The sequence below is a fragment of the Xenorhabdus vietnamensis genome (assembly GCF_002127535.1).
GTDB classification, from domain to species: Bacteria; Pseudomonadota; Gammaproteobacteria; order Enterobacterales; family Enterobacteriaceae; genus Xenorhabdus; species Xenorhabdus vietnamensis.
In genome coordinates, this window is sequence record NZ_MUBJ01000008.1 from 57,672 (window position 1) to 173,014 (window position 115,343).

The 115,343-nt window shown below is 41.9% G+C and carries 102 protein-coding genes, 2 tRNA genes, 1 pseudogene and 1 riboswitch (2 of these 106 cut by a window edge); of the genes and pseudogenes, 45 read left to right on the forward strand and 60 right to left on the reverse strand.

Going from position 1 to position 115,343, the window contains the following annotated elements; all coding sequences use genetic code 11:
• The 4 genes from dcd to apbC form a co-directional block, all read right to left on the reverse strand.
• Positions 1 to 201, reverse strand: the beginning of a protein-coding gene (gene dcd / locus Xvie_RS09190) for a dCTP deaminase (RefSeq protein ID WP_086109028.1). It extends 381 nt beyond the left edge of the window; 201 of the gene's 582 nt are visible here — the first part of the coding sequence; it begins with the start codon at positions 199 to 201; its stop codon lies off the left edge, out of view.
• A 47-nt stretch (positions 202 to 248) separates the two neighbouring features.
• Positions 249 to 890, reverse strand: coding sequence for a uridine kinase (udk, locus tag Xvie_RS09195; protein ID WP_086109029.1), 642 nt, complete (start codon positions 888 to 890; stop codon positions 249 to 251).
• Between the two features lie 421 nt (positions 891 to 1,311).
• Positions 1,312 to 2,388 (reverse strand): YiiG family protein, encoded by a 1,077-nt coding sequence (locus Xvie_RS09200; RefSeq protein WP_167376253.1) that lies wholly within the window; start codon positions 2,386 to 2,388, stop codon positions 1,312 to 1,314.
• Between the two features lie 352 nt (positions 2,389 to 2,740).
• Positions 2,741 to 3,853, reverse strand: coding sequence for an iron-sulfur cluster carrier protein ApbC (gene apbC / locus Xvie_RS09205; protein ID WP_086109031.1), 1,113 nt, complete (start codon positions 3,851 to 3,853; stop codon positions 2,741 to 2,743).
• 306 nt (positions 3,854 to 4,159) lie between these two features.
• Between apbC and metG the strand changes: the two genes are divergently transcribed.
• The 6 genes from metG to sanA all read left to right on the forward strand — a co-directional run bounded on the left by metG (position 4,160) and on the right by sanA (position 11,861).
• Positions 4,160 to 6,187: a methionine--tRNA ligase gene (gene metG / locus Xvie_RS09210; RefSeq protein ID WP_086109032.1), complete on the forward strand. Its 2,028-nt coding sequence runs from the start codon at positions 4,160 to 4,162 to the stop codon at positions 6,185 to 6,187.
• Positions 6,188 to 6,331: 144 nt separating this feature from the next.
• The gene (locus Xvie_RS09215) at positions 6,332 to 6,784 is read left to right on the forward strand and encodes a CidA/LrgA family protein (RefSeq protein ID WP_086109033.1); all 453 of its coding nucleotides are present in this window, start codon (positions 6,332 to 6,334) and stop codon (positions 6,782 to 6,784) included.
• Positions 6,778 to 7,473, forward strand: coding sequence for a CidB/LrgB family autolysis modulator (locus tag Xvie_RS09220; protein WP_086109034.1), 696 nt, complete (start codon positions 6,778 to 6,780; stop codon positions 7,471 to 7,473). The genes Xvie_RS09215 and Xvie_RS09220 overlap by 7 nt, the downstream gene beginning before the upstream one ends.
• Positions 7,474 to 7,742: 269 nt before the next feature.
• A complete protein-coding gene (cdd, locus tag Xvie_RS09225; RefSeq protein ID WP_086109035.1) occupies positions 7,743 to 8,627 on the forward strand; it encodes a cytidine deaminase in 885 nt (294 codons plus the stop codon).
• Positions 8,628 to 8,866: 239 nt separating this feature from the next.
• Complete coding sequence (locus Xvie_RS09230; protein WP_086109036.1) at positions 8,867 to 10,564, forward strand: NAD-dependent malic enzyme; 1,698 nt, start codon at positions 8,867 to 8,869, stop codon at positions 10,562 to 10,564.
• 574 nt (positions 10,565 to 11,138) lie between these two features.
• Complete coding sequence (gene sanA / locus Xvie_RS09235) at positions 11,139 to 11,861, forward strand: outer membrane permeability protein SanA (RefSeq protein ID WP_086109037.1); 723 nt, start codon at positions 11,139 to 11,141, stop codon at positions 11,859 to 11,861.
• Between the two features lie 115 nt (positions 11,862 to 11,976).
• On the opposite strand, the gene yeiB is transcribed toward sanA, so the two are convergent.
• The 3 genes from yeiB to Xvie_RS09250 form a co-directional block, all read right to left on the reverse strand.
• Positions 11,977 to 13,122, reverse strand: coding sequence for a DUF418 domain-containing protein YeiB (yeiB, locus tag Xvie_RS09240; RefSeq protein WP_244175559.1), 1,146 nt, complete (start codon positions 13,120 to 13,122; stop codon positions 11,977 to 11,979).
• Positions 13,123 to 13,149: 27 nt separating this feature from the next.
• Positions 13,150 to 13,818, reverse strand: coding sequence for a GTP cyclohydrolase I FolE (gene folE / locus Xvie_RS09245; protein ID WP_086109039.1), 669 nt, complete (start codon positions 13,816 to 13,818; stop codon positions 13,150 to 13,152).
• A 238-nt stretch (positions 13,819 to 14,056) separates the two neighbouring features.
• Entirely contained in the window at positions 14,057 to 15,241 is a 1,185-nt protein-coding gene (locus tag Xvie_RS09250) for a YbfB/YjiJ family MFS transporter (RefSeq protein WP_086109040.1), read from the reverse strand.
• A 246-nt stretch (positions 15,242 to 15,487) separates the two neighbouring features.
• On the opposite strand from Xvie_RS09250, the gene moeA reads away from it, so the two are divergent.
• Together moeA and moeB are read left to right on the forward strand one after the other, a co-directional pair.
• Positions 15,488 to 16,744: a molybdopterin molybdotransferase MoeA gene (gene moeA, locus Xvie_RS09260; protein ID WP_086109042.1), complete on the forward strand. Its 1,257-nt coding sequence runs from the start codon at positions 15,488 to 15,490 to the stop codon at positions 16,742 to 16,744.
• 12 nt (positions 16,745 to 16,756) lie between these two features.
• Entirely contained in the window at positions 16,757 to 17,512 is a 756-nt protein-coding gene (gene moeB / locus Xvie_RS09265) for a molybdopterin-synthase adenylyltransferase MoeB (protein WP_086109043.1), read from the forward strand.
• A 126-nt stretch (positions 17,513 to 17,638) separates the two neighbouring features.
• On the opposite strand, the gene Xvie_RS09270 is transcribed toward moeB, so the two are convergent.
• Positions 17,639 to 19,234, reverse strand: coding sequence for an ABC-F family ATPase (locus Xvie_RS09270; protein ID WP_086109044.1), 1,596 nt, complete (start codon positions 19,232 to 19,234; stop codon positions 17,639 to 17,641).
• Between the two features lie 176 nt (positions 19,235 to 19,410).
• Here Xvie_RS09270 and Xvie_RS09275 point away from each other — a divergent pair, with 176 nt between their 5' ends.
• Both Xvie_RS09275 and Xvie_RS09280 read left to right on the forward strand, forming a co-directional pair.
• Positions 19,411 to 20,409, forward strand: a complete 999-nt coding sequence (locus Xvie_RS09275) for a Gfo/Idh/MocA family protein (RefSeq protein ID WP_086109045.1) — start codon at positions 19,411 to 19,413, stop codon at positions 20,407 to 20,409.
• A gap of 726 nt (positions 20,410 to 21,135) precedes the next feature.
• Entirely contained in the window at positions 21,136 to 22,464 is a 1,329-nt protein-coding gene (locus Xvie_RS09280; protein ID WP_086109046.1) for an AAA family ATPase, read from the forward strand.
• 159 nt (positions 22,465 to 22,623) lie between these two features.
• Here the strand turns inward: Xvie_RS09280 and Xvie_RS09285 are convergent, their stop codons facing one another.
• Positions 22,624 to 23,088 (reverse strand): GNAT family N-acetyltransferase, encoded by a 465-nt coding sequence (locus Xvie_RS09285; protein WP_086109047.1) that lies wholly within the window; start codon positions 23,086 to 23,088, stop codon positions 22,624 to 22,626.
• A 23-nt stretch (positions 23,089 to 23,111) separates the two neighbouring features.
• On the reverse strand, positions 23,112 to 23,726 hold the full coding sequence (locus tag Xvie_RS09290; RefSeq protein ID WP_086109048.1) for an LOG family protein: 615 nt from the start codon (positions 23,724 to 23,726) through the stop codon (positions 23,112 to 23,114).
• Between the two features lie 142 nt (positions 23,727 to 23,868).
• Here Xvie_RS09290 and rhtA point away from each other — a divergent pair, with 142 nt between their 5' ends.
• The 3 genes and pseudogenes from rhtA (at position 23,869) to Xvie_RS09305 (ending at position 25,622) form a co-directional block, all read left to right on the forward strand.
• A complete protein-coding gene (rhtA, locus tag Xvie_RS09295; protein ID WP_086109049.1) occupies positions 23,869 to 24,759 on the forward strand; it encodes a threonine/homoserine exporter RhtA in 891 nt (296 codons plus the stop codon).
• A 199-nt stretch (positions 24,760 to 24,958) separates the two neighbouring features.
• Positions 24,959 to 25,234, forward strand: a pseudogene (dps, locus tag Xvie_RS09300) (DNA starvation/stationary phase protection protein Dps); the annotation flags it as partial.
• A 166-nt stretch (positions 25,235 to 25,400) separates the two neighbouring features.
• Positions 25,401 to 25,622, forward strand: coding sequence for an alkylphosphonate utilization protein (locus tag Xvie_RS09305; RefSeq protein WP_086109051.1), 222 nt, complete (start codon positions 25,401 to 25,403; stop codon positions 25,620 to 25,622).
• 606 nt (positions 25,623 to 26,228) lie between these two features.
• Here the strand turns inward: Xvie_RS09305 and dinG are convergent.
• The gene (gene dinG / locus Xvie_RS09310; RefSeq protein WP_086109052.1) at positions 26,229 to 28,364 is read right to left on the reverse strand and encodes an ATP-dependent DNA helicase DinG; all 2,136 of its coding nucleotides are present in this window, start codon (positions 28,362 to 28,364) and stop codon (positions 26,229 to 26,231) included.
• Between the two features lie 252 nt (positions 28,365 to 28,616).
• Between dinG and Xvie_RS21560 the strand changes: the two genes are divergently transcribed.
• Both Xvie_RS21560 and sseA read left to right on the forward strand, forming a co-directional pair.
• Positions 28,617 to 28,772: a hypothetical protein gene (locus Xvie_RS21560; protein ID WP_167376254.1), complete on the forward strand. Its 156-nt coding sequence runs from the start codon at positions 28,617 to 28,619 to the stop codon at positions 28,770 to 28,772.
• A gap of 40 nt (positions 28,773 to 28,812) precedes the next feature.
• Positions 28,813 to 29,652 (forward strand): 3-mercaptopyruvate sulfurtransferase, encoded by an 840-nt coding sequence (gene sseA, locus Xvie_RS09320; protein ID WP_086109054.1) that lies wholly within the window; start codon positions 28,813 to 28,815, stop codon positions 29,650 to 29,652.
• Positions 29,653 to 29,791: 139 nt separating this feature from the next.
• On the opposite strand, the gene Xvie_RS09325 is transcribed toward sseA, so the two are convergent.
• From Xvie_RS09325 to rhlE, 3 genes are all read right to left on the reverse strand, one after another.
• Positions 29,792 to 30,046: a GlsB/YeaQ/YmgE family stress response membrane protein gene (locus tag Xvie_RS09325; protein WP_086109055.1), complete on the reverse strand. Its 255-nt coding sequence runs from the start codon at positions 30,044 to 30,046 to the stop codon at positions 29,792 to 29,794.
• A 250-nt stretch (positions 30,047 to 30,296) separates the two neighbouring features.
• Positions 30,297 to 31,280, reverse strand: a complete 984-nt coding sequence (dusC, locus tag Xvie_RS09330; protein WP_086109056.1) for a tRNA dihydrouridine(16) synthase DusC — start codon at positions 31,278 to 31,280, stop codon at positions 30,297 to 30,299.
• Positions 31,281 to 31,283: 3 nt separating this feature from the next.
• The gene (rhlE, locus tag Xvie_RS09335) at positions 31,284 to 32,756 is read right to left on the reverse strand and encodes an ATP-dependent RNA helicase RhlE (protein WP_086109057.1); all 1,473 of its coding nucleotides are present in this window, start codon (positions 32,754 to 32,756) and stop codon (positions 31,284 to 31,286) included.
• Between the two features lie 370 nt (positions 32,757 to 33,126).
• Between rhlE and Xvie_RS09340 the strand changes: the two genes are divergently transcribed.
• From Xvie_RS09340 to Xvie_RS09375, 8 genes are all read left to right on the forward strand, one after another.
• On the forward strand, positions 33,127 to 33,819 hold the full coding sequence (locus Xvie_RS09340) for a transcriptional regulator (protein ID WP_086109058.1): 693 nt from the start codon (positions 33,127 to 33,129) through the stop codon (positions 33,817 to 33,819).
• Positions 33,820 to 33,938: 119 nt separating this feature from the next.
• On the forward strand, positions 33,939 to 34,976 hold the full coding sequence (hlyD, locus tag Xvie_RS09345) for a secretion protein HlyD (protein ID WP_086109059.1): 1,038 nt from the start codon (positions 33,939 to 33,941) through the stop codon (positions 34,974 to 34,976).
• A 13-nt stretch (positions 34,977 to 34,989) separates the two neighbouring features.
• Positions 34,990 to 36,726 (forward strand): ATP-binding cassette domain-containing protein, encoded by a 1,737-nt coding sequence (locus tag Xvie_RS09350; protein ID WP_086109060.1) that lies wholly within the window; start codon positions 34,990 to 34,992, stop codon positions 36,724 to 36,726.
• Complete coding sequence (locus Xvie_RS09355; RefSeq protein WP_086109061.1) at positions 36,723 to 37,898, forward strand: ABC transporter permease; 1,176 nt, start codon at positions 36,723 to 36,725, stop codon at positions 37,896 to 37,898. The genes Xvie_RS09350 and Xvie_RS09355 overlap by 4 nt, the downstream gene beginning before the upstream one ends.
• Before the next feature lie 12 nt (positions 37,899 to 37,910).
• Entirely contained in the window at positions 37,911 to 39,017 is a 1,107-nt protein-coding gene (locus Xvie_RS09360; protein ID WP_086109062.1) for an ABC transporter permease, read from the forward strand.
• 638 nt (positions 39,018 to 39,655) lie between these two features.
• Entirely contained in the window at positions 39,656 to 40,330 is a 675-nt protein-coding gene (locus tag Xvie_RS09365) for a DUF4329 domain-containing protein (protein ID WP_167376255.1), read from the forward strand.
• Positions 40,331 to 40,347: 17 nt separating this feature from the next.
• Positions 40,348 to 40,644, forward strand: a complete 297-nt coding sequence (locus Xvie_RS09370; RefSeq protein WP_086109064.1) for a hypothetical protein — start codon at positions 40,348 to 40,350, stop codon at positions 40,642 to 40,644.
• A 247-nt stretch (positions 40,645 to 40,891) separates the two neighbouring features.
• Entirely contained in the window at positions 40,892 to 41,125 is a 234-nt protein-coding gene (locus Xvie_RS09375) for a hypothetical protein (protein ID WP_086109065.1), read from the forward strand.
• 113 nt (positions 41,126 to 41,238) lie between these two features.
• Here Xvie_RS09375 and Xvie_RS09380 read toward each other — a convergent pair whose 3' ends face one another.
• The 5 genes from Xvie_RS09380 to moaA all read right to left on the reverse strand — a co-directional run bounded on the left by Xvie_RS09380 (position 41,239) and on the right by moaA (position 44,369).
• Positions 41,239 to 41,949: a Bax inhibitor-1/YccA family protein gene (locus tag Xvie_RS09380; protein ID WP_086109066.1), complete on the reverse strand. Its 711-nt coding sequence runs from the start codon at positions 41,947 to 41,949 to the stop codon at positions 41,239 to 41,241.
• A 197-nt stretch (positions 41,950 to 42,146) separates the two neighbouring features.
• Positions 42,147 to 42,599 carry a molybdopterin synthase catalytic subunit MoaE gene (moaE, locus tag Xvie_RS09385; protein ID WP_086109067.1) on the reverse strand — a complete coding sequence of 151 codons (453 nt, stop codon included), beginning with the start codon at positions 42,597 to 42,599 and terminating at the stop codon, positions 42,147 to 42,149.
• A gap of 3 nt (positions 42,600 to 42,602) precedes the next feature.
• A complete protein-coding gene (gene moaD, locus Xvie_RS09390; protein ID WP_086109068.1) occupies positions 42,603 to 42,848 on the reverse strand; it encodes a molybdopterin synthase sulfur carrier subunit in 246 nt (81 codons plus the stop codon).
• Positions 42,845 to 43,324 (reverse strand): cyclic pyranopterin monophosphate synthase MoaC, encoded by a 480-nt coding sequence (gene moaC / locus Xvie_RS09395; RefSeq protein ID WP_086109069.1) that lies wholly within the window; start codon positions 43,322 to 43,324, stop codon positions 42,845 to 42,847. Before moaC ends, moaD begins: the two co-directional genes overlap by 4 nt.
• 61 nt (positions 43,325 to 43,385) lie before the next feature.
• Positions 43,386 to 44,369, reverse strand: coding sequence for a GTP 3',8-cyclase MoaA (gene moaA / locus Xvie_RS09400; RefSeq protein ID WP_208612549.1), 984 nt, complete (start codon positions 44,367 to 44,369; stop codon positions 43,386 to 43,388).
• Positions 44,356 to 44,512, reverse strand: a riboswitch (molybdenum cofactor riboswitch). Its footprint overlaps the gene before it by 14 nt.
• 280 nt (positions 44,513 to 44,792) lie before the next feature.
• On the opposite strand from moaA, the gene yvcK reads away from it, so the two are divergent.
• A complete protein-coding gene (yvcK, locus tag Xvie_RS09405) occupies positions 44,793 to 45,701 on the forward strand; it encodes a uridine diphosphate-N-acetylglucosamine-binding protein YvcK (RefSeq protein ID WP_086109071.1) in 909 nt (302 codons plus the stop codon).
• Between the two features lie 95 nt (positions 45,702 to 45,796).
• On the opposite strand, the gene uvrB is transcribed toward yvcK, so the two are convergent.
• From uvrB to bioB, 5 genes are all read right to left on the reverse strand, one after another.
• Positions 45,797 to 47,824: an excinuclease ABC subunit UvrB gene (uvrB, locus tag Xvie_RS09410; RefSeq protein WP_086109072.1), complete on the reverse strand. Its 2,028-nt coding sequence runs from the start codon at positions 47,822 to 47,824 to the stop codon at positions 45,797 to 45,799.
• Positions 47,825 to 48,499: 675 nt separating this feature from the next.
• Complete coding sequence (bioD, locus tag Xvie_RS09415; protein ID WP_086109073.1) at positions 48,500 to 49,183, reverse strand: dethiobiotin synthase; 684 nt, start codon at positions 49,181 to 49,183, stop codon at positions 48,500 to 48,502.
• Entirely contained in the window at positions 49,173 to 49,946 is a 774-nt protein-coding gene (gene bioC, locus Xvie_RS09420) for a malonyl-ACP O-methyltransferase BioC (RefSeq protein ID WP_086109074.1), read from the reverse strand. Before bioC ends, bioD begins: the two co-directional genes overlap by 11 nt.
• The gene (bioF, locus tag Xvie_RS09425; RefSeq protein WP_086109075.1) at positions 49,930 to 51,081 is read right to left on the reverse strand and encodes an 8-amino-7-oxononanoate synthase; all 1,152 of its coding nucleotides are present in this window, start codon (positions 51,079 to 51,081) and stop codon (positions 49,930 to 49,932) included. The genes bioC and bioF overlap by 17 nt, the downstream gene beginning before the upstream one ends.
• The gene (gene bioB / locus Xvie_RS09430) at positions 51,081 to 52,121 is read right to left on the reverse strand and encodes a biotin synthase BioB (protein WP_086109134.1); all 1,041 of its coding nucleotides are present in this window, start codon (positions 52,119 to 52,121) and stop codon (positions 51,081 to 51,083) included. Before bioB ends, bioF begins: the two co-directional genes overlap by 1 nt.
• A gap of 96 nt (positions 52,122 to 52,217) precedes the next feature.
• Between bioB and bioA the strand changes: the two genes are divergently transcribed.
• Both bioA and Xvie_RS09440 read left to right on the forward strand, forming a co-directional pair.
• Positions 52,218 to 53,486 carry an adenosylmethionine--8-amino-7-oxononanoate transaminase gene (gene bioA, locus Xvie_RS09435; protein WP_086109076.1) on the forward strand — a complete coding sequence of 423 codons (1,269 nt, stop codon included), beginning with the start codon at positions 52,218 to 52,220 and terminating at the stop codon, positions 53,484 to 53,486.
• 310 nt (positions 53,487 to 53,796) lie between these two features.
• Positions 53,797 to 54,378, forward strand: coding sequence for a hypothetical protein (locus Xvie_RS09440; RefSeq protein WP_086109077.1), 582 nt, complete (start codon positions 53,797 to 53,799; stop codon positions 54,376 to 54,378).
• Positions 54,379 to 54,587: 209 nt separating this feature from the next.
• On the opposite strand, the gene Xvie_RS09445 is transcribed toward Xvie_RS09440, so the two are convergent.
• Together Xvie_RS09445 and pgl are read right to left on the reverse strand one after the other, a co-directional pair.
• A complete protein-coding gene (locus tag Xvie_RS09445) occupies positions 54,588 to 54,953 on the reverse strand; it encodes a VOC family protein (RefSeq protein ID WP_086109135.1) in 366 nt (121 codons plus the stop codon).
• 53 nt (positions 54,954 to 55,006) lie between these two features.
• A complete protein-coding gene (gene pgl, locus Xvie_RS09450) occupies positions 55,007 to 55,993 on the reverse strand; it encodes a 6-phosphogluconolactonase (protein ID WP_086109078.1) in 987 nt (328 codons plus the stop codon).
• Between the two features lie 149 nt (positions 55,994 to 56,142).
• Here pgl and Xvie_RS09455 point away from each other — a divergent pair, with 149 nt between their 5' ends.
• A complete protein-coding gene (locus Xvie_RS09455; protein ID WP_086109079.1) occupies positions 56,143 to 56,958 on the forward strand; it encodes a pyridoxal phosphatase in 816 nt (271 codons plus the stop codon).
• Between the two features lie 638 nt (positions 56,959 to 57,596).
• Complete coding sequence (locus Xvie_RS09460) at positions 57,597 to 58,190, forward strand: NUDIX domain-containing protein (protein WP_086109080.1); 594 nt, start codon at positions 57,597 to 57,599, stop codon at positions 58,188 to 58,190.
• A 182-nt stretch (positions 58,191 to 58,372) separates the two neighbouring features.
• On the opposite strand, the gene modC is transcribed toward Xvie_RS09460, so the two are convergent.
• Genes modC through modA form a run of 3 tightly spaced genes read right to left on the reverse strand, consistent with a single transcriptional unit; the run spans position 58,373 to position 60,911 of the window.
• A complete protein-coding gene (gene modC / locus Xvie_RS09465; RefSeq protein WP_167376258.1) occupies positions 58,373 to 59,437 on the reverse strand; it encodes a molybdenum ABC transporter ATP-binding protein ModC in 1,065 nt (354 codons plus the stop codon).
• Positions 59,431 to 60,123 (reverse strand): molybdate ABC transporter permease subunit, encoded by a 693-nt coding sequence (gene modB, locus Xvie_RS09470; RefSeq protein ID WP_086109082.1) that lies wholly within the window; start codon positions 60,121 to 60,123, stop codon positions 59,431 to 59,433. The genes modC and modB overlap by 7 nt, the downstream gene beginning before the upstream one ends.
• A 17-nt stretch (positions 60,124 to 60,140) precedes the next feature.
• Positions 60,141 to 60,911 (reverse strand): molybdate ABC transporter substrate-binding protein, encoded by a 771-nt coding sequence (gene modA, locus Xvie_RS09475; RefSeq protein ID WP_086109083.1) that lies wholly within the window; start codon positions 60,909 to 60,911, stop codon positions 60,141 to 60,143.
• A gap of 424 nt (positions 60,912 to 61,335) precedes the next feature.
• On the opposite strand from modA, the gene Xvie_RS09480 reads away from it, so the two are divergent.
• Positions 61,336 to 62,541 (forward strand): MFS transporter, encoded by a 1,206-nt coding sequence (locus Xvie_RS09480; RefSeq protein ID WP_086109084.1) that lies wholly within the window; start codon positions 61,336 to 61,338, stop codon positions 62,539 to 62,541.
• 137 nt (positions 62,542 to 62,678) lie between these two features.
• Here the strand turns inward: Xvie_RS09480 and Xvie_RS09485 are convergent, their stop codons facing one another.
• Positions 62,679 to 62,819, reverse strand: a complete 141-nt coding sequence (locus Xvie_RS09485; protein WP_086109085.1) for an AcrZ family multidrug efflux pump-associated protein — start codon at positions 62,817 to 62,819, stop codon at positions 62,679 to 62,681.
• Between the two features lie 176 nt (positions 62,820 to 62,995).
• Here Xvie_RS09485 and modE point away from each other — a divergent pair, with 176 nt between their 5' ends.
• The 4 genes from modE to gpmA all read left to right on the forward strand — a co-directional run bounded on the left by modE (position 62,996) and on the right by gpmA (position 67,568).
• Positions 62,996 to 63,787: a molybdenum-dependent transcriptional regulator gene (modE, locus tag Xvie_RS09490; protein WP_086109086.1), complete on the forward strand. Its 792-nt coding sequence runs from the start codon at positions 62,996 to 62,998 to the stop codon at positions 63,785 to 63,787.
• A gap of 240 nt (positions 63,788 to 64,027) precedes the next feature.
• Positions 64,028 to 65,512 (forward strand): molybdate ABC transporter ATP-binding protein ModF, encoded by a 1,485-nt coding sequence (gene modF / locus Xvie_RS09495; RefSeq protein WP_086109087.1) that lies wholly within the window; start codon positions 64,028 to 64,030, stop codon positions 65,510 to 65,512.
• 211 nt (positions 65,513 to 65,723) lie between these two features.
• Positions 65,724 to 66,581: a CPBP family intramembrane glutamic endopeptidase gene (locus tag Xvie_RS09500; RefSeq protein WP_086109088.1), complete on the forward strand. Its 858-nt coding sequence runs from the start codon at positions 65,724 to 65,726 to the stop codon at positions 66,579 to 66,581.
• Positions 66,582 to 66,815: 234 nt separating this feature from the next.
• A complete protein-coding gene (gene gpmA, locus Xvie_RS09505) occupies positions 66,816 to 67,568 on the forward strand; it encodes a 2,3-diphosphoglycerate-dependent phosphoglycerate mutase (RefSeq protein ID WP_086109089.1) in 753 nt (250 codons plus the stop codon).
• A gap of 76 nt (positions 67,569 to 67,644) precedes the next feature.
• Here gpmA and aroG read toward each other — a convergent pair whose 3' ends face one another.
• The 23 genes from aroG to sdhC form a co-directional block, all read right to left on the reverse strand.
• Entirely contained in the window at positions 67,645 to 68,697 is a 1,053-nt protein-coding gene (aroG, locus tag Xvie_RS09510; protein ID WP_086109090.1) for a 3-deoxy-7-phosphoheptulonate synthase AroG, read from the reverse strand.
• A 246-nt stretch (positions 68,698 to 68,943) separates the two neighbouring features.
• A complete protein-coding gene (gene pnuC / locus Xvie_RS09515; protein WP_086109091.1) occupies positions 68,944 to 69,663 on the reverse strand; it encodes a nicotinamide riboside transporter PnuC in 720 nt (239 codons plus the stop codon).
• 308 nt (positions 69,664 to 69,971) lie between these two features.
• Positions 69,972 to 70,047: transfer RNA gene (locus Xvie_RS09525), tRNA-Lys, on the reverse strand.
• 32 nt (positions 70,048 to 70,079) lie between these two features.
• Positions 70,080 to 70,155: transfer RNA gene (locus tag Xvie_RS09530), tRNA-Lys, on the reverse strand.
• A 156-nt stretch (positions 70,156 to 70,311) separates the two neighbouring features.
• Positions 70,312 to 71,088 (reverse strand): cell division protein CpoB, encoded by a 777-nt coding sequence (gene cpoB, locus Xvie_RS09535; protein WP_086109092.1) that lies wholly within the window; start codon positions 71,086 to 71,088, stop codon positions 70,312 to 70,314.
• 9 nt (positions 71,089 to 71,097) lie between these two features.
• On the reverse strand, positions 71,098 to 71,604 hold the full coding sequence (gene pal, locus Xvie_RS09540) for a peptidoglycan-associated lipoprotein Pal (protein WP_086109093.1): 507 nt from the start codon (positions 71,602 to 71,604) through the stop codon (positions 71,098 to 71,100).
• Positions 71,605 to 71,646: 42 nt separating this feature from the next.
• A complete protein-coding gene (gene tolB / locus Xvie_RS09545; protein ID WP_086109136.1) occupies positions 71,647 to 72,948 on the reverse strand; it encodes a Tol-Pal system beta propeller repeat protein TolB in 1,302 nt (433 codons plus the stop codon).
• Between the two features lie 190 nt (positions 72,949 to 73,138).
• Positions 73,139 to 74,218 carry a cell envelope integrity protein TolA gene (gene tolA, locus Xvie_RS09550; protein WP_167376256.1) on the reverse strand — a complete coding sequence of 360 codons (1,080 nt, stop codon included), beginning with the start codon at positions 74,216 to 74,218 and terminating at the stop codon, positions 73,139 to 73,141.
• A gap of 35 nt (positions 74,219 to 74,253) precedes the next feature.
• Positions 74,254 to 74,685 (reverse strand): colicin uptake protein TolR, encoded by a 432-nt coding sequence (tolR, locus tag Xvie_RS09555; RefSeq protein ID WP_086109095.1) that lies wholly within the window; start codon positions 74,683 to 74,685, stop codon positions 74,254 to 74,256.
• A gap of 20 nt (positions 74,686 to 74,705) precedes the next feature.
• Complete coding sequence (gene tolQ / locus Xvie_RS09560) at positions 74,706 to 75,395, reverse strand: Tol-Pal system protein TolQ (protein ID WP_086109096.1); 690 nt, start codon at positions 75,393 to 75,395, stop codon at positions 74,706 to 74,708.
• On the reverse strand, positions 75,392 to 75,796 hold the full coding sequence (ybgC, locus tag Xvie_RS09565; protein WP_086109097.1) for a tol-pal system-associated acyl-CoA thioesterase: 405 nt from the start codon (positions 75,794 to 75,796) through the stop codon (positions 75,392 to 75,394). Before ybgC ends, tolQ begins: the two co-directional genes overlap by 4 nt.
• 114 nt (positions 75,797 to 75,910) lie before the next feature.
• Positions 75,911 to 76,198 (reverse strand): cyd operon protein YbgE, encoded by a 288-nt coding sequence (gene ybgE, locus Xvie_RS09570; protein ID WP_086109098.1) that lies wholly within the window; start codon positions 76,196 to 76,198, stop codon positions 75,911 to 75,913.
• Complete coding sequence (cydX, locus tag Xvie_RS09575; protein ID WP_086109099.1) at positions 76,198 to 76,314, reverse strand: cytochrome bd-I oxidase subunit CydX; 117 nt, start codon at positions 76,312 to 76,314, stop codon at positions 76,198 to 76,200. Before cydX ends, ybgE begins: the two co-directional genes overlap by 1 nt.
• Before the next feature lie 11 nt (positions 76,315 to 76,325).
• Positions 76,326 to 77,465 carry a cytochrome d ubiquinol oxidase subunit II gene (gene cydB, locus Xvie_RS09580; protein WP_086109100.1) on the reverse strand — a complete coding sequence of 380 codons (1,140 nt, stop codon included), beginning with the start codon at positions 77,463 to 77,465 and terminating at the stop codon, positions 76,326 to 76,328.
• Positions 77,466 to 77,479: 14 nt separating this feature from the next.
• Entirely contained in the window at positions 77,480 to 79,051 is a 1,572-nt protein-coding gene (gene cydA / locus Xvie_RS09585; protein ID WP_086109101.1) for a cytochrome ubiquinol oxidase subunit I, read from the reverse strand.
• A gap of 657 nt (positions 79,052 to 79,708) precedes the next feature.
• A complete protein-coding gene (gene sucD / locus Xvie_RS09590) occupies positions 79,709 to 80,578 on the reverse strand; it encodes a succinate--CoA ligase subunit alpha (RefSeq protein ID WP_086109102.1) in 870 nt (289 codons plus the stop codon).
• Entirely contained in the window at positions 80,578 to 81,744 is a 1,167-nt protein-coding gene (sucC, locus tag Xvie_RS09595) for an ADP-forming succinate--CoA ligase subunit beta (protein WP_086109103.1), read from the reverse strand. The genes sucD and sucC overlap by 1 nt, the downstream gene beginning before the upstream one ends.
• A 283-nt stretch (positions 81,745 to 82,027) precedes the next feature.
• Positions 82,028 to 83,239 (reverse strand): 2-oxoglutarate dehydrogenase complex dihydrolipoyllysine-residue succinyltransferase, encoded by a 1,212-nt coding sequence (odhB, locus tag Xvie_RS09600; protein WP_086109104.1) that lies wholly within the window; start codon positions 83,237 to 83,239, stop codon positions 82,028 to 82,030.
• Between the two features lie 13 nt (positions 83,240 to 83,252).
• The gene (gene sucA, locus Xvie_RS09605; RefSeq protein WP_086109105.1) at positions 83,253 to 86,060 is read right to left on the reverse strand and encodes a 2-oxoglutarate dehydrogenase E1 component; all 2,808 of its coding nucleotides are present in this window, start codon (positions 86,058 to 86,060) and stop codon (positions 83,253 to 83,255) included.
• Between the two features lie 367 nt (positions 86,061 to 86,427).
• Positions 86,428 to 87,144, reverse strand: coding sequence for a succinate dehydrogenase iron-sulfur subunit (locus Xvie_RS09610; RefSeq protein WP_086109106.1), 717 nt, complete (start codon positions 87,142 to 87,144; stop codon positions 86,428 to 86,430).
• Positions 87,145 to 87,181: 37 nt separating this feature from the next.
• Positions 87,182 to 88,948: a succinate dehydrogenase flavoprotein subunit gene (sdhA, locus tag Xvie_RS09615; RefSeq protein ID WP_086109107.1), complete on the reverse strand. Its 1,767-nt coding sequence runs from the start codon at positions 88,946 to 88,948 to the stop codon at positions 87,182 to 87,184.
• A complete protein-coding gene (gene sdhD, locus Xvie_RS09620) occupies positions 88,949 to 89,296 on the reverse strand; it encodes a succinate dehydrogenase membrane anchor subunit (protein ID WP_086109108.1) in 348 nt (115 codons plus the stop codon).
• Positions 89,290 to 89,679, reverse strand: coding sequence for a succinate dehydrogenase cytochrome b556 subunit (sdhC, locus tag Xvie_RS09625; protein ID WP_086109109.1), 390 nt, complete (start codon positions 89,677 to 89,679; stop codon positions 89,290 to 89,292). Before sdhC ends, sdhD begins: the two co-directional genes overlap by 7 nt.
• A 631-nt stretch (positions 89,680 to 90,310) precedes the next feature.
• On the opposite strand from sdhC, the gene Xvie_RS09630 reads away from it, so the two are divergent.
• Together Xvie_RS09630 and Xvie_RS09635 are read left to right on the forward strand one after the other, a co-directional pair.
• Entirely contained in the window at positions 90,311 to 91,594 is a 1,284-nt protein-coding gene (locus Xvie_RS09630; RefSeq protein WP_086109110.1) for a citrate synthase, read from the forward strand.
• Positions 91,595 to 91,907: 313 nt separating this feature from the next.
• Complete coding sequence (locus Xvie_RS09635; RefSeq protein WP_086109111.1) at positions 91,908 to 92,909, forward strand: S66 family peptidase; 1,002 nt, start codon at positions 91,908 to 91,910, stop codon at positions 92,907 to 92,909.
• 94 nt (positions 92,910 to 93,003) lie between these two features.
• Here the strand turns inward: Xvie_RS09635 and Xvie_RS09640 are convergent, their stop codons facing one another.
• Positions 93,004 to 93,804, reverse strand: coding sequence for an AraC family transcriptional regulator (locus Xvie_RS09640; RefSeq protein WP_086109112.1), 801 nt, complete (start codon positions 93,802 to 93,804; stop codon positions 93,004 to 93,006).
• A 121-nt stretch (positions 93,805 to 93,925) separates the two neighbouring features.
• Here Xvie_RS09640 and Xvie_RS09645 point away from each other — a divergent pair, with 121 nt between their 5' ends.
• Positions 93,926 to 95,131: a multidrug effflux MFS transporter gene (locus tag Xvie_RS09645; protein WP_086109137.1), complete on the forward strand. Its 1,206-nt coding sequence runs from the start codon at positions 93,926 to 93,928 to the stop codon at positions 95,129 to 95,131.
• Between the two features lie 7 nt (positions 95,132 to 95,138).
• Here the strand turns inward: Xvie_RS09645 and Xvie_RS09650 are convergent, their stop codons facing one another.
• Together Xvie_RS09650 and Xvie_RS09655 are read right to left on the reverse strand one after the other, a co-directional pair.
• Positions 95,139 to 95,882: a type 2 GTP cyclohydrolase I gene (locus Xvie_RS09650; RefSeq protein WP_086109113.1), complete on the reverse strand. Its 744-nt coding sequence runs from the start codon at positions 95,880 to 95,882 to the stop codon at positions 95,139 to 95,141.
• A gap of 337 nt (positions 95,883 to 96,219) precedes the next feature.
• Complete coding sequence (locus Xvie_RS09655; protein ID WP_086109114.1) at positions 96,220 to 96,429, reverse strand: YbfA family protein; 210 nt, start codon at positions 96,427 to 96,429, stop codon at positions 96,220 to 96,222.
• Between the two features lie 351 nt (positions 96,430 to 96,780).
• On the opposite strand from Xvie_RS09655, the gene kdpF reads away from it, so the two are divergent.
• The 6 genes from kdpF to kdpE are packed head-to-tail and all read left to right on the forward strand — an operon-like array spanning position 96,781 to position 104,701.
• Positions 96,781 to 96,870, forward strand: coding sequence for a K(+)-transporting ATPase subunit F (kdpF, locus tag Xvie_RS25720; protein ID WP_086109115.1), 90 nt, complete (start codon positions 96,781 to 96,783; stop codon positions 96,868 to 96,870).
• Complete coding sequence (gene kdpA / locus Xvie_RS09665) at positions 96,871 to 98,568, forward strand: potassium-transporting ATPase subunit KdpA (RefSeq protein WP_086109116.1); 1,698 nt, start codon at positions 96,871 to 96,873, stop codon at positions 98,566 to 98,568. It abuts the gene before it with no gap.
• A gap of 16 nt (positions 98,569 to 98,584) precedes the next feature.
• On the forward strand, positions 98,585 to 100,648 hold the full coding sequence (gene kdpB, locus Xvie_RS09670) for a potassium-transporting ATPase subunit KdpB (protein ID WP_086109117.1): 2,064 nt from the start codon (positions 98,585 to 98,587) through the stop codon (positions 100,646 to 100,648).
• A 13-nt stretch (positions 100,649 to 100,661) separates the two neighbouring features.
• On the forward strand, positions 100,662 to 101,243 hold the full coding sequence (gene kdpC / locus Xvie_RS09675) for a potassium-transporting ATPase subunit KdpC (protein ID WP_086109118.1): 582 nt from the start codon (positions 100,662 to 100,664) through the stop codon (positions 101,241 to 101,243).
• 3 nt (positions 101,244 to 101,246) lie between these two features.
• Positions 101,247 to 103,961: a two-component system sensor histidine kinase KdpD gene (gene kdpD, locus Xvie_RS09680; protein WP_086109119.1), complete on the forward strand. Its 2,715-nt coding sequence runs from the start codon at positions 101,247 to 101,249 to the stop codon at positions 103,959 to 103,961.
• A gap of 26 nt (positions 103,962 to 103,987) precedes the next feature.
• A complete protein-coding gene (kdpE, locus tag Xvie_RS09685; RefSeq protein ID WP_086109138.1) occupies positions 103,988 to 104,701 on the forward strand; it encodes a two-component system response regulator KdpE in 714 nt (237 codons plus the stop codon).
• 46 nt (positions 104,702 to 104,747) lie between these two features.
• Here the strand turns inward: kdpE and pulA are convergent, their stop codons facing one another.
• From pulA to seqA, 3 genes are all read right to left on the reverse strand, one after another.
• On the reverse strand, positions 104,748 to 107,561 hold the full coding sequence (gene pulA / locus Xvie_RS09690; RefSeq protein ID WP_086109120.1) for a pullulanase-type alpha-1,6-glucosidase: 2,814 nt from the start codon (positions 107,559 to 107,561) through the stop codon (positions 104,748 to 104,750).
• A gap of 375 nt (positions 107,562 to 107,936) precedes the next feature.
• Positions 107,937 to 109,577 carry a phosphoglucomutase (alpha-D-glucose-1,6-bisphosphate-dependent) gene (gene pgm, locus Xvie_RS09695; RefSeq protein ID WP_086109121.1) on the reverse strand — a complete coding sequence of 547 codons (1,641 nt, stop codon included), beginning with the start codon at positions 109,575 to 109,577 and terminating at the stop codon, positions 107,937 to 107,939.
• 126 nt (positions 109,578 to 109,703) lie between these two features.
• Positions 109,704 to 110,237 (reverse strand): replication initiation negative regulator SeqA, encoded by a 534-nt coding sequence (seqA, locus tag Xvie_RS09700; RefSeq protein ID WP_086109122.1) that lies wholly within the window; start codon positions 110,235 to 110,237, stop codon positions 109,704 to 109,706.
• A gap of 270 nt (positions 110,238 to 110,507) precedes the next feature.
• Between seqA and ybfF the strand changes: the two genes are divergently transcribed.
• The 3 genes from ybfF (at position 110,508) to Xvie_RS09715 (ending at position 114,235) form a co-directional block, all read left to right on the forward strand.
• On the forward strand, positions 110,508 to 111,287 hold the full coding sequence (ybfF, locus tag Xvie_RS09705; RefSeq protein ID WP_086109123.1) for an esterase: 780 nt from the start codon (positions 110,508 to 110,510) through the stop codon (positions 111,285 to 111,287).
• A gap of 268 nt (positions 111,288 to 111,555) precedes the next feature.
• Positions 111,556 to 112,296, forward strand: a complete 741-nt coding sequence (locus Xvie_RS09710; RefSeq protein ID WP_244175560.1) for a class I SAM-dependent DNA methyltransferase — start codon at positions 111,556 to 111,558, stop codon at positions 112,294 to 112,296.
• Between the two features lie 787 nt (positions 112,297 to 113,083).
• Positions 113,084 to 114,235: an alpha/beta fold hydrolase gene (locus Xvie_RS09715; protein ID WP_086109124.1), complete on the forward strand. Its 1,152-nt coding sequence runs from the start codon at positions 113,084 to 113,086 to the stop codon at positions 114,233 to 114,235.
• A gap of 264 nt (positions 114,236 to 114,499) precedes the next feature.
• Here Xvie_RS09715 and rtxA read toward each other — a convergent pair whose 3' ends face one another.
• Positions 114,500 to 115,343, reverse strand: partial view of an MARTX multifunctional-autoprocessing repeats-in-toxin holotoxin RtxA gene (gene rtxA / locus Xvie_RS23120; protein ID WP_244175561.1) — the 3' portion only. It continues 14,705 nt past the right edge of the window; only the last 844 of its 15,549 coding nucleotides appear in the window; its start codon lies beyond the right edge, outside the window; the stop codon is at positions 114,500 to 114,502.

Genomic DNA, 115,343 nt, shown 5'->3' on the forward strand with positions numbered 1-115,343 from the left:
ACGGTCAAGTGCTGCATTGACTTCAGCCTTAGGACCACTCAAATCAATATAAGCGGCAGTATAACCACGAAAAACGCGAAACTGATTCCCAAGGCGCACATCAGCAGTTGCCCCATTAATACGTTCAACAGGGGGACGTGGGGTAATTACCAGCTTTCCTTCATCTAGCCATTTAATAATGTCACGGTCACAGAGTCGCATCATTTCCTCTCAAATACGATGATACTTATGAATGTCTGAATAACAGATTATTCGTAAAATTGGCCAATTTTAGCTTTTAAGATATCAATGGCCACACGGTTTTTCCCACCACGAGGAACAATGATATCGGCATATTGTTTTGACGGCTCGATAAATTGCAGGAACATTGGACGTACCGTTTTCTTGTACTGCTCCATGACTGAATCCAATGAACGCCCTCGTTCATTTACATCACGTTTAATCCGGCGCATTAAACAGATATCCAATGGCGTATCGACAAAAATGGAAAAATCCAATTCCTGACGCAGACGCTTATCCGTTAATAGTAGGATACCTTCGAGGATAATGACTCTTTTCGGTTCAAAATGAATGGATTGGGGTTTGCGGGTGTGTTCGACGTAGTCATATTGCGGTAATTCGATGGACTTTCCAGCTTTCAATGTCTGGAGATGCTCAAACAGTAAACTGTGATCCATTGAGCTTGGATGATCATAATTAACTTTATAACGCTCTTCCATCGGGGTATTGGTTTGATCTTTATAATAGCAATCTTCTGGAATAACGCCGATATTGTGATCACCAACTTGAGCTCGTAATTCTCTATAAAGCGTGCTGGCAATAAGGCTTTTGCCTGAGGCAGAGGCACCTGAAATACCTACGATTGTACACTTATGTGCTTCATCAGCCATAGTAGAAATAACCTGGTTAAAAAAGAAAAAATAAAGTGGGAACATGGTATTCGTTAACACCACGTTTGGCGAATTATAGGGAGTTAATGACTTCTATTCCAGAGTAAACAAGATAAGTCTCGTTTTTTTCGATACGATTCGTATAAAAATACCGCAATATTATGTTTCAAATAGAGCGTACTCTAAACATAATTTTCAAATATGAGTACAAAAGCTATTCCTAAAATCATTCCCAGAACTATTCTTAAAATTGTTTCCAAAATAACCCATTAAAGATATACAGTAGAAATTCAGATGATGGCATAGGGTATTACGATAGATAAAATAGAACCCATCAGGCATCAAACAATGGCTCTATTGTGACAGAACCATTGTAACCAACGTTTCTTAAAAAACTGCGATTGTTATATGACCATAACAGTTACATACGGTTAAATTCATCAATCAAACTGTTATATGCTTTTAGCAATTTACCAGGAGAACCATTCACCATCCATTCTCCCATTCCACCCAGATTCATTTTCTCACCGCTCGTATAAGGGACTTTATCCCTCACTCTGCGGATACGTTCTTTTGCAGCCTTAGCATAGGCATCAACTTGTCTTAGAAAAGATTCATAACCTATATAAGACAAGTCACCGGATTTTTTGAGTTCTTCAATTAAAGGGAGAGTACTTTCTGCTTTATTTTGCAGTGCAGCAACCATAGCAAGTACTTTAGCGGCATCAAAATTCTCCGCCTCAACCATTTGTTTAATCTTTTTGGCTTCAAAGATGATTGCTAAACTGTAATATTCCAGTGTTAATTCGCCCTCTTTTTCCATTTGCTGCAAAACGAGCAGTTGACGTACATCATTCATCTGTTCAATGGCTTCAGAATATTCCTCAGATATCGGGGCAAACGCAGTATAGGCTGAGAGAAGTTTAAGATGCTTTTCTTTACCTTTGGCAAAAGCATCATCTTTATAATCTTCTTGCTCATAATAACGCTCTAATACATTGATTTCAGATACAACTTTTGCCGATAAATTTACATAGCCAACTGCAATATCGTCTATTGGCTTTAGGGCTGGAGTCATCACCGCAACTTTTTGAATTTTTTCCTGACAGTCAGATACGTTAGTTTGTTTTACTGAATAAAGCCCATAAACAATGCTTTCTTTTCCGGTTGGGCCTTTTTCTAAATCATCAAGCCAGCTAGAGTAACGGAATAAACTCTTATGGATAGGCTCATCCAGTAAGTTATAACACTGAATATATGTCTGCATTTTTTCCGAAATAATCTGTTCAGGATCCTGAACAGGTTCGTTTTTAGCTTCCTTTGTGAATTGTTCAACCTTCCCTGTAGGTGAGCTGCTGTGCGTAGTTTCAGTTGATGATATAGAACCTACAGGCTGTGATAGTTCTTCTTTTTTGTTGTCACACGCTGATAGCACTAGCGCAATGCAAAGCGCCATAATCCCTTTCTTCCATTTTACAGAACCATCGTTGAAATCCATTGCCATTCCTTACATAAGTTTTTTTAAGGTGGACAAAATACATTTTGAAATGGTGAGTTTCAAGACAGAATCGCAAAACAACAGTAGACAATCTAATTAATTAAATTTTCAGTTAAATCATGACAAGATGATTATTTTTTTAAAACTATTGTCTATCACAATAAAAAAGTAAAAAACGAGTTTCAAACTCAATTTATCAACTAAGAAAAAATAAAATACCAGAAGACATCTAATTAATTTAAATAATACTTAAATAATTATAAGAAAAACGCCGCCTCATAAAAAACCATTAATCAAACGGCGTTTATTGTATATTTGTTGCACAATCAGTTAAATTAAACTACTACTTAAATCAAACTGCGCGGAAGGAAATTTCAGTGGGGATTTTTTCGCCCTGCCAATACATCTTCGCAGAAATATTAGCCGCAATTTCACGATAAATATCTGCAAATTCACTGTCAGGCTGACTGCTTACCGTTGGCTCACCACGATCGAGGTCTTCACGCAATGAGATATGCAACGGTATCTGCCCCAATAATTGGCAATCATATTTTTCTGCCAGTTTTGCTGCACCGCCCGTACCGAAAATCGGTTCATGATGACCGCAATTGCTGCAAATATGCGTGCTCATGTTCTCAATGATACCCAATACTGGCACATTAACTTTCTGGAACATAACGATACCCTTCATCGCATCAATCAAGGCAATATCCTGCGGCGTTGTGATAACCAATGCACCTGTCACCGGAATATTCTGGGACAAAGTTAACTGAATATCGCCCGTTCCCGGTGGCATATCAATTACCAGATAATCCAGATCCGGCCACAATGTATCTTGCAACATTTGCATCAGAGCTTTGCTTGCCATCGGGCCACGCCATACCATCGCGTTATCATCGGTAACAAGATAGCCGATGGAATTGGTCGCCATGCTATGTACCATAATTGGAGTCATATGCTGACCATCTGGAGACGTCGGGCGCTCTTTGGCAGTACCAAGCATACTGGGGATGGATGGGCCATAAATATCGGCATCAAGAATACCCACTTTCGCCCCTTCCCGCGCCAGTGCCAGCGCCAGATTAACCGCTGTACTGGATTTTCCCACCCCGCCTTTTCCTGAACTGACGGCGACAATATTGCGCACACCATTTATGCCCGGCAAATTATTGGCACGGCGCAGTGTGCTGATATCGTGAGTTAATCGCCATTCAACGGATTTTGCACCTGTCGCAGATTGCAGAGATTGGGTTGTTTCTTTCTTCAATACTTCAAAGGCGCGTTTCCAAACAAACGGCATGGTTAATTCAATATACAGTATCTCATCCAGCATAGCGCAATGGTGTAATGCTTTCAGAGCGATCAAATCTCGCTCTAATGTCGGATGTTTAAACGTTGCTAATATTTTCGCAACATGTTCTTTCAGCAGGTCAGGATTGGTCTGCTCGGGGGATTGTGAGTTCATCCCGGCTCCTTTTGATTTATCTTTTTCAACCTATACCCTTCGTCTTTCAAGTTGCTTCTTTGTTGGCTGCGCTCACTCACCCCGGTCACATAGTTATCTATGCTCCCGGGGGATTCGTTCCCTTGCTGCCGCGATGCACCTTGAAATCCATTAGGTATAAAACTGTTCAGCCATCATAACAGAAGCTCACGGTTCGGATAAGGCAACAAGTAAAAGTGACGAAGATCTCGCGTTACCCTAGCGACAATGCTCCTTATCAGGTAACATCAAAAACCCTTTTAATTTTACGGAAGTCAGATCCTAACTATGTCTCAAGTCGCGAACAAATTATTGGTGACCTGTGCGTTACCTTATGCTAACGGTCCAATTCATCTCGGTCATATTCTGGAGCACATTCAGGCTGATATTTGGGTTCGTTATCATCGAATGCGCGGCAAAGAGGTTCACTTTGTCTGTGCCGACGATGCCCACGGTACACCAATCATGCTGAAAGCCCAACAGATTGGAATTTCACCAGAAGAAATGATTGCCAAGGTGAGCCTAGAGCATCAGCAGGATTTTGCCGGCTTTGCCATTAGCTACGATAATTACCATTCCACACATAGCGAAGAAAACAGAGCATTTGCCTCCAAAATTTATCTGGAACTGAAAAAGAACGGTTACATTAAGAGTCGGACAATTTCTCAATTGTATGATCCAGAAAAAGGAATGTTCCTGCCAGACCGTTTCGTCAAAGGCTCCTGTCCGAAATGCAAGGCCGAAGATCAGTATGGCGATAACTGTGAAGTCTGCGGAACAACCTATTCCCCAACAGAATTGATCAACCCCCGTTCCGTTGTCTCCGGTGCAACACCACAAATGCGTGATACAGAGCATTTCTTCTTTGATCTTCCTGCTTTCAGCGACATGCTGCAAAAATGGACTCGTTCTGGCACTTTGCAGGAACAAGTGGCAAATAAAATGCAGGAGTGGTTCGACTCTGGTCTGCAACAGTGGGATATCACCCGTGATGCCCCTTATTTTGGTTTTGAAATTCCAGATCAACCGGGTAAATATTTCTATGTCTGGCTGGATGCCCCAATTGGCTATATGGGTTCATTCCAAAATCTGTGTAATAAACGTGAAGATCTTAATTTCGATGAGTTCTGGGCAAAAGATTCCAAAACAGATCTCTACCATTTCATTGGCAAAGATATCGTTTATTTCCACAGCCTGTTCTGGCCTGCCATATTGGAAGGCAGTGACTACCGTAAGCCAACCAACTTGTTCGTCCACGGTTACATCACAGTTAACGGCACCAAGATGTCCAAGTCCCGTGGAACCTTCATCAAGGCTGATACGTATCTGAAACATCTTGACGCAGACTGTCTGCGTTATTACTACGCAGCGAAACTCTCTTCTCGCATTGATGATATCGATCTGAATCTGGAAGATTTTGCTCAGCGTGTAAACAGCGATATCGTTAACAAAGTGGTTAACCTTGCTTCACGCAATGCGGGCTTCATCAATAAACGCTTTGGAGGCAAGCTGGCAGACCAGCTCGCTGATCCTGCGCTGTACAAGAAGTTTGTCGATGCAGCACAGGTGATTGCAGAAGACTTTACCAACCGTGAATTCGGTAAAGCAATCCGTGAGATTATGGCACTGGCCGATCTTGCCAACCGCTATGTTGATGAGCAAGCACCGTGGGTTGTGGCTAAACAAGAAGGCCGCGACGCTGATCTGCAAGCAATCTGTTCTATGGGCATTAACCTGTTCCGCGTGCTGATGACTTACCTGAAACCTGTTCTTCCAGACCTGACAGTACGTGCTGAAGCTTTCCTGAATACTGAACTGACATGGGATGGCATCCAGCAACCTCTGCTGAGCCATGATGTTACCCCATTCAAGGCGCTGTTCAGTCGTATTGAAATGTCTAAAGTTGAAGCAATGGTCGCTGACTCAAAAGAGAGCATTGAACCACAAAAAACCGTGACCGGCCCATTGGCGGATGATCCGATTCAGGACACCATCGCATTTGATGACTTTGCCAAAATTGACTTGCGAATTGCCCTGATCAAACAGGCTGATTTTGTTGAAGGTTCAGATAAACTGCTGAAACTGACCCTTGATCTTGGTGGTGAAACTCGCCAAGTCTTCTCCGGTATCCGTTCTGCCTATCCTGATCCAAAAACTCTGGAAAATCGCCTGACGGTGATGGTTGCCAACCTTGCACCACGTAAGATGCGCTTCGGTATTTCAGAAGGAATGGTGATGGCTGCTGGCCCCGGTGAAAAAGACATTTTCCTGTTAAGCCCTGACAGCGGTGCCCAACCGGGTATGCAGGTTAAATAATCACTGCTCATCTTAAAAAGATATTAAGATAATCAATCAGATAATAAAGCGGGTCAAAAAAGCCCGCTTTTTAATGTGATGTATGGCACATTTACAACGTTAGTCGTATGATAAGACCCTCGTTATATTGAGGAATTATCAATTATGTCTTTCCAAAATGTGCTAATGATAGGTTGGCAATACCTGCGCGCATTTGCGCTGCTCTATTTGTGCCTGATCGCGGGGAATATCATTTCAGTACGACTTCCCTTCTCTCTCCCCGGCAGCATTATTGGCTTACTTCTTCTGTTTTGTTTACTCGCATTCCAACTTATTCCCTCACATTGGGTGAAACCAGGCTGTAGCCTGTTGATGAAAAACATGACTCTGCTCTTTCTGCCTATCGGCGTGGGAATCATGGATTATTATTCACAACTTAGCCAACAGATGTTCCCAATTCTCCTTTCTTGTATCGTCAGTACCTTTATTGTCATGATTGTTGTTGCTTACAGCTCCCACTATATTCATCGTGAACGCGTCATTATTGGTACTAAGCCGCAAGAACCATTACCGCAATCTTCGCCAACACAAGAATCAGAAGAGAAAGAAAAATGTTAAGCCATATTTGGTGGTCACTGCCATTAACTCTGATTGTCTTTTACTTTGCTAAAAAACTGTCAATGCGACTCAAACTACCTATATTTAACCCATTATTGATATCAATGGCTGTTATCATTCCCTTGCTGCTCATGACCCACACACCTTATGAACACTATTTTGCTGGCAGCCAGATACTGAACGATTTACTGCAACCAGCCGTTGTTGCCTTAGCTTTTCCTTTGTATGAACAGCTACATCAAATCCGCGCTCAGTGGAAATCAATTATTAGCATTTGTTTTATTGGCAGCATTGTTGCAATGATCACGGGAACTACCATTGCATTATGGGCAGGTGCAACACCTGAAATTGCAGCCTCTGTTCTACCCAAATCAGTGACGACCCCAATTGCCATGGCTGTGGCCGATTCCATTGGCGGAATTCCTGCCATCAGCGCAGCTTGTGTCATTGCAGTAGGTATTTTGGGCGCAGTCTTTGGCCACAATCTATTTAATGTGCTAAAAATAAAAACTCAGGCTTCACGAGGATTGGCAATGGGTACCGCAGCCCATGCGTTGGGAACAGCCCGTTGTGCGGAAATGGATCACATTGAAGGAGCATACAGCTCATTGGCCTTAATGACCTGTGGCATTATTACCTCACTAATTGCCCCTTTTCTATTTCCGATATTGCTGCATCTGTTTGGTTAATCATTCTATTAATGGATATTGCTATGAATGGCTATTTTAATTAGTGACTGCTGCAATCATGCAATCAGCTACGATAGTTTGGAATGGTTCTAATTGTTGTAAAATTGCAACAAAAAGGTAAATGCATTTATCAAGATAATAGAAAATTGATATATATCACCTAAATAATATCTTTATTACACAAGTTTCATTAATTATATGGCTTTTATCACATTACAAATCTGAATAGACGTCCTAGAATGACCTTCAACCAATTTGGAGATCATTCTATGCAAGCTCGTTTTCACGCTATTTGGTCAGAAATCACGCCTAAACTGCAAAAAGCACTATTACCTTATATTGGCAACGACGATTTTCCAGCCATGCTGACAGCAGAGCAAGTGGAATCAATCAAACAAATCAGCGAATTTGATGATCAGGCACTGGCATTAGCCTTATTACCACTTGCTGCGGCCTGCTCCCTTGCTCCTATTTCCCATTTTTATGTTGGTGCAATCGCACGGGGAGAAAGTGGCAATCTCTATTTCGGTGCCAATATGGAATTCACTGGAGTTCCATTACAACAAACCGTCCATGCAGAGCAATCAGCCATAACACATGCTTGGCTACGTGGTGAGAAGAAGCTGGTTTCCATCATTATCAACTATTCACCTTGTGGTCATTGCCGACAATTTATGAATGAACTGAATAGTGGAACACAATTGGAAGTGTACCTCCCTAACCGCCCGCGATTAACCTTGGCTGACTACCTACCAGAAGCCTTTGGCCCACAAGATCTAACCGATACACCATTGCTTCTGGATCCGATTAATCATGGCTATCAACTGGCTACCAGTGACGAATTGGTACAAGCTGCATTGGATGCCGCGAACCGTAGCCATGCACCTTATAGCCAATCCCACTCAGGAATTGCCCTGCTGGATGAGCAAGGAAAAATTTATACTGGCCGTTATGCGGAAAATGCCGCATTTAACCCAAGTTTGCCGCCACTACAGGCAGCACTGATATTCATGAATATGGCTGGCGGCAATTGTCAATCCATCAAACGGGCAGTATTGGTGGAAAGTGGAAGTCATCATTTATCACAATGGAATGCTACAGAATCTACATTAACTGCTCTCGGCTGTACGAAAGTAGAACGGCATATATTTTAAAGATATACATCTTAAAATAGAAAAAGAGTAACTTAACAAAATGGCAATTTCCCCCTCAATATTGTCCGAGAGGGGTAAAATGAAGAAATTTAATAACATTTAATTAGCCAATTCTGTATGTTATCTCTCATTTTTGCTCATGATAATCATATTTAAGTAACATTTACTGTACTTATTTTTTTTATCTTCTTAGGATCTGTAGCCGATTTTGTTATTGATGAGTTCAAAGAGTAAGCATCATGGAACTGGAACACGAAAGTAAACGTCCTCTCTATATTCCCTACGCTGGCCCTATCCTGTTGGAATTTCCTCTGTTGAATAAAGGCAGTGCCTTTACAGAAGAAGAACGCAGTAATTTCAACTTGCATGGCTTATTGCCGCAGGCCGTTGAAACAATAGAAGAGCAGGCCGAACGCGCCTATCGCCAATATCGCGATTTCAAAAATGACGCCGATAAACACATTTATTTAAGGAATATTCAGGACACCAACGAAACGCTGTTCTACCGGCTCCTTGACGCCCACCTCAGCGAAATGATGCCTATTATCTACACGCCAACCGTAGGCGAAGCGTGTGAACATTTTTCTGATATTTACCGTCGCGCCCGTGGTCTGTTTATCTCTTATCCAAACAGAGCCTACATTGATGACATGCTGCAAAATGCAACCAAGCAGAATGTCAAAGTTATCGTTGTTACCGATGGTGAACGTATTCTTGGTCTGGGCGATCAGGGAATCGGGGGAATGGGAATTCCTATCGGTAAACTGTCACTGTATACCTCTTGTGGCGGAATAAGCCCTGCTTACACCCTGCCCGTGGTTCTGGATGTGGGGACAAACAACCCACAACGTCTGAATGATCCGCTATACATGGGCTGGCGCCATCCACGCATTACTGGCAAAGAGTACGACGAATTCGTGGACGAATTTATTCAAGCCGTAAAACGTCGCTGGCCTAACGTACTGCTGCAATTTGAAGATTTTGCCCAAAACAATGCTATGCCGCTGTTGACACGCTATCGCAATGAACTTTGTTGCTTCAATGATGATATTCAAGGTACAGCATCTGTTGCCCTGGGTAGCCTGATTGCAGCCAGCCGTGCCGCAGGTCGCCAGTTGAAAGATCAAACCGTGGCATTCCTTGGTGCTGGCTCTGCTGGCTGTGGTATTGCAGAGCAAATCATTGCTCAAATGAAATCTGAAGGATTGAGTGATGAGCAGGCCCGTGCCCGTGTGTTCATGGTTGATCGCTTTGGCCTTCTGACAGACAAACTGCCAAACTTGCTGGACTTCCAAAGTGTACTGGTACAGAAAAGCTCAGCCTTGCAACTATGGGATGTCGCCAATGATTCCCTCTCATTGATGGATGTGGTTCGCAACGCCAAGCCAACTGTCTTGATTGGTGTTTCTGGTCAGTCAGGTCTGTTCACTGAAGAGATCATCCGTGAAATGCACAAACATTGTGAACGTCCAGTCGTGATGCCTCTATCCAATCCAACATCACGTGTAGAAGCTCGTCCAGAAGACATCATCAAATGGACGGATGGCAAAGCGTTGGTCGCTACAGGAAGCCCGTTCGCACCAGTAAAACATGATGGTCAGGAATACCCAATCGCACAATGCAACAACTCCTATATCTTCCCGGGGATCGGGTTAGGCGTTATCGCTTCCGGTGCAAAACGTGTTACAGATGATATGTTAATGGCTGCCAGCCGTGCATTGGCGGATTGCTCACCGCTGGCACAAACAGGCTCAGGCCCATTATTACCACTGATCGATGATATCCAAGATGTTTCCCGCAAAATAGCCAAAGAAGTGGCGAAAAAAGCCCAAATTCAAGGCGTAGCGATTGTCACATCAGAAGATGCATTGGATGAAGCAATTGAGCGTAATTTCTGGAAACCAGAATATCGCGTCTATAAACGCACTTCATTCTGATAATATTCGTAATAAGCCTGCCAGTGTTACTGGCAGGCTTTAATTTTCCAAATATTATTATTCTTAATAATAAAACTTTTCAATCCAGAAGATTATCAAACATTCATCTATACAAATAGCATAACGCATATAACATACCAAAGCTTATACCGAAAAATAGACCTTGCTGAAAGAAGTCAATCGAAAAATGCCAAGAGATTGAGCACCAAATATTGAGCATCTAAATAGTTTAAATGTGTCCGAATGCACCCGAAAAACAAGTTATAAATAATCATTTTTCAAAGACCCTCCCCTATTTTATTAAATTATTAATATATTAGTGCCCCTATGGAGGATTAATCAGATATTAAATATAATATTCACATTCTAAAAAACTCTAATTAATTTTCACTCATCTATTTTCCAGTATAATATTTGACTTATATTTAAGAAAGCATCCATAATCACAGCAACTAACAAGCCAAAATTGAATCAAATTGGTTCTGATATCATTCATTGAAAACTTGCTTCAATATTTCAAGTAAAGTAGCCTTTAAGCATTAGCTCATCAGCACATATAAGGCAAATAAAAATCATGTGGAAGCGCTTGATTACTGTTCTCATTTTTATCATTGCTGTCCTTATGTTGACAGCCATTATGCTTGATCGTTGGATTAGCTGGAAAACCGCTCCTTACATTTTTGATAATGTCGATCAACTCCCTAAACGAGAAGTTGGTATGGTACTTGGTACATCCAAATATTATAAGGGAGGTAAATATAATCAATACTATTCCTACCGGATTCAAGGTGCTCTTAACGCTTACAACAGTGGAAAAGTTAAATATTTGCTATTGAGTGGGGATAATGCCAACAAAAATTATAATGAGCCACTAACTATGAAGACTGATTTAATCAAGAGAGGGGTTCCAGCCAGCAGCATTGTCATGGATTTTGCCGGTTTCAGGACATTGGACTCGATTGTCAGAACCCAAAGAGTGTTCAATACCGACGATTTTACTATCATTACTCAGCGTTTCCATTGTGAACGAGCTGTGTTTATTGCCATGTATTCAGGTATAGCAGCACAGTGTTATGCAGTTTCCTCCCCTAAAAATATGATGACGGTTCGTTTCAGAGAAGTATTGGCACGTCTCGGTGCTTTGACGGATCTCTATATTTTAAAGCGTGAGCCTCGCTATTTAGGCAAACCAGAGTCTATTCCTGTCCAACATACCGTACCAACAGGAATACAAGGGTATCCTGCGGTATCACCGGAAGAGTTACAAGAATTAGAAAAAAAACCACACAAGAAATAAGAATGGACTACAAATCAACACGATCTATTTAATCACAAATCTTTCAAGTTGCAGTTCATCTGCGGAACTGCAACTTGAAATCCATAGGGTATAAAACTATAGGAAAAATACCTTTCTAAAACTTACCTGCCAATTTTGCTGTTAAACTACGCCAGAGCTTTTCCATTGGCCCTTGAGAATAATGTTTCAACCACCAGCAAGCAAACCAGATATTGAATGTCCAGATAAAGGGAATAAATGCTATTAGCTCCAAGCGATTAAAATGATCAAATAACCCAAAACGATAGAAAATCGTAGTACAAATCAATGTTTGCAATAAGTAGCTACTCAGCGCCATTCTCCCGACCTGCCGGAGCCAAAAAGTGATTTTCCAACACGAAATGACAGGCCAAAATCCATAAATCAATGCGATATAACCCAATCCAAACAACGGTGTTGCCAATTCACTGATGGTAGAGCGGACAGTCAATACTGCAAAATAACTATGGGGATATAAATACAGTATCGACAAGGCAATACATTGAATCACTATACCAGCAGGAATTAGGCATAATGCTAATCGACGGTAATGCCTGTGACTGAATTCTCCTTTTAACCAACCGTTGCGCATTAATTTTGCACCACAAAGCATAATACCCAACGCTTGCCAACCATATTGCACAATCACCAAAATTATCGCAGCACTTACTTGGCTAATACGGTGCTCTATGGACAATAATCCACCGTCAGTTTTCCTGATGGTTTCATTAATAATATCATCCAGTGTAGGCTGCCAGAATGGGCTACCCTCTTCTAAAGGAAAGAGTCCCAAAAGGTAAAACATCATCACGCCAAATAAAAAGAAAGTGATCGCTGTGCCAAACAACTTCTGACGGGTATTGATAAAATGCCATGCCAGCAACCCAACAACGCCATATGACAGCAAAATATCGCCATCCCACAGCAAGACACCGTGCAATAAACCAATAACAGCCAAAACCAGTAACCTGGAAATATTCTCGCCGCGCCCACGCCGTCGAAGCAATTCAAGTGCTGCCCCGAACAACAATGTCAAGACGAACAGAAATTTCCCCTGAGTAAAGGTATTCAAAACAGACCATATCATGACATCAGAAAATGAGACTGAATCTTTATAAAACGGATTCAGAGCGGCTGCATATGGTAAGGCAAAACTGAAAATATTCACCAACAATATTCCCAAAATGGCAAAACCACGCACACCATCAAGTATCTCTATTCTCTTGCGTATTACCTCATTCAAACTACACTCCATAAAAATAGAAATTCATTATGATAAATGCAAGTGACGCACAGCACGCAGGAATTCCTGTCGTGTATTCTGACTGGTTTTAAATAAACCGCCCAAAGAAGTCGTTGTCGTGGTACTGGTCGCATCGCGAATACCGCGTGCTTTCACGCAATAATGAACAGCATCAATGGAAACAGCAACATTATTAGTGCCAAGCAGAGTTTGTAATGCAATTAAGATCTGTTGTGTCAAACGCTCCTGCACTTGTGGACGCTGTGCAAAAAACTGAACGATGCGATTAATCTTCGACAAACCAATCACCTTATCCTTAGGAATATAAGCAACTGTGGCTTTGCCATCAATCGTGACAAAATGATGTTCACAAGTGCTGGTCATTGTAATATCACGCACTGTCACCATTTCATCCACTTTCATTTTATTTTCTATCAGAGTAATTTTGGGAAAATTGTTATAGTCCAACCCTGAAAATATCTCATCCACATACATTTTCGCGATACGACCCGGCGTATCCGCTAAGCTATCATCCCTCAAATCGAGATTTAACAGCTTCATAATTTCTGTCATGTGTTCTTCAATACGCACTTTACGTACCTCAGGCTCCAAAGTTTGTTCACGTAATGGGGTTTCAAGACCACGGGCAACCAGTGCTGAATGCACCAACGCAGCTTCTGTACTTAGGGATGACATCAGTTTCTCCAAGGTAAATACTTTCCGTTACTTGCCGGTAAATCGGGTGATTATTTTACGAAGATACCAGTGAATGTAACACCGTACGATATCTGCTTATCTTGCTGTATGTACTTCTTCTATGCTCTATTTCTTCTACGGACTGCTTCTATGGACTACAAATCCAGTTTGTTTCCACTCGTATATTATATCAGCAAGTTACTACATCTGTTATACCGATATATCATCAATGTCCACATCAAGATGTTTCTCGATGAATATTGGTGCGATAAAATACCAGCACTCCGGCAACAAGCAACCCAATAAATGCAATATACAAAGCAGGTTCCAGTTTTCCTGTCAGCCATGTCGAAATCGCCGACAACATTGGCCCTACCAACTGCCCCAGCGCATAGCCCGTGGTCAACACCCCCGCCATATAACGGGCATGATTCGGAGCCAATTCACGACCATACTGCAAAGCCAGCTGCACCACACACATAAAACCGCCACCTACCAGCAATGCTCCAATTATCAGGCCACCAATGTTCGGCAACATTTCCGCAATCAGAATGCCCAACGCCTGAAGCCATAACGTAACCGCCAAACGGACTCGAGGTGTTGATACATTACGCAACAAAATTCCCAGCACAATGCCAATGACCGAAGCTCCACCAAATATTGGCCAGACAAATTGAGCAAATAAGCTATCAGGAAAACGCTCTGTCGCCATTTGAGAAAGAAATGTCGCAGGTAAAATATAACCAAATCCGGCCAGACTATAACTCCACGCCAATCGCTTGATTTCCGGTGTCAGATTGAGTTTCTCGACTATAGTTTGCGAACGATTCAATGCACCACTGCGGGGCAGATGAAAACTGACATAAATACTGAGTAATAGCGCCAAAATACCATATAACATCCATGCACTGGCTGCACTCATCTGCCAAGATTGGATCCCAATTGCCAGCATACCACTGATAAAAATCCCCATGCCTGGCCCAGAGAAAACAGCCGCACTCAACCCTGGGCGATTCAATTTCCCTAATTCTTCATTCGCCCATGCAGCTACCAGTACCAACGCCCAACCGCTTGCCCAGCCAATAAAAAAACGGGCAAGACTGTGTAATATTGGCCCATCCAACAATGCGGAAAGCAGAGTAATAACTACAGCTCCCCATAACCCGCTCCATAAACGATATTCCACAAAACGCTGAGCCCGCATTGCATCATATGAACCCGCCAGATAACCGAGATAATTGAATGCTGCAACGATTCCCGCCCCAGTTAATGTGAATTGGGATTCCGCGATCATCAATGGAACTTGTGGGGTAAAAGTGAAACGCCCTATGCCCATTGCTACAACCAAAGCGAGAAAACCGCTTAATGCAATCTGAAAAGCTTGATAGTTACGATTCTGAGGTGCAACAATTTGATTTTTCATAGTGATTAAATAGTAATGGAATTAGTTGTTTTAGCAGGCTTTATTCGTTTATAACAAATCATGAATATAATATATATCTTTTCTTAACCCCCCTTTTTCTTTACAGCCATCGACATTCCCCATCAACGCAATCTTTGCCATAATGCATTCAATGCAGAATAATTGCTTCAAAAATAAACGATTAAAGAATAAACGCTTGTCAGCAATCTGTGATAACCGCAACGTACGGCATATAGGGAGTTTTTTATGAATCACTGTCATACTTCAGATTTAATCTCACTTGAACAGGCACTAGAAAAATTATCGGCACAAACTGTCCCTCTAACAGCTATTCCTTTGGTAACAACAGAAACCATTAATCTGACCGAATCTGCGGGTCGAATTACCGCCACTGATATCATTTCCCCAATCAACGTTCCCCCTTTTGATAATTCGGCAATGGATGGCTATGCCATTCGCCTTGTTGATCTTAATGAAAACCAGATCTTACCAGTGTCAGGAAAAGCGCTGGCCGGAGTTCCGTTTCAGGGAGAATGGCCAACAGGCAGCTGTATCCGCATCATGACTGGTGCCCCCATTCCTGCCGGTGCTGATGCGGTTGTGATGCAAGAGCAGACGGAAGTTACTGAAACAGGAGTTCGCTTCACGCATCCTATACAACAAGGGCAAAACATTCGCTCCATTGGGGAAGATATCACCCAAAATGCGGTAGTATTGCCAAAAGGAATCAAGCTCTCCACGGCACAATTACCACTGATTGCTTCACTCGGCATTGCAACGGTTAATGTTGTCCGCAAGCTAAAAGTTGCTATTTTTTCTACCGGTGACGAGTTACAAGCTATCGGAGAACCCTTGCAGGAAAGTCAAATTTACGACACCAACCGATTTGCTGTCCGCCTGATGCTGGAAAAAATGGACTGTGAAGTTATCGATCTTGGCGTGATCCGCGATGATCCTGATATATTGCGCCAAACCTTCATCGAAGCAGATAAACAAGCTGATTTAGTGATTAGCAGCGGTGGCGTTTCTGTTGGTGAAGCGGATTACACCAAACAGATTTTAGATGAAATAGGAAAAATCAGTTTTTGGAAACTCGCTATTAAACCGGGTAAACCTTTTGCCTTTGGTAAATTGGAAAATGCTTGGTTCTGCGGTTTGCCGGGCAATCCTGTTTCTGCCGTGCTCACATTCTATCAATTAGTACAACCATTGATTGCCCATCTATCGGGTTTCACCGCATGGCAACCGCCAATACGTCTGACAGCCAAAACGGTAACACCATTGAAAAAATCCCCCGGCAGATTAGATTTCCAACGTGGTATCGCTGCCCTCAATAAAAGCGGGGAATTAGAAGTACAAACCACCGGGCATCAGGGTTCCCATATCTTTAGTTCCTATAGTCTCGGTAACTGTTTTATCGTCTTGGAGCGGGAACGCGGGTACGTTGCTGCTGGTGAAACAGTACAAATCGAATTTTTCAACCACTTGCTGAAAAATCAATAAGATAATAAATCAATGACTATCGAACTTACCGATGAAGAAACTTTGCGTTATAACCGACAAATTGTCTTGCGTGGTTTCGATTTCGACGGGCAAGAAAAACTAAAATCTGCCAAAGTACTGATAGTTGGTGCGGGAGGCCTCGGTTGCTCGGCTTCCCAATATCTTGCTGCGGCTGGTATTGGAACAATTACTCTGCTGGATTTTGATACAGTTTCCCTTTCCAATCTGCAACGGCAAATTCTCCACCGCGATGAGCGCATTGGTATGGCAAAAGTGCATTCTGCATCACAGACTTTACGGGAAATCAATCCACACGTCACCATCAATCCCATAGAAGGACTATTGAGTGATCCGGAATTAGATGGGTTAATCAGACAACATGAAATTGTGCTCGATTGTACAGATAATGTTGCCATCCGCGAACAACTCAATCGTTTGTGTCATGGACATAAAATACCATTGGTTTCTGGTGCAGCCATTCGTATGGAAGGCCAGCTTTCTGTCTTTACTTACCAACCGGAAGAGCCTTGTTATCGCTGCCTGAGCCGATTATTTGGTGAAAACAGTCTGACTTGTGTTGAGGCGGGGGTAATGGCACCGCTAGTAGGCACTATCGGTTCCTTACAGGCGATGGAAGCTATTAAGCTACTGACTCAATATGGAAAAAGCTGCTATGGCAGAGTGATATTGTTCGATGCCATGACAATGCAATTTCGTGAAATAAAATTGCCTAAAGATCCTCAATGTGAGATTTGCCGGGATCATTGAGCATATCCCCTATGAATTTCAAGAAGCAGCCAACGAAGCTGCAACTTGAAAGACGGTGGGTATAGCCCCGTAAAATCATCGGGGCTATTAACATCACATTAGGTAATAACATCACATCAGGTAAAATTATTCAGCAATCCCTTGACTGCTCAGATACTCATCATAAGTACCTTTAAAATCAACAAGTTTATCGGATTTAATTTCCAGAATGCGGCTGGCCAGTGAACTGACAAATGCGCGGTCATGGGAGACGAAAACCAACGTTCCTTGGTAAAGTTCCAGCGCAAGGTTCAAAGATTCAATGGATTCCATATCCAAGTGGTTGGTTGGTTCGTCCATAACCAGAATGTTAGGTTTGTGCATCATCAGCTTGCCGAACAACATACGGCCCTGTTCACCACCAGAAAGCACACCAACTTTCTTCTTGATATCATCCTGACCAAACAGCAAACGGCCGAGAATACCCCGCACTGCCTGTTCATCATCGCCTTCGCGTTTCCATTGGCTCATCCATTCAAAAACCGTCATATCACAGTCAAAATCACTGGCGTGATCCTGCGCGTAATAACCAATAGTGCTGTTTTCAGACCATTTGATCGTACCGCTGTTTGGATTTTCTTCGCCAATCAGCGTTTTCAGGAAGGTCGTTTTACCGATACCGTTTTCACCGATTACCGCCATCTTTTCGCCGACTTCCATCAGCAGGTTCAGGTTCTTGAACAGTGGACCATTATCGTAGCCCTTGGTCAAACCTTCCAATTCCAGTGCATTACGGAACAGTTTCTTATCCTGCTCAAAACGGATATAAGGATTCTGACGGCTGGAAGCCTTCACTTCTTCTAATTGGATCTTATCAATCTGACGGGCACGAGAAGTCGCCTGTTTAGATTTAGAAGCATTAGCACTGAAACGGCTAACGAAAGACTGCAATTCAGCAATCTGTGCCTTTTTCTTCGCATTATCTGCTTGCAGACGCTCGCGCGCTTGCGTTGCAGCAATCATATACTCATCGTAATTGCCGGGGAACAAACGCAGTTCACCGTAATCCAAATCGGCCATATGAGTACATACCGTATTCAGGAAATGGCGATCATGGGAAATAATGATCATGGTACTGTTACGTTCGTTGAGCACTTGCTCCAACCAGCGAATAGTATCGATATCCAGGTTGTTGGTTGGCTCATCGAGTAGTAGAACATCAGGATTGGCAAACAGTGCTTGCGCCAGTAATACACGCAATTTCCAGCCCGGAGCGATTGTACTCATCAAGCCATAATGCTGCTCGACAGGAATGCCGACACCCAGCAACAATTCTCCGGCACGCGCTTCCGCACTGTAACCATCCATCTCACCATAAGCGACTTCCAGATCAGCCACGCGATAGCCATCTTCTTCGCTCATTTCTGCCATCGCATAAATGCGGTCACGTTCCTGCTTGACTTCCCACAGCTCCGAGTGACCCATGATGACGGTATCCAACACGGTATATTCTTCGAAAGCAAACTGATCCTGACGCAACTTACCCAAACGTTCATTAGGATCAAGGCTGACGTTACCGGAGGTTGGGATTAAATCTCCGCCCAAGATTTTCATAAAAGTAGATTTACCTGCCCCATTCGCACCAATCAAACCATAACGGTTGCCGTTGCCGAATTTGACAGAAATATTTTCAAACAGTGGCTTGCTGCCAAACTGCATAGTAATGTTGTTTGTACTTAACACAACTGTTGCTCTTAAAGTGGATAAAAAGGGAGTTTATAAAATCGATAGCCGCGCATTATGCCACAACAGGAGAAAAGTATCGCCAGAATGCGTTACCTAGCTGTAAAATCAGAGCGACACATCAAGTAAGATACTGAATTTTAAAACTCAGCAATTTGATATACCGGAAAAATACAATGCAAAAAGTAAGATGGGGTATTATAGGTTGTGGTGCTGTCACCGAAGTAAAAAGTGGCCCTGCTTTTTATAAATTGGAGAGTGCAGAATTAGTTGCAGTAATGCGCCGCAACATAGATTTAGCTAAAGATTTTGCTGAACGGCACAATGTCCGAAAATGGTATTCAGATGCCGAATCTCTGATTAATGATCCGGAAATTGATGCCGTTTACATTGCTACCCCGCCCTCAACCCATAAAAAATATACTATTTTGGCAGCACAAGCCGGAAAAAGTGTTTATGTCGAAAAACCAATGGCATTAACATTCGAAGAATGCAACGAAATGATTGCCATCTGCCGATTTCAAAAAGTCTCGCTATTCGTCGCTTATTATCGCAGGGCATTGCCTAGGTTCATAAAAATAAAAGAGTTAATTGACTCTGGAGCAATTGGTACACCACGCATTGTAAATTGCATGCTTTTCAGAGAAATGGCTTCTATCTATCAGGATCCTGATAATTTACCGTGGTTTGTAAAACCAGAAATATCTGGTGGTGGCTTATTTGTTGATTTAGCTTGCCATACACTTGATATATTGGATTTCCTGCTTGGTAAAATTATCTCAGTTAAAGGCCATGCTAGCTCACAAGCAAAAGCCTATCCTGCCGAAGATTGTGTTTCTATGTCATTTATGTTCGAGAATCATATCCAAGGGGTTGGAATTTGGAATTTTGTCGCCAGTTCTCGTGAAGATAAAGTCGAAATTATAGGAACAAAAGGAAAAATAATCTTTGCAACATTTGGTGATTCTCCTATTTCATACTATGACGAGAATAACCAACTACATCAATATCATTTCGAAAACCCAAAACATATTCAAATGCCGTTAATTCAGACAGTTATTAATGAAATACAAGGTAATGACAGTTGCCCATCCAATGGAGAATCAGCCGCTCGCACTAGCAGGGTTATTGATGAGGTACTAAAAGAATATCGTTCGGCTTCAAGCTCTCTTTAATAAAATCATTCTTTTAATCAATTAAGTGTTGTTAATTTTAGAACCAGTAAAATAAACTCACCTACAGATATTTTGAAGATAATTGACTGTATGATGCATTCACCTCAAATAAAAACAATAAATTGTTTAATCCCAGATGGTGACATTTTAATTTATGGAGATGAAATATTAAAACTTTAAATATAATACAATTAGTTAGATTAACATGAATTTGATTTACACATAAAGGAAAAGGGAGAGGATAACGACTATACCATGAGATTAATTAAATAATATCATGGTATTCTCATTGTAAAAAATGAAGGAAACGTTAATTTATTTCCTAAACTTAAAGTAAACCCTTCTAACCTTATCTCAGAATTTTGTTTGCAGTTTGAATCTTGCTATGCTAAATAATTAGCGGTGGGTTACAGTAGAATCCCTAGGTGCATGTTTGGTGGAAAAATGAGTAATCATTTCGAATGATGCAATACAAGATCAATTAATTAAATATCATGTATTCGCATTTTGCTATATTAGCGGAAGATTATTCTAATCAATTTGCAGATGATATTAAGTTAGGGCATCTGTCGGACAAAGATCGTTATCATTTAACAAGGTATCAAAATATGATGATTTCTAAATATGATTTACTTTCTTATGGATGCATATCCACCTAGAAAATAGGATATTTTTTACATTTATTTCCATTCTTATGGAAAAATATTAAGTTAAGAAGGAACAAATATGTTTGAATGGTTTTCTACACTATTCACCCATTTTTCATCTGCGTTTACAAATCAAGAATCAGTACGAACGGCAACAATTACCTTAGCTACCGGCGCTGTCATCGGCGGAGTGAGCATATTATTGGTTAGAATTCCCAGTTGGTTTATGAACACTATTTGGAATCAATTATATACTGAACTCTCATTTAATAGTTCGTCTGCTAGTGATGATGATTATAACCAAAAGCAATATATGGCTTTCCTCGTGTGGTTATCCAAAAATAAATGGTTTGGATATTTATCCCGTACCATTACCATTGATTCTGCTGATGATGGTGACGACGACAACAAGTATACTAAAGGACACGGTCCTGGATTGGGCACACACGTTTTCTTTTGGAAAAGACGACTATTCTGGGTTTATATCAGCGAAAAGGAATCTCAGGGTACATCAATAAGTAAATATCATATTTCAATCAAGTCTCTTGGTCGAAGCCATAAACCTCTGCTTAATCTCTTAAATGAGTTTTCCATTAAATCAAAAAATGATAATAGCCTGTCTATTTATAAGGCATCAGAAGATTATTGGCGATGGATGACGTATGGAATAAAAAGGGATATAAATACGATTTTCATTAATGATGGTATTGTTGATAATATTCTTTCGATTCTCGATAGATTCATAAAAGAAAAAGACTGGTATCGCCAAAATGGGTTGAACTATAAAATCGCAATTTTGCTTTATGGCCCACCAGGAACCGGGAAAAGTACATTAATCCGCTCAATAACAAGCTATCTTAATCGTACATTATACATTTATGAACATTCTTCTTACAAAAGAGACAATCTATCTATGCTATTACAATCCGCCACAGGGGGTGTAGTATGCATGGAAGATATCGACTCTGTTCGTGCAGTGAGATCGAGGGAAGACGATGAAGATAATCTTCCTGTTGACGATGAAAGAGAGCAACCTAATACTACAAAAGTACCCAGCCAAATTATGAAATTTAATGTTGATAATGGTGAATCATCCTCTATTCTAAATGCTATCGACGGCGTTGTTGGTTTGGACGATGTGATTATTTTTGCTACAACTAATTATCCGCATAAATTGGATAACGCTTTTTTACGAGATGGCCGAATTGACTATCGTATTGAGATTCCTACAATGAACAGGAAAACAATCGATAGATTTACACAACATTATTACAATCGAACTATTCCTAGTGATATCAATATTAAAGATATACCCGGTGCGACTATTCAAAAGTATTTTTTGGAAAACCGTGATGATTATGATAGATTTCAGGATGCGATTGTTAAACATAGATACAAAAAACTTTAAATATATATTATTTAAATGTTTCGCATGTTGGCTGGTCATCTTTTTCATTCTTACCAATTACTGGTGAAATATAAGATATTGGTTATATGCAATTCCAAATCAGTTATTACGATATTAACCATCAAGAGGCTACTTTGATGGTTAATATATTATTTTAGGTCACAAAGCAATCGCCATGGTTCTACTTACTTCTTGATACCCTTCCCTTGTATAAAAGCGTATTGCTTCAACATTCTCAGATAATGCACTCAGTTCAAGATGTGAATAATGGTTTTCCTGCGCCCATCTTTTCATTCCAGTCAGTAACTTCTGACCGATACCGAGATTTCTGGCATTTGGATTGACAACTAAATCGATAACATAGCCATAAGTTCTGGGGACAATACAGTTAAAAGGAGGTGTCTTTTGCTCCTGCGCAATAGAAAAACCTCTAATAACACTATTCTCATCCTCCGCAACGAGCAAATGAAACTTAGCATTATTGACACTGGAAACAATGAAATCTCTGTCTTGTTCAGCGGATTGCAATCTATCTGGCTGCAACACAGCCATTTCACTGAACAATATATTATAGAGAGATAAGATATCCTCAATATCCTGCATAGAAGCTGTTCTTATTACCATAATATGCTCCCGAATCTTTCCAATCACCTAGTGTAAGTTTTTACCGAAGGAACGGTGTAATCATTAAAACGATCAAGTAATAAAGCAGGATCTTGTTCAACAATTGCCATATGACGATATTTTTCTTGCAGGAATTGCTCATCAGCCATTTTATTAAACATGGAAATCAAGGGGTCATAAAATTGATTAATATTGAGAATGCCACAAGGCTTATTATTTAAACCAATCATACTCCAAGTCAAAATCTCACTGAATTCTTCCAATGTACCAAAACCCCCCGGTAAAGCCACAAACCCCTCCGCCAGTTCGATCATTTTGCTTTTGCGCTGATGCATGGTTTCTACAACATGGAGTTCAGATAGGCTCTTATGAGAAATTTCCCGCTCTTCCAGCAACGTTGGGATCACTCCAATAACTTTTCCACCTTCTTTCAGAACAGTATCCGCTACAGTCCCCATAATTCCTACACTAGCACCACCATAAACTAAAGTTATACCGCGTTTCACTAATTCTTTCGAAAAATATATTGCACTTTCTTTATAAATTTCAGATACGCCCATACTTGAGCCACAATAAACTGCAATACTCTTTACAGAGCCATCTCTTTCTAAAGAATTTTTTACCGTAATCTCTTTCATTACTAAACTCCATTATTGTTGTTTTAATTTCTGGTTATACGATAGCCTAACAAATATACAATTGATAATACAGTTGAGTTATACCTGTTTCACTGCGAAGATGGCGGCTCTTAAATAACATGTTGTAACTGAGGTTTTCTAAATGTCTCTTCCCAAACATCGGGCAGCTTCTTTCCCATTGCTTCCTGTGATTTTATTGTTATTATCAATGACATCAATTCAAGCTGGAGCCTCACTGGCTAAAACGGTATTTCCTGTCATTGGTGCGCCTGGTGTCACAGCTCTGAGACTTGCATTAGGAACGATTATTCTATTTCTGATTTTTAAACCGTGGCGCCTGAAATTTCAGCGATCTTCACTAATTCCCCTTTTTGCCTACGGCATTTCACTAGGGGCAATGAATTACTTATTTTATATGTCATTATCCCGAATTCCTCTTGGCATTGCCGTTGCACTTGAGTTTACCGGGCCTTTGGCGGTCGCAATGTTTTCTTCCCGTCGCCCTTTGGATTTTCTCTGGATTGCCTTGGTCATTGCTGGATTAAGCTTCCTGTTGCCGATTGGAGATAATATCAATACTCTCGATCCCATTGGTATTATATATGCTCTGGGAGCCGGTGTTTTTTGGGCGCTTTACATTATCTTTGGGCAACGTGCCGGAGCAGGCTATGGCGCCGCAACTGTCTCTATTGGTTCACTAATAGCGGCTTTTATCTTCTTCCCAATCGGGTTAATACAGACTGGCTCTGAAGTACTTTTTAATGCTTCATTACTGCCTGTTGCCTTGGGAATCGCCATTTTATCCACCGCATTTCCCTATACTCTGGAAATGATTGCTCTGACTCGCCTGCCAGCCAAAACATTCGGGACATTTATGAGCCTTGAACCTGCATTGGGAGCATTATCAGGTATTATCTTTCTTAATGAACATTTGACAGTAATTCAATGGATTGCTCTTTTCTGCATTATTTGTGCTTCTATGGGTTCCACCTTAACTATTAAGCAAAAAACTAAAATAGAAAAAATAGAGTAATTACTTTTAAGATATTGATGCTATTAGCTCAAATCGGAGAAAGTTCTTTATTCTCCGGTTTTTTATATTCATAAATTACCGAGCAACATAATAGCTATCAATTCAATAGAGATGGGAAATATGACTTCCGGCAAATGATCAGCTAAATTTATTCTGTTTAATGAGATAATTCATTAAACAGAATTAATGAGACATTATCATGAATACAGAAAAATTAATCAAAAAACAACCTTCTGGCCTGATTTATACCCGAAACAATATCGATGAAGGTGTTAAACAGAGAACGATTTTTGCCTTGAATCATATAGTGATCCAATTTATCGGTCTATCCATGCTAACTAAGCAGGCTCACTGGAACATGCATGGCCAGAATTTTATTGCTATTCATGAAATGCTGGATGATTTTCGCAACACCGTTACGGAACATCTTGATACATTTGCAGAACGAGCAGTTCAATTAGGCAGAACAATGCTATTAAGGTCACACCTGTGGCCTTTTTTACATCAATTATCATTATTGGTGAAAAAAAACATTAAAAAATAGAAGTTATAATCTTAAAAACCACACTAACCTTTAAAAAAATCATTTTTCTCTCTATAATCCCTGTTTGATTTAAAAATAAACATGAGGACTCTGTAAGATGGATACCGAAGTCAAAGATTCTAACGGCGCATTGCTGAATGATGGTGACTCAGTTCAGGTTATCAAGGATCTGAAAGTCAAAGGCACTTCCAAGACGCTAAAGCGCGGCACTCTGATCAAAAATATTCGCTTGACTCACCGCGAAGATGAAATTGAATGTAATGCTGATAAAATCAAAGGGTTAGTTCTGAAAACCTGTTTCCTGAAAAAAATAGGATAAATAAAGGTTACAAACCCATTTTTAAATAAAGGATAAATAATATTAACTTTTATATTATTTATCCTTTTTATTAACGGAGTTAAAAATAAAATAATATTATGTTACATCGAAATTGAGCATCAACTGCTACCCTTACCAGTCAAGTTTCTCCGCAAAAAATAAAAATTTAACATATAAAATCAATCCATTAAATACTAAACTCATACAGAAAACATCATAAAAACAGAAAATAGATTTGAATTTAAACAAAGAAAATTTATTATAACTATGTCTTTTTTAAACATAGATTAAAAGGTATTGAAAATATTGAAATTTATATAAAGGTCATAATATGAAAATTTTATTTGCTCTATGCACAGCCATTTTTCTATTAACATCATGGAATACATCTGCAACAGAAATAAAACGGCATAACACACCTAAACAATGTGAAGCACGTGCACGCACCATATGTGCCAAGCATATAAAGCACCATAAGAAATATAAATTTTGTCTTAAAGAGGTATATAACACATGTATTCGCCAATAGACCTTGGCATAACCTTAACTTTATTCTTATTTATATTTAGCTACGATCATCTTTCGGATAAATAACTCATCCCTGAGTTATTTATCTTTTTTCATTATCTCCAACTTTTTTTCTGATGGCACATTTGGTCGTTCAATTGGAAATACAGGCAAAGAATTCAATAAACGCGGCCCATAACGTTTGGTCAATAACCGATTGTCATAAATTACCACATCACCATAACACTCATGGCTACGAATTAGTCTTCCTACTTGTTGGATCAAGTTAAAAGAAGCGCTGGGTAAACTCTGTACTTCAAATGGATAGCGTTTCAAAGATTTCAGCCACTCGCTTTCAGTAATAATCACCGGATTGGTTACGGGAGGAAATGCGATTTTGTGGATATGGACTTGTGAAAGATAATCACCTTTTAGATCCAATCCTTCTGCAAACGACTGTAATCCAATCAGTACGCTGGCTTGCCCTTCATCAATGCGCTTGCAATGTGTTTCTACCAATCGATAACGGGGCTGATCACCTTGTACCAATAACATCAACCGCAAATCTGTGACAAAAGTGAGGAAACCCTCCATGGCTCGTTGGCTGCTGAAAAGTACCAACATTCCCCGATGCTTCTCTTCCAACACCTGAGAACGAAAATAGCGCGACATCTCTTCAAGATGCTGCATTTCATTTTGTATGGTCGGTTCCTGTGTCATTTGGGGAATGATCAAACGCCCTTGCCGTACATGTTCAAAAGGCGATGACAGAGAAACAAAACGATCATTATGATTTTCGTGTAATCCGGTGAGTTCCTGAATACGGGAAAAACTATTCAATGAACGCAATGTAGCCGATGTCACTACAACATGGGGAATGCTGCGCCATAATAGCTGAGTTAATTGTTCACTGACCCGAATTCCCGCACAGTGAAAATAAAGATGTGATTGGTTTTTCTCATAGCGGCGCGTTAACCATTTTGATATTGGTGCATGGGAAGACTCTTCTTGTGAAGCTAAACGCCACAATTTTGCCATATTCTCAAAATAGCCCAATGTCCGGCTGGTTTGCAAAATGGCTTGATGCAATCGGACAATATCCTGTTTGGCAGTCTGATCGCTCAAATCATTTAAAATCGCTTCCGCTAAATCACGCAATCCATCAGTGAGTTTAAATAATCTCTGGCAGCACAGTAGTAAACTATCCGGTAATTTTCCCAACTCAAACAGGTATTCTTCCGCTTCACTACGCTCAGGCAAGAACGCCTGAGTCATCTCCGTCATTTCCTTGAAGTATTCACGAATTGTTTCACAATGCTTTTGTAAACGGGGAATGTTTGCCAAAGCAGGCGGTTTCATTGGCCGAAATTGAGTCAGATATTGCTCCACATGACGAACAAATGAATCTAACTGTCCATTAAGCTGGAATAATGTAATTTCCCCTTCAACCTCCAGTGAATCCCGTGCCACCTCGGGAATATGATGCCCCTCATCCAAAACCAACAGCAGATTTTTTGCCTCCGGTAAAACTGATTCACTTTCCAACGCAGCCATAACCAAAGAGTGATTAGCAACAATAACATCGACATCTTCAATTTCCCGACGGGCGAGAAAAAATGGGCAACGGTGATAAAATTGGCAGTTTCGTGCGAGGCAATTCATTTTATCTGTACTAATTTTTGCCCACAGTGAATCCGATAGTGCCAGTTTATGGTGATCACGTAAGCCATCCCATACAAACGTCGTATAATCACTGCGCAATTGGCGACATAATTCCCGTTCTTCACCATTCGCAATTTCAGTTCGGTCTTCAACCAGAAACATTAAGTCGATTTGCTCTCCCTCTGCGGCACAAATTGCCTCCAAATTACGTGGGCAGACATAACGAGCACGACCAAAAGCACCGGTGAATTTAAGATCAGTAATAATTTTGCGCAGCAGAGGCAAATCCTTGCTGTAGATTTGATCTTGCAGAGCAACATTGGCTGTACTTACCACCAACGGTTTTTGCTCTGCCCGGCTGACAGCAATTCCCGGAATCAGGTATGACAACGTTTTCCCTACTCCCGTTGGTGCTTCTATGACTAAGTGCCGACCTCCTTCATCCGCCAACGTTTTTGCAACCTCTGCAATCATTTGACGTTGGGGTGCGCGTGGAATGAAACCATCAATATGAGTAGACAATGATTTATACCATTGACTAATCTGATTTTTTGTTGAACTAGAAAGTGCCATGTGTTTTGCTGCTTAAAAATGGGAGAACCATTCTCCCATAGAGTTGATTTCAAATCAGCCTTATATGGTCATTACTGGGAAACCGTTTCCAGCTTTTTGTTATTAGTGCAAAAACAGTCAATGCAAGAAAAGCGGTTATCGCTTGTCTGGAATGCAGAAGCCGATATACTTTTGGCTTTCTATCTTTTGACTTTTTATTGCTGTTATAACTCTTTCTTAAGAGTTTTTATTAAAACCTTATTGGATACAAAAATGAAAAAAATCCTGCTCATTATCATCATATTATTTTCTATCGGCTCAATTGGTGGAGTCTTTCTGGCTGGGTTAAATATGTATACTCGATCAACAACACCAATAGAAGAGCCACAACAGATTCAGCAGGAAAATACTCCGACAGGGCAACATTAAATATATTGGCTTTTATCGGTAACACCAGATGAGGAAGCGCATGAAAAATGAATATTTTGTCAGTCCACAGTGGTTAAACGAGCATCTCCATGATGCGAACGTCGTTGTCATTGATGCCAGCGCCCCAATGCCCACTCAATCCATTGACTATCACCAACTCTGGTCAGAAAAACACATTCCGGGCGCACAGTTTTTTGATCTTGATAAAGTCGCCAACCTACAAACCAACTTACCGCACATGCTGCCAGAGCCGGAAACATTCCTCCAAGCAGTTAACAAAATGGGCATCAGCGAAAATCATCTGGTGGTAATTTACGATCAGGGAAATATGTTCTCCGCCCCACGGGCATGGTGGACATTCAAAATCTTCGGTGCCCGCCATATCCGTATTCTTGAAGGGGGATTACAAGGTTGGCAACAGGCAGGCTATCCAACTGTATCGGGAAAAGTAACTCGTTCACCAGAGGTTTTCAATATCCAGTTTACACCTGAAAAAGTCTGCTCTCAGGCACAGATCCTTGATGTCCTCCATAACAATGCGCCAGTGCAGTTTGTTGATGCCAGGGCAGAAGACCGTTTTCAGGCAAAAGTGCCAGAACCCCGCCCGGGCTTGAGAATGGGGCATCTCCCCGGTGCTAAAAATGTTCCATGGACAACCTTGATTGATAATGGAAACTATAAATCAGTAGAAGAAATCGCGGCGATATTCCGTAAACAAGGCATTGATTTAAACCGACCTATCATTACCAGCTGTGGTTCTGGAATGACCGCTGCTGTTTTAGTTTTGGGGCTTGATATGATTGGTCACAAAGAAGCAGAATTATACGATGGTTCTTGGGCTGAATGGGGAGACAATGATTCACTGCCACTAGAAAAATAAATACTGAAAAAATAGGTGATTGAAGAAATAGCTCATAAAGAATAGACTTAAAAATAGACAGTAGCAAAGGGCATAAAATTAATATGCCCTTTCTTGTTATTAATCATATGGATTTTGAGTGTTAAAAAAACATGTAAAGTTATCGATTAGAAATTTTGTTATATACAAATAAGATAGCCATCGCGCCAATAACCGCAATAATTAAACTCCCCAAATTAAAACTACTTATTTTTGCCACTCCAAATAATTTACTACTGATATACCCACCGCCGACTGCCCCCACAATACCTAAAATCATCGCCGTAATGCTGCTAATGTTGTTATTCCCCGGCATAATCCGCTTAGCAAACAATCCGGCAAGTAGGCCAAAAATAATCCACGACAGGATACCCATATATAATCCTCCAAAAAGTAACTGGCTTTTTAGTTTACGTGTTTAATTGTATTTCTATGTCCTAATTTAAGGCACTAATGAAAAGAATTGCAAATTATAAGAAAAGATATGTTTCAATAATTATCAATATTTATATCAATGCCATTGATATAAATAATTAGCATTAACAATAACATTCATCACATTTAGGATATCACTCTTAGAGAAAAGACGAACAAACTCGCCTGCCAGTTCAATGACTATTTTCAATTTAACAAACCGGAAGCTCTGGCTCGATTTCATATAGCGGTAAACATCTATTCACTGCATAGGAAATAATATTGGCAATTTCAGCAGATGTTTTTAATGCTCTGATTTGCATGAATAATTCATCTGCTTCATCATACTCTTTACGCAAATATCCCAACCATTGCTTGATACGGGCAACATGATACAACCCCGTATCACCCTGCTTTTCCAGATAAGTATATTTTTGCAGTAGCTTAAGCACACCGCCCCAAGGCATCCTTGATTCGTTATATTTAATCACTCGGCTCAAGTTTGGTATATGCAGTGCGCCACGGCCTATCATTACAGCATCACATCCTGTAATTTTGATGCATTCCTGTGCACTCTGCCAATCCCAGATTTCACCATTGGCAATCACAGGAATGGAAAGGCGACGCCGAATCTCGCCTATCGCCTCCCAGTTGATCCGTTCTGCTTTATAACCATCTTCTTTGGTTCGCCCATGCACAACCAGTTCAGTTGCTCCTGCCTGCTGGACTGCATCCGCAATCTCAAACTGGCGTGAATCAGAATCCCATCCCAGGCGAACTTTTACCGTTACTGGCAAGTGTGCAGGAACGGCTTCACGCATGGCTTTGGCTCCCTGATAGATGAGTTCGGGATCTTTCAGTAACGTAGCACCTCCACCACTGCCATTTACGGCCTTGGACGGACAACCACAATTTAAATCAACACCCCATGATCCCAACTCAACTGCCCTAACTGCGTTTGCTGCCAACCATTCTGGATACTGACCGAGAAGCTGAATCCTAACGGGTGTTCCCGATGGGGTGCGGCTCTGATGATGCAGTTCAGGGCACAGCCGGTAAAAAGATTTTACCGGCTGCAAGCTGTCAACCACACGCAGGAATTCTGTGATACAAAGGTCATAATCATTGACTTCACTCAACAATTCCCTGACCAGAGAATCCAGAACACCTTCCATCGGAGCCAGCAAAACGCGCATGAATTACTCTCCTGCTACCGAAGCACGTGGAGCTTTGGTTGCCGAGCGCTGATGGCGTTGACGCGATGGTGTGCCTTGATTGCGACTGCGTGGACGATCACCGCCCTGGTTAGCCTGATCTTTATTTGCCTGACTTTGTTTGGAATGACCTTGCTTGCCATTTTTACGTTGACCGTAAGGCTGTTCGTTATGTGAGTGATGGTCGCGGAAGCCATTTCCCTGAGAGTTATTTCTACGAGAAGCATTACTGCGAGAAGTATTGCCATGAGAAGCATTACTACGAGAAGAACTATCACGGCTATTGCGTCCATTCTGGATCGGCTCTGCCCTAATAGAAGGATCAGGTTCATAACCTGGAATGGCAATACGTGGAATTTCTCGCTTCAATAAACGTTCAATATCTTTCAAGAGCTTGTGTTCATCGACACACACCAGCGATATTGCCTGCCCTGTCGCATCTGCACGACCAGTACGGCCAATTCGATGAACATAATCTTCGGCAACATTTGGTAACTCATAGTTGACAACATGTGGCAACTGGTCAATATCGAGTCCACGGGCAGCGATATCTGTTGCTACCAATGCACGGATCTGCCCTGTCTTGAAGTCGGCCAATGCACGGGTTCTCGCTCCTTGGCTCTTGTTACCGTGGATCGCGGCAGCCGTCACGCCATCCTTATTCAATTGTTCTGCCAACCGGTTTGCACCATGTTTGGTGCGTGTAAATACCAACACCTGTTGCCAGTTCTGGCTGCCTATCATGTAAGAGAGCAATTCACTTTTGCGCTTCTTGTCTACAAAGTGGATTGACTGATCAATCTGTTCAGAAGCCGAGTTACGACGTGCAACTTCCACACTTACTGGCTCTTTCAGCAATTTGCTGGCAAGCCCCTTGATTTCATCAGAGAACGTCGCAGAAAAGAGTAGGTTCTGGCGTTTTGCTGGCAGCTTATTCAACACACGACGAATATCGTGAATAAAGCCCATGTCCAACATGCGGTCCGCTTCATCCAGAATCAAAATTTCAATGCGAGAAAGATCCACGGCATTTTGATGTTCCAGATCCAACAAACGCCCCGGTGTTGCAACCAGAATATCCACGCCGCCACGCAACTTCATCATCTGTGGATTAATGCTGACGCCGCCGAACACAACAAACGAACGTAATTTAAGGTATTTGCTGTAATTACGTACATTTTCACCCACTTGAGCCGCAAGTTCTCTCGTCGGAGTTAAAATCAATGCCCGAACCGGACGGCGACCTTTTGACTGAACCGGGGATTCACTCAAGAGTTGCAAGATAGGTAAAGTAAAACCTGCTGTTTTCCCCGTGCCTGTTTGGGCACTGGCCAGTAGATCTTTACCGGATAAGACAACAGGGATGGCCTGCTGCTGAATAGGGGTAGGTTCCGCGTAACCTTGTTCTTCAACGGCACGCAAAATATCAGCCTTCAAGCCGAGTGACTCAAAATTCATAAATAAGAAATGCTCCAGACTTCACCATTCCTGATATCAATTCAGGGGCAGTTTTATGGGGAAGAAAACAGACGCGATAAAACGCAAAGAAATTACACAAACTGCAATGCACCATTAAAGTAGCGCGGCATTATAGCAGATATGTTTTTCTACGCAGACCTAAAGCAGCCAATAATCGAAGATAAAGTTGATTTAAGCTCGCCGGTGACGGGAATTTAACAAAAACAGAAAGATTGTTTTTTATTGGTGTCTATTAAAAAGACAATTTGTGTCAACTTTACATCGGATTACTTTAGTTTTAAAGTTAATCATACGATTGATATATTTTTCGGCACTATTGAAAATTCTTTGCAACAGGAAATATCTTAACATGGCAGCGAAGACGGCTCAGACATTACGAGGCGAACAAGCCAAGCAGCAACTTCTAGAAGCAGCAATAGAAATCTTTGGCAAATCAGGTCTGGATGGTGCTACTACCCGCAATATTGCCCAACACGCACAACAAAATATCGCAGCCATCGCATACTATTTTGGTTCCAAGGAAGGATTATACCTTGCAGTCGTGCAGCATATTGCCGATAAGCTAAAATCGGAGTTCTCCCCTCTCATTGAAACAATTGATCGTTTTTTTGCTGCAACACCAAAACCCTATCCACAAGACCGAATACTGGAATTTATTCATCAGGGAATGGTTAGCTATAACCGCCTGATTTTCGAAAAAAGCAGTATCAATATCAGCCGGATCATGTCCCATGAACAATTGTCACCAACAGAAGCTTACAGTGTCATGCATGATCAGGGGCTGTCTCCGATTTATTCTCGGTTGAATAGACTTATCGCCAATTATATCGGGGCCGATGAACGCCAAATTTCAACCCAAATCCACACCCATGCCCTATTGGGTGAGATTCTCTCTTTCCGTCTGGCTCGGGAAGCCTTATTGCGCCAAACAGGGTGGGACAATATTGGGGCCAAAGAATACGAATTAATCAATCAGGTTTTATCTCAACACATCAATTTATTGCTTGATGGGTTAAGAAAACAGTCATTCAATAAGCAGTAAACCCAATGCACATGCATTAAAAATTGTATATACCCAATAGCTTTCAAATAAAGACATAGCCAGCGAATCCACCGTTTGAAAGATAGAGGGTATAAATTGAACAAGGCATAAGGGATAGTATGAACAGTAAAAAGTTTGCTCTCGCCCTATTGGCGCTCATTGTTGTTATCGGTGCTATTGTTGGTATTTATTATTATCAGGAACAAAATGGCAGGGAACTGACTCTGTATGGCAATGTCGATGTCAGGACTGTTAATCTTGGTTTTCGGGTTGCAGGTAAGCTGTCTGATCTGCAAGTGGATGAAGGCGATGCCATCACTGTGGAACAAACACTTGGTCACCTCGACGAAGCTCCCTTTATCAATGCCTTGAATCAAGCCAAAGCCGCTCGTGATGTTGCCAAAGCAAATCTTACCAAAGCTGAAGCAGGTTATCGTAGCGAAGAAATCGCCCAAGTACGTGCTGAAGTGACTCAAAAAGAATCAGCATTCCGTTTTGCCGATAGCTTTCTGAAACGGCAGCAAAGTTTGTGGCAAAGTAAAACAATCTCAGCCAATGATCTGGAAAATGCCAGAACCGGACGCAACCAAGCACTGGCAGCTTATCAAGCGGCAAAAGATAAATTGCGTCAGTTTGAGACGGGTTATCGCATAGAAGAAATTGCGGCGGCAAAAGCTCAGCTTGCTCAAGCAGAAGCGACCGTCGCACAAGCTGAACTCAATCTGAAAGACACCCAACTCACTTCACCATCAGCAGGTGTGATCCTGACCAGAGCTATTGAACCGGGCACAATGTTGGCGGCTGGCAATACTGTTTTTACCCTGTCACTCACCAATCCCGTTTGGATCAGAGCATATATTGATGAGCCTAATCTCAATCAAGCCATCGCAGGGCGGGAAATCCTTATTTATACCGATGGACGGAAAAATCAGCCCTATCATGGAAAAATCGGTTTTGTTTCTCCAACCGCCGAATTTACCCCAAAGAATGTCGAAACACCGGATTTAAGAACAGATTTAGTTTATCGCCTGCGAGTTATTGTCCTTGATCCCGATAATGGCCTGAAACAAGGAATGCCTGTTACTTTACGTTTTACTGATTCGCGTTTTGTCGATTCAAATAATAATGAAGCAAAATCTACTGAAACAAATAAATAAGTAAGGCAACAACATGACCAGTTCAGCTTATACGATAAAACTGAACGGCGTGGAGAAAACTTTTCCGGGTTTGGAGGTTCCTGCTGTATCTCATCTCCAGGCAGAAATTAAGGGCGGATCAGTGACAGGTCTTGTCGGCCCTGATGGTGCAGGAAAAACCACGCTGATAAGAATGTTAGCCGGATTATTGAAACCTGATAGCGGCAATATTGAAATCATGGGACTTGATCCTATTAAGGACAGTATTCAAGTACGTGCTGAACTCGGCTACATGCCGCAAAAATTTGGCTTGTATGAAGATTTAACCGTAATGGAAAATCTGACTTTATATGCTGATCTCCGCGGTGTGCTTGGCGAAGAGCGCAAAACAACATTTCAAAAATTACTGACCTTCACAGATTTAACCCACTTTACCGCTCGGTTGGCGGGAAAACTATCCGGTGGCATGAAACAAAAACTGGGGCTTGCTTGTACCTTATTGGGTAGCCCGAAAGTTTTGCTGCTGGATGAACCCGGCGTAGGCGTTGATCCCATTGCCCGTCGTGAATTGTGGCAAATGGTGCATGAACTTGCTTCTGACGGTATGCTGATCCTGTGGAGTACTTCTTATCTGGATGAAGCCGAGTTATGTCGTGATGTTTTGCTCATGAACCGGGGGAAACTGCTCTATCGTGGTCAACCACAAGATTTAACGCAAGGTATTGCAGGCCGATCTTTTTTGCTTGATGTCAAACAAGGTGCCCGACGCAAGATATTGCAATATGCCCTCACTTTGCCACAAGTTACTGATGGTGTAATTCAGGGGAGATATGTTCGACTGATCTTAAAAGAAGGGGCGGATAAAAACGAATTACTCCAACAAATAGGACTACCTGAAGCCAACATCCTTGATGCCGAACCGCGTTTTGAAGATGCATTTATCGATTTATTGGGAGGCGGTCCCTCTCATCGTTCCGAATTGGCTGAAATCATGCCGCAAATCCCGCCAAATCCGACAGAAACCGTGATAGAAGCCTGTGGCCTGACTAAAAAATTTGGCGACTTTGCTGCCACTGATCATGTGGATTTTAAGGTAAAACGGGGCGAAATTTTCGGTCTATTGGGGCCGAATGGTGCCGGAAAATCAACGACCTTCAAAATGATGTGTGGTTTGATGATCCCCACATCAGGCAAGGCACTGGTTTTGGATATGGATTTAAAGACCGGTTCAGGCAAAGCTCGCCAACGTCTTGGTTATATGGCTCAGAAATTCTCGCTTTATGGCAACTTGACTGTTGAACAGAATCTTAAATTTTTCTCCGGTGTTTATGGCCTGAAAGGCCGCCATCAAAAAGAAAAAATGTCTGGCATGATCCGTGCTTTCAATCTTGAGCCAATCTTATATCAAAAAACTGATAGCCTTCCGCTCGGATTTAAGCAACGACTTGCCCTTTCCTGCGCATTGATGCATGAGCCTGACATCCTGTTTTTGGATGAACCCACCTCAGGCGTTGACCCACTGACCCGCCGAGAATTTTGGTTGCATATCAATGGCATGGTGGATAAAGGGGTAACCGTGATGGTAACAACCCACTTTATGGATGAAGCAGAATATTGTGACCGTATTGGGCTGGTATTCCGAGGCAAATTGATTGCAGCAGGAACGCCTGATGAACTGAAGCAACTGGTCGCCACGGATGAGCTCCCTAATCCCTCCATGGAAGATGCTTTTATTGATCTCGTGGTGAATTATGATAAGGAGCCGCAATGAGTCATCCTGAACATGTTACTTCTGAACTTGCAACCGCCCAAAAAGCAGTGCGTTTCTCATGGCGCCGGTTGAAAGCGCTCTGTATCAAGGAGACTAAGCAGATTATCCGCGATCCCAGCAGCGCTTTGATTGCAGTAGTTATCCCTTTGATGTTGCTGTTTATTTTCGGTTATGGCATTAACCTGGATTCCAGCAAACTTCGCCTCGGTATTTTAATGGAACAGCAGAGCGAAGATGCCCGCGAATTAGTGCACGTATTTACGGGTTCTCCCTATATTGATGCCACTATCAGCGACAATCGCCAGCTCCTCATCAAAAAAATGCAGGAAAACCAAATCCGCGGCATTATCGTAATCCCAGTCAATTTTGATGCTCAGCTTGCTCGCATAGACGGCCATGCTCCCATTCAGGTTATTACCGATGGCAGTGAACCCAATACAGCCAATTTTGTTCAGGGCTATACCAAAGGCATCTGGCAAATCTGGTTACAACAACGAGGGCAAAATCATGGTGTATCAACTGCTCCTTTGATTGATACAGAAATTCGCTATTGGTTTAATCCTGCCGCTATTAGCCGGCATTTTCTTATTCCCGGTGCCGTTTCAATTATCATGACGGTGGTAGGTGCAATTCTCACCTCACTTGTGGTCGCCCGTGAATGGGAACGCGGAACGATGGAAGCTCTACTTTCCACTCAAGTCACCCGAACCGAATTGCTGCTTGCCAAATTATTGCCTTACCAAATGCTGGGATCTTTTGTCATGGTACTTTGCATGATATTCACGGTTTTTGTGCTGAACGTTCCCTATCGTGGCTCACTTTGGATATTGGCGTTGGTTTCCAGCCTTTATCTTGCCACGGCATTAGGCATGGGGCTGTTGATTTCTACCCTGACACGTAATCAATTCAATGCAGCGATGATTTCGCTGAATGCGGCTTTTTTGCCTGCCATTATGTTATCTGGCTTTGTATTCGAAATAGACAGTATGCCTGTGCTTATTCAGGCTTCGACTTATGTTATACCTGCCCGTTACTTTGTCAGCAGCCTACAGACGCTCTTTCTAGCTGGAAACATTGGCACTGTGTTGATTACAAACCTGCTTTTGCTGGTTGCCAGTTCCATCGTCTTCATCGGCCTGACCGCGTGGAAAACCCGTCGGCATCTGGATTAAAAAGGAAAGAGCATGTTTTACCGTCTGTATACACTCATCATGAAAGAGTTGCAGTCTCTTCTGAGAGAGCCGCAAACGCGGAATATTTTGATTTTGACCGTGATTATACAAATGATTTTGTTTCCGTGGGCAGCAACACTGGAGGTCAAAAACGCCGCCATCGCCATTTATAATGAAGACAAAGGACAGGCATCAATTGAATTAACCCAACGGCTGGCAAAGTCTAAAGCATTTCCTGATGTTATCTTGCTAACCAGCTCACAAGAAATCCGCCCCACGTTGGATAACCGTAAGGCACTACTGCTGGTACGTTTTCCTCAGAATTTCAGCGCGGATATCGCCAGCCAAACTCCCACTTCAATTCAGGTTTTGCTGGATGGACGCAATTCAAACAGTGCTCAGATTGCTGCTAACTATATTCAACAAATTGTGATGGATTACCAGAAACAGCTATTGGGAAATACCCCCAATTTCAATAACAGTGAGTTAATTATCCGTAACTGGTATAACGCCAACTTGGATTATAAATGGTTTGTCGTGCCATCACTGGTTGCCATGATTACCACCATTGGTGTCCTGATTGTAACGGCATTGTCAGTCGCTCGTGAACGGGAACAAGGAACGCTGGATCAATTGCTGGTTTCTCCGCTGGCAACTTGGCAAATTTTCCTCGGAAAAGCCATCCCAGCGTTGGTCGTCGCAACTATGCAAGCCAGCATTGTTTTACTGATTGGGACGCTGTTCTACCAAATTCCTTTCGCTGGTTCATTACTGTTATTTTATGGTTGCATGTTGATTTACGGGCTATCTCTGGTAGGTTTCGGTTTGCTGATTTCCGCGGTTTGTTCCACTCAGCAACAGGCATTTATCGGTGTATTTGTGTTTATGATGCCCGCCATTTTGCTTTCTGGATATATCTCTCCGGTTGAAAACATGCCTGTTTGGTTACAGAACATCACGTGGATTAATCCAATCCGGCATTTTACTGATATCACCAAGCAGATTTATTTAAAAGGGGCAGATCTATCGGTTATTTGGCCAAATTTATGGCCTTTATTGGTGATTACAGCCACAACTGGGGGGATAGCTTATCGGCTATTCCGCAGTAAGATTGCGTAATAATAGCTCAAAATATAAGATCTCAATAATAGGAAAGAGAGCGAATATTGGTAGACATTGGCTCTCTTCTTAAATCCCATCCAGCAACAACGTGTATATTGCATTGTTATTGATGATCATATAGTTATGGTAAGTTTTATGTCAGCGATTTCTGCATAGCAATCACATAAACACTCACATAATAACCGCAATGAACAAGATTCAATTTATATAAACAATAGAAATCATTAATATATTCAAAAATCAAAAATTCAGGAAATTTATTAATTCACCCCTCTCTTCTTTAATGGCACTTAAATTCCATTGATAAACAACTACTGTATAGCTCAATAGATGAGTGTGATTTTATTTTTAAATATCAATCAATTAATTTTTAAATGTTTTATGTTAAAAGAATATTTAGATACTTTCTTTGCAGAGAGCATTTATTGTTATTCTATATTGCATAGATTAGTTGAACCGCAATAGCAAGTAGATTCAATCAATAATGCTGTAATTTGAAAATTAAAATTACAGAAATAATTGAAAACAATGAAAATGTGTCAGGTATTTATTGGAGATTTATATTTTTGCAATCAGTAAAAACATCTTATATCAATTGTAAATAAATCTTGTAAAGCAAGCATAAGGTTATGATCATGAAAAAAGTATATATTATGATTTTAGCTATATTTTGTGTTATATATGGAACGCTGTCTCATGCAAATTCCCAGACTATCTCAGGAGGTTACAACGAAAGTCAGGTTCAGAATTCTCAACATTCTATAGGTGGAACAAAGTTACAATATAGATACGGATGGAATAACCCGATAGGGAAAATGAGCCGGGAAACACTCCACAGTTATGCACCTAAGCTTCAACTAGTTGGGCTAAGAAAAAGTGTCACAGGTTTTAGGACGGCTGATAACGCCGCCAGAGCGGCTTTGAAAAAATATAACCCGATGTCTATTCGTAAAAACCGCGAATATGGAGGGGTTATATTCAGAGCGAAAGATGGCTCTTATGGATATACCCGAGGTCTCTTAGGTACAGGAAGAAAAGCACCGCCAATGAAGAAATCATTAGGTCGCAGTATATCGAGAAATGCAGTAGTCGGGCAATATCACACACATGGTGCTTATTCTGATAAGTACTATCACAGAGCCAATAAAGTTAGAGATTATTGGGAGAGTGATGAGTTTTCTAAGAGAGATAAAACGATTCATATGGGATTGAGTAACCAGTATCCAAATTATAATAGCAGCTATCTTGGAACGCCAAGTAGCGTATTTAAAGTTATGCGTCGTGGTAGTATTTTCGAGAAAAATCTTTGAGTGAGGGTGAAAGAAGAATGGATACTCCATTAGAAAAATACGAAATTTTATATACAATAAAAAAAGGTGTTGCGGCATTTTTGTTAATCGCCATCCAGAAAGCAACTGATGAAGGTTTCGATATAACCGATTGTCATATAGATATATGTTTTAAAGAAGATTTAATTGATGGCCGAAAATATTATATTGTAAGCTTTGAACCAAGAGAAGTCACACCTGAGAATGCAATGGAATATGAAAAATTACATGATGACTTCACTATTAAAATTGATGCTAATACAAAAGAGGTTGTTGCCGCCCATCCTAGTAAATAATCTATTTACAGGCACATTATATGTGCCAGATGAATTCATTGTAACACCGGAAGAGCATAGGCTCTTCCGGCCTATTTTATATGGGCAGGATAATTTTTAGCTATCTTTAAACGCTAAATAATATATTTAAGGTGATTCACCTTGACCGTGTTGTCGATACAGTTCTTTGAGTGAGGATGTAAAAAATGAATACTCCAGCAAGAACAAGTGAAACTTTACATGAAATAAAAAAGGTGTTGCGGCATTTTTGTTAATCGCCATCCAGAAAGCAACTGATGAAGGTTTCGATATAACCGATTGTCATATAGATATATGTTTTAAAGAAGATTTAATTGACGGCCGAAAATATTATATTGTGAGCTTTGAACCAAGAGAAGTCATACCTGAGAATGCAATGGAATATGAGATGTTATTAGATGATTTTAATGTTCGTATTGATGCTGATACAAAAAAGATTGTTTCCGCTTGTCCCAGCATATAATCGATTTATATTAGTGAGATAAATTCAGATCATTGAAATAGACAAAAATATTCCCAACTAAAAACCCTGCCAATGCAGGGTTTTTATATAAAAAACAATTTGATACATTACAATTATCGACGATCACCCAGAATACGTAACAACATCAAGAACAAGTTAATAAAGTCCAGATACAGAGTCAGTGCGCCAGTAATAGAATATCTGCGAAAGTTCTCTTTATCATTCACATCCAGTTCTGCACCCATTTCTTTCAGTTTTTGGGTATCGTATGCAGTCAAACCCGCAAAAACCACAACACCGATATAAGTGATTACCCACATTAATGCAGGGCTTTTCAGCCAAATGTTTATCAGAGAAGCCAGAATAATACCGATTAGCCCCATAAATAAGAAGCTACCCAGACCACTCAGACTACGCTTGGTGGTATAACCATAAACGCTCAATGCAGCAAACATACCCGCTGAAATAACAAATGTACTGGCAATAGAACTGCTGGTATAAGCCACAAAGATAACGGAAAGTGTCAACCCCGTCAGCATGGAGTACAGCATAAACAACCCTGTCGCCAGTGCTCCACTCATTTTATTAACCAAACTAGATAACACAAACACTAACGCAAGCTGGGAAATAACCAAGCCATAGAAAACAATTTTGTTGAAAATAATGGCAGATAAGATTTCAGGGGTATTTGCTACATACCATGCAACAAATGCTGTTAACAGCAAACCACAAGTCATCCAACCATAAACTTGCGCCATGTAAGCTTGTATACCAGAACCAGTTTTCTGGACAATCGAATCATTAGAACGTTGATATCGGTCCATGATGATTACCTTTTTATGACAATATTTAAGGATTAAGGCTGCTTAAAAAAACAACCCACTCAGAGAGACATACATTAGCATAGAACATTAATAAAACCATCTGCCGATTAGTGGCTATTTCGTTGGCATATTATTTATCTGGCCAGTTTTCAAGATAATTCACAGAATGAGCCACCTGACGCAGTTTTAGTACATTATTACCAACGACTTGCCGCATCCTGATCACTCTGTCTCATTTCTACCCAACGCTCTCCTTCCGCAAGAGATTCTTTTTTCCAAAATGGCGCTTTGGTTTTCAGATAATCCATAATGAATTCAGCCGCCATAAAAGCCATATTACGGTGAGAGCTGGTAACCCCAACAAATACAATCTCATCCCCTGGGTAAAGTTCACCAATGCGGTGGATAATACTGACTCGTTGCAAAGACCAACGTTGGTGTGCTTCATCAATAATTTTCTGTAACATCTTTTCTGTCATGCCAGAATAATGTTCCAATGTCAGTGCCTTAACGTTATCTCCTAAGTTATGGTTGCGAACTTTACCCGTGAAGGTCACGACAGCGCCATCTTCATCACTCTGCGAAAGCCATTGATATTCTTCACCAACATTGAATGTCTCCCGTTGAACACGGATCTGCGTATTTTCCACGTCTTATCCCCCCGTCACAGGTGGGAAAAACGCCACTTCATCACCATCATTTAAGGCATGGTCAGCATAAACAAAAGACTGATTCACGGCAGACAGCAATTTACCTTCTTCTAATGCCAGTGCCCATCTTTCACCTTTTTCAATCAGTGCATGACGAAGATGCGCTATAGTTGGGTAATCATTCGGTAATTCAAGTGAATCTGTTCCCACCAATTCTCTAACTTGAGCAAAAAACAGTACCTTTATCATGCTTCCACCTTAAAATTCCCTGATTTACCACCGCTTTTTTCCAATAAACGCACAGGCCCGATGACCATATCTTTTTGCACAGCTTTGCACATGTCATAAATCGTTAAAGCCGCCACCGATGCCGCTGTCAAAGCTTCCATCTCCACACCTGTTTTCCCGGTCAAACGGCAACAAGATTCGATTCTGACACGATTGTGTTCTGTTTGCGCTTCCAGCAGAACCTCCACTTTACTAAGCAGCAAAGGATGACAAAGTGGGATCAATTCCCACGTCCGTTTTGCCGCCTGAATACCCGCAATACGGGCGGTAGCAAAAACATCGCCTTTATGGTGATCACCAGCAATAATCATGGCCAAGGTTTCAGCCTGCATTTCAATAAATGCTTCTGCCCGTGCCTCACGCACGGTTTCCGATTTGGCAGAAATATCCACCATATGAGCTTCACCCGCAGTATTAATATGGGTTAATTGAGACATTCTTTGCTCCTAAAAAAATTGCCCCTGAAAATGAATCTTACAGCTAGGTTAACCACCAATATTAACCACCAATAAAAGAAAGATTCGGGGTGATGCCGCTATCACCCTGATGTAAAAAATGAGTCTCACGCTTATGACGTAACCCACCTTGAATACGTAGTTTTAAAGCATCAAATGATGCGTCATCAGACAATAAATCACGCAATGGAATGCCCTGTTCACCAAATAAGCACAAATGAAGATTGCCAATCGCAGATACCCGCAGACGGTTACAACTTTGGCAAAAATCTTTTTCATACGGCATGATAAGACCAATTTCCCCCTGATAATCAGGATGGCAGAAAACTTGAGCCGGTCCATCACTACGCGCACGCTGTTGTTGCTGCCAACCCTGTTGCAACAATTTCTGGCGGATTACTTCCCCAGAAATATGATGACGATGAAAAATGTCACTACCTTCCCCTGTTTCCATCAGTTCAATAAAACGCAACTGGATAGAACGGTGCTTAATCCAATTAAGGAAAGCTGGCAGATTGGTATCATTTACGTTCTTCATCAGCACTGCGTTAACTTTTACTGTGTTGAATCCCACCTCAAAAGCTGCGTCAATACCACGCATTATCTGGAAAAATTTATCCTGTCCGGTGATGGCGTAAAATTGTCGGGGATCTAAACTATCAACACTTACGTTAATGGCTGTCAGACCAGCGGCTCTCCATTGAGATACGTCCCGCTCCATACGATAACCGTTAGTTGTAACAGCAATCTTTTTGATTCGTGGATTTTCATGAACCGCTGCGATAATGTCACAGAAATCACGGCGCATGGTGGGTTCTCCCCCCGTTAGGCGGATTTTTTCTGTGCCAAGTTCAGCAAATGCCCGGCTAACACGACGAATTTCTGACAGGGAAAGAAATGATTTATGGCCATGAGGCCGATATCCATCAGGCAGGCAATACGTGCAACGAAAGTTACACACATCGGTAATAGACAATCTCAAATAATAGAACTTGCGCGAGAATGCATCTACGAGTTGTTCCACAATAACACCTTCCAAGTACGGGAGATGCCGGCATTTCTACCTTGCATCCTGGTGACTCAGGAGCCACGGCCAGAGCATCATATCAATGTGATATCCATTTGATAGAACAACGACTTAGACACAGAGGCTAGGAGTTAATATCCGTTAAATTTTTATATGAATAATTACGCGAGTAACAATGTGCTCGCCAAAGATTCTAACTCTTAAGATAACAAAAAGCTAATAACCGATTCGATATATACCTTATTATACAACGAGTTAACCACCCATGATGACATCAGATTATTACAGCGTTTCTAAGCTGTCGCGCGAAAATATCAGGTAAAAAATTGAATAAAATTTCATCAATTCCTGAAAGAATCATATTTTATGATAAATTAGATAAGACTTATTAAATCTCTACCTTTATCCAATAGCAGGAATCCTATGCGAAATCGCACATTAGCTGATTTGGATCGCGTTGTCGCCCTCGGCGGTGGTCATGGTCTTGGACGCGTTATGTCTTCTCTTTCTTCCCTTGGAACCCGTCTGACAGGAGTTGTAACGACAACTGATAATGGTGGTTCTACCGGTAGAATACGACGCTCTGAAGGCGGGATAGCATGGGGAGATATGCGTAACTGCCTCAATCAGTTAATCACAGAACCTACCATTGCTTCTACCATGTTTGAATATCGATTCAGTGGCAATGGTGAATTATCCGGCCATAATTTGGGTAATTTGATGTTGAAAGCATTGGATCATTTAAGCGTCCGCCCTCTTGAAGCAATTAACTTGATCCGTAATCTGTTGAAAGTCAATGCACAATTGATTCCCATGTCGGAACAATCGGTTGATTTAATGGCAATCGATGATCAAGGCAATACCGTGTATGGCGAAGTGAATGTCGATCAGCTCAATTGTATACCACAAGAGCTATCGCTTTACCCTCGCGTCAACGCCACTAAAGAAGCATTGGATGCCATTGAGCAAGCAGATTTGATTCTGATCGGCCCCGGTAGTTTTTTCACCAGTCTGATGCCACTGTTGTTATTGGAAGATTTAACACAATCTCTGCGACGCAGTAATGCTAATTTGATTTACATTGGTAACTTAGGAAAAGAACTTAGCTATGCCGCGACTAAGTTATCATTAAAAGATAAGCTTGAAATCATGGAGAGTAAGATTGGCCGCAGGATGATTAATGCGCTTATTGTCGGCCCATGTACCGATATCAGCCCTTTCAGTGATCGGGTTGTGACACAACAAGTTTTGGAAGCACAGGATATTCCTTACCGCCATGATCGTGAATTATTGCACCAAGCAATTGAGCACACCTTACAAAAATTGGGTTAGCTAATAGATGGAAATAGAGAGTGAAACCACTCACTCTCTATCATTGCATCATTGCATCATTGCTTTAGGCTACCGTTCTGCCTTAGATATAACACTCAGGAATTGGCGATAAATTGTGTTCGCAATGTCTGAACCTGATCACGAATGTTGGCCGCTTTTTCAAATTCAAGATCCCGTGCATGTTGGTACATTTTCTCTTCCAGCTCACGGATTTTGTTCTCTAGTTCTTTCGTCGATAAATTGCGGTAATCATCTGCATCCAAAGCAATTTTACTTTTTCCTTTGGTTTTTCCTTTGCTATTAACAGGTTGACCAATTTTCAGAATGTCACTGATTTTTTTGTTCAATCCTTGCGGCACAATACCGTGTTCTTTATTAAATGCCTGCTGTTTGGCACGACGGCGCTCTGTTTCTTCAATAGCTTTCGCCATCGAATTCGTGATTTTGTCACCATATAAAATTGCTTTACCATGCAGGTTACGCGCTGCACGGCCAATGGTCTGGATCAGAGATCGCTCTGAACGAAGGAAGCCCTCTTTATCTGCATCTAAAATTGCCACTAGGGAAACTTCCGGCATATCCAAACCTTCACGCAATAAGTTAATACCAACCAAAACATCAAATTCACCGAGACGAAGATCACGGATAATTTCCACCCGTTCAACAGTATCAATATCAGAATGGAGATAACGTACTCGCTCGCCATGCTCTTCCAAATATTCAGTCAGGTCTTCCGCCATCCGTTTGGTTAAAGTCGTTACCAACACTCTCTCATTTTTTGCCGCACGTATGCGGATTTCAGACAGTAAATCATCCACTTGAGTTGCCACAGGACGAACTTCAACTTCGGGGTCAATTAGCCCTGTCGGGCGTACAACTTGCTCGACAACGTCATTGCCAGATTTTTCCAATTCATAATGACCAGGAGTGGCTGAGACATAAATACTCTGTGGTGCCAATGCCTCAAATTCTTCAAACCGCATTGGACGGTTATCCAGCGCTGAAGGTAAACGGAAGCCATATTCAACTAATGTTTCCTTACGGGAACGATCCCCTCGATACATTCCACCAATCTGAGGAATGGTTACGTGAGATTCATCCACCACCAGCAAACCATCTGCCGGAAGATAATCAAACAGCGTTGGAGGTGGTTCTCCAGCGGAACGACCAGATAGATAACGGGAGTAGTTTTCAATACCGGAGCAATAGCCCAATTCATTCATCATCTCGAGATCGAATTGCGTTCGCTGGGTGATGCGCTGTTCTTCCAATAACTTGTCTGACGCCAACAGAGCCTTGCGCCGTTGTGCCAACTCAATTTTGATCTCTTCCATCGCCTGAAGGATACGCTCACGTGGTGTAACATAGTGAGTCTTGGGATAAATGGTATAACGCGGAACATTGTACTGAACCTGTCCCGTCAGTGGATCAAACAAAGAAAGACGTTCAACTTCATCATCGAACAATTCCACGCGCAAAGCATATTCATTCGATTCTGCGGGGAAAATATCTATCACTTCACCACGCACCCTGAATGTTCCACGCTGGAATGCCTGATCATTACGGGTATACTGCAATTCTGCCAAACGATGCAAAATAGCACGCTGATCAATTAACATGCCATCAGTTAAGTGAAGCATCATTTTCAAATAGCTATCGGGATCACCTAGACCATAAATTGCAGAAACAGAAGCCACCACAACAACATCACGGCGTTCCAGCAAGGCTTTTGTTGCAGACAGACGCATCTGTTCAATATGTTCATTCACTGAAGCGTCTTTTTCGATAAAGGTATCGGAACTGGGCACATAGGCTTCTGGCTGGTAATAATCGTAATAGGAAACAAAATATTCCACTGCATTCTCAGGAAAGAACTCTTTCATTTCGCTATAAAGCTGTGCTGCCAATGTCTTATTGGGAGCAAGGATCATGGTGGGCCGATTCAAATTTGCGATAACATTGGCGATCGTAAAGGTTTTCCCCGACCCCGTTACCCCCAAAAGCGTCTGATGGGCTAGCCCATCTCCCAGCCCTTTCTGTAATTGTCTGATAGCCGATGGCTGATCGCCTCCTGGCTTAAAATCAGAATGTAACTTGAATACCTTGCTCGTTTCTTTGCTCATTTTCCCCACGCCACCCGTACACTGACAAAACTCTTTTATAATACTGGATAAAAAACCAGCTTCAAGTAAGTTAGCAAAATAATGTTATTTTTGTTTGAAAGGAGATCTTGGAAGACTTAGAGAAAAATTCCATAGAAACAAGCCACAACTTAGAGTATTATTTATCTAATATGATATTTACATTACGATATTAACTTTAAATTAACATTAATAATAGCTATTTTTATCCCCAGATAATGAAATTGCTTTTTCCTATTTTAGTATTAACAACTGAAATGATAAGGCACTGAATGGCAACGGGAAACAAAAAAGAAGCATTTTTATTTAATGACTTGATTTTAAACACAAAAAAATCCACGCAGATAATAACAACAAATCTTGCGTAAGCCGCGTGTCACCTTGCACGAGAGTACTTTTCTAAAACTAATGCACAAGGTTATCCACAGGAATAGTGGATAACTCGGCAAAACCTATAAAGTATAGGCGGTTGCAGAGTTATTCTTGTTTATATATTTTTCAATAGCGAAATATTTTTATTCTGTCTTGAGATTGGTTCGCAGTATTTCATTGAGCAAAAATGATGCAATCGTTGTTTAAATGCAAAGTTTTTCACGTCAAAAAAATCGATTAAGGCATGCTTTTTGATATCAATTATAGCCAACTCAAAATAAACAATTAGTTAACCAATGAGTCGATAACAATATATTTACCTATGTTATTTTTATCAGCTGATTCACCTAGATGGGGAATAACTCCCAATAAAGGTGCAGGGATCATACGTTTCAATGTATCCAAATATGCCGCCTGATGTTTACCTGCTGGCTCAATTTCATTAGCAACCCAGCCTACCAGTTTCAAACCCGAATGCTGAATAGCTTTTGCGGTTAATACTGCATGGTTAATGCAACCTAATTTAACACCAACTGTTAAAATTATCGGTAACCCCTCCTGAATCACCCAATCAGCAAAAGTCGTATTTTCTGATAATGGCGTGTACCATCCCCCTGCACCTTCAATCAAAATCCAGTCAGATTTTTTTGTCAGTACTTCCAATCCCTTTGATAAAACAGAAAAATCTATTGGTTGATTAAGTTCCGCACTCACAATGTGGGGCGATGTAGGTTCAACAAATACTACAGGATTCACTTCTTGATAAGTTAATGACACAGTACTATTACGTTGCAGGGCCAGCGCATCACCATTACGTATTCCTTCAGTCGTCATTTCACTTCCTGATGCCACGGGCTTGTAACCCGCAGTCCGATATCCTTTTTTATTAGCAGCTTGCAGCAAAGCACAACTAACAACTGTTTTACCGACTTCAGTATCAGTTCCTGTAAGAAAAAATTTATTTGTCACAATAAATGACTCCAAAAGCAATTTGATAGCTTAATGGATAATTCCCATTATTCTGTGGATATGCTTCAGCGAGGGTATTCAGACGTTTTCTAGTCATTAATCCCCGCTGGCGACCGTGGTGGAGGTGCGTTGCACCGATCCCTTTTAGAGAATTCAGCAAAGGCAATAGTTGTGGGTAATGCTGGTAATATTTCCGACTAATGACTTTATGTCGATAGGATTGACATGCTTGTGTAATTGTTCCCAATGGCAGAAATTGATTGATATGCCGATGATCATCCACTCGCTCCCACGCAGCTTCTAATTCATTCAGCGACCCCTGTGCCAACGTGGAAAACACGATAAGGCCTCCGGGACGAGTAATACGGTAAAATTCCCGCAATGCATGAGGCAAATCATTACACCATTGTACCGCCAGATTGCTGAAACAGAGGTCTACACTGTTATCCGCCAGTCCCAAATGCTCGATATCTCCTTGCAGATAATAATCGGCAACTTGCTGTCCTTTTGCATGGCTCAACATACCGGACGCCAGATCCAGTGCAATAACTTGTTTACCCTGCTGTTTCCAGCGGGCACTAAAAAAACCTGTTCCGCACCCTGCATCCAATACCCGCATACCAATATTTTCCGCTTGTGCCAACTTCATCAAATACTCACCGGTTTGCTGCTGCAATTTAGCCACAGTGTCATATCTGGAAGCCGCACGCCCAAAAGCGCCTGCAATCGCTTGTTTGTCAACGGATTTAACAACCAGATCCATGCAGCGCCTCCAGTAATGTATCAATATCGTGCTGTGTATGATTTGCTGTCAGCGTAATACGCAATCGTGCACCATCAGGGGGAACCGTTGGTGGGAGTATTGCTTTGACCCACACTTTTTTTTGCCTGAGCACATGAGATAGTGAGATACAGCGTTCATTGTCACCAACGATTAATGGCTGGATGGCTGTTTCTGAATTCATCAATACAAAAGGCAACTGCTGCGCTTCACGGCGAAAGTAACGAATATTGTTTTGCAATCGCTGACGCAATTCATCCCCTGCTCTGATTTGTCGTACTGCTTCGGAAAGTGCCGCTGCCTGCGCAGGTGGCATTGACGTGCTGTAAATCAGGTGCCTGGCATATTGGAGCAAATATTCTGCGGTTTGCTCATCACATAAAACGGCGGCTCCACTCAATCCAAATGCCTTACCAAAGGTGATGATCAAAATCTCCGGCTTAACATTTTTCATCCAGCAACTACCGCGTCCTTCATCACCATGAATGCCGATGCCGTGGGCATCATCCACCATCAACCAACTTGATGTGGATTTCGCTTGCTGCGCAATGGATTCAAGTGGGGCACAATCTCCATCCATGCTGAAAACACCTTCCGTTACTACCAGTGTTTTACCAGCACACACTTTTGCCAAATGTTGCTGCAAAGATTCCATGTTATTGTGCAGAAAACGTCGACATTGTGCCGGAGATTGCATTGCGGCTTCCATCAACGATGCATGGCTCAGGCGATCAGCAATAATACGATCTTCTTTTTCCATCAAAGCCGCAATCACGCCTTGATTAGCGGCATAGCCAGAAATGAACAGTAAGGCACTAGAGTATCCCAACCACTCAGCCAGTTGTTGTTCCAGAGCATGATGTGCAACTGTATAACCCGTAACATGCCCTGAACTTCCACTGCCTACACCATATTGTTGAGCCCCTTGCTGCCAGGCAGCAATAATCTGGGGATGCCGGCTCAACCCAAGATAATCGTTACTGGAAAAATTAAGGTATTGACTATCTGAAGTGAACAGTAAACGCCCATCAGATCCCTGATGGACTTGTCTGTTACGCCATAGCGAAGTACCCCGGCGTTCGGCCAAACGCCGGGAGAGAGAGTCTGACCAGCTCATCATATTGCCGCATTATAAAATTGTTCGTGATCGACATTATGAATAATGGCTTCAGCCAAGTACTGCTGCTGTTGATTGTCACCAAATGCCGTCTTTGTCTGTTGAGGGTTGATGCCCAAACGGTGGAACAGTTGCAGATCTTTATCTTCATCTGGATTTGGTGTTGTCAGCAATTTACAGCCGTAAAAAATAGAATTGGCGCCAGCCATAAAACACATGGCCTGAGTTTGTTCATTCATTTGTTCACGTCCTGCGGATAAACGGACATGGGATTTTGGCATCATGATTCGTGCCACAGCAATAGTACGGATAAAATCAAAAGGATCGACATCTTCATTCTCTTCCAGTGGCGTTCCTTTTACTTTCACCAACATATTGATCGGCACACTTTCCGGTGGTTTAGGTAAATTCGCCAATTGCACCAATAATGCTGCCCGATCACGAATTTGTTCCCCCAAACCAACGATACCGCCCGAACAAACTTTAATGCCCGCATCCCGAACATTATCCAAAGTATCCAATCTGTCCTGATAGCTACGAGTAGTGATGATATTGCCGTAAAATTCTGGTGAGGTGTCTAAGTTATGGTTATAGTAGTCCAGACCAGCCCCTGCCAAACGTTGTGCCTGAGATTGATTCAGCATCCCCAGTGTCATGCAGGTTTCCATTCCCAATGCTTTGACTTCTTTGACCATTTTTTCCAAATACGGCATATCACGTTCATGCGGGTTTTTCCAAGCTGCTCCCATACAGAAACGGGTTGAACCAGCATTTTTAGCTTTACGCGCTGATTCAATGACTTTTTCCACTTCCATCAGCCGCTCTTTTTCCAAACCAGTTTTGTAACGGGAACTTTGTGGACAATATTTACAGTCTTCTGGGCAAGCCCCTGTCTTAATTGAAAGCAGTGTACTGACCTGTACTTGTTGTGGGTCAAAATGCTCGCGGTGTGTCTGTTGTGCCTGAAATAATAATTCAAAAAAAGGTTTATCAAACAAGTCTTGTGCCTGCTTGATTGTCCATTGTTGACGCTCGCTCACAATAATATCTCCGATGAGAAAAAACGTTGTCAGTTTAAATAATGCCGTTATCATGTCAACTAAAATGAACTCAAAAAGGTTTACAACAAAATTATCATGACCCCTTCAGATCTTGAATTTGACCAACGCCATATTTGGCATCCGTATACCTCAATGACTAATCCACTCCCCACTTATCCCGTATCATCCGCTACAGGTGTGGAGCTGGTTTTATCAGACGGTCGAAAATTGATTGATGGCATGTCTTCATGGTGGGCCGCTATTCACGGTTATAATCACCCTGTTCTCAATGAAGCGGCAAAGGCACAGATCGATAAGATGTCTCATGTGATGTTTGGCGGCATAACTCATCTTCCTGCTGTTGAACTGTGCAGACAATTAGTCGCAATGACACCTGATTCTTTAGAATGTGTTTTTTTGGCGGATTCTGGATCGGTTGCAGTAGAAGTCGCCCTAAAAATGGCATTGCAATATTGGCAAGCCAAAGGGAAAAAACGCCATCGTTTTCTGACACTGCGTCATGGTTATCATGGTGACACTTTTGGGGCTATGTCTGTCTGCGATCCGGACAACTCCATGCATAACTTGTATAACGGCTATCTTCCCAATCACCTGTTTGCTGCTGCTCCACAATGTCAGTTTGGTGATGAGTGGCAACCGGAAGATATCGACTCTTTGAAACAATTATTGTTGCAATATCATGATGAAATCGCCGCTGTGATTTTAGAACCTATTGTTCAAGGCGCTGGCGGGATGCGAATTTATCATTCTGAATACCTGCGCCAAGTCCGCCAACTTTGTGATGAATATCAGATCTTATTGATTGCAGATGAAATTGCTACCGGATTTGGGCGAACGGGTAAGCTATTTGCCTGTGAACATGCACAGATCGAGCCGGATATATTGTGCTTGGGTAAGGCATTAACAGGGGGATATATGACATTATCCGCAACACTGACTACCCGATATGTTGCTGAAACTATCAGCCAAGGTGATGCTGGTTGCTTTATGCATGGCCCGACTTTTATGGGAAACCCTTTGGCTTGTGCCGCTGCCAGTGCCAGCCTGAAATTGCTCTCTGACAGCCCGTGGCAACAACGTATTCAATCCATTGAAACTCAGTTAAAAACTGAATTACTGCCTCTCAAACCACACAGTTCAGTCAAAGACGTTCGGGTTTTAGGTGCTATAGGAGTTGTTGAAATGAAACACCCCGTTGATGTTGCTTCATTGCAGCGACATTTCGTTCAACATGGTGTATGGATCAGGCCATTTGGTCGATTAATTTATTTGATGCCTCCTTATATTATTCAACCAGGACAGCTATCAAAACTGACAAATGCTATTGCTGGTGCAATAAATTAAAGCATAATATATCTATAAAGTTTTTAAAATCGTAAAAAAGCAATAAAATTAATCTCAGGCCACATATTTATTTATGTGGCCACACGACCAGGAAAACAGTAAAAAGCATATTGTCATGCTATTCAATGACATTCGTAAATGTTTAATAATCATATCTTTAATAAAAAATAAAAGAATATTAACCTATACCCAAAAAACACTCACTGACAAATATTAATTACCAAAAAAATGGCTATTAAATCACTATAAAATAAATTCTCTGATATATTCATTACGCAATCAAAATCATTTAAACAATAAGGAAAATATTATGAATACAGAAAATCTATTCACACCTTCCAATGAAGAAACTCAAGATGTATTTGAGCTATCTCAAAATAGGTATGAACAAGAAATTGCACATTATGAAGCTCTTGTAAAAGAAAAACCTGAACTCGCTCATCTGTTTTCAGATAATGTCAAACCAGATTCATTAACCAGCCCGGTTTTGAATCAAACAGAGTTTGTTAGTGGGCATTTTAACATTAACACATATCACCAATATGGTAGTTTTCCCTTTATCCAGATATCATCTCACTCCACTACTATTGGTCACGCACCCAATGTAGGAAGAAAGACTAGTTTCAATGGCTATATTCAGGGCGGATATAATACACCACTATTGAATTTTAATAATATTCACCTTGGCGGGGTAGTGAAATATCCTCACTCCATTGTAAATACACCATTAAACATTCAACTTTATATTTATCCAAGAAATATTATTTTACGTCTTCTCAAAGGAAATATTTATTTGGGTGATTTATATTCCGTACAACAAAATCATATATTAATTACATATCCTATTGTTCTATCTGGTATTGGAACGTTTAACTTATTCCAACATCAATAATCTGCATCTAATTATTAGATAAGAATCAGTTTTTTATTTTATGTAATTAATAGATTATAAGTTACAGCTCTGTTCTGTGGCAAAGAAGTTATTTCCAGTCACATAGCTGGCTATGTGACTGGAATAAGTAAAAAAGATATTTTGGGGGTTTATGAGCATATGTTTGGAAACAATGTGACTAGAGCCGGATTTATCGCCAAGAAAAAAATTTAGCTTTCATCATTCTTAAAAATTCCTTTCAAACCAATCAAATTGCCAAAGGGATCTTTAACTTGGCACATCCCTAAACCATTATCAATATTCATTGTCCCACGGAAAAGCTGGGCACCTAAAATCTGGAAGTGTCGAATAGCCGTGTTAAGACAAGGTACAGACCAATATAAAACCGTTCCCAGCTGACCGGAGCTGACTTTCTCATCAGCTTGTACTATGTCTAATGAAAAATCGCCAATCTCCAATACGGTAAAATCAAATTCAGCTAAATAAACCGTTCTCGCTACCGGAAATGCACGTTTATACCATGCCAATCCGGCTTCAACATCGGGAACAGGGATAAGTAACGTGGCTGGCTTCATCTTATATCCTCTGGTAACAAATTTGCCGCGCCCAAAAATAGCGCGGCTCAGGTTTACAGTGCCAATACCGTAACCCACATCGGAGATTTTCCAACCGGATAACGCGCCAGTTGAGTCAATTCCCCCGAATATTTGTCAATATATGACACTGAAATATGATCCGATTTCTGCCCTGACGCAATCAGGAAATGACCACTGTGATCAATGGCAAAACCACGAGGCTGGGTTTCTGTCGGATAATGTCCCGCTAATCTCAGATGATAGCCATCTTCTGAAACGCGGAAATGACTGATCAGACTCCCTGAACGTTCACTGGTATAAAGGTGCCGACCATCTGGTGTAATGTGAATATCTGCTGACCAACGGACATTGGAAAAATCTGTTGGCAGCGAATCAATTGATTGCACAATACGGTATTTTTCCCATTTACGCAGAATATCAACAGTTGAATCCAATTCATTAATGCAGTAAATCGCCTGCTTTTCCGGATGGAATGCCATATGGCGCGGACCTGCACCTGCTATCGTGGTAATTTCTTCTGCTCGGTTTTCTGTCAGATACCCCTGCTCATTCAAACTGAAAATACGAATATGATCTTCTTTCAGGCATGGAACCAATAATTGACGATTTTCCCGATCAATATTAGCCGAATGTGGCGCTTGCAAGCCTTCTACAATTTGGCGCGGTGCTTTGATGATGCCATTTTCATCAATAGGATGGACACTTAAGTTATTGAAACTGTAAGAAGCAGAAAATAAAAAACGCCCTGTTCTGTCAGTGGATATATGGGTCGGGCTATCCGGCAATGGTGCAATGGCCTGCTGTTCAAGACGTCCATCTTCTTCAATAGCATAAGTCACGATACTGAATTGAGGGCGAATTCCCACATATAAGTGTTTGCCATCAGGATTAACGACCATTGGCTGTACTTCACCTGGCACGTTCACGATCTGAAGAAGCGAAAGTTCCCCTGCCACATTAAGCGACCATACGTGAATTTGTCGGCTATTTGGGCTGGCTGTATAAACCACCTGTTTCATATTCTCTCCTAAATGCTTCATTGCCATTTCATTGATCTATAAAGATTCTTGAAAAACTTTGTCTGCTAGACTGCCTATATAACCGTTTAACTATGTTCAACTGCTGTATATTGTTTTGTTTATACCATAGACAACCCAGAGGCCAACTCATGTCATATCGCGTTATTGCGCTGGATCTAGATGGAACACTACTCGATCCACAAAAACGTATTTTGCCAGAATCACTGGCAGCCCTAAATGAAGCCCGTCAATCCGGTATCAAAGTTCTGATTGTAACTGGACGCCATCATGTCGCCATCCATCCTTTCTATCAAGCGCTGCAACTTGATACTCCTGCCATTTGTTGCAATGGAACTTATTCATATGATTATCATGAAAAGAAAATCTTGGCTTCTAATCCACTCTCCATCCAAGAAGCCTCTCAAGCACTTTCCTATCTACAAGATACGGAAATTCAGCATCTGATGTATGTTGATGATGCCATTTTATATCAATTTCCTCACACTGTAGCCCGAACCCTTGCATGGTCCGATTCCCTGCCTGAGCACCAACGCCCTAATATTCAGCAAACAGGAAACTTTCGAGATGCAATCCATAATGTGAATTTCATCTGGAAATTCGCCACCAGCTCACCCAATTTAGTAAAACTACGTGAGATTAGTGAACAAATTGAGGAAAATGTTGGCCTTGAGTATGAATGGTCATGGTTTGATCAGATAGATATAGCCAAAAAAGGTAATAGCAAAGGCATGCGGTTACAGCAATGGGTGGAATCTCAAGGTATGAGCATGAAAGATGTGATTGCGTTTGGTGATAATTATAATGATCTCAGTATGCTGGAAAGTGCTGGACTGGGAGTCGCTATGGGAAATGGCGTTGATGCTGTCAAAGAGCGGGCAGATATTGTCACACGGGATAATACCCAACCCGGCATAGCTGAAGTCCTTCGAAAATACGTTCTGTAATTATTGTCATTTTCAGACATAAGAAGTGCGGCATATAGAGTCACGATACAAGCAGTGATTCAAGGTGCTTTTTTAAGAAGTTAACAATCAGCTAAAATTGCTGATGGAATACAGTTCTAAATTAATTAAAAAATCACTTCCTAAAAGCATACAATGCGACAGGAAGTGATTTATATAAGGATTCTTTTTTCCACTCATAAAAAGTAGGCCTGCTTATACTGAGGTGGCAATATTAGAACAGTTGCACTGATTACCCAAATATCACTGGTAGCCTAGCGACCCATTCTACTGAATGGGCATTATACCTTCCAGAATGACGTTCAATTTATCGACCTCGGCGGTGCTGGTAATGAATTGACTGTTCATCTGCGTAAACATGCTGATATAGTGTGGTACTGGACAACATTTTCGTGCACAAGCCATATCCAAAGGATTTCAATTAGCATTCACAGAAAGCCTTGTCCACTTAATTAAAGTACCAGTGTAATTGGATTACATGGCAACTGATTGTATCGATTGACGGTTTACTGAGAGTTGGAAAAACCACTCTCGGCTTAAGACCTAGCAAAAAGTATAATATCGAACATTTGCCAGAATTCTGTCTGCCCAAATTAGCTCGTATTTAGTCAAGAATTTCTATGCTATTAGTGGCGCGGTTTTTTGTGGGCGTCAAAGGCTATGGAAAAAATGGAATAGATGTGCGATCCGTGCAAGACACAAAGACACTTTTTATCGGAATATTATTCGTGAATCAAAATAATACTGCCACTATTCGTATTTCAGCAAAAGCCATCATTATTCACAAAGACCAGATTCTACTCGTCAGATATAAATCGGATTCAGATGAATGGTATACCCTTCCAGGTGGGGGACAACTGTTTGGAGAAACATTGACTCAAACATTGATTAGGGAGTGTCTTGAAGAGACGACATACAAGATTGAACCTGTACGGCTGGTATTTGTCAGAGAATATATAGGAAGCAATCATGAATTCGCCGAATTTGATAAAGACGTCCATCAAATCGAATTGATGTTTCTTGCCTCGCTTGCCGATAAGAATCCCGATATTCATAACCTAAATATCAATGCGGATAGGGATCAAATAGGTGCTCAATGGATCAGTTTGGAAGATGTTATAAACCTGCCATTATTTCCTGCGGTTCTACGCCCCTTGGTTGTAGAAAAGCGTTTTTCCTCCGGTTCTCCTATCTATTTAGGGGATGTGAATTAAGACTGAACGATGAAAATGTGCCGTCGTCTTCTGAGATGACAATGATCTTTGGCTATTAGTGGAAGAGTGCGTAAAGTGGCAGTGAATCAGTCATGAAATGGCTCACTGCTGCACTCCCACTCCCTATATACATAAATATCTATGTGTATCATTTCCTACGTATATAGTTCCCTACTACATACTCATAAGTGACGATTTAAAGAAATACTCTTTATTTGTGCATACAGCCATTGCCCTACCCGCAGATTAAGCTCTTCCCGCGCCCAAGGTGTAATTCTCGCCCATAAGCTATGTTCACTCAGTGCCAATTTAACATCAACCTGACCATGCTCTTCAAAAACCTCAATGACTTTTACTTGCAAAGTGTTACGGATGCTACTGGCTTTTGGTGGCTCCAAAACTAAGGAAACATCTGATGCATCAATGCGGATACGCAAATCAGTTCCCGGAGAGGCATTAGTTTGTGGTAGCCAAAGAATTTTGTCAGCTACCGCTACTGCGGTCATTTGATAACGCTGATGGTGTTCCATGACAAATACTTTCAGTATGCTGCCAAGACTCTCTTTCTGCAGCCACGGACGTAGTGCACTGCTCGACCAAACGTCTTCCAAAGTCCCTGTCGCCCTGATTTTTCCTTTGTCCATGACGATAACATTATCTGCCAAGCGTAAAATTTCATCCAAACTGTGACTTACATACAGAATCGGGATTTTGACATCTTCAGACAGTTTTTCTAGATAGGGTAATAACTCACGTTTACGTGGTAAATCTAATGATGCCAATGGTTCATCCATCAGCAAGATCTCAGGGGCTGTCAGTAATGCACGACCAATCGCTACCCGCTGTTTTTCTCCACCAGATAATGTGATGGGAAAACGTGACAGTAAATGTTCAATCCCCAACAAACCAATAATGGTGTCAAACTGCGGTTTCATTTCTGGCACCATACCGTATTGTAGGTTTCCCTTCACACGATAATGCGGGAAAAGGCGTGCATCCTGAAAAACATAACCAATTCGGCGCTTTTCTGGTGGTAGAAAGATATTGTGTTCTGTATCCACTAAGGTGGACCCGTTTAAAACAATGCGGCCCTTTTGTGGATGACTCAATCCCGCAATAACGTTGATCAATGAGGTTTTTCCTGCCCCCGAAAGTCCAAATATGGCGGTAATGCTTTCTGTTGGCAATGTAGTATCAACCTGCATGTGCAGCTCACCCAAACGCTGCTCAAAATCCAGTTCTAACATGCTGCCCCCAAACGTTTTCTCCCCCAACGTGTCAGCCATTCGGAAAGCATCAATGAAATCAGCGCCAATGCAATTGCAATTACGCACAGACGGGCTGCGGCTGTTTCCGCACCTGGTGTTTCTATCAAGGTGTACATGGCAAGGGGAATAGTGCGGGTCTCCCCCGGAATATTCGAAACAAAAGTAATGGTTGCTCCAAATTCCCCCAACGATCGGGCGAATGCCAATACCGCACCAACAATGATGCCGGGTAATGATAGCGGCAGGGTAATGGTGAAAAAGACTTTAAGCGAACTCGCTCCCAATGTATGAGCAGCCTGTTCCAAACGCCGATCTATGCTCTCCAGCGATAACCGAATGGCTCTGACCATCAGCGGAAAAGCCACGACAGCCGAAGCTAACGCCGCTCCTGTCCAATCAAATGCAAAACTGACACCAAACCAGCCATAAAGGAATTCACCAATTACTCCACGACGCCCCATGCTGATGAGCAACAGATATCCCACTACCACCGGTGGTAATACCAGTGGCAAATGGATAATGCTGTCAAGCAGGGATTTCCCAAAAAACTGGCAACGAGCCAGCATCCATGCCATTAATATCCCGAATGGCAAACTGAATAACACAGCAATCCCTGAGATTTTTAAGCTCAGTAAAATTGCCTGCCATTCATATTCACTTAACATCTCCAAAAGATCAGTTCCTACAGAGGACTAAAACCGTAGCGTTTAAAAATTGCAGCGGCTTCAGGGGTTTTAAGATAATCATAAAAATCATGAACAGCCTGTTTTTCATGGCCTTTGATTATTGCAATCGGATATTCCACCGGTTTATGGCTTTCCGGTGGGAAAACACCCACAACTTTCACCTTATTGCTGGCAACGGCATCAGAACCATAAACAATGCCCAACGGGGCTTCAGCACGTTCCACCAGCGCCATGCCACTACGTACGTTGTTAGTACGCGCCATAAGCGGACTGACTGTCTCCCATGCATTCAAATATTGCAGCGATTCTTTGGCATAAATACCAACTGGTACATGATCAGGATCGCCAACAGCTAAGCGCTCTCCCGCTAGTAAAGATTTCCATTTTGTTTCTCGGTTGATGTCAATTTTGTCTAATTTGCTCCCTTTGGGAGCTATCAGTACAAGCTGGTTACCCAATAAGGTATGACGGGTATTCTCAACAATTAATTGTTTATCAGTGACGTAATTCATCCACTGCTGATCGGCAGAAATAAAAATATCCGCAGGTGCTCCCTGCTCTATCTGACGAGCCAGTGTCGAAGATGAAGCGTAAGAAGCAACAATATCTCCCTGTTTTTCTTTTTTGTACTGTGCCGCAATATCATCAAGTGCATTAGTTAATGAAGCAGCCGCAAAAACCGTCACTTTATCTGTTGCCCAGACGTTTCCAACAAGCGCACAAGAGACCACAGCCCCTGTCAGAAACTGATAAACTTTCTTTTTCATTTTACATTCACCTAAGATAATCAATATGGTGCGTTGTATATAGCAAGATACAACGTTAAATGAAAATGCTATTCTAAGATTAATCGGCAAGTTGTGAGCCAGTTTTAGCTTTTATATTAATTCAATGTAAAGGTTGCAATGCAAAACATAAAAAAATTCAATCGCAACCATCAGTAATTAAGTAGATAAAACTTATTAATGTGATATTGATATAAAAAGGTGCTGTATAAAGACTTTATATATAGTGCCATGTGCTGCTATATCATATGGTAATAAGTGCCGCAGCAATGTACATTAATTCACTGAAAATTGTGTTACTTAATTTCTGATGTGTATTGGCTCTCTGAAAACAGTACTCAGTCTTTTTTGCATACATCATAAGGACTAACAATTGTCACATACAACTCCCTCACAAAAGACACTAATGCAAAAAGGCATCACTAAACATCGACTACTGACAATTGCTGGCTTGGGATGGATGTTTGATGCACTGGATATCGGACTTCTATCATTTTTACTCGCTGCACTAAAACAAGACTGGGGGCTGAGCGCACAACAGCTGGGATGGATAGGCAGTATTAACTCGATCGGCATGGCAGTTGGCGCTTTTTTCTTTGGTGTGATGGCTGACAAAACAGGGCGAAAATCGGCTTTTATCGTCACATTGCTGCTGTTTAGCATTGGTAGTGGGTTAACAGCGTTAGTTTCTACACTCACAGCATTACTTGTACTGCGTTTTATCATAGGCATGGGACTGGGCGGTGAACTACCAGTGGCATCAACATTGGTGTCTGAAAGCGTGGAATCCCATGAGCGCGGACGCATGGTTGTGGTACTGGAGAGCTTTTGGGCCTTTGGCTGGCTGGCAGCAGCATTGATTGCCTATTTTATTATTCCCAATTATGGATGGCGCGTTGCAATGCTGTTAAGCGCGTTACCCGCGTTTTACGCTATCTACCTGCGTATACATCTACCTGATTCGCCTCGCTATACACAAATGTCTACCCAGAAAGTACGTCCCTCAATTGTGAATAACATACAAGCGGTATGGTCAGTGGACTACCGTAGGGCGACTATTATGCTGTGGGTTCTATGGTTCTGCGTGGTGTTTTCCTACTATGGCATATTTCTGTGGTTGCCAAGCGTGATAATACTTAAAGGGTTTAGTCTGGTAAAAAGTTTCCAATATGTGTTAATCATGACTCTGGCTCAACTTCCTGGCTATTTTACAGCTGCCTGGCTAATTGAGCGCTGCGGACGCAAATTCGTTCTGACAAGCTATCTGATAGGAACGGCTGTCTCGGCCTATTTCTTCGGCGCGGCTGACAGTGTTACTCAGCTTCTGATTTTTGGCATTTTGCTGTCATTTTTCAACCTTGGTGCCTGGGGTGCAATTTATGCTTACACTCCTGAGCAATATCCGACAGCAATCCGGGCAACTGGTGCAGGCATGGCTGCGGCGATTGGACGAATCGGTGGTATTCTTGGCCCACTGATGGTTGGTTATTTGGTGGCGATAAATGCCTCAGTTTCGCTGATCTTCGCCCTGTTCTGTGCTTCAATTCTGGTAGCGGTAGTGACAGTGATTTGGTTGGGGAAAGAGACGCGTCAAATGGATCTAATACCGTAGAGGAAAAAGGTAGGTGTTCTTGCCGGGATAATATAATGAAAAAAACAAACCCTGTTGTTTCGAACAGGGTTTATCAGTGATCTGAATCCAGGATATACGGGCCTATGGAGAAGAAACCAGATAGAGTGAGGCCAAAACTATCGTTCAATACCTTTCGTTTCACTTTTAGAAATAATATTAAACAATCCCCCAAGCCCGTAAATCAACGCCAAAATAGCAGCCATCACTACGGGAACCATAATCAGCGCAAATCCCATACTTTTAAGCAATTCAAACATGCTAACCTCATATCCTGAGTGACTAACAAATTAACAGTATCGTACCTGAGCCAGATATGACACAGACATTAATCTAGCTATTCTAGACAATAAAAAAGTAACAGTAACCGACGAAACGTGCGATTCTTATGATTCTGTTATAAAAACTTTCAAATATTTGCCCGAAATGAATCACTATGCAAGCCCAAATATTATTAACACTGAAATTGCAACAACGTCTGTTCGCTGATCCCCGGCGAATTGAGTTGCTTAAACAGATTAAAATTACTGGTTCTATCAGCCAAGGAGCAAAGCAGGCTGGGATCAGCTACAAGAGTGCTTGGGATGCCATCAATGAAATGAATCAGCTCGCAGATGAGGTATTGGTAGAACGCGCCACAGGAGGAAAAGGCGGTGGTGGAGCCCAACTTACGCATTATGGTGAACGCCTGTTGCAGCTTTATGATCTACTGGAAAAAATTCAACAAAAAGCGTTTGATGCCCTGAAAGAAGGCTCTCAGCCACTGGATAGCCTGTTCACTGCTATATCTCGCTTTTCGTTACAAACCAGCGCCCGGAATCAATTTTTTGGTACGATCATTGAACGTAACCACGAAAATATTCAACAAAATGTGCGTGTTTTATTGGCCGATGGTAAAACATCAATCTCTGCGGCTTTAACGGAACAAAGTGCAAATCGGCTGAATTTAATTGAAGGGAAAGAAGTGCTGGTGTTAATTAAAGCTCCGTGGATAACCTTAACTAAAGATCGTGTCCCTGCGGCTTCATTCGATAATGTCCTATCCAGCCAAATTAACCACATTGAAGCAGGGGCAGAATTCAGTGAAATTATTCTGACACTTGATGGCGGTGAATCCCTTTGCGTAACGTTATCTAATCAAGAAGTATCGCGTTTACAGCTCCAGTCTCACGATTCTGTCACTGCTCTTTTCAATGCTGATAAAGTGATTATTGCCACTCTGTGCTAAATTCCCATGCTAGCTGTGCTCCCCCTGTAAGCCTATCTGTCAGGGGGATCTCTGTTTCTCTTTCACTTCCCCCACATTCTTTCTATGCTTTGCAATATGATGCCCCGTTAAGACTATTTTCAATCGATTTCAAAAATTATTACCCCTCAATGAATAACAGACAGCTACACATTGACATTGAACATTATTCCGCTTATTTCTGGTGATTCTTTAGTTGATGTTGCTTAAAAAGGAAGAAGAATGTCTGAATTGCAAATAACGCAAGGTAGTTTCCGTTTAAGTGACACCCGTACCCTACGGCTACCGTCACTGAAAATTATTTCTGGGGAAAGTTGGGCCTTTGTTGGTGCCAATGGCAGTGGAAAATCTTCGTTGGCTCGTGCTCTGTCAGATGAACTAATTCAACTGGCAGGTGAACGTCATTGCTCGTTTCATACACCAATGCGTTTATCTTTTGAACAATTGCAAAAGCTGATTGATGAAGAATGGCTACGCAACAATACAGACTTACTCAGTGAAGGAGAAGAGGATACTGGACGTACGGCCGCAGCTATCATTCAACTTCACCATAAAGATAATGAATTGTGCCTTGAATTAAGCGAATATTTTGGTATTAAGGATTTGCTCTCGCGACGATTCAAATATCTTTCAACGGGTGAAGTTCGTAAGGTTCTGCTGTGTCAGGCATTAATGGCAAATCCTGACCTGCTTATTCTTGATGAACCTTTTGATGGACTAGATGCTTATGCGCGAAATCAACTTATCCAGTTATTAAATTCTCTGGCTGCAAAAGGCATTACTTTAGCTCTGGTTTTAACCCGCTTCCATGAAATTCCTGATTTTGTCGAACAAGTCGGTGTACTGGCAGATTGCCATCTAACGTTGACCGGGAAAAAAGAACACATTTTGGCAGAATCTCTCGTGGCACAATTGGTACACAGTGAGGATCTAAAAAATATTCACCTTCCCGAAACAGATGAATATCGGACTGAAGAGCAACTTCCAACGGATCAACCATTAGTGTCAATGCGTAATGTTGTTGTTCAATATAATGACCAACCCATTTTGCACAACTTGAACTGGCAAGTGAATCCTAATGAACACTGGCAAATCATTGGTGAGAATGGTGCAGGAAAATCAACTCTCCTTAGTCTGATTACAGGCGATCACCCCCAAGGTTATAGTAATGAGTTAATATTATTTGGCCGCCAACGGGGAAGTGGGGAAACAATCTGGGATATTAAACGGCATATTGGTTATATCAGTAACAGTGTTCATCTCGATTACCGAGTCAGTACCAGTGTCCGAAATGTCATTCTTTCAGGCTTTTTCGATTCAATAGGGCTTTATCAAGCTGTTTCTGATCGACAGCAACAATTAGCTGATCAATGGCTGGAATTATTGGGATTATCTGGTTCAACAGCAATTAGTCCCTTTCATAGTTTATCATGGGGACAACAACGACTTGTTTTGATTGCACGTGCTCTAGTAAAACACCCCGCGTTATTGATTCTGGATGAGCCTTTGCAGGGGCTTGATCCCTTAAACCGCCAGTTAGTTCTGCGCTTCATTGATATCATGATTTCTAATGGTGATACGCAGCTTCTGTTTGTTTCCCATCATCAAGAAGATGCACCAAAGTGCATTACTCATCGTCTGCGATTTGTTCCTGATGGTGAGATTTATCGGTATGAAACCGAAAGCATTTTTCTAGAGCTGTTGTAAGCCTCTTCCCCAATCCAGCATGTTACTGTGACCCCTCTCTTAATAGAGAGGGTTCCAGTGTTATCGATCAATCCAATCATTCTTTCTAAAATCAAGTGATATTTTTTTGATATTCTTTATTATTATTTTTGAATTCTTTAACCATTACTATAAAATCACCGCCTATTTTTAGACTATTTCATTGGTTTTTTCAAAGATAATAGGGAATTATATGGCTTGGGCATTACTTGCCGCTTCATTGGCTCTTTTAGATAGTCGCCAGAAAATTGCTTTTTTCATCGCACTCTTCGCTATCATTGCTGGGATCAGCACTAACATACTTACCTACCCTGCTATAATCACGCTGACAGTGATGACTCTATTAGGTGTGGTACACGTTTATTGTAAAAAAAATAGTGATTGTAAAAAAAACAGCAAAAAATATTTCGCCTTCAAAATCATTATCGAGTTGCTATTGCTCGTCGGTGGTATTTTGCTGTTTATGCATTACATCCCAGGATTTCATAATCTTAAATATCTGGATAAAGTACAGGTTGGCCCGCTAAGCGCACCTTTTTCAATGTATTTCAATTTTGACAAAGCGCTGCTGCCATTCATCCTAATATTCTGTATGCCTACTTTGTTCACCCGAAAGCCTGTGGTTGAAGCACCTCCTCATGGCTGGGCATTGTTGATTGCAGCCATTCCGGCATTATTAGGGCTTGCAACAGCATTGGGCGGATTATCCGTTGAACTTCATTTACCTAATTGGTTTCCTGCTTTTGTCATCGCGAATATCTTCTTTGTCTCTTTAGCTGAAGAAGCACTGTTTCGTGGCTATATACAGCAGAAGTTAAGTCAATGGATGAATCCTTACTTAGCCCTTGTTATCACCTCACTGATTTTTGGTGGCGCCCATTTTGCTGGTGGCAGTTTGCTGATGATTTTCGCTACACTGGCAGGATTAATTTATGGCCTGACATGGATGTGGAGTGGTCGTTTATGGGTGGCTGTTGCTTTCCATTTTTCACTCAACCTGATGCACCTACTGTTTCTCACCTATCCAATAAAATTGGTAGTCATGCACTAAACTGAATCCCACTTGATCTGAATTGTCGCCTTCCATCACCAGGATACAGTTCAGATCAAACGCTGCCTTCTATCTCCTTCCCCCAATTAAATATACATCGATGCAATTGTCACCAAACATGATTTAAAACAGAAGATACGAGACTATTGTTTGCCGTTTTGGTCTATCGCGCCATATAATGCCCGCAGCGATTTTTTCATTTCGTATTAAAAAGTACTGATAGGAGTTTAAGCTATGGCTGTAACTAAACTGGTTCTTGTAAGGCACGGAGAAAGCGAGTGGAACAAAGAGAACCGTTTTACTGGCTGGACTGACGTTGAATTGTCCGATAAAGGCCGCTCTGAAGCACAACAAGCTGGTCAACTGCTGAAAGAACAAGGCTTCACTTTTGATTTCGCCTACACTTCCGTTTTAAAACGTGCCATTCACACTTTGTGGAACATTCTGGATCAGGTTGATCAGCAATGGCTTCCAGTTGAAAAAAGCTGGAAACTGAATGAACGTCACTACGGCGCATTGCAAGGTCTGGACAAATCAGAAACCGCAGCTAAATATGGTGATGATCAAGTCAAATTGTGGCGTCGTGGTTTCGCGATTACTCCTCCTGATTTGACTAAAGATGATGAACGTTACCCAGGTCACGATCCTCGTTACGCAAATCTGAAACCAGAAGAACTCCCAGTAACTGAAAGCCTTGCAACAACTATTGAGCGTGTTATTCCTTATTGGGAAGAAGTAATCAAACCACGCGTAGAAAAAGGTGAAAAAATCATCATTGCTGCTCACGGTAACTCTCTGCGTGCATTGGTGAAATATCTGGATAATATGAGCGAAGAAGCCATTCTTGAGCTGAATATTCCAACTGCTGTACCACTGGTTTATGAGTTTGATGAGAATATGAAACCCATCAAACACTATTACCTAGGCAACGCTGATGAAATCGCGGCAAAAGCAGCGGCAGTTGCAAATCAAGGTAAAGCGAAGTAATCCTCAAGGATCACGCAGAAAGAATGTAAAAAAGCCGGACTGATTTCCGGCTTTTGCATAACATTTTTACAACAAATTAGCTTCTGCGGTTCTTGATAGCCTGAGACAACTGACGCAGCAATATTTCTGTATCTTCCCAACCAATACAAGCATCTGTCACACTCTGACCATAAACCAAAGGCTCACCACTCTCCAAACTTTGATTCCCTTCAACTAAGTGGCTTTCAACCATAACACCAATGATTGTATTTTCGCCGTCTGCAATCTGACCACAGACATCTACACATACATTCATTTGTCTTTTGAACTGCTTCGCACTATTTGCATGACTGAAATCAATCATCACGCGAGGAGCCAAACCAGCTTTCCCCAGCTCTTCTTTAACCGCACTGACATGACTGGCGCTATAATTAGGCTCTTTGCCACCACGCAGAATAATATGGCAATCGTGGTTACCTGTCGTATTAACAATCGCAGAATGACCCCATTTCGTGACAGACAAAAAACAGTGTGATGAGCTGGCAGAATTGATAGCATCAATAGCGACTTTAATTGTTCCATCCGTGCCATTTTTGAAACCAACCGGACAAGACAGCCCTGATGCCAATTCACGGTGAACCTGAGATTCTGTTGTACGTGCTCCTATCGCGCCCCAGCTCATGAGATCTGCCAAATATTGAGGGGTAATCATATCAAGGAACTCACCTGCCGCAGGTAGCCCCATATTATTAATATCAAGCAATAGATTACGGGCAGTACGTAATCCATCATTGATATCAAAACTGCAATCCATGTTTGGATCGTTAATCAGTCCTTTCCAGCCTATGGTTGTGCGAGGTTTTTCAAAATAAACCCGCATAACGATTTCCAAATCAGCTTTCAATTCTTCACGTAATTTGTTCAAGCGCTCTGCATATTCTAATGCCGCTTGTGGATCATGAATTGAACATGGACCAATCACTACCAATAGACGATCATCTCCACCAATTAAAATATTATGGATAGATTTACGTGCCTTACGAACAGTAATAGCACTATCTTCTGTCGCAGGAAATTTTTCGAGTAATGCAACTGGTGGCAGTAATTCCGTTATTTTTCTTATTCTTATATCGTCATTCTGGTAATTCATTATCCTTTCACCTAATGTGTTTACAGTTATTTGAAATAATTTTGTGATCTCAATCTAACTGTTAGGCGTTGTGCTGTAAATAATCTTTATGAGTAAAAATGGGATACTTTTTTTATATAAAAATTCACTAAACGTAAAAATGATGTTAATTCAAATAAATGGACTGATAAGAAGAAAGGATTTTGTAGTAAAAATATCAATTAACAGGCCATAGATAGATTAATTACCTATGGCCGATGAGCAGCCTTAATTTACATTTTGTTCGTTATCCGTAGGCTTAACAGCCTTGATCCATAGACGAGCCCCATTTAGTGCGATACCTGTCAAAATAATATATTGCAGCGACATCGCCAGAACGCCCTGATGATAATAAATCACTACGCTGATAACATTGATAATGATCCAAATTAGCCAGTTTTCTACATGCTTACGAGTCATCAGTATCATAGCCACTATGGATAATACCGTCATAACCGAATCCCAGAATGGGAAAGCATCTGGCTGTAACTCAGGCATAATGATATTAAAGCCCATTCCCTGTAGAGCAAGCACCACGACTTTCGCCATATAACCAAATATTTGATCAATATTGAATGTCATGATCAATATGGCAAGAATTGAAATCGCGGCAACAATAGCCACCTGTTTGGGATTAAGCCAACGAATTTTAAGCTCTACTTGTTTTTGCTCATTTACTCGGCTCCATGCATACCAACCATAGATATTGGCTGCGAAGAAAAAGATTTGCAGCATGAGGCTGGCGTAGAGTTGAATTTGAAAAAAAATGATGGCAAATAGTGAAACATTAATTAACCCAAATAGGTAATTAATGATTTTCTCTTGACTGGCAAGCCAAATACATAACAAACCTGCTATCGTACCAATCGCTTCAATATATGAAAGGTTATAACCATCTGTTCCTAATGGAATATGTACTAATATGTTATTGATATTGAAAAAATCCATGATTTCTTATCCTTACCATAATTAATGTTTAGTATACCAATACAACAAACGTGAAATCACAAAACAAATAGGCTATTTTTGCGCTTTAATGTTTTTCATATTAAACAAAATAGCTAATTTAAAGAAAAAAATCTTTAAGTATTTTAATGATTTTAAAATAATAAGGTAGAAAAAATGTAAAACCGTTGTCTCGCTTCGTTCGGCTCGAACCTGCCAACCAATTGATTAAAAATCGATTGCTCTATCGACTGAGCTAACAATACATTTTAGAAGTACATTTAAGAATGTGATTGGATTAAGAGTTTAGATGGTGGGTCGTGCAGGATTCGAACCTGCGACCAATTGATTAAAAGTCAACTGCTCTACCGACTGAGCTAACGACCCATCTAAGGATATGCTTGAATTGAAAATTTAGATGGTGGGTCGTGCAGGATTCGAACCTGCGACCAATTGATTAAAAGTCAACTGCTCTACCGACTGAGCTAACGACCCATCTAAATCTGTTTGACAGTTATCCCTGCCAACGGCGGCATATATTACTGATTTCTCAGTATGGTGCAACATTTATTTTAGAAAAATCACTTAAGTGCCTATTAATAAAACAATTACTCCCCAAAAGACCGATATTTGACCTTTCGGGGAAAATTATTACATCCCAGAAAGCTTTTTCTCGGCCATTTTTGCTGAATTAGAGCCAGGATATTGCTTAACTACCTGCTGATAAACAGCTTTCGCTTTCGCTTTTTGTCCCTTTTCCTGCATAATCACACCAACTTTATACAGGGAGTCACTGCTTTTCTGTGACTTAGGGTAATCTTTCACAACAGTGGCAAAATAATAAGCCGCATCGTCTTTCTTGCCTTTGTTGTAATTTAATTGCCCTAGCCAATAATTAGCATTCGATAAGTACTTAGACTTAGGATGGGTTTTAACAAAGTTTTGAAATGCTGCAATTGCCTTATCATATTCTTTGGAGTTGATAGCCAAAGAAACGGCAGCATCGTAGTCACCCTTTTCACTTCCTGTACTCGCAGGTGCGGCGGGTTGTTTATTATCACCTTGTGCCGAAGGAGCAACATTACGATTTTCTGAATCTGAACTTTCTGCACTTGATGGGTTGGTGATTTTATCCAACTGCAGATAAAGATCTTTTTGGCGCTCAATAACCTGATTTAATTGATACTGATTTTCCTGAATTTGACCACGGAGCATATCAATATCACGTTGGGAATCAGAAAGTTGTTGCTGAAGTTGGGTTAATAATTGACTGTGAGCGTCAGAAATACGCTCTAATTGAGAGAGGCGCTCATCGGTGGAGCCTGAGCCGACATTACTGATTGGCGCTCGGGCGGTAGCGGCCCAAGGAGCCGCTACGCCAACCAATAACGACAGACCCAACACATAACGTCTGAAGTTACTGTTCATGCATTACTCTTAGTATACGATTACAGCGCGACGGTTTTTAGCGTACGCTGCTTCGTCATGGCCAAGTACAGCTGGTTTTTCTTTACCGTAAGAAACGATAGCGAGCTGATCAGCAGAAACGCCTTTGCCTTGCAGATACATTTTCACTGCGTTCGCACGGCGCTCACCCAGAGCAATATTGTACTCCGGAGTACCACGCTCGTCTGCGTGACCTTCAATAGTAACTTTAACAGATGGGCTAGTACGCAGGAATGCAGCGTGTGCATCCAGTATCTGAGCAAATTCGCTGTTGATATCATACTTATCGAAACCGAAGTATACGATGTTTTTGTTCTGCAGCTCTTGCATCTGCTGACGTGCTAATTCTTCAGCAGACAGACCTGTTGATTTAGAAGAATTATCAACAGTGCCTACACCAGACTGATCATTGTTGCCATTTTTGTTAGTACTACACGCTGCTACGGCCATGATTGGTAAAGCTAACATCAGCCCTTTTAGCACTTTGTTCAGTTGCATCTCTTTGATCCTTTTATAGTTTGCCATACATATTATTATGCATCACAGATACGGCGACCAGGCAGGAGATTTTACCTGTCCATTGGTAGCCGGAAGACGCGCTTTGAAACGCCCATCAGTCGAAACTAGCTGCAATATAGTTCCCCACCCTTGAGTGGAGCTATAAATCACCATAGTGCCATTAGGTGCGATGCTCGGCGTTTCATCTAGAAACGTATCCGTCAAAATTTGGACAGATCCCGTTGCCAGATCTTGTTTGGCGATGTGCTGACTGCCACTTGCCGAGCTAACCATTACGACAAAACTACCGTCAGGGCTAACATCTGCATCTTGGTTCTGTGACCCTTCCCAAGTTAGGCGTTGTGGAGCACCGCCATTAATATCAATTTTGTACAACTGCGGACGACCACCCTGATCTGAGGTATAGACCAATGTTTGGTTATCCGGCATCCAGCTTGGCTCAGTATTATTACTGCGGCCATCAGTGACCTGACGGATTTGGCCTGAAGCTAAATCCATCACGTAGAGATTCAAACTACCTGTTTTAGATAATGCAAAAGCAAGTTTAGTCCCATCTGGGGAAAATGCAGGCGCTCCATTATGACGAGGGAACGAAGCTACCTGACGTACAGCACCTGTTGTCAAGGTTTGAATAATCAACGCAGAACGACCACCTTCAAACGTAACGTAAGCAAGTTTGGAAGCATCTGGTGACCATGCTGGTGACATCAGTGGTTCAGGTGAACTGTGTACCCGAGTTTGGTTATAGCCATCATAATCAGAAACATACAACTCATATGGGAATTTACTTTCATTGCTGTTTTTGACGACAACATAAGCTATACGGGTACGAAATGCACCTTTAATGCCAGTCAGTTTTTCAAATACCTGATCACTGACTGTGTGTGCTGCAAAGCGCAACCATTTTTTCTCAATTGTGAACTGGTTTTGTTCCAACACAGTTCCCGGAGCACCAGCAACATCAACAAGCTGATAAGAAACAAGAAATTTACCATCCGCACTTGGCTGAATATGTCCGACAACCACTGAGTCGATTCCAAGCGCAGACCACGCACCAGGCGTTACCTCTGAGGCAATCGTCGGTTGTTGCGGCATACGGCTTGAATCAATCGGATTAAATTTTCCACTGTTTCTTAAATCAGCAGCAATAATTGAACTAATATTTTCAGGAGCATCTCCTGCACCAGACCATTTAAACGGGACTATCCCAATAGGACGAGCAGAATCAACACCTTGTGTAATTTCAATACGAACATCTGCATGAGCAAGCGTAGCCCACATCATCAGAAAGCCCAATATTATTCTAATCTTCTGTTTAAACATTTGTTCAAAAGTTTGCTTCATCATTTCTCCCTTATCGCGATCTTTTATATGCCCGCAATAATCCGCCGGATTCTAACAAACGCCAACAAACAAAACTAGATACCTAAATAAAATCTAATAATTTTGTTTGTACATATAAATAATTCGAAGATTTATCTGACAAATAATACGTTCACACTAAATATTTACTTTACTGTGGCTTAAAGTCTAGAGTGAAACTCTTGAAATGTTCATAAATCTCTTTACTTGGTGGACGTGGCATCTTCTTTGTCTGATTAGCCGCTGCAAGCGCTGCTCTACACAAAGCTGGATCACCCGCCCCTGCTTTGATATCAATCAGTAATCCATCCGGTGCCAGTTTTATATTTAAATCACAAGTACGGCCGATATACAGAGATGGATCACGAAAATGATGTTGGATCGCAGCCTGAATTTGCCCCTTGTAATTACTGATATCGGAATCAGAAGGGCCGCTTTTCTTAGCACCACCTTTTCCTGCCGCTGCCGCTCCCCCTGACTTAGGTGCATTAGATGTCAATCCACCTAACAAATCATCGACTTCTTGAGTTCGTTTTGTTGCTTCCGCTTTAGCCTGAGCTTTGGCCTTAGCTTCTGCTTTCGCCTTAGCCTCTTCTTCTGCTTTCACTTTAGCTTCCGCCTCAGCTTTTGCTTTAGCTTCTGTCGCTGCCTTAGCCTTAGCTTCTGCTTCCGATTTAGCTTTTGCCTCAGCCACTGCCTTACGTTTTGCAGCCTCTTCAGCTTCTTTCTTTGCCTGAGCTTCCGCTTTCTGTCGAGCTTCAGCCTGTTCTTTTAAGATCCTTTCTTTCTCTGCCTGTGCTTTTGCAACTGCTTCCTCCGCCTGTTTTTGCTCTTCACGGGCTTTAGCTGCCGCTGCCTCAGACTGTTTTTTCCGCACTTCAGCCGCCTGCTGTGCTTTAATCCGCTCTTCTTCAGCTAATTGCAAACGTTCCTGTTCTTCCGCTTGCTTTGCACGCAATTCAGCCGCTTGCTGTTCAATCTTTTTCTTCCGCTGTTGTTCCGCTAACTTGGCATTGGCCTGTTGCTGCTGCTGTTGATTATATTGTTGAACTACAGCATTCGGATCAACCATCACAGCATCAATGACAGTGCCGCCTTGCCCACCACCACCCATTTCCGTTTTTTGCACCAGAGAACCCCAAATCAGAAAACCGATCAGGATAATATGCAATATTACAGAAATGATAATGGCGCGATTCAGCCTATTGTTTTGCTCGCTTGTCTTTCCCACGCTCGACATCCAGAAACTTTAAGTGACAGCCTCTATCAGGCTCCGATAGGCTGAGTCATTAAACCCACCGATTTTACACCCGCTTTATGAAGCATATTCAATGCCTTGATAATTTCATCATAAGGAACTTCCTTAGAACCACCAATCAGGAAAATTGTTTTCGGATTAGCTTTCATTAAGGTTTGGGCTTCTGCAACAATTTGCTGTTCAGGTAACAATTCCAGACGCTCCTGATTAACAACCATGTTGTATTGCCCTACCCCGGAAACTTCCACAATGACCGGTGGATTATCAGTGCTGGAAACTGTTTTCGAATCCACCGCTTCAGGTAAATCGACTTCTACGCTTTGCGTAATAATCGGTGCTGTTGCCATAAAAATAAGCAACAATACCAGCAACACGTCCAGCAAGGGGACGATATTGATCTCAGATTTTAGCTCACGTCTGCGACTACGAGTGCGTGCCATTCGCTGATTTCCCCTTACGATTACGACTTACTGGCATTAGAAGCAAAAGCCTGACGGTGCAAAATAGCCAGAAATTCTTCCATAAAGTTATCGTAAATTTGTTCTAGTTTGTTAACACGCTGGTTCAGGCGGTTATAGGCCATCACCGCAGGAATTGCTGCAAACAGGCCGATAGCTGTTGCAATCAAAGCTTCAGCAATACCCGGAGCAACCATTTGCAGAGTTGCCTGTTTAACTGCTCCCAGAGCAATAAAGGCATGCATGATCCCCCACACCGTGCCAAACAAACCAATATAAGGGCTGATGGAACCCACCGTTCCCAAAAATGGAATGTGATTTTCCAATGTTTCCAGTTCACGATTGAGTGATATACGCATGGCACGGGAAGCACCTGTGATAACAGCCTCTGGTGCATGGTTATTTGCCTGATGCAAACGGGCGAATTCTTTAAATCCAGAATGGAATATCTGCTCAGTACCACTTAACGAATCACGACGTGACTGACTTTCTTTATAAAGACGAGATAATTCAATCCCAGACCAAAACTTATCTTCAAATGCTTCTGCCTCGCGGCTTGCAACATTAAGAATCTTTGTTCGTTGTATAATGATTGCCCAAGAGACGATAGAGAAGCCAATCAGAATCAACATGATTAGCTGCACTAAGAAACCTGCCTTAAGAAATAAATCAAGGATGTTCATGTCAGTCACTGCTTAAACTCCGCGACAATAGACTTTGGAAGCGCAATAGGCTTCATTTGAGATGAATTCACACAGACAACCAAACATTCTGCGCTACTGACAATTACGCCATTGCAATCAACAATCCGTTGAATAAATGTCAGAGAAGCGCCACGGATATTCGTAACCTCGCTTTCAACAACCAGCTGATCGTCCAATTTTGCTGGTTTCCGATAGTCAATCGCCATGCGACTAACAACAAAGCCAACTTGTTCATCTAACATATACTGCTGGTGGAAGCCTTTTTCACGCAACATCTCTGTACGAGCTCTTTCGTAAAAGACCAAATATCGAGCGTGATAAACCACACCACTAGCATCTGTGTCTTCGTAGTAAACACGGATAGGCCAACGGAATAACATATTACTCATATAATCCTAATCAGGCGAATTGACGCTGTCACTATACTTAAGACAATAGCGCTTTGGAATGACTTGTTAATAAAAAAATTTTATAGGCCACCGGCCTATAAAGTTATAATTAGTTTACTTAAAGAAATGATATAAGCCAAAAAGAAGAATGAAAAATGCAGGTAATGGATGAAAAAATAAACGCCAGAGAATATGTTTAGGGTGGAAGCCGACACCAAAAGTAACACCAGAACAAACTGCCCAGATCAATAAAATACCTTGCCATATTTGTAGTGAACTGGTGTTGGCTGCAAAACGCGCAGGATCCCAAAACACACATGCAGCAAGCGTTAAGGCTATAATGAGGATAAGAGCCCTCAACAGGCCCTTATCCATAAGTTGGTAGCATTTATCAGCCAACATTATTTTTTGTCACTCTCAGACACTTTTTGTGATTCACTATGCTCAAGTGCCAAAGCAGCAATGATAGCAAAGCTACAAGCCAAGAGCGTTCCTAGAATCCAAGCAAAATACCACATGCCTATGCTCCTTAGTACAGTGAGTGTTTGTTGTTTTCAATATAGTTCTTATCCAAACGTCCGAATGTTTTGTAATAACACCAGATGGTGTAAGAGAGAACAATAGGAATAAAGATAAGTGCAACAACAAACATAATTTGCAACGTCCACTGACTGGATGTCGCATCCCACATGGTCAGGCTGACATTAGGATCAAGGCTTGATGGCATCACGAACGGGAACATCGCAATACCTGAAGTCAGAATAATGCAAGCTACTGTCAATGATGAAAACAGGAATGCCCAAGCACCTTTATCTATCCAAGTAGCCAACATTGTCAGCAGCGGGAGAAGTACTCCCAACACAGGTATGGCCCACAGAGTCGGGTAATTATTGAAATTGATCAGCCATGCACCTGCCTGCTTAACCACTTCCTTATGCAACGGATTAGATGCTGCATTAACATCCAGCCCTCCTATTACAACATAGCCATCAATGCCGTAGATTAGCCATATACCTGCCAACAGAAATGCAACTGTTGTTATTGCTGCACAAATATAAGTCGCGGTACGAGAGCGAAGGTGTAATTCACCTGTTGTGCGCATTTGCAGGTAAGTTGCACCTTGCGTCACAATCATCATCAAGCTAATCACACCAGCCAGTAACCCATAAGGATTCAGCAACCCAAAGAACGAACCTTCATAGGAAACGCGCAGACCAGAATCCACAGCCAGCGGTACGCCTTGCAGCAAATTACCAAATGCAACCCCGATGACCAATGCAGGTACAAAGCTACCGATAACCAGTCCCCAATCCCACATGTTTCGCCATTTGCTGCTTTCTAGTTTTGAACGGTAATCAAAACCAACCGGGCGGAAAAATAATGCAGCCAAGACTAGAATCATTGCCACATAAAAACCAGAGAAAGCGGCAGCATATACCGTTGGCCATGCAGCAAACAAAGCACCACCAGCGGTAATTAACCAAACTTGGTTACCGTCCCAGTGCGGGGCGACTGAGTTAATCATGATGCGGCGTTCGGTATCATTTTTACCAATGATTTTCAGTAGAATACCTACTCCCATATCGAAACCATCAGTCACTGTGAAACCGATCAGCAATACACCAATCAGCAGCCACCATATAAATCGTAATACATCATAATCAAGCATAAGTGGACTCCTGCTTACTCAATATTATTCGCTGAAGAAGCTGTTTTTTGTTCAAAATGGTAACGTCCGGTCTTAAGGCTACTTGGGCCAAGACGGGCAAATTTGAACATCAAGAACATTTCTGCGATCAAGAATAAAGTGTACAGACCACAAATCAGTACCATTGAGAAAATCAGATCGCCTACACTGCGTGTTGATGCTGCAACAGCAGTTGGCAACACCTCACCAATCGCCCACGGCTGACGACCATATTCCGCGACAAACCAACCAGCTTCAATGGCAATCCACGGCAATGGAATACCAAATAATGCAGCACGCAACAACCATTTATGTTGACCGATACGGTTGCGGAGAACGCTCAGGAACGACAAACCGATAATCAGCAACATAATAAAGCCAGCTGCCACCATGATACGGAATGCAAAGTAGAGCGGTGCTACGCGTGGAATAGAATCTTTCGCTGCGGCTTTAATTTGTCCTTCTGTTGCATCAGTTACATTTTGGGTATAACGCTGCACAAGCATGCCATAGCCAAGATCTTTCTTACTTTCGTTGAATGCACTGCGAACATTTGGATCAATATTGCCTGAACGCAGTTCTTCCAGTAACTCATAGGCCTTGATACCATTACGGATACGTTGCTCATGCTGGTTCATCAGGTCACGCAGACCAACGACAGGCGTATCTGTGGAGCGGGTAGCAATCAAGCCTAAGGCGTAAGGAATTTGGATGGAATATTTATTTTCCATTTTGTCCTGATCAGGAATACCAATTAGCGTGAATGAGGCAGGAGGCGGCTGAGTCTCCCATTCTGCTTCAATTGCTGCCAATTTAGTTTTCTGCACATCCCCCATTTCATACCCAGATTCATCACCCAGAACAATGACAGACAGTATCGCAGCCATACCAAAACTTGCTGCAATTGCAAAAGAACGTTTGGCAAACGCAAAATCGCGCCCTTTAAGCAGATAGTAAGAGCTGATACCCAATACAAAAATGGCACCTGTCACATAACCAGCCGCAACAGTGTGAACAAATTTCACCTGAGCAACAGGGTTAAATACCAGTTCGCTGAAGCTCACCATTTCCATTCGCATGGTTTCGAAGTTAAAGTCAGACGCAATCGGGTTTTGCATCCAACCATTCGCAATCAGAATCCACAATGCAGAGAAGTTAGAGCCTAATGCAACCAGCCAAGTCACCGCCAAGTGTTGTTTCTTACTCAGTCGATCCCAGCCGAAGAAAAACAGACCAACGAATGTGGATTCGAGAAAGAATGCCATCAGACCTTCGATGGCCAGAGGCGCACCAAAAATATCACCAACATAATGTGAGAAATATGACCAGTTGGTTCCGAACTGGAACTCCATGGTCAAGCCCGTTGCGACACCCAGAGCAAAGTTAATACCAAACAACTTACCCCAGAATTTTGTCATATCTTTATAGATTTGTTTGCCAGAAAGGACATATACCGTTTCCATAATCGCAAGCAAAAACGCCATACCTAGCGTTAATGGCACAAACAGAAAATGGTACATGGCAGTTAAGGCAAACTGTAATCGTGACAGTTCGACAATATCAAACATCTTGACTCCTTGCTCCCAGCAGGAAGACACCGACTTGCGGCAACCCGACTTCGTAAAACGAAAGTCTCGTAACTACCAGCAATAAATGCCTCAAACATAATAATGAATTATTAACAAAATCAAAAATTCATAGATATCACAATAATATTACGCCTATATTCACATACAATAAATAAATTTTACGTGACTAAGCTTAGAATTCCTGAATATAGGTCAACAACGCCATAAATTCCCAGATTAATATCTATATATACTAGATCAATTTAATCAATTTTAGCGAATATAATCCAGAGTAATAAATTGATTTTAGTCAATTTTTTCCTTGTTTTGTTAAGCTTTACAGCTATTATTTCATTATGGTTTACCGGGTGTTAATAAATTGTTATTTGCCATGGGTCTTAATTTATTTTTTGCTGTAAAAAGCATTATAAAATTAACTTTTCATTTTCATTCTTTAAAAAATATATTTTTTCAATGTTTCTAATTTAATTAATCAAATAAATAGATTTTTCTAAAATCCAGTTCAATTAAACTGAAAAGTAACGCATCTTATAAATGAACTAACCTACTGTTAATATTATAAATAAAAATAAAAGGCCGCCCTAAGGCAGCCTTTTTCTATAAATTTTTCTATAAAAATAGTTTATTTTGGGTTTCTTATGCCAATAACGCTTTTACAGCATCGCCAATATCGGCCAGACTACGAACAGTCTTCACACCCGCAGCTTCAAGTGCAGCAAATTTCTCATCAGCTGTACCTTTGCCGCCTGCAATAATCGCTCCAGCATGGCCCATACGCTTACCTTTAGGTGCAGTCACACCTGCAATATAAGCAACAACAGGTTTAGTCACATGTTCTTTGATATAAGCAGCAGCTTCTTCTTCGGCTGTACCACCAATTTCACCAATCATGACAATCGCTTCTGTCTGTGGATCTTCCTGGAACAGTTTCAGAATATCAATGAAGTTTGAACCAGGTATCGGGTCACCACCGATACCAACACAAGTAGACTGTCCTAATCCAGCATCAGTGGTCTGTTTAACAGCTTCATAAGTCAAAGTGCCTGAACGAGAAACGATGCCCACTTTACCCGATTTGTGAATGTGACCAGGCATGATGCCAATCTTACATTCGTCAGGTGTAATTACTCCCGGACAGTTAGGGCCTATCATACGAACACCTGCTTGATCCAGTTTTACCTTAACTGTCAGCATATCGAGTGTCGGGATGCCTTCCGTAATAGTGATGATCAGTTTAATACCTGCATCAATCGCTTCCAGAATGGAGTCTTTACAGAATGGTGCCGGAACATAGATAACAGAAGCGGTCGCGCCAGTTGCTTCAACTGCTTCACGTACGGTATTGAATACAGGTAATCCCAAATGTTCAGTACCACCTTTACCCGGTGTTACGCCACCAACCATTTGAGTACCGTAGGCAATCGCCTGTTCAGAGTGAAAAGTCCCTTGGCTGCCAGTAAAACCCTGACAAATCACTTTGGTGTTTTTATCGATTAAAATAGACATTATTTATTCTCCGCTGCTGCTACTGCCTGTTTAGCTGCGTCTGTCAAACTGGTAGCTGCAATGATGTTCAAACCACTGTCTGCCAGTTTTTTAGCGCCCAGTTCAGCATTGTTGCCTTCCAGACGAACGACTACCGGTACGTTAACTCCGACTTCTTCCACCGCACCAATAATGCCGTCAGCAATCAAGTCACAGCGGACGATACCACCAAAGATATTGACCAAAACAGCTTTGACATTTTCATCTGACAAGATGATTTTAAATGCTTCAGTAACACGTTCTTTTGTTGCACCACCACCCACATCAAGGAAGTTTGCCGGTGCACCACCGTGTAATTTGACAATGTCCATAGTTCCCATTGCCAGACCTGCACCATTCACCATACAACCAATGTTGCCATCCAGTGCAACATAGTTCAGTTCCCATTGCGCAGCCTGAGCTTCACGTGGATCTTCCTGTGAAGGATCATGCATTTCACGCAGTTCAGCCTGACGGAACATCGCATTACCATCAGCACCCAATTTTCCATCCAAACAAATCAGATCACCTTGAGTTGTGATCACCAGAGGGTTGATTTCGACCAATGCCAAATCACGCTCTAAGAACAGATTTGCCAGTCCCAAGAAAATCTTGGTGAATTGACCGACTTGTTTACCAGTCAAACCGAGTTTGAACGCCAATTCACGGCCTTGATACGGCATAGGGCCAGACAGTGGGTCGATAATTGCTTTATGAATCAGCTCGGGCGTTTCTTCCGCCACTTTTTCTATTTCGACACCACCTTCAGTAGAGGCCATGAACACTACACGACGCGTACCGCGGTCAACAACAGCACCGAGATACAGCTCCTTGGCAATATCGGTTGCTCCTTCTACCAAAATCTGATGGACAGGTTGCCCCTGCGCATCTGTCTGGTAAGTTACCAGTCGTTTACCCAGCCATTGTTCAGCAAAGGCACGGATATCTTCCTTGTTGCTGACGACTTTCACACCACCAGCCTTACCGCGACCACCTGCATGAACCTGACATTTAACGACCCAAGGGCCTGAACCAATCTTGGATGCTGCTTCTTCTGCTTCGCGCGGAGTGGTACAAGCATAGCCAGCTGGTGCTGGTAAACCATACCGTGCAAAAAGTTGTTTTGCCTGATACTCGTGTAAATTCATGATGTTCTATCCATATTTTGATCTAAGAAAGGTAAATTACCTTCTATCCCCTTCATCTTTCGAGTTGTCTCTTTGTTGACTGCACTTATTCTTCCTGTCACATAGTGAACTATGCTGCTGGGATTCATTCACTTGCCGCCACGATAAAACTAGAAATCTATCGGGTATATATTCGTTGCTCTGGATATGACCAGCCCAAAAGGCTGGCCTGCATATACATTTTTACATCAACGTCGTACTGCTTCAGACTTGACGGAGTTAACACCCTCCGTCGGTAGTGATGCTATACATCCAGCAACAAGCGTGTTGGATCTTCCAGCATTTCTTTGATGGTCACCAGAAAGCCGACTGATTCACGACCGTCAATCAGACGGTGGTCATAGGACAGCGCCAGATACATCATCGGAAGAATCTCAACCTGACCATTTACTGCCATTGGACGGTCTTTAATGGCGTGCATGCCAAGGATCGCACTTTGTGGTGGGTTAATGATCGGGGTGGACATCAGGGAGCCGAAAACACCGCCGTTGGTAATCGTGAAATTGCCGCCAGTGAGTTCTTCAACGGTCAATTTACCGTCGCGGCCTTTGATAGCCAGCTCTTTAATGTTTTTCTCAATGTCAGCCATGCTCAGTGCATCTGCATCACGCAATACCGGTGTAACCAAGCCGCGTGGTGTAGATACAGCAATACTGATATCAAAATAGTTGTGGTAAACCACATCAGTGCCATCAATGGAAGCGTTCACTTCTGGATAGCGTTTCAACGCCTCAACAACCGCTTTCACATAAAAAGACATGAAACCCAGACGCATACCATGACGTTTCTCAAATACATCGCCATACTGCTTGCGCAATTCCTGGATTGGCTTCATGTTGACTTCATTGAAAGTCGTCAGCATTGCTGTGTTGTTTTTCGCTTCAAGCAGGCGTTCTGCAACACGTTTGCGCAAACGAGTCATTGGAACGCGTTTTTCACTGCGATGTGGCAATGAGGATGACTGCTCAGCAGACGCAGCGGGTTTATGACTCTCTTTTTTATTCGCGGCGATATATTTTTCTACATCTTCACGAACAATACGGCCACCAACACCACTGCCTTTAATTGCAGCAGGATCTAAATCATGCTCTGCAATCAGACGACGAACTGCTGGGCTTAATGCATCGTTGCTTTCTTCTTCCAAAGACGCAGTCTGACGCTGTGCTGGTGTTGCTTCTGTTTTTTCTTTTATGTCAGCAGGAATACCAGTGCTGTCTCCCAGACGAATACGACCCAGCAGTTGCTTGGACAGTACAGTGGCGCCCTCTTCTTCCAAAATAGCTTCCAAGACACCGGCTTCACTTGCTGGTACTTCCAGAACAACTTTATCGGTTTCAATTTCAACCAACACTTCATCACGCTCTATGGTGTCACCTGGTTTTTTATGCCATGTGGCAACAGTGGCATCTGCAACAGATTCAGGAAGGTCTGGAACTAGAATTTCTACGCTACTCATTTTCTATCCTTATTTATTCAACGTTCAGTGCGTCATTAACCAGTGCTTGCTGTTGCTTCTGGTGAACAGACGTATATCCCACAGCCGGGGAAGCAGATGCTGGGCGACCTGCATAACGTAACGAAGCCCCAAATGGGATTGCTTCACGGAAATTATGTTGACTGCAATACCAAGCCCCTTGGTTCAGTGGCTCTTCCTGACACCAGACGAAGTCATGAACGTGAGCATACTGCTCAAGCTGAGCTTGCAAGTGCTGACGTGGGAATGGATACAGTTGTTCAATACGCACGATAGCAACATCAGTCTGTTCATTCTTACGACGCTGTTCCAGCAGATCGTAATAAACTTTACCGGAACAAAGTACAACGCGCTTAACACCTTTTGGATCCAAAGCGTCAATCTCACCAATCACTGGCTCGAATTTGCCGTTTGCCAATTCATCCAGACTAGATACTGCCAATGGATGGCGCAGCAATGATTTAGGTGACATAACGATGAGCGGACGGCGCATACCACGCAGAGACTGACGACGCAACATGTGATAAACCTGAGCAGGAGTCGATGGCACACAAACCTGCATGTTTTGTTCAGCACACAGTTGCAGATACCGCTCCAGACGTGCCGATGAATGCTCTGGACCTTGCCCTTCATAGCCATGTGGCAACAGCATAACCAGGCCACACATACGACCCCATTTCTGTTCACCAGAGCTGATGAATTGGTCAATTACAATCTGAGCCACGTTGGCAAAGTCACCAAATTGCGCTTCCCAAATTGTCAGAGCGCGAGGTTCAGTTGTTGCATAACCGTATTCAAATGCCAGTACAGCTTCTTCTGAAAGCACAGAGTCCCATACATTGAATACCCCTTGACCATTGTGAATATTTGCCAGAGGCACATATACAGAAGCATTGGTCTGGTTATGAATAACGGCATGACGGTGGAAGAAAGTACCACGACCCGCATCTTCACCGGAGAGACGCACAGGGATGCCTTCGTCAACCAGAGTTGCGTAAGCCAGTGTTTCCGCACCACCCCAGTCAAACAATTTATTGCCATTAGCCATTTCTGCACGGTCGCCATAGATTTTCGCAACACGTGAGTGCATTTCCACTTCGGCAGGAATAGTGCTGATGCGTTTACCAAGATCTTGCAAGCGTTTCATATCCACTTGGTGTGGATACTCTTCATCCCACTCGTGATTCAGGTAAGGTTCCCATGTGAATGAATGCAACCCCATTGGACGCCATTCATCAACAACACACTCGCCATGATCCAGTGAGTCACGATATAGGTTCACCATCTCAGTAACGTCATTGGCAGCCAGCAAGCCTTCTGCTACCAGTTTATCTGCATAGATTTTACGTGCTGTTGGCTGTTTCTTGATCTTCTGGTACATCAAAGGCTGAGTTGCGCTTGGCTCATCAGCTTCGTTATGACCATGGCGACGATAACAAACCAAATCGATCATCACGTCACGTTTGAAGGTATTACGGAAATCAAGCGCCAGACGAGTAACAAATGCAACCGCTTCCGGATCATCCGCATTAACGTGGAAAATCGGTGCCTGAACCATTTTCACAATGTCAGTACAGTATTGTGTTGAACGAGAATCTTTCGGATTAGAAGTGGTAAAACCAATCTGGTTGTTAACTACGATACGGACAGTACCACCAACTTCATAACCGCGAGCCTGAGACATGTTCAGCGTTTCCTGAACAATCCCCTGCCCTGTTACTGCTGCATCACCGTGGATGGTGACAGGCAGAACCATGTTACTGCGACCTTCATCAAGGCGATCACGGCGGGCACGTACAGAACCGATAACAACAGGACTGACAATTTCAAGGTGAGACGGGTTAAAGGCTAGAGCCAAATGCACCAAACCGCCTTCAGTCTCAAAATCAGAAGAAAAACCTTGATGGTATTTTACGTCACCCGTACCCAAGTGTTCTTTGTGTTTACCTGCAAATTCGTCAAACAGATCAGCAGGTTTTTTACCCAAAAGATTGACCAGAACGTTGAGGCGACCACGGTGAGCCATTCCCAACACAATTTCGCGGGTATCTTGTTTACCAGCGTGGCGGATCAATTCTTTTAACATAAGGATAAGTGAGTCACCACCTTCAAGAGAGAAACGTTTCGCTCCTGGGAACTTAGCACCTAAATAGCGTTCCAAACCTTCTGCTGATGTTAACTCTTTCAGGAAACGACGCTTTTCTTCTGCCTTAAACTGTGAACCAACTGCCACAGACTCCAGACGTTGCTGAATCCAACGTTTTTCTTCTGTATTGGTGATATGCATATATTCCGCACCAATTGAACCGCAATAAATGCTTTTCAGTGCGTCATACAAATCCGCCAATTTCATTGTCTCTTTACCAATGGCAAAAGAGCCCACATTAAACGTTTCTTCAAAATCTGCTTTTGTTAAATTATGGAAAGCAGGATCGAGATCGGGTACAGGTTCCTGTTTCCATAATCCCAATGGATCAAGGTTTGCATCTTGGTGTCCGCGGAAGCGGAATGCATTGATGAGCTGCAAAACTTTGACTTGTTTTGCATCCATTGCTGGATCGCTGACTGAAGTGTGGTAACGCGTGGTATCTTTTGCCAGACGACGGAAGTAATCGCGTGTCTGTGAGTGAAGTTGTTCCCCGCTAAGTCCTGCTTCCGGTAATTGTTGGAAAATCTCTCTCCAACTTGCATCAACGGAATTAGGATCAGTTATATAGTCTTCATAGATTTGCTCTATGTAAGACTGGTTTGCACCAGCCAGAAAGCTTGAGTCCAGCCAGTCCTTCATTGCGCCGTTCTGCATTGTGATCCCTTAAGCTTTGAAAGCTTTAGTTTTCGCCGTGGTTAACAAATACCGCTTAATTAGCGGTGTTGATAAAAGGTTCATTTGGACGTGCTTAATGCATGTTCTCTTTTGGGTTTTCCTACCCTTCAAGGAACCTTTAAAAACTGACATTCAGTTTTTAAAGGTTCCTTTATTTGGAAACATGTCTCGTCTTTAGCAGTAGGCAATTTATCATTTTTCATTCTTTAATGCCCTCCACCGATTTGATATTTATTTCAAAATTGTGGAGGGCGACATTATATGCACTATTTACACACTATTTATGTGTTATTTATGCCCGAAATTTCTCTATCTCTATACGCTATTTACTACTATATGCTATTTACTATGCACTATGTTTCAGCAACATAGATTTAATATGACCAATCGCTTTTGTCGGATTCAACCCTTTAGGACATACATTGACGCAATTCATAATTCCATGACAGCGGAAAACACTGAACGCATCATTCAAATTATCCAGCCGCGAAGTTGTTTCAGTATCACGGCTGTCAATCAAGAAACGGTATGCAGCCAAAAGACCGGCGGGGCCAATAAATTTATCCGGATTCCACCAGAATGATGGACAAGACGTTGAACAACAGGCACATAAGATACATTCATACAGTCCGTCCAGTTTTTCACGCTGTTCCGGTGATTGCAGGTGCTCACGTGCGGGTGGGTTTTTGTTGTCATTAATCAGGTAAGGACGGATTTTTTCATATTGCGCGTAGAACTGCCCCATATCAACAACCAGATCACGAATCACTGGCAGACCGGGCAATGGACGAATAACAATTTTCTTATTGCCACGACGCAACGCAGAAACTGGCATAACACATGCCAAACCGTTTTTACCATTCATATTCACGCCATCAGAGCCACAGACTCCCTCACGACAAGAGCGGCGGAATGCTAAGGTTGGATCTTGCTCTTTTAGCTGGATAAGGGCATCCAGCAACATCATGTCTCGCCCTTCCTGTGCTTCCAGAGTGTAGTCCTGCATACGGGGTACATCATCTACATCTGGATTATAACGATAAATCGAAAATTCAAGTTTCATAATCTATTTCTCCGCAACTGGAACATCAGCAACGCAATTAGTAAGAACGCACTTTCGGCGGGAAAGCTTCACGCAGCGTTGGCTGCATATTCACTTCACGGCGAGTCATGCTCTCAGTTTGCGGTAAATACAGGCTATGGCACAGCCAATTAGCATCATCACGTTCTGGATAGTCAAAGCGGCTGTGAGCGCCACGACTTTCTGTACGGAAATTCGCAGAAACCGCGGTCGAATAGGCCGTTTCCATCAGGTTATCCAACTCCAGACATTCGATACGCTGGGTATTGAATTCTGATGAAGTATCATCCAGACGAGCATTTTTCAGACGCTCACGGATCACTTTCAGTTCTTCAAGCCCTCTTGCCATCGCGTCACCTTCACGGAATACCGAGAAGTTGTGCTGCATACAAGATTGCAATGCTTTGCGGATTTCAACTGGATCTTCACCTGAACGGGTATTATTCCAACGGTTCAGACGTTGAAGTGCTGCATCAACATCAGATTCGCTGGCATCACGGCTAGTCCCCTGCTCCATCAGGCATTCTTTCAAGTGTAGGCCTGCGGAACGGCCAAATACCACTAAATCAAGCAGTGAGTTACCCCCCAGACGGTTTGCACCGTGAACAGATACACAAGCAATTTCACCCACAGCAAACAAGCCTGGAATCACTACATCTTCGCCTTTTTCATTTAGCGTCAGTGCCTGACCGGTGATCTTAGTTGGAATTCCCCCCATCATATAGTGACAGGTTGGAATAACTGGAATCGGCTCTTTTACTGGATCTACGTGGGCAAAAGTGCGGGATAATTCAAGAATACCCGGCAGACGAGATTCCAATACATCTTTGCCCAGATGATCCAGTTTCAATTTGACGTGAGGACCCCATGGGCCTTCGCAGCCACGACCTTCACGGATCTCAATCATCATAGAACGTGCGACCACATCACGGCCAGCAAGGTCTTTAGCATTTGGTGCATAACGCTCCATGAAGCGCTCACCATCTTTATTCAGCAGGTAACCACCTTCACCACGGCAGCCTTCTGTGACCAAAACACCCGCACCGGCAATGCCGGTTGGGTGGAATTGCCACATTTCCATATCCTGAACAGGAACACCTGCACGCAATGCCATGCCCACACCATCACCAGTATTGATATGCGCATTAGTTGTGGATTGGAAGATTCGGCCTGCACCACCGGTTGCCAGGATAGTTGCCTTAGCTTTGAAATAAACCACTTCACCGGTTTCAATACAAATAGCAGTACAACCAACAACCGTGCCATCCTGATTTTTAACCAGATCTAACGAATACCACTCAGAAAAGATAGTTGTATGGTTTTTTAAATTCTGCTGATACAGCGTATGCAATAGGGCATGACCCGTTCGGTCAGCGGCGGCGGCGGTACGAGCGGCCTGCTCACCACCAAAATTTCTGGACTGTCCACCAAATGGACGTTGATAAATACGGCCATTATCCAGACGGGAGAATGGCAATCCCATATGCTCTAACTCTAAAATTGCTTCTGGGCCGGTCTTACACATATATTCAATGGCATCTTGGTCACCGATATAATCGGAGCCTTTCACCGTATCATACATGTGCCATTCCCAGTTATCCTCATGGGTATTGCCCAGAGCAACAGTAATTCCACCCTGTGCTGAAACAGTATGGGAACGCGTAGGGAACACCTTAGAAATCAAAGCACAAGATAAACCCATTTGTGAAATTTGCAGTGCAGCACGCATACCTGCGCCACCAGCACCAATAACAACAGCGTCAAATTCTCTTACTGGCAATTTCATTTATGCACCCCACACAACAATTGTTCCGTAAATCAAATAAGTTAACAGCGCTACAATAATCACCAGTTGCAGAACCAAACGCAGTGCAAGAGGTTTGACATAATCTGTCAATACCTGCCACATGCCAATCCATGCATGGACTAGGATAGAAAGCAGAGTCAACACAGTGAATACTTTAGTGAGGGATGAAGAAAAGAAACCACGCCAGACTTCATAGGTAATATCTGACGTTGTTGCGACAAAACCAACGAGATAAAAGACGTACAAAACAATAATAATTGCGGATGCACGCAACAACAGCCAATCCTGAATACCCGTACGACCCAATGCGGATGCGTTGCTTACCATAATAATACCCCAGCCAGAATAGACAGAATAACCGCAATTACTATTGCTACTTTGGCAGATGCACTACCGGTAGCGAGATTTTCTTCCAAGAAACCAAAATCCATCAACACATGGCGTATACCTCCACAAATGTGGTAAGCCAGTGCCGTCAATATCCCCCATAGGATAAATTTGACGAAGAAGCCAGTCATGATTTCGGATGCTTGTAGGAAGCCCTCCTGCGAAGACAGTGACATCCCCAACAACCACAGCAGAATGCCGACTGCGATAAAGGTGATGACGCCTGAGATACGGTGCAAGATCGATGCTATCGCGGAGACGGGTTGGTCAATCGTCCGCAGATCAAGGTTGACAGGTCTTTGTTTTTTCACAATTTTGCCCACAAAGCTTTTTTTTATTTTCCATCCTCCGGTCCTGGGCAGGAATCAGACAGCGCTAATAAAGAGGATACAAAGACACAACATAATTAACTCAACAATCCTTACTGTTACTGTTCATCAAAAGTTGTGATTTAGTTACGCTGGGTGCTCCTACATCAGGGTAATCCGGAGACCTCACGAAAGTATAAATACTTCACATTGTTATTACAATTACCACACAATATGATTATTAACATTTAGCTTGAACAGTGAGAAGGATCACGCTTCAAACATTTTTTATAAAAAACATTATGTTGTTTGACAAAGATTAAACATTTATCTTACATATATGTCGTTATATATTATTTCACATCATTTTATGATGAAAAATTAATCTTAACGAAAAATAAAAGTTATGTAAAAGTATCATATAAGCACAAAATGGTAACACTTTACGCAAATAATACTTTAAACATAACTCCCAAAAAATTTTTAACAACCTGCAAACTATTGTTGTCCGTAATGAGATTTCAGCGTTAAATGTGATACCAGCCTGATTTTAAATTCTCTCCGGTAGCACAATGTCTTCGGCACAGTATAAATTGTGTCTATCTGGTTGTTAGGGGTTATAAAAATAAGCGCTAAGGAGATGTAAATGGCTGATAAAAAGGCTACGTTGAACATAAATGGTTCAGCTGCTATCGAACTAGACGTACTAACGCCGACCCTAGGTTCTGAAGTGATTGACGTTCGTACCCTCGGCTCAAAAGGCTTCTATACCTACGATCCTGGTTTTACCTCCACTGCCTCTTGTGAGTCGAAAATCACCTATATTGATGGCAATGAAGGCATTTTGCTACATCGTGGTTTTCCCATTGATCAGCTTGCAACGGAATCAACCTATCTGGAAGTCTGTTACATTCTGCTATATGGTGAGCCACCAACACCTGAAAAATATGAAAAATTCAAAACAACGGTGACTCGCCATACAATGATCCATGAACAGATCACTCGTCTGTTCCACGGTTTCCGCCGTGATTCCCACCCAATGGCTGTACTTTGTGGTGTTACGGGTGCTTTGGCCGCCTTCTATCATGATGCTTTGGATGTCCACAATCCCCGCCATCGTGAAATCACTGCTTATCGCCTACTGTCCAAAATGCCAACTGTTGCGGCAATGTGTTACAAATATTCCCTTGGTCAGCCTTTTGTTTATCCACGCAACGATCTGTCTTATGCAGCAAACTTCCTGCACATGATGTTCTCAACACCGTGTGAGGAATATAAGGTTAATCCAGTATTGGAACGCGCCATGGATCGCATTTTCATTCTTCATGCGGATCATGAACAAAATGCATCAACCTCAACGGTACGCACTGCGGGTTCTTCTGGTGCTAACCCATTCGCCTGTATTGCTGCGGGTATTGCATCCCTGTGGGGGCCTGCGCATGGTGGAGCAAATGAAGCCTGTCTGCGGATGCTGGAAGAGATCCAGACTGTCGAACACATTCCCGAATTCATTGCTCGAGCCAAAGACAAGAATGATTCTTTCCGCCTGATGGGCTTTGGTCACCGTGTTTACAAAAACTACGATCCTCGCGCAACAGTGATGCGTGAAACCTGCCATGAAGTTCTGAATGAACTGGGCCTGAATGACAGTCTGCTGGAAGTGGCGATGGAATTAGAGCGCATTGCTCTGAACGACCCATACTTCATTGAGAAAAAACTGTATCCAAATGTCGACTTCTATTCTGGCATTATCCTGAAAGCCATGGGTATCCCATCGTCCATGTTCACCGTGATTTTTGCCATTGCCCGAACAATCGGCTGGATTGCACATTGGAATGAAATGCATGATGAAGGCCTGAGGATTGCACGTCCACGTCAGCTTTATACTGGCCATAATAAACGTGACTTCAAGAGCCAGTTAAAAAAATAATCTAGTCACTCCAATCACACTATCCATATTCTGAATAGTGTATTTCTGCACCTCTCATATCGGTTTTCTTATCCTGATATTAGGGGTGTAGTTTTATATGGTTTTATATGGTTTTATATGGTTTTATATGGTTTTATATGGTTTTATATGGTTTTATATGGTTTTATATAGTTCGATATCAATTATTGTTTTAACAATGCATTTCTCTGACAAGGCATTATTTTAACCATGCATTGTTTTCATAACGTATTTTTTCACAACATATTGTTTTAACAACGTATTGCTTTAACAACGAAAAGAGTATAAAACTAAAATGATTCTTCCACAAAGACTTTCTCTTGGTGAAACTATAGGTTTTTTTTCTTCCTCGGCACCAGCCACGGCCTTTGCCCCTACTCGTTTTACAAGAAGCATCAATTACTTACAAAGCAAAGGTTATAAAACAAAAGCAGGAATATTGACTGGAAAAAGTGATTTTTACCGTTCTGGCAACATTATGCAAAGAGTGGAAGAATTTAACACCTTACTTCGAGATCCTGAAGTAAGATGTATTATGTCCACAATTGGAGGAGATAATTCCAACTCAATATTGCCTTATATTGATTATGATGCTATCAAAAAAGACCCTAAAATTATTGTAGGTTATTCTGACACCACGGCTCTATTACTTGGAATTTATAGTAAAACAAATGTTGTAACTTTTTATGGTCCTGCTTTAGTTGCTTCATTTGGAGAATATCCTCCGTTGGTTGATGAAACTTTTGCCTGTTTTTCCCAAATAATTACTAATACTCAACCACCATTCACTTATAAACAACCTGAATACTGGACAGATGAATATATTGAATGGGAAAACCAAATACATCCGAAAAATACGTTCTCTAATAAATGGATTTTTGACGGAACAGGAAAATATCGCGGCAGATTAATCGGCGGTAATCTAAATACTCTTTATGGAATTTGGGGCAGTGAATATATGCCTGAAATTAAACAAGGTGATATTTTACTGATTGAAGATTGTCACCAAGGAATAGAAGAAGTTGAACGCGCTTTTGCTCACCTTCTGATCTGTGGGATATTTAATAAAGCTTCAGCGATTATTCTTGGAAAACACGAACAATTTAATGATCGGGGAACAGGAAGAACAGCACTGGATGTACTAAAAGAAGTTCTAAATGGTAAAGAAATGCCTATTGTGGCAGACTTCGATTGTTGTCATACACACCCAATGCTCACTATGCCTCTCGGTGTTGATATTGTCATCGATTTTGACTCTGAATCCGTCTTTCTACCAGAGCCTTGGTGTGTAAATTAGCCTTCTATCTTGCATTCTTAGGTAAAGAATACACGAGTAGTAGGAATTCAAGTGGTAGCTGTGTATTTACCTGATGAAGTACGCACAAATGCCTTTATCTCTCTGAACCCACCATATATTCCCTTGGCGGCCTCCCCATAGCTTTGCGGAAAAACGTCACAAACGCACTATCATTGGAAAAACCGAGTTCCTGCGCAACATAAGATAAAGTTTTATTCTGTGCCAACAGCTCTATTGCCTTTACCAATCGCCATTGCTGCCGCCATTGTTGGTAATTCATTCCTGTTTCACGCTGAAATATTCGGGTAATTGTTTTCTCACTCGCGCCAATATAAGTCGCTAGTATGTTCAACGATGGCGGCAATTGCTCAAATGACAAGTGCGCTAACCGCCGATCAAACGGTAACGGCAGTAAAGTCGGTTCCCTACGCGCCTCACGAATTTCATCAAAAAATACTGCCAGTAAATTTGCTTCTTTTCCCTGATACCAATCAGAGTCGAAAGAAGATATCGCTATACGCTCCAAAAGCACCTGTAACAATGGCGTAGCTTCCAACACTTCGCTTTGTGTCGGAATTAGCGTTATTCCAGAAGCATTCGCATAACGGGTATTCAAATAATGAATATCAAAATAAATAGAACGGTAGCCTACCGAACCACGCATTTCTGCCCGATGCTGTGTCTTTGGAGGTATCCATGCCACTCTGGTTGGTGGCAGAATAGAAATCTGATTTGCTAATGTGATTTTGATACAGCCCCGTTGGGTGAATAACAATTGCCCCATATCATGCTGATGAAAGCCTGAATCGTGTTGTCCCATCTCTGCTGCGATCCCTACCACAGGTACATTCAAACGATCAGGATCAAAATGATCGCTTTGTTGCAACCACGCCATTCTACTCCCCTAGACTCAATGTCCGATTAAATAAATAATTTGTCCTTATTATCATAAAAAGACAGCAGTCAGAATGCTAACCTTCCGAGCTATTACTCACTTATCATTAGAAGAAAAAATCATGCAAACTAAACCATCACTTTGGCTTGCTATTGCTTTGATGATGTTTCCGCAGATCGTAGAAACCATCTATAGCCCTGCATTAACCAACATCGCCAACGGGTTTTCTATCAGCTCAGAACAAGCCGCTCAAACACTATCACTCTACTTTTTTGCTTTTGCCCTCGGTGTTGTTGTATGGGGACGCATGTGTGACGTGATCGGCAGACGCCCGGCTATCATTGTTGGCTTATCACTCTATGGCCTAGCTTCCCTGCTGGCATTGTTAACACAACAATTCTGGTTATTACTCGTTGCCAGAATGCTGTCTGCTTTTGGCGCAGCAGTTGGCTCTGTCGGTACACAAACCATTATGCGTGATACTTACCGTGGAGAAGAATTGGCACATGTATTTTCCATCATGGGCATTGCCTTAGCTGCCAGCCCAGCCATTGGTATGCTCAGCGGCTCAACATTGAATTATTTTGCTGGATATAAAGCAGTCTTTGCTGGACTAGCCATTTTAGCGGTAATCCTGACCTGCTGGTCTATCGTTCGATTGCCAGAAACCCGGCCAATTGACGTAATAAAAGTGTCTTTATTCAGCACTGCAATCATAATGCTTAAAGATATTTCAATTTGGCGAAATGCGTTTTTGATCGCATTTTTCAACATTTGCTTATTCAGCTATTACCAATTAGCACCATTTCGCTTTGAACAATTTGGGTTGTCACAAGAAATATTTGGTTATACGGGCTTGTTAATGACTTTCGGCGTTGGATTAGGTTCTTTATTAAATAAATACCTATTAAAACAACGATGGATATCTGCCAAATTAGTCACTCTCGCCTCCTTGATAAATCTATTGAGTGGAATTGGTGTATACCTACTCGAAAATAGCTGGCTCTTTATTTTTCCGATGTTGGGAATAGTTATCGCTTATGGACTGGCTATCCCTAATATTCTGGCTTCTGTATTAACCAACTATTCAGATCGGCTGGGAACTGCCGGTGCTTTACTAGGATTATTTTACTATTTTCTACTGGGCTTTGGTTTGGCACTGGCAGGCTGGAGTCAAGCATTGAGCTGTGTACTGATCTGTTGTGGGATCAGCATGATTGTTTTGTCCCTTTTTCAAACATCCCTTTTTAAACATTCCTTTTCAAACAAAGATAAAAAGCCCCCAACTACCAAAATGGAAATAAAATCTGGGGGCTATGTAGATTAACCAAGCATTAAGCCGGATTAGGAATATCGATAAAAATTACATCCAACCCATAATTATTCGCCAACCATTCACCGAGCGCTTTGATACCATAGCGCTCGGTTGCGTGATGCCCTGCCGCAAAAAAATGCAGTCCCATTTCACGGGCAACATGAATAGTTTTTTCTGATACTTCTCCCGTCACAAAGGCATCAACACCAAATTCAGCTGCCTGTTCAATAAAACTTTGGCCACCACCTGTACACCATGCCAATGTGCGGATTTCTTCTGGTGCATTATCACCACAATGCAGCACTTTTCTCTCCAGATTTTTTTCAAGGCGTCCGGTCAATTCTGCTCGCGTAATAGGTTGATCAAAAACGCCATGAGGAAGAAAAGTATCAATCTCGCCTATAACCTTCACACCCATCTGACGCGCTAATTGGACATTATTACCCAAAGCAGGATGGGCATCTAACGGGAGATGATAACCATACAGGTTGATATCATTACAGAGTAGTGTTTGTAAGCGACGGCGTTTCATGCCACGAATAACAGGAGATTCATTCTTCCAAAAGTATCCATGATGAACGATGACAGCATCCGCCTCAAGGCGAACGGCTTCATCCAGTAATGCCTGACAAGCTGTCACGCCTGTAATCACCCGCTGAACATGGGAACGGCCTTCCACCTGTAATCCATTAGGAGCATAGTCTTGAAATTCACGGACTCTCAATTCCGTATTGAGCACATGTTCCAATTCAACATTGTTCATCACATTCCCCTTGTCATTTAGCCTTTTCTTCACCATAAAATACATACCTGCCGTGAATTAAGCCAATCCATCCACCAAATTGTCTATGCCTGTCATCTTCCAGGCCAGACTCTAAACAGATTGGATATTAAAGATCTTAGGTTATAAATGTACGTCTTAATTACATATAAAACAAAACACCTCGCTAGCATAGCAAGGTGTCAAAAACTATATTCAAGATAATAATTCAAGGTAATATATTCAAAATATTGTATTTGAAATATTCGTTCAGGCAGAGAAATCAAGAATGAAAACCTAAGGGGCAGAAAAGGCTATTAGGCTCCGTCATAATGCTGTTTTAGCGATTTCGAGTGCCTGAAGCCATTTCTGAACATTCCAGCCATACTGGTTTATCACTGGTTTTTATCCATACTTTATGAAGATAGCTATAAAAACGGGCCCGATCTCGACGAAATAGCATGACAGGCAGCGCAATGACGCCCAATGATATAGCGCCTATACGCCGCAAGAGAATCTGCTGCCAAGAGTATTCACGATATGTAGACATTGATACCCTCCTCATGGGCATAACCTGTAAGACGCATAAAATTTTACCTGATAAAGTGAAAATTTACTACTCATCAGACCACTTTTTTAGTGGCATAAATCACCTTTTTTTTCTGGTTGCGTAATTTTATTACAAAACCATACTTAAACAGAAACAAATCCAACAATTTCAAAACAAAAAATCAACCTGAGCATTGTTGCTACACTTGCCTTAATGATGATTTTTCGATGGGTTCCACAGCTTATTTATACTTTTTTTACACTTTAGGCAGTTCTTTTAACAACTTCTTTGTATGGTCATTCCTATGCTGTAACTGTCTATTTCTTAAAGCAATAAGCAAGGAGATAAACCATGAATATATACCTTGTCCTCGGCATTTTTCTAGTAACGCTATTACTGATCTATCTAATTTATGCGTTAATAAATGCGGAGGATTTTTAAATGGTAGCATCAGCTTTTTTACTGATTGCCAGCTTCCTGTTCATATTGTTTCTGTTGAGTAAGCCTCTTGGGAATTTAATCGCCAGACTTATCGAAGGTGACTTACCTCTCTGGTTAACAAAAACAGAAGTCATCCTATGGCGTTGTTGTGGCTTGCAAAAACCCGGCCATGATGTCAAAGAAATGAACTGGTGGCAGTATGCGCTTGCGATCCTCGCATTCAATATAACGGGGTTATTGCTACTATTTACCCTGCTGATCAACCAAGACCACTTGCCATTGAATCCACAACATTTTGCTGGCATGAAATGGGATCTGGCACTCAATACCGCAATCAGTTTTATCACGAATACCAATTGGCAAGCTTATAGTGGAGAAAATACTCTCAGTTATCTGAGCCAAATGACTGGACTGACTGTTCAGAATTTTCTGTCTGCAGCAACCGGAATTTCTGTAGCTTTTGCCTTGATGCGGGCTTTTTCTCGTCAAAACACGAAAACCGTGGGAAACGCATGGATCGATATCACACGTATTACTTTATATCTTTTACTTCCGCTTGCGGTCATCATTGCTCTATTCTTTGTCAGTCAAGGCGTTATCCAAAACTTTTCTCCCTATGCACTCATCCACACTCTGGAAGGGCAACAACAATTGATTCCCATGGGACCAGTTGCTTCTCAAGAGGCCATAAAACTTTTAGGCACTAATGGCGGTGGATTTTTTGGGGCAAACTCAGCCCACCCATTTGAAAACCCAACTGCACTCAGTAACTTCGTTCAGATTCTGACTATTTTCTTGATCCCCTGCGCATTATGTTTCGCATTCGGTCTGGTTGTTGGAGACAATCGCCAGGGATATTCCCTGCTCTGGGCGATGAGCATTGTTTTCATTATTGCCACCAGTATAGTGATGTATGCCGAAACCGCAGGTAATCCCCATCTCACATCCCCCGATATCAGCAACCACTTTAATATGGAAGGAAAGGAATCCCGCTTTGGTATCCTTGCTTCTTCCCTTTATAGCGTTGTAACGACCGCAGCTTCCTGTGGTGCCGTAAATGCCATGCATGATTCCTTTACCCCATTAGGTGGCATGATACCGCTCTGGTTGATGCAGATTGGTGAAGTCATATTCGGTGGGGTAGGCTCTGGTTTCTATGGCATGTTACTGTTCGTTCTGCTTGCTGTATTTATTGCAGGCTTGATGATTGGGCGGGCACCAGAATATTTAGGCAAAAAAATTGATGTCCATGACATGAAAATGGTCGCCCTGGCGATTTTAGTTACCCCATCTCTCGTTCTCTTAGGAAGCGCTCTGGCTATTTCAACCGACGCAGGTCGCAGCGTTATTGCAAATCCCGGCGCTCACGGCTTTACTGAAGTGCTTTATGCTTTTTCATCCACAGCCAACAACAACGGAAGTGCCTTTGCCGGATTAAATGCCAACAGTGTCTTTTATAACCTGCTATTAGGAGCAACTATGTTTCTTGGTCGCTTTGGTGTCATTCTATCTGTTCTGGCAATTGCTGGCTCCATGGTTAACAAAAAACGCCAATCTATTAGCAATGGCACCTTACCGACCTATGGTTCCCTCTTCATTGGATTATTAATTCTGGTCATTTTACTGATTGGTGCTCTCACGTTTATCCCTGCTCTGGCCCTTGGCCCTATCGCAGAACACCTACAACTTTGGCAGTGAGAGTGTGAGGTAAGACATGAAAAATAAACAACAAGTATTATTTGAACCAACTTTAATTCGCCATGCACTTATCGATTCGTTAAAAAAATGTCATCCAGCCCGGCAATGGCGTAACCCGGTCATGTTCGTTGTTTATGTGGGAAGTTGCCTGACCACTGCATTATGGATTGGCATATTAATGGGACAATTCACAGGCAATATACTATTTACCGGAGCTATTGCTCTCTGGTTATGGATTACCGTACTGTTTGCCAACTTTGCCGAAGCGCTGGCAGAAGGACGCAGCAAAGCTCAAGCATCCAGCCTGAAAAGCGTAAAAAGCACCAGTTGGGCAACCAAACTGGCATCCTCCAACCATGAGGCCGAAAAAGAAAAAGTCACTTCTGATACTTTGCGCAAAGGCGATATTGTGCTGGTAAAAGCAGGAGAAATCATTCCTTGTGATGGTGAAGTCCTTGAAGGAGGAGCTTCCGTTGATGAAAGCGCTATTACAGGAGAATCTGCACCAGTTATCCGCGAATCAGGAGGTGACTTTTCTTCTGTCACTGGAGGTACGCGAGTTTTATCAGATTGGCTAATCGTCGAATGCACTGTCAATCCGGGAGAAACTTTTTTAGACAGAATGATTTCAATGGTTGAAGGGGCCAAGCGGCGTAAAACGCCCAATGAAATAGCCCTCACCATTTTGCTTACTGCACTAACCATTATTTTCCTGCTGGTTTGTGTAAGCCTGCTGCCTTTTTCCTTGTTCAGTGTTCAAGCCAATCAATCTGGCGCTTCCATTACACTCACTGTATTGATTGCTTTACTGGTTTGCCTGATCCCCACCACCATTGGTGGATTATTGTCAGCCATTGGTGTTGCTGGTATGAGCCGTATGCTGGAAGCCAATATCATCGCCACCAGCGGGCGTGCTATTGAAGCTGCCGGAGATGTGGATGTCCTGCTACTCGATAAAACCGGCACTATCACACTAGGAAATCGTCAGGCATCTCAATTTTTGCCCGCCCCTGACGTAACAGAACGGCAGTTGGCTGATGCTGCCCAACTCTCTTCTCTTGCAGATGAAACACCTGAAGGGCGCAGTATCGTGATCCTTGCCAAACAACGTTTCAATATGCGTGAGCGAGATCTTCGAGAATTAAAAGCCACATTCGTTCCTTTCTCTGCCATGACACGCATGAGTGGGATCAATATCGGTAATCGCATGATCCGCAAAGGCGCTGTCGATGCTATTCGTCGCTATATTGAAGTCAACCACAGTCATTTTCCTGATGTTATTGACAAATTAGTACAACAAGTCGCGCATAAAGGGGGGACACCGTTGGTCGTTGCTGAAAACCAGCAGGTCTTGGGAGTTGTTGCCTTGAAAGATATTGTGAAGGGGGGGATTAAAGAACGCTTCAGTGAAATGCGCAAGATGGGGATCAAAACCGTCATGATCACGGGAGACAATCATCTAACTGCCGCTGCAATTGCAGCCGAAGCAGGCGTTGATGACTTTTTGGCAGAAGCCACTCCTGAAGCAAAACTCGCCCTGATCCGCCAATATCAGTCCGAAGGGCGTCTGGTTGCCATGACCGGTGATGGTACAAACGATGCACCGGCACTGGCACAAGCAGATGTTGCCGTTGCCATGAATTCAGGGACACAAGCGGCGAAAGAGGCAGGCAATATGGTTGACCTGGATTCCAATCCTACCAAGTTGATTGAGGTTGTACATATCGGCAAGCAGATGTTAATGACCCGCGGTGCTTTGACTACATTCAGCATTGCCAATGATATTGCTAAATATTTTGCCATCATTCCCGCTGCTTTTTCAGTTACATATCCACAACTGAATGCATTAAACATCATGCGCCTTCATTCTCCGGAATCAGCGGTGCTTTCTGCTGTTATCTTCAATGCGATAATCATAATTTTTCTACTGCCATTGGCGCTGAAAGGCGTCAGTTACCGCCCAATGAACGCATTACTGCTCTTGCGACGAAACCTATGGATATATGGCCTTAGTGGTTTGCTTGTGCCTTTTGCCGGCATCAAGCTCATTGATATGTTGCTTACTGCCTTAATTTTTTAACAGGTGATGAAAAATGAACTGGTTACGTTCCTCCATTGTTCTGTTGGTATTTCTTAGCTTAATCACAGGGATAGCCTATCCATTATTGGTAACGGGAATATCAGAGTTCTTATTTCCCCATCAAGCCAAAGGATCGCTAATCGAGCAGAACGGCAAATTCGTTGGCTCTGAATTAATTGGTCAAAATTTTACCAAATCTATCTATTTTCATGGGCGTCCTTCCATGACAGCTGGGAAACCATATAACGCTCTATCATCAGGAGGTAGCAATCTCGCTGTGATCAACCCCGAACTGAAAGACAAAATACACCAAAACATTATCCGAATAAGTTCATTTAATCATTTCCCAAAATATCCGATCCCGGTTGATTTAATTCTGGCATCCGGTAGTGGGCTCGATCCCCATATATCTCCTGAAGCAGCTGAATTTCAGGCTCAACGTGTGGCAGTGGCCCGTCACTTATCGCTTGAAGCCATTCATAAACTCATTCAGCAGCACATTCAATATCCCCTGCTGGAATATATGGGAAGACCTATAGTAAATGTATTGGAACTGAATCTGGCATTGGATAATCTAGACCCAAAAGGCAGATAAGATATGGAGCACAATGAACCACAACGCCCCGATCCTGATGACTTGCTGATACTAGCAAACGAAAAACCACGCGGTAAATTAAAAATATTTTTCGGTGCTTGTGCAGGTGTTGGCAAAACTTACTCCATGCTGCAAGAAGCTCAACGGTTGCTGGCACAAGGGTTAGATGTCATTGTCGGCATTGTTGAAACCCATGATCGACAAGAAACTGCGGCTCTGCTGAAAGGCTTGCCCCAACTACCCCCAAAATATTTCCGCTCTCGTCAGCGCAGGATGGCGGCATTTGATATTGATGCCGCCCTTGCCCGCCATCCAGCCATTATTTTGATGGACGAACTGGCATTCAGTAATCCTAAAGGTTGCCGCCATCCGAAACGCTGGCAAGATGTAGAAGAATTACTGGAAGCCGGTATTGATGTCCTGACTACTATCAACGTACAGCACTTAGAAAGTCTGAATGATGTTGTTGGTGGCATTACCGGTATTCGTGTTCGGGAAACGATTCCCGACCATATATTTGATCAGGCCGATGACGTTGTTCTGGTTGATTTACCTCCTGATGATCTGCGTCAGCGACTCAATGATGGCAAGGTTTATATTTCAAGTCAGGCTGAACGTGCCATTGAACATTTTTTCCGTAAAGGGAACCTGATCGCCCTGCGTGAATTGGCATTGCGTCGCACAGCAGATCGCGTGGATGATCAAATGCGTGCTTTTCGTGATACCCAAGGAAGAGAACCCGTATGGCATACGCGAGAGAATTTGTTGCTGTGTATTGGCTACAGCGCAGGCAATGAAAAACTGATTAGGAAAGCAGCTCGCTTGGCAGCTAAACTCAATTGTGTCTGGCATGCCGTTTACGTTGAAACGCCCAGGCTACACCAATTGCCAGAAAGCAAACGACACACTATTTTACAAGCCTTGAAACTGGCACAAGATCTGGGAGCTGAAACCGCAACCCTTTCCGATTCCCATGAAGAAAAAGCCATCCTGCACTATGCCAGAGAGCATAACCTGGGAAAAATCCTGATTGGTCGCTATCACAATTCACATTCCAATTTCTTTGGTTTTAAATGGTACCGCGATTTTGCAGAACGACTGGGAAAACTCGGCCCTGATTTAGATTTGATAATTGTTGCATTGGAAGATAAAAAACACGGGTACAAAGAGCCACAAGATAGCCGAACATTTAATGATAAATGGCGAACCCCGGTTCAGGGTTTTTTAATGGCCATTGCGCTCTGTGCCCTCATTACGCTTTTTTCTCGGGCTTTTTTACTAACCCTCGATAAAGCCAACCTGGTGACACTCTATCTGCTCGGTGTTGTCATCATCGCCCTGTTTTATGGTCGTTGGCCATCCGTTTTTGCTGCTTTCATCAATGTCATCTGTTTCGACATTTTCTTTGTCCAGCCACACTGGTCATTGGCAGTCAAAGATATGCAATATTTGCTCACACTGACCGTAATGTTGATTGTCGGGGCGGTTGTCGGAAATCTCACCGCAAGTATACGTTATCAGGCCAGAGTAGCCCGTTACCGCGAGCAACGAACACGGCATCTATATGAAATAACCCGTGAACTGAGTAAGGCTCTGAACGAAGAAGATATAGCCCGTATTAGCTATCACTTTCTATCCAACAGCTTTCAGGCAAAAACGGGGTTACTGCTGCCAGATAGCCATCATCACTTATATCAAGTGAAGACCAACAATGGTGGTCAGATGCAAATTGACGAAGCGATCGCCAAATGGTGTTTTGATAAAAAACAATCCGCCGGAGCAGGAACTGATACATTACCGGGAGTACCTTATCAATTATTGCCCATCGCCACGCCCTCGCAGGTGTTTGCCGTCCTCGCCATTGAATCCCCTAACCTGCGCCAATTACTGGTACCGGAACAACAACGGTTATTACAAACCTTTACAGGACTCATAGCCAACGCACTGGAACGTTTATACCTTACCCGCAGTGCAGAATCCGCTAAGTTAGAAACTGAACGGGAGCAACTGCGTAATTCATTGCTGGCAGCTCTATCCCACGATTTACGTACTCCATTAACCATACTATTTGGGCAATCAGAAATACTGTTGATGGATTTATCTATAGAAAACTCACCACATATTCAAAAGGTTAGCCAAATTCGCCAGCAAATCCTCAGTACTTCGCGACTGGTCAATAACCTGCTTGATATGGCTCGACTTCAATCAGGCGGCATTCAACTCAACCCCAAATGGCATTCACTGGAAGAAATTGTTGGTAGTGCCCTGCGTTCTCTGGAATACACTCTTAATCGCTACACAGTAGAACTTTCCTTGCCCAACGATTTATTACTGCATTGTGATGCCACGTTGCTGGAGCGTGTTTTTATCAATCTGCTCGAAAACGCTATTAAATACACTACTGAACAGACTCCCTTGGGCATACAAGCCACAATCGAGAAAAAAAACGCTCAAAAACAGTTGCATATTGAAGTCTGGGATGCGGGAACAGGAATCCTATCAGGGCAAGAAAAACTTATTTTTAATAAATTCTCCCGCGCCAGCAAAGAATCAGCCATATCCGGTGTCGGGCTAGGTTTGGCAATCTGCCGATCCATTATTGAAATCCACGGTGGAAAAATTTGGGCTGCTAACAATAAAAAAGGTGGAGCTAGTTTTCATTTTCTTCTACCGTTGGAAGATCCACCAAAAATTGAAAATATTCTCGAGGACATGTGAGCATCGTTAACGTGAATACAGCCAATATCAGTACGATCAAAGACAGTAAAATCTTAATTATTGAAGACGAAAAAGAGATCCGACGTTTTGTCCGGCTGGCATTGGAAGGTGAAAATTGGCAGATTTTTGAATGTGATACATTAAAACGAGGTTTAATTGAAGCCGCAACCCGTAAACCTGATTTATTGATCCTTGATCTGGGATTACCCGATGGTAACGGAATTGATTTGATCCGAGATATTCGCCAATGGAGCGATATTCCTATCATCGTACTGTCTGCCCGTGACAGTGAAAAAGATAAAGTTACGGCATTGGATTATGGTGCTGATGATTATCTCAGTAAACCTTTTGGCATCAACGAACTGATCGCCAGAGTTCGTGTTGCACTACGCCGCACATCCAAAGCTAATCAATCTGATCCCGTGATATATTTTTCAGATATCCAAGTAGATTTGATCAACCGTCGAGTTTTGAAAGGCCACGATGAGCTTCATTTAATACCAATTCATTTAACACCAATAGAATATCGTCTACTGACTGAATTGCTGGCTAACCGTGGCAAGGTGCTGACGCAACGCTATTTACTCAACCATGTCTGGGGGCCAAATTACGTCGAACATAGTCATTACCTGAGAATTTATATGGGACATCTGCGACAAAAACTAGAAACCGACCCCGCTCGTCCTAAGCATTTACTGACAGAAACAGGAATCGGTTATCGGTTTATGTCTGATGAGTAAATTAAATATCCCAGCTCAGGGTAATCAAACAGTTTGCCTGATTTCGCTATTTCCTGCGAACAGGCAAACCTGTTCCACGAATCCCTTCTTGTGGCAGAACCAATACGGCTACTGACCATGCAGGCATGGTTACCACGCCATTTTCTGTTATTTGAACCCCCGCAGCCAAAGATGCCTCACCCAATTCACGCTGAATATCATTTAATTTCAACCCATTGATATTAAGATCTTTGACAGTCACAGACCAAGGCGCAGCATTAATGACAACGACCAGACCATCAAACCGCCAATCACGATCACGCGAGGTCGTATTGCCATCATCAATCGTCATTACCAATAAACCCATTTGTTGATGGGGGCCAACATTCAAAAAATCAATACGTTGCCTGACAGCCGCGCCATCACCAAGAGTCATCAGTGGTGAAAATTGACGTAACCGCAATAGCTCCTGATAAAACGCCATCATCTGTAATAATTCATTTTGGCCTGGCTTTTCCACTCGATTTTTCACCCGATGAATCAATGGATAATTCTTGCCATCATTACCCCGTTCAGGCAGCCCCACATCATAATTATTGTCTTTATAACTATAACTAACACGATTAAACCAATCGCCAGCATCATAAGAATCACGGGTAAATGATTTTGAACGCAATAATTCTGAGCCATGTTGATCGAAAGCCAAGCCTTGCCCAAGAAATATCGTAGAAAGCGAGATCGCCTGCATACGAACCCTCGTCATCAGATCCGCCTCATGGGCCGCTTTGTAGCTGATAATGTCCCACAATGTTTGATTATCGTGCTTGGATACATAATTCAGCACCTCAATCGGATCTGATGCATAACCCGCAGCAGTACCTTTATAATCAATTTCTCTGCCTGTTTTCACTGCCCCGTTTTTATCTATCATGACAAAATCAGCCAAATTGCCAGCCATGCCAAGACGAACCAAATCCCATAAATGACGAACGTTATCCGCATCTAGTCTGGAAATTTCATTAGGCAATATTTCAGCACCATTACCTACCCCCTGATTACTGCGAATACTATCGGCTATATCAAATGGCCCTCCGCCACGCACCGCATCCCGTAGCCTGTCAGAGAAAGTACCAATGCCACTTCCTTTGAGATTTTTCTGTGAAGCAGTTTCAAATCGATCATCCTGCCCGGAATTCCATCCCTCCCCGAAAAAGTAGATCGATGGATTAATAGCCCGTACTTTCTCCAGTGCCGATATAATCTGTGCTTTGGGGTGATAACCCATTAAATCGAACCGAAACGCATCTATCTTATAATCTTTAACCCACGTAACTAGTGAATCTTCGATCAATTTGGCAAACATGCGACGTTCCGGCGCAGTGTCAGAACAACAAGTATTATTTTCAACCTTGCCTGTTATTTCATCCAAGCGGTGGTAATACCAAGGCACGATCTTATCCAACACCGACGTCCTAGATGTCGGGCCTGCAGCATTAGTATGGTTATAAGCAACATCCATGATCACATTCATGCCCAATTGCTGTTTAATGGCCTGTACCATGGCACGAAACTCTTTTATACGACCGGAGCCTTCTGGATTGGTAGCATAAGAACCTTCCGGCACTGAATAGTGAAACGGATCGTAACCCCAGTTATAAGAATCCGTTTTTGCCACCATCGTATTTAATTCTTGCACTTGAGGATTATTGATATTGTCATCACGCCGCAATTGCTGCAAAACCTCCCGCACGGTCAATGAACTATGACAATAATCCGCAAAACAGCTATTTTTCACCATCGGATTAATTTGGCACAAACGACTAAAAGAATCTTCAAGATCAGCCACTTGATGGCTAAATTCATTAACAGAAGCAATATCGAACACTGGCAGCAATTCCATATGAGTCATTCCCGCCTGACTCAATGACTTAAGATGCTTGAACATATCGCTGCTATTGTCAGTCAACGCCAGATACTTACCACGCCAGGCTTTTGGTATCGTATTGTCTGCAACGGAAAGATCGCGGATATGCGCTTCATAGATGGTCATGCGTGCAATATCCGTCGGTGTATTTTGTGAATGCGGCGCCAACAGATTATTCCAGTTTAGTGGCTTCAGGGATTCATCATCCAGATTGACGACCTGACTGTATTCCGAATTAGTAGACAGGCTGTAAGAATAAGGATCAGTAACCTCATAGCGTTCTACATTGCGGGATTGCGGATGGTAGACCTGTAAATCATAGCGATAATAAGTGCCAATCAACTCCTTGCTACCTTGCCATGACCAAGAACCACTCGCTGTATCACGTTGCATTGCATGATTGGCGATAGCCTGTTTATTTTGATCATAGATGACCAAACCAACCTTTTTTGCCGTGGGTGCCCACAACCGGAAAATCACATCCTTATTATTTATCCGCACCCCATATTCCAATTTATCCGCAGTGTCAGAAAAACGATCATCCAGCACACCAGCCGTTTGTACTTGGGTTGCCGACAGCAATATACCTTGCTCATTGGCCGACAAGACCACCAAGTCCCCAGTCAACAGTCGATCTATATCTGCATTTTCAGGCAAGCGGAAAGCCGCCCACTTTGCCAGATAAGGGAATTCTTTTGCTGTTTCCTGACTTAACGTCGTTGGGATGAGTGTCAGATAATTATCAGTGAAATAGCCTTGGTCATTGGCCTCCACTTTATTATTGTGATTGTAATATAGGCGAACAATAGGTTTATCTGCCCCACCTGACCATAATAACGTTTGTCTATCAACCCAGTGCGCGGAAGCTTGAGAAACGTCGGACTCAAAATCGGCAATTCCTGCACGACGGAGATAAATGTGTTGACTATCTGATATCTGATCTAAGCTATGTACCATCACTTTCTCCTGAGTTTTCAATAAATCAGTTTTGTTTGGGGCACAATGTGTAAGTAATAAAACCAGTAACCCACAGCATAAAATAAGGTAAATCTTTCTCCAAAAGTCAGATCTCATAACCAAACCTTTTTAATGAAAGATAAAATCAATCCTTTAGCTTTTAATAAAAATGAAAACATCGATTAAATAGGGGAATAAACATTCTTACCTCATCCTTTTATCAATAAAAATAGGGATGAGAATAAAGGATGAATTATTTTTTGATGTATACCCAATAGATTCGAACTTGCAGTACCAATGGCTGGCTTTAGGATGGGTCACAAAAAAGCCGCAGCATCCGCTACGGCTTTTATTTTTATAGTCAGAAATAAACAATCAACCGGCAGCAAATACCTGATTGACGATTTCCAGTGCCTCTTGCTCAATCTTTTCCCGATGCTCCGCACCGAGGAAACTTTCGCAATAGATTTTATAGGCTTCTTCTGTACCAGAAGGACGGGCAGCAAACCAACCGTTGTCGCTCATCACTTTCAAACCACCAATGGAAGCACCATTGCCCGATGCGGTTGTCAGGCGAGCGGTAATCGGATCGCCGGCCAATACATTGGCCTTGACCATTTCTGGTGACAGTTTGGACAGCAATGCTTTTTGCTGATGAGTAGCCGGAGCCTGAATGCGACTATAGCTTGGCGTGCCAAATCTGGCTGCCAGTTTGTCATAACGTTGCTGTGGGTTCTCACCGGTAATTGCGGTCATTTCAGCAGCCAGCAAGCAAAGGATGATGCCATCTTTATCGGTTGACCACGGAGTGCCATCAAAACGCAGGAAAGATGCACCAGCACTTTCTTCTCCACCAAAGCCCAGCTCACCTTTATATAACCCATCCACAAACCATTTAAAACCGACAGGAACTTCCACTAATTCGCATCCCAAATCAGCGACAACACGATCAATCATGGCACTGGAAACCAGTGTTTTACCCACTGCGATATTTTCAGGCCATTGAGGACGGTGGCGGAATAGATAATCCACAGCCGTTGCCAAATAGTGGTTAGGGTTCATCAAACCAGTCGGTGTAATAATGCCGTGGCGGTCATAATCAGGATCATTGGCAAAAGCCAAATCAAATTTACCGCGCAGTTCCAGCAACCCCGCCATTGCCCAACGAGATGAACAATCCATGCGGATCACACCGTCATGATCCAGTGTCATAAAACGGAATGTTTGATCGACCTTATCATTAACCAGTGTCAGATCGAGATTGTAATATTCCCCAATCCGCTGCCAATAGGCAATCCCGGAACCGCCCAGCGGATCAATACCAATTTTCAAACCGGCTTGCTGGATCGCAGCCATATCCACAACTTCACCCAGTGTAGTAACATAAGGATCAATCAAATCTTGAGGATGCAGGCATTCACTTTTTAATGCCAATTCATAAGGCTGTCGCTTGATTCCGTTGAGATCGTTTGCCAGTAATTCATTGGCGCGCTGTTCAATAATTGCAGTCAGATCGGTATCGGCAGGCCCGCCATTAGGGGGATTATATTTAATGCCGCCATCTTCTGGCGGATTATGGGATGGAGTGATCACTATCCCATCTGCCAGACTTTTTCCCTGACGATTGTGGCATAAGATGGCATGAGAAATGACAGGAGTCGGTGTGAATCCATTATTCTCCTGCACAATCACATCCACGCCATTCGCCGTTAATACCTCCAATACAGAGATAAATGCCGCTTCTGAAAGTGCATGGGTATCTTTACCCACATAGCATGGCCCAGTAATGCCATGTTGCGCACGAACTTCCACAATGGCCTGAGAAATAGCCAGAATATGCGATTCGTTGAAACTATTGCGTCCAGAACTGCCACGATGACCAGAAGTGCCAAATTTGACCTTATGTGCTGGATTTTCAGGATGTGGTTGTAAGGTGTAATACTGTGAAGTGAGTTGGGCAACATTGATTAAATCATGCTGCTGGGCGAGCTGCCCTGCTCTTGGATGAATTGCCACTTTATTATTTCTCCTGAGCGGCAGCACTGGCAATAAGCCAGCACTGTATAAATAAGTCAAACGATTAGATTTGTAAGGCAATTAGCTGAATTTCGCCAAATTAAGAATTTCGCTGAGTTAACGAAATTAAATAGTGCCACACACTTTCTCAATCAAATTTGCCGGAAACTTCATATCCTGCATAACATGTTCAATCATGCTGCGTTTACGGTCAGTATTGGTATTAGTGATCACCCAAAAAGGAGTACCGGGGATATGACGTGGCTTAGTTTGCTTGCCGCTGGCCAATAAAGTATGTTCATCACCCGCGAAATAGGTACGGGTACGGCCATGCATCGCTTCTGTTGTTCTGGAAAAACTCTCGCTGTCCAAACTATATAATGTAGATAAGATCAGCATAAAGCGTTCAACAGATTTTTTCTTTTCAGCATACTCATCAGAAAGCAATAATTCACGAATAACGCGGACAGCATCACGGGAACGGGCAACCGGGACTTTAACAACAGGTGAAGGATCGTTGGCAGGCTCTGTAATTTGTACTGGCTGCCCGGCGTCCAATTTCAGTATGCGCCGTAAAATATCAGATGCACTTTCACCGATATGCAGAGTTTGGCTTGCAATAAAGCGGTAAAGGTCTTCATCAACTTCTATCGTTTTCATTTCTATCCAGTACTGTTCTTAATGAAAAAATTATCTTGGGATTATAAGATATAATACTCAAAAACAAAACAATTAAACTTTCAATAACTTAAAGTGATTTTTTTAAAAATTTAGAATCATTAGAAAAGCGACTGTCCTCTATAATAAATCAATCAGTTACAAATATTTCATGCCATTTTAGTCCCATTGAATTTGTCACTGTTCACGTGTCATGATATTAAGCATCTCAATATTAAACATTGTATAAATGGTATTAAATTCAGGCAAATCATGAAGTCAAATAGTCAATTAAATTATCATTTTCATACCCCAGAAAATCCGCAATCTTCAATTCCTATTGTCTTGATTCATGGACTTTTTGGAGATTTAAACAATCTGGGAGTATTGGGGCGTGATTTACAACAACATTATCCGGTGATTCAAATCGATGTACGTAATCACGGTATTTCATCACGTATGGAAAACATGGATTATCGTGATATGGCACAGGATGTCCTGACGCTCCTTGATGAACTGAATGTATCCAAAGCCATCATTATTGGTCATTCCATGGGAGGCAAAATTGCCATGACCATGACAGCCGTTGCACCAGAACGCATCGAGAAAATCGTGGTGATTGATATGGCTCCCGTTACTTACCCGGTTCGCCGCCATAACAGCATTTTTGCAGCACTCCACAAAGTCACGGCAGCCGGTGTACAAACCCGGCAAGCAGCGACAAACATTATGCATCAAGATATTCGGGAAGAAGGTGTTATTCAATTTTTACTGAAATCATTCCGACAAGGAGAGTGGAAATTCAACCTGCCTGTTTTGCAAAACGAGTACGAAAAGATTATCGGTTGGGAAACTATTCCGGCATGGCACAAACCTGCCTTGTTTATCCGTGGTGGAAATTCAGATTATATTACTGAAGAATACCGAGAAGATATTGTCAGCCAATTTCCACAAGCAATAGCCTGGGTTGTAGCAGGTTGCGGGCATTGGGTTCACGCAGAAAAACCTGAAGCTGTACTCAGGGCAATTCATCGCTTTTTAGAAAAAAAATAATTTTTCTATCAACCCACTTAAATGTGGGTTAATAAAAACAAAACATACTCAATATTATTATAAATAAATTAATTCTTCCTAAAAATAATCTCATCTTTATTTCTTATACTTAGCCAAAAAGCATGACCAATATAAAAATAATTATATCTAATTCACTACTTACATCTTAATATATGCAAAGAAAAAATAATCAGCAAATATTACGCTAATACTAAATAATATATCCTATAGATAAACAGAACATCTTGACTTTAATTAAGGATAAAGAATGATGAAAGATAATATCTTATATAATCCTATTGCACATCTTTACGAGAGCTTTTCAGATTCAACTCCTCATATTGAGGTAGAAATTAGAACAATCCTCAATCTAGCCGGAGATATACAAGGGAAATCAGTGTTAGATTTAGCATGTGGGTATGGCCTGTTTAGTCGGGAATTCAAGAATCGTGGTGCTTCAAAAGTTGTTGGTGTCGATATATCAGATAAAATGATAGAAATTGCCAGAAATAAATCGCAACAATACAACGATGGTATAGAATTTCATTTAAGAAATGTTTGTGAGATGGAATCATTTGGGAAATTTGATCTGATAGTTGCAGCCTGGTTATTCTGCCATGCGGAATCACTTGAAGATCTTAAAGCAATGTTTCGTGTAGTTGCGGAGCACCTTAAGCCTTCCGGTAAGCTTATAGCTTATACATATGAACCTGATTATCGATTAGCAAAAGGGAACTATGAAAACTATCAAATAAAGATTCTGAGTGAAGAACCTGTGAAAGACACAACCCTTTTAAAAGCCGAATTTCTTACTACCCCTCCGAGTCCTTTCACAATGTATCGTTGGAGCCGTGAACAGTATGCAGATGCAATAAATGAAGCAGGTTTAAAACAATTTTCATGGCATAAACCAATGTTGTTAGAAAGTGATATCGCGGGTTATCCTCCAGGTTTTTGGGATGATTACCAACGCAACTGTCTTGATACAGCTCTTGTTTGTCAATTCTAACAAAATAATCCCCCCTGAATTATGGGGGGTTATTTCTAAATAATTTTATTATATTTTATTCTCCGGTTAATCCTACTCTGTCTATATAAGTTGTTCCTTCATGTACATGTGTTACTAACTTCACTTGTCTATTATTTACCAATGCTAACTCTAAGGCCGTCAACATCTGATTACCAAGAATTGAAGATATTTCATAGGTTAATAGCACCCATTAAATCATCACATAAATAATATACATTACCACTCTTTATTTGTTCTGGCATTTATACTAAAGATGCCCCTTATTATGTGAATTCAAGATGTTATTAAACTATTAATAAATACCATAAATTTCCAACAATAACCCAAATCAATTAATCATCTATTAACATACGAATTACATTATAAATATTAATCATTCTGGTTTTCTGGATGGTTATTGATGTAATGCATGATTCAAAATTATTTCATACATCCCTATATACCTGCCGTCTTGCAAGTTGCAGCTTTATTGACTGAGAGCATTCACTCTTTGCCTATTCTCCTGAAGATTCGTCCCTCTTCATCTAATATTTTATTGAAATTTATAGGGTATAGTTAACATTAAAACTTACTGAGATCACTCTATTTTTCCAGTGGATATCGGTTGGATACCGATATCCGCCAGTATCTACGCCATACCATTAATAACGATAGTGATAGTTGCAATGGATTACATTTTGATCAAGAATAATTTTGGCTAATACTTTTAAGGCTAATTTAAAAGCTTAGCAATCAATAAAAAATCAAATGATAATAGGTAATCAATATGACGACATCATCACTAGAAATTCGCAAACCAAATGACACTGAAAATGAAGTGCTGAAAATATGCAAAGAAGTTTTACTCGTAGAATCAATGGGCATTAAAGATGACTTTTTCAGTCTTGGGGCTGATTCCATTTCCTTAGTTGAAATACAGATTTTTATTGAACAACATTTAGGAAAGAAAATAGATTGGAGTGACGTGCTCAGATTCAGAAATGTTGAATCCCTCTCCGCTTTTATTGATTCAACTCACCGTCTTCCCCCTCAAGATAAGAGAGAAATTGAATGGCGTGGCGTAAAATATGCTTTTCGTGTCATTGGTGATATTAATATATCCAAAACCACAGAATTAAAAACTGCAGTCCCCAAGCTGGTCATAGCGGGTGGTTTTCAAAATATGTATTCTTTGCCACATCTTGAATATCTTCTCAAAGATGACGGCCCTCTAATCATGGTTGATTTACCGGGAACCGGATCTGCGGACGATGTTCCAGACAATGAAAGTTTTGCATTTCTTGCCGAATGTGTCCGACATATTTTAGATGTACTTTCTTTACAAACAATAAACCTTATTGGTATTTCTTACGGTGGCTCCACAGCTCTGGAGTTTGCTTATAGATGGCCTGAGAGAATCAATAAAGCTGTATTAATTGGTGCAGCACTAACTCAGCCACCTCATATTCAGGATAGATTAAATACCGCGTTGCAATTACTCAGTGAAGGAAAACATGAGGAATCTATCGAGAAAATCATTTCAAGCATTCTCTGCCTTACACCAGGTACTGACATATTAGGCAGGGATACAACCTATAAACTTTTAAAAACAACACTACAGGAATCAACGAGACACCAAGGAGAGCGATATGAGAGCCTCCAAATGCGCCTTTTGAATCAGAAGCAATTCGAGAGAGCTGACAACTTCAATAAACCCATTTTATTTACAACCGGTGAGCATGACATCATTACACCGCCAGAAAATGTCAGGTCTTGCGCTTCTATTTTTCCAAACTCAACATTCACCACCATCAAAAAGTCGGATCACCTCGTTATGGTAGAGCGCCCAGATGTACTGGCCGATCTTCTGATTCGTTTTTTTAATGGGAGAGATCTCACCAATACGAATTACTTGAATGATATTGAATTAGTTAATTAATAACTCTTCAATAAACAATAAAGTACTATAAGAAGTTTTTTAACATTAAAAATTACTCGGGTGATATGTTGAAGTTTTTCGTATGTTACCCGATATCCGGAAATAGTGCAGATTTAGTAATAAATTTATAATGGATTTTGGTAAAAATCATAATGGGGAAATACAATAAAAAATATCTAACTTAAAACAAAAATAAAAAAAATGGCCCACTATAGTGAGCCATCTTCATTAATAAAAAGATCTAACTAAAAACCCTTCCAGTTGTCAAACCAGTTTGGATTTCCCTTTTGTGGTGTCAGACCAGGCGGTCACAATGGCTGATTTCGTTTGGCTATCAAGCGAATCAATAAAACCACTGTCTCCCATATTAGGTGCAAACCCACTCATGGCCTGTACCAGAGAATCGACTGCATTGGCAGAGAGTGCCGTATATTCACGCTCACCCTGCGTATCTTTAGCTCCCCTTTGGGTGATAATATCCGCACGATTACCATTGAAGTAATTGTTGAAGGTTACCGATCCCATGGCTTCAAACTGCCCCTGTGCCGAAGTATCTTTGATGTTGCGGTGAGTCAACAAAACCAAATCGTAACCACTGCGTTGGAACCACAGGTTTTTCCAATTGATATCGTTGAAAACAATCTTGTCGCCTTGCTTGATATCTTCGACTACGTTATCAATGGCATCACCGCTGACCACAAAGCTATTTACACCCGTGCCACCCTTGAAGCGGTTTTGATATCCGCCCAATATCAGCAGATCATCACCATCACCGCCGTTAATCTGGCTGAACTTCGATACCACATCAGCAATCAGGTGATCGTCACCAGTGCCACCATTGATTACAGCGTGATAACCCATCAGTTTGATGGAGTTGTTGCCCGCACTGCCATCGATCTGGTTATAGTTGCCGAATACCGTGGCAAAATCGTTGCCTTTTCCTAAATCAACCTGATTGTTATTGCCGATGGTCACAACATAATCTTGGTCTTCTCCGGCATCAATACGATTGAAGTTACCAGCAGCCACGATATAATCGCGCCCCTTACCGCCGTTGATCACTCCACCTTCACCAAAGGCAAAGACCTGATCATCACCGTCACCCATA

Bases quoted from the DNA above. Each gene is read 5' to 3' on its own strand.
- udk (WP_086109029.1), bottom strand. From the start codon at position 890: ATGGCTGATGAAGCACATAAGTGTACAATCGTAGGTATTTCAGGTGCC.
- Xvie_RS09200 (WP_167376253.1), bottom strand. From the start codon at position 2,388: ATGGATTTCAACGATGGTTCTGTAAAATGGAAGAAAGGGATTATGGCG.
- apbC (WP_086109031.1), bottom strand. From the start codon at position 3,853: ATGAACTCACAATCCCCCGAGCAGACCAATCCTGACCTGCTGAAAGAA.
- metG (WP_086109032.1), top strand. From the start codon at position 4,160: ATGTCTCAAGTCGCGAACAAATTATTGGTGACCTGTGCGTTACCTTAT.
- Xvie_RS09215 (WP_086109033.1), top strand. From the start codon at position 6,332: ATGTCTTTCCAAAATGTGCTAATGATAGGTTGGCAATACCTGCGCGCA.
- Xvie_RS09220 (WP_086109034.1), top strand. From the start codon at position 6,778: ATGTTAAGCCATATTTGGTGGTCACTGCCATTAACTCTGATTGTCTTT.
- cdd (WP_086109035.1), top strand. From the start codon at position 7,743: ATGCAAGCTCGTTTTCACGCTATTTGGTCAGAAATCACGCCTAAACTG.
- Xvie_RS09230 (WP_086109036.1), top strand. From the start codon at position 8,867: ATGGAACTGGAACACGAAAGTAAACGTCCTCTCTATATTCCCTACGCT.
- sanA (WP_086109037.1), top strand. From the start codon at position 11,139: ATGTGGAAGCGCTTGATTACTGTTCTCATTTTTATCATTGCTGTCCTT.
- folE (WP_086109039.1), bottom strand. From the start codon at position 13,818: ATGTCATCCCTAAGTACAGAAGCTGCGTTGGTGCATTCAGCACTGGTT.
- Xvie_RS09250 (WP_086109040.1), bottom strand. From the start codon at position 15,241: ATGAAAAATCAAATTGTTGCACCTCAGAATCGTAACTATCAAGCTTTT.
- moeA (WP_086109042.1), top strand. From the start codon at position 15,488: ATGAATCACTGTCATACTTCAGATTTAATCTCACTTGAACAGGCACTA.
- moeB (WP_086109043.1), top strand. From the start codon at position 16,757: ATGACTATCGAACTTACCGATGAAGAAACTTTGCGTTATAACCGACAA.
- Xvie_RS09275 (WP_086109045.1), top strand. From the start codon at position 19,411: ATGCAAAAAGTAAGATGGGGTATTATAGGTTGTGGTGCTGTCACCGAA.
- Xvie_RS09280 (WP_086109046.1), top strand. From the start codon at position 21,136: ATGTTTGAATGGTTTTCTACACTATTCACCCATTTTTCATCTGCGTTT.
- Xvie_RS09285 (WP_086109047.1), bottom strand. From the start codon at position 23,088: ATGGTAATAAGAACAGCTTCTATGCAGGATATTGAGGATATCTTATCT.
- Xvie_RS09290 (WP_086109048.1), bottom strand. From the start codon at position 23,726: ATGAAAGAGATTACGGTAAAAAATTCTTTAGAAAGAGATGGCTCTGTA.
- rhtA (WP_086109049.1), top strand. From the start codon at position 23,869: ATGTCTCTTCCCAAACATCGGGCAGCTTCTTTCCCATTGCTTCCTGTG.
- Xvie_RS09305 (WP_086109051.1), top strand. From the start codon at position 25,401: ATGGATACCGAAGTCAAAGATTCTAACGGCGCATTGCTGAATGATGGT.
- dinG (WP_086109052.1), bottom strand. From the start codon at position 28,364: ATGGCACTTTCTAGTTCAACAAAAAATCAGATTAGTCAATGGTATAAA.
- Xvie_RS21560 (WP_167376254.1), top strand. From the start codon at position 28,617: ATGAAAAAAATCCTGCTCATTATCATCATATTATTTTCTATCGGCTCA.
- sseA (WP_086109054.1), top strand. From the start codon at position 28,813: ATGAAAAATGAATATTTTGTCAGTCCACAGTGGTTAAACGAGCATCTC.
- Xvie_RS09325 (WP_086109055.1), bottom strand. From the start codon at position 30,046: ATGGGTATCCTGTCGTGGATTATTTTTGGCCTACTTGCCGGATTGTTT.
- dusC (WP_086109056.1), bottom strand. From the start codon at position 31,280: ATGCGCGTTTTGCTGGCTCCGATGGAAGGTGTTCTGGATTCTCTGGTC.
- rhlE (WP_086109057.1), bottom strand. From the start codon at position 32,756: ATGAATTTTGAGTCACTCGGCTTGAAGGCTGATATTTTGCGTGCCGTT.
- Xvie_RS09340 (WP_086109058.1), top strand. From the start codon at position 33,127: ATGGCAGCGAAGACGGCTCAGACATTACGAGGCGAACAAGCCAAGCAG.
- hlyD (WP_086109059.1), top strand. From the start codon at position 33,939: ATGAACAGTAAAAAGTTTGCTCTCGCCCTATTGGCGCTCATTGTTGTT.
- Xvie_RS09350 (WP_086109060.1), top strand. From the start codon at position 34,990: ATGACCAGTTCAGCTTATACGATAAAACTGAACGGCGTGGAGAAAACT.
- Xvie_RS09355 (WP_086109061.1), top strand. From the start codon at position 36,723: ATGAGTCATCCTGAACATGTTACTTCTGAACTTGCAACCGCCCAAAAA.
- Xvie_RS09360 (WP_086109062.1), top strand. From the start codon at position 37,911: ATGTTTTACCGTCTGTATACACTCATCATGAAAGAGTTGCAGTCTCTT.
- Xvie_RS09365 (WP_167376255.1), top strand. From the start codon at position 39,656: ATGAAAAAAGTATATATTATGATTTTAGCTATATTTTGTGTTATATAT.
- Xvie_RS09370 (WP_086109064.1), top strand. From the start codon at position 40,348: ATGGATACTCCATTAGAAAAATACGAAATTTTATATACAATAAAAAAA.
- Xvie_RS09380 (WP_086109066.1), bottom strand. From the start codon at position 41,949: ATGGACCGATATCAACGTTCTAATGATTCGATTGTCCAGAAAACTGGT.
- moaD (WP_086109068.1), bottom strand. From the start codon at position 42,848: ATGATAAAGGTACTGTTTTTTGCTCAAGTTAGAGAATTGGTGGGAACA.
- moaC (WP_086109069.1), bottom strand. From the start codon at position 43,324: ATGTCTCAATTAACCCATATTAATACTGCGGGTGAAGCTCATATGGTG.
- yvcK (WP_086109071.1), top strand. From the start codon at position 44,793: ATGCGAAATCGCACATTAGCTGATTTGGATCGCGTTGTCGCCCTCGGC.
- uvrB (WP_086109072.1), bottom strand. From the start codon at position 47,824: ATGAGCAAAGAAACGAGCAAGGTATTCAAGTTACATTCTGATTTTAAG.
- bioC (WP_086109074.1), bottom strand. From the start codon at position 49,946: ATGGATCTGGTTGTTAAATCCGTTGACAAACAAGCGATTGCAGGCGCT.
- bioF (WP_086109075.1), bottom strand. From the start codon at position 51,081: ATGAGCTGGTCAGACTCTCTCTCCCGGCGTTTGGCCGAACGCCGGGGT.
- bioA (WP_086109076.1), top strand. From the start codon at position 52,218: ATGACCCCTTCAGATCTTGAATTTGACCAACGCCATATTTGGCATCCG.
- Xvie_RS09440 (WP_086109077.1), top strand. From the start codon at position 53,797: ATGAATACAGAAAATCTATTCACACCTTCCAATGAAGAAACTCAAGAT.
- Xvie_RS09445 (WP_086109135.1), bottom strand. From the start codon at position 54,953: ATGAAGCCAGCCACGTTACTTATCCCTGTTCCCGATGTTGAAGCCGGA.
- pgl (WP_086109078.1), bottom strand. From the start codon at position 55,993: ATGAAACAGGTGGTTTATACAGCCAGCCCAAATAGCCGACAAATTCAC.
- Xvie_RS09455 (WP_086109079.1), top strand. From the start codon at position 56,143: ATGTCATATCGCGTTATTGCGCTGGATCTAGATGGAACACTACTCGAT.
- Xvie_RS09460 (WP_086109080.1), top strand. From the start codon at position 57,597: ATGCTATTAGTGGCGCGGTTTTTTGTGGGCGTCAAAGGCTATGGAAAA.
- modC (WP_167376258.1), bottom strand. From the start codon at position 59,437: ATGTTAGAACTGGATTTTGAGCAGCGTTTGGGTGAGCTGCACATGCAG.
- modB (WP_086109082.1), bottom strand. From the start codon at position 60,123: ATGTTAAGTGAATATGAATGGCAGGCAATTTTACTGAGCTTAAAAATC.
- modA (WP_086109083.1), bottom strand. From the start codon at position 60,911: ATGAAAAAGAAAGTTTATCAGTTTCTGACAGGGGCTGTGGTCTCTTGT.
- Xvie_RS09480 (WP_086109084.1), top strand. From the start codon at position 61,336: ATGCAAAAAGGCATCACTAAACATCGACTACTGACAATTGCTGGCTTG.
- Xvie_RS09485 (WP_086109085.1), bottom strand. From the start codon at position 62,819: ATGTTTGAATTGCTTAAAAGTATGGGATTTGCGCTGATTATGGTTCCC.
- modE (WP_086109086.1), top strand. From the start codon at position 62,996: ATGCAAGCCCAAATATTATTAACACTGAAATTGCAACAACGTCTGTTC.
- modF (WP_086109087.1), top strand. From the start codon at position 64,028: ATGTCTGAATTGCAAATAACGCAAGGTAGTTTCCGTTTAAGTGACACC.
- Xvie_RS09500 (WP_086109088.1), top strand. From the start codon at position 65,724: ATGGCTTGGGCATTACTTGCCGCTTCATTGGCTCTTTTAGATAGTCGC.
- gpmA (WP_086109089.1), top strand. From the start codon at position 66,816: ATGGCTGTAACTAAACTGGTTCTTGTAAGGCACGGAGAAAGCGAGTGG.
- aroG (WP_086109090.1), bottom strand. From the start codon at position 68,697: ATGAATTACCAGAATGACGATATAAGAATAAGAAAAATAACGGAATTA.
- pnuC (WP_086109091.1), bottom strand. From the start codon at position 69,663: ATGGATTTTTTCAATATCAATAACATATTAGTACATATTCCATTAGGA.
- cpoB (WP_086109092.1), bottom strand. From the start codon at position 71,088: ATGAACAGTAACTTCAGACGTTATGTGTTGGGTCTGTCGTTATTGGTT.
- pal (WP_086109093.1), bottom strand. From the start codon at position 71,604: ATGCAACTGAACAAAGTGCTAAAAGGGCTGATGTTAGCTTTACCAATC.
- tolB (WP_086109136.1), bottom strand. From the start codon at position 72,948: ATGTTTAAACAGAAGATTAGAATAATATTGGGCTTTCTGATGATGTGG.
- tolR (WP_086109095.1), bottom strand. From the start codon at position 74,685: ATGGCACGCACTCGTAGTCGCAGACGTGAGCTAAAATCTGAGATCAAT.
- ybgC (WP_086109097.1), bottom strand. From the start codon at position 75,796: ATGAGTAATATGTTATTCCGTTGGCCTATCCGTGTTTACTACGAAGAC.
- ybgE (WP_086109098.1), bottom strand. From the start codon at position 76,198: ATGTTGGCTGATAAATGCTACCAACTTATGGATAAGGGCCTGTTGAGG.
- cydX (WP_086109099.1), bottom strand. From the start codon at position 76,314: ATGTGGTATTTTGCTTGGATTCTAGGAACGCTCTTGGCTTGTAGCTTT.
- cydB (WP_086109100.1), bottom strand. From the start codon at position 77,465: ATGCTTGATTATGATGTATTACGATTTATATGGTGGCTGCTGATTGGT.
- cydA (WP_086109101.1), bottom strand. From the start codon at position 79,051: ATGTTTGATATTGTCGAACTGTCACGATTACAGTTTGCCTTAACTGCC.
- sucD (WP_086109102.1), bottom strand. From the start codon at position 80,578: ATGTCTATTTTAATCGATAAAAACACCAAAGTGATTTGTCAGGGTTTT.
- sucC (WP_086109103.1), bottom strand. From the start codon at position 81,744: ATGAATTTACACGAGTATCAGGCAAAACAACTTTTTGCACGGTATGGT.
- odhB (WP_086109104.1), bottom strand. From the start codon at position 83,239: ATGAGTAGCGTAGAAATTCTAGTTCCAGACCTTCCTGAATCTGTTGCA.
- sucA (WP_086109105.1), bottom strand. From the start codon at position 86,060: ATGCAGAACGGCGCAATGAAGGACTGGCTGGACTCAAGCTTTCTGGCT.
- Xvie_RS09610 (WP_086109106.1), bottom strand. From the start codon at position 87,144: ATGAAACTTGAATTTTCGATTTATCGTTATAATCCAGATGTAGATGAT.
- sdhA (WP_086109107.1), bottom strand. From the start codon at position 88,948: ATGAAATTGCCAGTAAGAGAATTTGACGCTGTTGTTATTGGTGCTGGT.
- sdhD (WP_086109108.1), bottom strand. From the start codon at position 89,296: ATGGTAAGCAACGCATCCGCATTGGGTCGTACGGGTATTCAGGATTGG.
- Xvie_RS09630 (WP_086109110.1), top strand. From the start codon at position 90,311: ATGGCTGATAAAAAGGCTACGTTGAACATAAATGGTTCAGCTGCTATC.
- Xvie_RS09635 (WP_086109111.1), top strand. From the start codon at position 91,908: ATGATTCTTCCACAAAGACTTTCTCTTGGTGAAACTATAGGTTTTTTT.
- Xvie_RS09640 (WP_086109112.1), bottom strand. From the start codon at position 93,804: ATGGCGTGGTTGCAACAAAGCGATCATTTTGATCCTGATCGTTTGAAT.
- Xvie_RS09645 (WP_086109137.1), top strand. From the start codon at position 93,926: ATGCAAACTAAACCATCACTTTGGCTTGCTATTGCTTTGATGATGTTT.
- Xvie_RS09650 (WP_086109113.1), bottom strand. From the start codon at position 95,882: ATGAACAATGTTGAATTGGAACATGTGCTCAATACGGAATTGAGAGTC.
- Xvie_RS09655 (WP_086109114.1), bottom strand. From the start codon at position 96,429: ATGTCTACATATCGTGAATACTCTTGGCAGCAGATTCTCTTGCGGCGT.
- kdpF (WP_086109115.1), top strand. From the start codon at position 96,781: ATGAATATATACCTTGTCCTCGGCATTTTTCTAGTAACGCTATTACTG.
- kdpA (WP_086109116.1), top strand. From the start codon at position 96,871: ATGGTAGCATCAGCTTTTTTACTGATTGCCAGCTTCCTGTTCATATTG.
- kdpB (WP_086109117.1), top strand. From the start codon at position 98,585: ATGAAAAATAAACAACAAGTATTATTTGAACCAACTTTAATTCGCCAT.
- kdpC (WP_086109118.1), top strand. From the start codon at position 100,662: ATGAACTGGTTACGTTCCTCCATTGTTCTGTTGGTATTTCTTAGCTTA.
- kdpD (WP_086109119.1), top strand. From the start codon at position 101,247: ATGGAGCACAATGAACCACAACGCCCCGATCCTGATGACTTGCTGATA.
- pulA (WP_086109120.1), bottom strand. From the start codon at position 107,561: ATGGTACATAGCTTAGATCAGATATCAGATAGTCAACACATTTATCTC.
- seqA (WP_086109122.1), bottom strand. From the start codon at position 110,237: ATGAAAACGATAGAAGTTGATGAAGACCTTTACCGCTTTATTGCAAGC.
- ybfF (WP_086109123.1), top strand. From the start codon at position 110,508: ATGAAGTCAAATAGTCAATTAAATTATCATTTTCATACCCCAGAAAAT.
- Xvie_RS09710 (WP_244175560.1), top strand. From the start codon at position 111,556: ATGATGAAAGATAATATCTTATATAATCCTATTGCACATCTTTACGAG.
- Xvie_RS09715 (WP_086109124.1), top strand. From the start codon at position 113,084: ATGACGACATCATCACTAGAAATTCGCAAACCAAATGACACTGAAAAT.